We start from the raw sequence: 115,343 nt of genomic DNA, 5'->3' as shown, positions 1-115,343 counted from the left end.
GCCCCCGGCAAATACACGGTCACCGACACGAAGGACACCGAGCGGGCGTTCTTCACCTCCAGCGACACCAACATCCAGGGCGCCGGCGAGATCTGCGGCGACGCCGAGGGGCAGGCCGCCACCCCGTGCACCGGTAAGCAGCTGGAGGCCGCCGCCCGCAAGGGCGTCTCCGCCACGGTGAAGCTGAAGAACGGCACCGCCGTCAGCGTGGTGGAGGACCACTCCGGTAACGGTGGCAAGCCCGGCGGCACCCGTTCCGGGGAGCTGGGCTACCTGGCCCCCGGCAAGTACACCCTCGCCAACGGCGACGGCGCCAAGACCACGTTCCACAGCACCACCAGCACCACCATCAACGGCGCCGGCTGGATCTGCGGCGAGGCCGGAAGCGAGCCCAAGCCCTGCACCGAAGCCCAACTCGAAGCGGCTGCCAAGAAGGGCGGGGTACGGGTCGTGGTCAAGCTGGACAAGGGCCTCGCCGTCACCATCGACGAGGAGCACAACTGAGCCGACGCCGACACCAACACCGGTGCCGGCTCCCGTGCCGTACGGCCGGGACGGTCCCGCCCGGGAGGGTTTCTCCAGCGCCGGGTGAACGGGCGCGAGGGGTCAACTTCCGCCGCCGTACGTCCTGTTGTGGCACACCGTACAGCCGGGGCGGCTGATGTGGTCAGTGAGGTGTGTGTCGTGGGGGTTGCCCCTGTGGGGTGTCCCCGCGCAGAATCCGACCGACATCGTTGTCTAGGGGGGCGCCCCGGGCAACGGTGTCCGTGTCGTCGCGGTGGCCGGGACCTTCACGACACCCATGACCGTTGACCGCCGAGGACCTCCCGAGGGAGTGGGTGCCTGATGTCCACCGAACCGAACCGTCCCGCCGGCAGACCCGGGCGGCTGCGCCGCGCCCTGGTCCTGGGTCTGGCCCCGGGCCTGGCCCTGTTGCTGGCCACCGCTCCGGTGCCGCCCTCGGCGGAGGCGGCCGAGAGTCCGAGCCCGGCCGACCTGGTCGACCCCCTGATCGGCTCCGCGAACGGGGGCAACACCTACCCCGGCGCGGTACTGCCGTACGGGATGCTGTCTTGGTCGCCGACCAGCACCAAGGGCGACCAGACCGACACCGGGGCGGCCAACGGCTACTCCTACGACACCCAGCGCATCCGGGGGCTGAGCCTCACCCACGTCAACGGCGCCGGCTGCCATCCCGGGGCCGCCGGGGACGTACCGATCATGCCGCTGGCCCGTGAGGTGACCTCCTCGCCCTCGGCCGACACCAAGGACGAGCTGTACGCCTCCGACTTCCGCCACGAACGCGAACGCGCCCGCCCGGGTCGCTACACCCTCGGCCTGGACTCCGGTGTCACCAGCGACCTGGCGGTCTCCCGCCGCTCCGGGGTGGCCGACTTCACGTTCCCCGAGGACAAGCCGGCCAACCTGCTGTTCCGGGTCTCCAACAGCCTCAACGGCAGTGCGGACGCCCGGGTGCGGATCGACCGGGCGCAGCGCAGGGTCAGCGGCTGGGTCCACACCGGGGCCTTCTGTGGTCGCCGCGCCAACGGCGGGGAGAACAACCGCAAGAGCTACTACCGGCTGTACTTCACCGCCACCTTCGACCGGCCCTTCTCCCGCACCGGTACCTGGAAGGACGACACCCTCTCCCCGGGCTCCACCCGGGGTGGCGGCGGTGAGGGCTACGACACCGGGGAGAACCGGGCCGGCAAGGGGAGCGGAGGCTACGTCGGCTTCGACACCGGCGAGGACCGCACCGTCCACATGCGCCTGGGCATCTCCTACGTCAGCCAGGCCGGCGCGGAGGCCAACCTCCGCGCCGAGATCCCCCGAGGGGCCGGCGTGGAGACGGTGGCCCAGGCCGGAACCCGGGCCTGGAACCGGGAGTTGGGGCGGATACGGACCGAGGGCGGCACCCCGGCCCGACGTACCGCCTTCACCACCGCGCTCTACCACTCGCTGCTGCAACCCAACCTGGTCTCCGACGTCGACGGCCGGTACCCGGGCATGGACGGCCGGCCCCACCGCGTACGGGGTGGACAGCGCGCGCAGTACACCAACTTCTCCGGCTGGGACCAGTACCGCGCGCAGGTGCAGCTGCTGGCCCTGCTACGGCCGGACGTGGCCGGCGACTTCGCCCAGTCCCTGTACAACTTCGCCCGGCAGAACGGCGGCGTCTGGGACCGCTGGGTGCACATCAACGGGCCCACCCACGTGATGACCGGCGACCCCTCGGCCGCCACCCTGGCCACCTTCTACGCGATGGGGGTGCGCGACTTCGACGTACGCGGGGCCTTCGCCTCCCTGGCCCGGCAGGCCACCGTGCCGCACCCCGACGGACTCTCCGACGCCGGCTGCCCCGGACAGTGCGAGGGACAGCGGCCCCACCTCCAGGCGTACCTGGCCAAGCGGTACGCCCCCCAGGACGACTGCCACTGCTGGGGCGGCGCGGCCGAGACCCTGGAAGCCTCGGTGGCCGACTCCGCCCTGTCCCACTGGGCGCGGATGCTCGGACGGGACGCCGACGCCCGGCGGTTCGCCCAACGGGCGACGTACTGGCGGAACGTGTACGACCCGAAGGCCACCGAACAGGGCGGCTACGCCCGCGCCCGGAACGCTGACGGGTCCTGGGTCGCCCCCTTCGACCCGGCCGCCGACCTGGGCTTCGCCCAGGGCACCAGCGCCACCTACACCTGGATGGTGCCGCAGGACGTGGCCGGGCTGGCCCGGAAGATGGGCGGGCGGGAGAAGGCCGCGCAGCGCCTGGACGACTTCTTCCACAACCCGGACGGCTCCTGGTCGGTCGGCGGCGGCGACCCGCTGCGCTACGACCCCACCAACGAGCCGGGCATCCACATCCCCTGGCTGTACAACGCGCTGGGCCAGCCCTGGAAGACCCAGGAGACGGTGCGCCAGATCGCCGACACCCAGTACGGCACCGGCCCGAGCGGCCTGCCCGGCAACGACGACCTGGGCACCATGTCCGCCTGGTACGTCTTCGCCTCCCTGGGGCTGTTCCCCCAACAGCCCGGCAGCCCCGCCCTGTTGCTGTCCGCCCCCGCCTTCCCGCACGCCGTCGTCCACCGCCCCGGCGGCCGGGACATCACGGTGCGCGCGCCGGGAGCCGGCGAACGGCGCCCCTACGTGGACGCCCTGCGCGTCAACGGGACCCCCAGCGACCGTTCCTGGGACAGCGGCCGGCTGATCAGGTCGGGCGGAACCTTGGACCACCGCCTGGCCGAGCGCCCCAACAAGGAGTGGGGCACCGACCCCGGTCAGCTGCCGCGCTGACCGGCCGGGGCCCGGACCGGTCCGCACCCGGCCCGGGCCCCACCGCCGGCGGTCACGTTCCCGGCCGACCGGACTCGACCAGCACCACCTGGAGGTCGCGCGGTCCGTGTACCCCCTCCACCCGGCTCAGTTCGATGTCGCTGGTGGCCGAGGGGCCGGAGATCCAGGTCAGCGGCCGTCGGGGGTCCAGCCGGCGCAGGGCCGCCGGCACCGAGGGCACCACCTGGTCCGGGGCCCGCACCACGCACAGGTGCAGGTCCGGCACCAGGGTCAGGGCCCGCCGCCCCTGCCCCGGGCCGCCGTCCAGCACCAGGGTTCCGGTCTCGGCCACGGCCACCGCGCAGCCGGTCACCACCGCGTCCGCCGCGTCCAGCCGCTTTGGGGTCAACGGGTCCGGTACGTCGGCGAGTTGCCGTACCTCGGCCTCGGCCAGCCAGGCGGGCGGCAGCCCGGGGGGTACGACGACCTGGTGCGCGCGCTTGTCCCGCAGGAGCCGGGCGACCAGAGCGGGCAGTTCGGCCTCCGGGGTGCGGTGGACCACCGCGCGGTAGTCGGCGAGGTGGGTGTGGAGCAGCTCCAGCAGGGTGTCCGGTGCGGCCGGGACGTGGCTGTCGCGGTAGTCGCGGCGGACCTCGGGTGCCTCGGGCGCTCCGGCCAGCGCGGAACGGATCCGGGCCAGCACCACCTCACGGCTGGTGGGGCGCTGGGTCATGGACGGTTCCTCCTCCACCAGGACCGGAACGACTCGGCCGGCACCTGGGGCAGTTCGCGGTCACGGGTCCACGCCCCGGTGCCGGGCGGTCGGTCCGGGTGCAGGGCGCGGCTGGCCGAGGCGAGCCGTTCCCCGGTGGCCAGCGCCCGGGGGTGGTCCAGCAGCCAGCCGGCCGCGCGTACCGCCGTCCGTTCCGCGCGGTGCCCGGGCCCGCCCTGGTCGGCGACCCGTTCGCGGAGGTGGACCAGTACCTCGGGGATGTCGATGGCCACCGGGCACACCTCGTAGCAGGCCCCGCACAAGGTGGAGGCGTACGGCAGGGAGGCGTCGATCCCGCTCGCGGTACCCCGGAGTTGGGGGGTGAGGATCGCCCCGATGGGGCCGGGGTAGACGGAGCCGTAGGCGTGGCCGCCGGCCCGCTCGTACACCGGGCACACGTTGAGGCAGGCCGAGCAGCGGATGCAGCGCAGGGCCTGCCGTCCGACCTCGTCGGCAAGGGCCCGGGTGCGGCCGTTGTCCAGCAGTACCAGGTGGAAGGCGCGGGGCCCGTCCCGGTCGGTGGTGCCGGTCCACATCGAGGTGTAGGGGTTCATCCGCTCCGCCGTCGAGGAGCGGGGGAGGGTCTGGAGGAACACCTCCAGGTCCCGCCAGGTGGGCACGACCTTCTCGATGCCCACGACGGAGATCAGCGTCTCCGGCAGGGTCAGGCACATCCTCCCGTTGCCCTCGGACTCCACCACCACACAGGTACCGGTCTCGGCGACCAGGAAGTTGGCGCCGGAGACGCCGACCCTGGCCCGGAGGAACTTCTCCCGCAGGTGCAGCCGGGCCGCCTCGGCCAGGTCGGCCGGCTCGTCGGTGAGCCCCTCGGGGGCGGGGCGCCCCAGACGGCCCATCCGGTCACGGAAGATGTCCCGGATCTCGCCCCGGTTGCGGTGGATGGCCGGCACCAGGATGTGCGAGGGGCGGTCCTCGCCGAGCTGCACGATCAGTTCGGCCAGGTCGGTCTCGTAGGCCCGGATGCCCTCGGCCTCCAGAGCCTCGTTGAGGCCGATCTCCTGGGTGGCCATGGACTTGACCTTGACCGCCTCCCGCTCGCCGGTGTCCCGGATCAGGCCGACCACGATCCGGTTGGCCTCCTCGGCGTCCACGGCCCAGTGCACGGTGCCCCCGGCGGCCGTCACCTCCCGCTCCAACCGCTCCAGGTGGAGGTCGAGTTGGCGCAGGGCCCGGTCCTTGATCCGTCTGCCGGCCTCCCGCAGCCGTTCCCAGTCGTCCAGTTCGGCCACCGCGCGGGCCCGCTTCTCCCGGATGGTGTGGGTGGCGTGCCGCAGGTTGGCCCGCAGGACGGGGTCGGCCACCGCGTCCCGTGCGGCGTCGGGGAAGGCCGGCATCCCGAGGAAGGTTCCGTTCATGACAGGGGCTCCTCCTCGGTACTGGCCAGGATCTCCGCCAGGTGTACGGCACGTTGGGGCGCTCCCCGTCGGCGCAGTACGCCGTCGAGGTGGGCCAGGCACGAGTTGTCGGCCCCGCAGAGCACCCGCGCCCCGGTGGACAGCGCGTGGTCCACCTTGTCCGCCCCCATGGCGGCGGACACCTCGGGGTTCTTCACCGCGAAGGTGCCGCCGAAGCCACAGCACTCCTCGGCCCCGGGGAGTTCGACCAGCTCCAGTCCCCGTACCGCCCGCAGCAGCCGAAGGGGGCGGTCACCCAGACCCAGGGTGCGCAGTCCGTGGCAGGAGGGGTGGTAGGTGACCGTGTGCGGGTAGTAGGCCCCGACGTCGACCACTCCCAGCACGTCCACCAGGAACTCGGTCAGCTCCACGGTACGGGGCGCCAGCGAGCGGGCGATCTCGGCCAACTCCGGCCCCCGGCCCTCCCGTTGGGCCCGCTCGGCCAGCCGGGGGTACTGCTCCCGCACCATCGCCACACAGGAGCCGGAGGGGGTCACCACGTGGTCGTAGCCCTGGAAGGCCCGGCCGGTCCGCCGGACCAGGGGCTCGGTCCGGCGCCGGTAGCCGGTGTTGTACTGCGGCTGGCCACAGCAGGTCTGGTCGGCGGGGAAGTCCACGGTCACCCCCAGCCGCTCCAGCAGCCGGACCGTGGCGATCGCGGTCGAGGGGTACAGGGCGTCGTTGACGCAGGTGGCGAACAGGGCGACCCGCATCAGCCGACCTCCACCGTGCCGTCGGCGCGTCCGCGCTGGCTCCCGCCGGCGCGGGCCGAGGCGTACGGGCGGGCCCACCCACCCGGAGGGCGCGGACCGGGGGCGGACACCGGGGAGGGGGCCATGGCTGCTTCCTTCGCGTCAGGAGGCGGTGGTCGGACGCCCCGGGAGGGCGGCCACTGGCCAGGGTGCCTCACCGGTGCGCGGGTCCGGGGGAACCACCGGGCCTCCGGTGCCGGTCGGGTGGTTGTCCGGGTGACCGGTGGCGGTCGTGTTCGGTGTTCTCGGGTGGGGGTGGCCGGTCGGGCGGAGGCCGTCCAGGCCGGTTCCGTCGCGTCGTGGCGGTACTCCCCGGGGCGGTACGGCCCGGGGAGGACGGGGCCGGCCGGTCCGGTCGGCCCCGTGGGGGCGTCGCGGTGGTCAACGGCCTTACGTAGCGGGCCTGCTGTGGGGTGGGGGAGTGGGCGAGGCGTACGGCAGCGGGTGACCGGGTCCGGGGCGGCAGGCCCCAACGGCCGGCGATCGGGAGGAAGTTCACCCGATCCCTTCTGCGCGGCCCGGGCTTCTGCCATAGTGCTGGCACCGCCACTGTCCGTACCGAGGTCCTCGCCCGGCGCTCTGACAACGTTATCGGACAACGTTATCCATGGCCGTCGCCGGGCGTCCTCACCGCACCCGAGAGGAGCACCATGAGCGGAACCAGACTCCGGCGCGCGGCGCGCCGCCTACGCGCGCCCGCGGTCACCACCGTGGCCGTGGCCACCGCGCTGGCCGTGCCCGCGACCGTCTTCCCGGCGGTCGCCGCCCCGAAGGAGGCGCCGAAGGTCCACGACCCCGCCCGGTACGTCAACACCTTCACCGGCACCCAGGACGGCGGCCCGGACTTCGGCCACGGCGGAGGCGCCGGCAACACCTTCCCCGGTGCCGTGGCCCCCTTCGGCATGGTGCAGTGGAGCCCCGACACCGTCGACCACAAGCACGGTGGCTACGAGTACGACGACAACCGCATCCGGGGGTTCAGCCTCACCCACCTGTCCGGGCCCGGCTGTTCGGACTTCGGCAACATCCCGTTCCTGCCCGTGCTCGGCGACGAGCCCGTGGACAGCTCCACCTTCTCCCACGACAACGAGTCCTCCGCCCCCGGCTCCTACGACGTCACCTTCGACAACGGTCTGCGGTCCCAGCTGACGGCGACCCAGCGGTCGGGGATGGCGCGGTTCACCTACCCCGAGGGGAAGCGGGCCTCCCTGACCGTGGACGCGGCCAAGGCGTTCAACGAGGCCAGCGGGGAGATCGAGATCGGCAGCGACTCGCTGTCCGGGTACACCGACGGCGGAGGCTTCTGCGGCGCCGGCAACAAGTACCGCGTCTACTTCCACGTCACCTTCGACCGGGACTTCTCCGAGTCCGGCGTGGTGGAGGACGGCGCCGTGAACACCTCCCGGAAGAAGATCACCGGCAGTTCCGACGGCGTGGCCGCCACCTCGCCCAAGACCGCCCGCGCCCAACGGGGCGCGGACACCCGGAAGGCGCCCACCACCCAGCCGAAGGCGACCGGCAAGGCCGCCGAGGCCGGGGCCCAGGCGCTGGTGTCCTTCGACACCGAGCGGGACCGCTCGGTCGAGGCCCGGGTGGGTATCTCCTTCGTCAGCCTGGACAACGCCAAGGACAACCTGAAGGTCGAGCAGGGCGGACGGGGCTTCGAGCAGGTGCGGGCCGGCAGCCGCGCCCAGTGGAACGAGAAACTGGGCAGGATCAGCGTCGGTGGCGGCAGCGCCACCGACCGCCGGCGCTTCTACACCGCGCTGTACCACTCGCTGATCCACCCCAACGTCTTGAGTGACGCGGGCGGTGAGTACCGGGGCTTCGACGGCGAGGTGCACCGGGCCCGCCCGGGCCACGCCCAGTACGCGAACTTCTCCGGCTGGGACGTCTACCGCTCCCAGGTCCAGCTGGTGGCCCTGATCGAACCCGAGGTGGCCTCGGACCTCGCCCAGTCGGCCACCAACCAGGCCGCGCAGGGCGGCTACTTCGACCGCTGGACGGTCGCCAACGGGGGAACCGGCGTGATGGTCGGTGACCCGCTGCCGGTGATCATCTCCGGGGTGCACGCCTTCGGGGCCAGGGACTTCGACGCCCAGCGGGCCCTGGAGCTGATGGTCGACGGCGCCTCGAACGGTGACGAGCGGCCCGCCCACGAGCGGTACGACGAGCTGGGCTACGTGCCGGCGGGCGAGGAGGGGGTGTGGGGGTCGGCCTCCACCACCCTGGAGTACACCAGCGCCGACTTCGCGGTCTCCCAGTTCGCCGAGCGGCTCGGAGCGGACACCACCCACCGCGACTTCCTCCGCCGTGCCCAGAACTGGAAGAACCTGTTCAACGAGGACAGCGGCTACCTCCAGCCCCGCAAGGCCGACGGCTCCTGGCCGGAGTTCTCCCCGGTGCAGAACGAGGAGTACGTCGAGGGCAACGGTGAGCACTACACCTGGATGGTGCCCTACAACCACCGGGCGCTGTTCGACCGGATGGGCGGGGACGCCAAGGTCAACTCCCGGCTGGACGACTTCTTCACCGAGCTGAACGGCGGACCGGACAAGGCCACCGCCTACCTCAGCAACGAGCCCACCGCCAGCACCCCCTGGGCGTACGCCTACGCGGGCGCGCCGTACAAGACCCAGGACGTGGTGCGCCGGGCGCTGACGAAGCTGTTCAAGCCGACGCCCGACGGACTGACCGGCAACGACGACCTCGGCCAGATGTCGTCCTGGGCGGTCTGGGCCTCCATGGGCATGTACCCCGAGCTGCCCGGCCGCTCCGAGCTGGTCCTGGCCAGCCCGGTCTTCGAGTGGGTGACCATCGACCGGGGCCACGGCAGGTCGATCACCGTACGGGCCGAGGGCGCCTCCGAGCAGGCCCGGTACGTCAAGTCGCTCCGGGTCAACGGCAAGGCGAGTGAACGGCCCTGGCTGAGCGAGGAGTTCGTGGCCCGTGGCGGGACCGTGGACTTCACCCTCGGTACCGAGGCCGACGAGAAGTGGGGCAGCGCCCGCGAGGACGCCCCGCCGTCCTTCGACGCCGCGCCGCCCCGGAAGTGACCGCCCACCCTGAGCGGCCGCCCCAGGGGTGACCGGGAGGTGGGGGCCAGCGTTAGCGCCGGCACCCACCTCCTCCGCCTTCCGGCACAGGTGGGGGCTCAGCCCGTCCAGACGCGCGCCAGCCAGGTGCCCAGCCCCACCAGTACCCCGTATCCGGGGACCAGCAGCAGGGGCACCGGCACCGGCCGGGGTACCAGCACCTTCCAGTGGAAGGACAGGTCGCGGTACTCGGGCATCCCCTCGGTGCCGGGCAGGGTGAAGAAGGCGGGGCGCAGGGTGCAGAACACCAGCCAGTCCACCAGGACCAGGTCCACCAGGTTGATCAGCGTGAAGATGCCGAACCCCACGGTGAACCCCGCCCAGAACCCCGGTTCCTCGGGGGCCCGTCCGCGCAGCAGGGCCACCGTCACCACCGGGGTGACGGTCAGGACCAGGCCGACGCCCACTCCCATCAGTCGGGCGACCCGCGCCCCCCGGGCCGACTTCCCGCCGTGCAGGGCGACGTAGCGCTCCCGGATGGCGGGCGGGTAGTCGTGCAGCAGCGCGTCCGGGGCGAGCGCGGCGCCGCCCATGATCACGACGCAGAACAACGCCGAGGCCGCCAGCCCCAGTTGGAGGGTGAGCCACAGGGTGAGGTGCCAGTCCATGGGCCCACTCTAGAGCGTGACTTAGGTGAACCTAAGTTGGGTTCGGAAGGTCGGTGCTCTCCGGGCGCGGGCCCAGGTCGACGGGCAGGGGCCCGGCCGCCTCCTCCGGCCGCCGCGTCCTCTCCCCGGCCGGCAGGCCGGTGTGGTGCAGTGCCAGCAGCCCCTGGTCGTCCTGGGCGCGTCCACCGGTGTGCCGGCGTACGTCCGAGGCCACGGTCTCCAGCAGGTGGCGGGCCGGATCGCGGGGCGCGCGACCACCCGGGGGCCGGACCAGGGCCGGCAGCCGTGTGGTGACGTCGTAGAACTCCCCTTGGGCGTTCCGGGCCTCGGTCAGCCCGTCGGTGTGGCACAGCAGGGTCGACCCCGGAGGGAAGGGGAGGGTGTCCGCCGCGCTCGCGGTCCGCTCCAGCACCCCGATCCCCAGCGGCGGCGCCTCCCGGGAGGGCGGCAGCTCCCGCACGGTGCCGTCGGGGCGGAGCAGCAGGGGCGCGGGGTGGCCCCGGTTGACCATGGTCAGCCGGTCGCTCCCCGGGGTGAACTCCACCAGGAGCGCGGTGGTGAACTCCTCGTTGTGCTCGGGGTCCTTGGCCCGTTCCGCCTCGCGCATCAGGTGGGCGTCCAGCCAGCGGGCCAGCTCGGGCAGGTCGCGGGCGTGGTCGGCGTAGCAGCGGAAGGCGCCGATGCAGGAGGCGGCGGTCTGTACGGCCGACATCCCCTTGCCGCGTACGTCCCCCACCAGGGCCCGGGTGCCGTACGGGGTCTCCTGCACCACGTACAGGTCACCGCCGATCAGCGCCTCGTCCTCGGCGGGCAGGTAGCGCGAGGCGATCCGCAGGGGGCCCAGGGACTCGGGAGGGGTGGGCAGGATCGCCCGCTGGGCGATCTCCGACACCCGCTGCACCCGCCGGATGCTGGCCTCCCGTCGGACCACCATCTGGTGCAGCCCCATCGCGAGCAGGGTGACCCCGGCGATGGTGAGCTGGTTGGCCAGGCCGTACTGCCAGCCGAAGGCGCGTTCGTCGGTGGCCAGCAACAGGTGGGTGAGCAGGGTGGTCAGCCCCACCGAGGCGATGCCCACGGTGCCCAGCACCACCGCCGCCGAGATGGGTGCCGCGACCAGCAGCGGGGAGCCGTTGACCGTGCTGGGGGTGGTGACGTCCACGATCACCCCGAGCATCAGTACGGCCCAGGGGATCAGCTGGCTCACCCAGGTCCAGCGTCCGACCCGGGCGCCGGCCGTGAAGGAGAACAGGCGGTCCAGCAGTCTGCCCGGGGTGTGGACGGCCCCCTGTGACGCGCTCGCCGCCCCGGAGGAATCACGCGGGCGCAGGGGTGGTTCCTCGAAGGTGCTCGCTGCCTCACCCTGCATGATCGTCTCCTTCTCGGCGGTTTCGCTCTGAGCTTTCGAGGCGACGGAGGACCGCCTGTGACGGAGAATCCGGCCTGTTGAGACACAGCTCATATAGAGCGACATGTCCATATTGCCCCCGAGGGGGAGGTCGGTGACCCGTCGTGGTCCCACGGCGTACGACCGGCCGGCCGAGGTGGCGTTTCCCCGCTGTCGACAGTGAAGGACCTGAAACCGTGCGCATTGATCTCGCGGGACGTACCGCCCTGGTGACCGGATCCACCCAGGGCATCGGGGCGGCTATCGCCACCGGCCTGGCGCGGGCCGGAGCCCGGGTGGCGGTGAACGGGCGGACCCCGGAGTCGGTGGACGCCGCCGTGGGGCGGCTCACCGCCGCCCTGCCGGACGCGGAGTTCCTGGCCGCCCCGGGTGACATCGCCACCGAGGAGGGCGCCGACCGGGTGGTGGAGGTGGTGCCCAGTGTGGACGTGCTGGTCAACAACCTCGGCATCTTCGGGGCCCGGCCGGCGCTGGAGGTGGACGACGCGGAGTGGCGCCGGTACTTCGAGGTGAACGTGCTGGCGGCGGTACGGATGACCCGCGCCTACCTGCCCGGGATGACCAGCCGCTCCTGGGGGCGGGTGCAGTACATCGCCAGCGACTCGGCGGTGGTCGTCCCCACCGAGATGATCCACTACGGGGTCACCAAGACCGCACTGCTGGGGGTGTCCCGGGGGTTCGCCAAGGAGGCGGCCGGCACGGGCGTCACCGTGAACTCGGTGATCGCCGGCCCCACCCACACCGAGGGCGTGGAGCGGTTCGTCCGCGAGGTGGTCGACCCGGAGCTGCCCTGGGAGGAGGCGCAGCGGGAGTTCATGCGCGTACACCGACCCCAGTCGCTGTTGGGTCGGCTGATCGAGCCGGAGGAGATCGCCAACATGGTGGTCTACCTCAGCTCGCCCTTCGCCTCCGCCACCACCGGGGGAGCGGTGCGGGTGGACGGGGGCTACGTGGACTCCATCCTCCCGTGAGGTGACGCCTGGTCCGCCCAGCGGCCACCCCCGCCCACGCGGCCCTCTTCGGGCGGGTGGCCGAGGCGGGCGGAAGGCCGGGACGTCTCAGTGAGGTCAGGCCCGGTCCGCCCCGGGCGTGACCTCGCCGACCGGAGCCGGCTCTCCGGTTCCGGTCGGGGGCGGTGGGGGTCACGGTGGGTGTCGGTCGAGGCGCCTGGTCGGTCAACGTGCCCGTGTGACGGGGGAGTCGGGTGGTCCCGATCGGGCTCCGGGGCGCCCGTATACGTCCGCCGAGGGGTGTGGGGCCAGGCGGGGTGACCGAATCTGCCCGGGTGTGCGTACGTGGTGGTTTCTGATGGTGATTGCTGTCTCAATGTGTGCTCAAGTGGCGTCGTGCTCCTGCCACTCGTTGATCACCCAGGGCGAGGGAGTTCCCGTATGAGACCACGCGATCCCTTCCGCATCCGTGCCGGCGCCCGCCGGCGCGGGGTGGGAGGACTGCTGTGCGCGACGGCGTTGGCGCTGTCCCTGCTGGTGGCGCTGCCAGGGGGCGGGCTGGGGCCGGCCGCCCACGCCGCGCCCGGCGCCTCCGAGGACGGCGGACCGGCCGAGGCCGGCGGACTACGGGGCGAGTACTTCCGCATGTCCGCGCCCGGCGCCCGGGACTTCGCCGAACTCGGCGGCGAGTCCCTGGAACCCCGCGTCCAGTTCTCCGACCTGACCTCGACCTTCGAGCTGCTGAACGGTCGGCAGGAGCACACCACCGCCCGCTGGACGGGACGGATCGCCGCACCCCGCAGCGGCGACTACACCTTCCACATGATCGGTGACAACGGCTTCCGCCTGTTCATCGACGACAAGCCGGTGATCGACCACTGGGAGCCCGACTGGGACAACGAACAGCACAGCGAGCCGGTCCACCTCACCAAGGGCAAGCGCCATGACGTCCGGGTGGAGATGTTCCAGGACGAGGGTGGCTCCCACCTGTCGCTGAGCTGGTCGGCCCCCGGCGTCGACAAGCAGGTCGTACCCGACTCCGCGTTCAGCCCGCCCCGGGGCTACCACCCCTACCCGGTCGACCTCACCCTCGCCGGGGACGGCCGCCGGTTCACCGCCCGCCTGGAGAAGGCGGCCCGGGGCCTGAAGGACCTCGCCTCCCACCTGAGGATCGAGGCCGACACCACGGCGATGCCGGTGCGCTCGGTACGCCGGGACCCGGGCGACCCCCGGTCGGTGCGCGTCACCCTCGCCAAGCCCGTACAGAAGGGCCAGGAGGTGCGGTTCGCCTACGACGGCGAGGGCAAGCTGAGCGCGGGTGACCGCCAGGTGCCGCAACTGTTGCGGCACGCCCGCAACGACTCCCGGCACCGGCTGCGCACCACCTGGGGCGACAAGGTCGACCCGAACAACCCCCTGCCGGAGTACCCCCGGCCCCAGACGAAGCGCCAGCGGTGGCAGAACCTCAACGGACAGTGGCAGTTCGCCGGCGCCGCCAAGGGCGACAAGCCGCCCTTCGGCCGGGACCTGAAGGAACGGATCACCGTGCCCTACCCGGTCGAGTCCCAGCTGTCCGGGCTGGAGCGGCACGAGGACCACATGTTCTACCGCAAGCTGATCACCGTGCCCCGGAGCTGGCGGGTGGGCGACGGCCAGCGGCTGAAGCTCAACTTCGGCGCCGTGGACCACCACGCCCGGGTGTGGGTCAACGGCAAGAGCGTCGCCGAACACCGGGGCGGGTACACCGCGTTCAGCGCGGACGTCACCGACGCCCTCACCGGGAGCGGCAAGCAGGAGATCGTGGTCGCGGTCACCGACACCACCGGGGACAACCAGCCCAAGGGCAAGCAGACCAGCGACCCCGGCGGCATCTTCTACACCGCCTCCTCGGGCATCTGGCAGACGGTGTGGATGGAGCCGGTCGCCCCCGCGTCCGTCGACCGTCTGGACACCACCCCCGACCTGGAGGACGGGGCGCTGACCGTACGCGCCGTCTCCCAGGGCGCCTCCGAGGGGGCTTCGGTCACCGCCGTGGCCCGGGACAAGAAGGGCCGCCAGGTCGGCTCGGTCACCGGTCGGGCCAACGGGGACCTGCGCCTGCCGGTGCCCGACGCCCACCTGTGGACCCCCGACGACCCCTACCTGTACGACCTGGAGGTCACGCTCACCGACGGGAGGTCCACCGACCGGGTCGACAGCTACTTCGGTATGCGGTCCCTGTCGGTGCGGAAGGTCGGCGGGGTGCCCAAGCTGGTGCTCAACGGCAAGCCGTTCTTCTCCCTGGCCATGCTGGACCAGGGCTTCTGGCCGGACGGCCTGCACACCCAGCCCAGCGACCAGGCGCTCAGCTTCGACCTCCGGGCGCAGAAGGACCTGGGCTTCAACGCGGTACGCAAGCACATCAAGGCCGAGTCGGCCCGCTGGTACTACCACGCCGACCGGCTGGGCCTGCTGGTGTGGCAGGACTTCGTCTCCGGCACCCTCACCAACGAGGCCGGACGGAAGGCCTTCGTCGACGAGGGCCGGGAGCTGATGCGGCAACTGCACAGCTCGCCCTCGGTCAGCGCCTGGATCGTGTTCAACGAGGGCTGGGGCGAGTGGGACCGTGAGGAGACCGGGCGGATCGCCGAGTCGGTGAGGAAGGCCGACCCCTCCCGGGTGGTGAACGCCCACAGCGGCGTCAACTGCTGTGACTCCAAGGGCGATTCGGGGGCCGGCGACATCATCGACCACCACGACTACAACAACGACGACCCACCCGAGGCGGACGACCACCGCGCGGCCATGGACGGCGAACACGGCGGCTTCACCCTCCGTACCCCCGGGCACATGTGGCCCGGCGCCCCCACCAGGATCTACAGCGGGGTGGACGACAAGGACGCGCTGACCCGGCAGTACGTGGACAACACCGAACGCCACTACCTCCGGCAGGCGGGCGAGGGGCTGTCCGGTTCGGTCTACACCCAGGTCAGCGACCTGGAGAACGAACTCAACGGACTGTGGACCTACGACCGCAGGGTGCTCAAGGTGCACTCCGACCAGGTCCGGGAGATCAACGAGAAGGTGATCGCGGCCGGAGCGAAGGCCGGAAGCCGCTGAGGCCACGGATCCCGTCGAAGGCCACAGAGGAGGCGACAGAGGAAAGGCCGGTGTGGTCCGGGAGCACTCCCGGACCACACCGGCCGACCCGTTCTCGGGGGTGGCTCAGTCGCGGCTGACCGACCAGCCCTGGAGCTTCACCCGGCCGGCGTCCGAGGGGCGGCGGTCGTCGAAGGCGTCCCGGGAACCGTCCCGCACCCGCAGACGGTCGGCGTACGCACCCCGGCCGACGTACTTCTCGTCGGTGGCGTACCGCAGCCGCAGGGTCACCGACTTGCCGCGCCAGGAACCGAGGTCGGCCTGGAGCTGGTGCCAGACGCGCTCGTTGAAGCCGGACACCGAACCCTCCGGGTGCGGCTGGGGCCGCTCCTCGCGCTCGGGGCCCTTGCCGTGGTGCCCCCGGCGGGTGGAGAAGGGCACCGGCTCCCACTTCTTGCCGTCGGTGGAGGCCTCCAGGTAGACGTAGTCCGCCTCCGGCTCGGTGTCCCACCACAGGGAGCAACTCAGCCGCGCCTTGGCGGACTTCAGCTCCAGGGCGGGCAGCGTCAGGGTGCCGGTGCTGGCCGTCTGCATCCCGGAGTACCAGGCGGTACGGCCGTCACCCGGCTTGACCGCCACCGCCCGGGCCAGGTGGTTGCCGGCCGCCTCCCGGGGCGCGCTGCCGGAGCGCCAGTCCCGGTAGGGGTGGACGGCGTTGGACAGCAGGATCAGGAAGGAGTCGGTGGTCGGGTCCAGCACGATGGAGGTGCCGGTGAACCCGGTGTGGCCGGCGGTGTACGGGGTGGCCATCGCGCCCATGTACCAGTGCTGGTACAGCTCGAAGCCCAGCCCGTGGTCGTCGCCGGGGAAGTCGGTGTTGAAGTTGGTGAACATCAGCTCCACCGACTCCGGCTTGAGGATCCTGGTATCGCCGTAGGCGCCCCCGTTGAGCAGGGTGCGGGCGAGCACGGCCAGGTCCCAGGCGCGGGAGAAGACCCCTGCGTGCCCGGCGACGCCACCGAAGGAGTAGGAGTTCTCGTCGTGCACCTCGCCCCAGACCAGTCCGCGGTCCATCTTGCCCCAGGGCTTGCGCTGGTCCTCGGTCGCCGCGATGCGGGGCTTCCAGCTGGCCGGCGGGTTGTAGCGGGTGCCCGACATGCCCAGCGGCTTGGTCAACCGGCTGCGCAGCAGCCGGTCCAGCGGGGTCTTGGTGACCCGCTCCAGCACCAGCTGCATGGTGATCAGGTTGAGGTCGGAGTAGACGTAGGCGGTGCCCGGCTCGTTCTCCGGCTTCTCGTCCCACAGCAGTTGGAGCTGCTTGTCGCGGTCGGACTCCTCGTAGAAGGGCAGCTCCGGCCGGAACCCCGAGGTGTGGGTGAGGAGTTGGCGGAGGGTGATCTTCTCCTTGCCGGCCTTGCCGAACTCCGGCAGGTAGGTCGCGACCGGCTTCTCCAGCTCCAGCGCTCCCCGCTCGATCTGCTGCACGGTCAGGATCGAGGTGAACAGCTTGCTGAGCGAGGCGAGGTCGAAGACCGTGTCCATGGTCATCGGACGCTGCTGGTCGGCGGGGAACTCCACCCCCTCGTCCTTCTTCTCGTCGTACGCCCGGTAGCGCACCGCCTTGCCGAAGGCCTCCTCCAGGGCGACCGTTCCCCCGCGCCCGGCCAGCACCACCGCGCCGGGGTAGTACGGGTACTTCGGCGACGGGCCGGTGAAGGTGTGGGCCTCCTTGACCAGGGCACGCAGGTGCTTCTCCAGCAGCCCGGCACGCTGGGGGGAGCCCCGGCGCAGGGTGGTGTGCCGACGTGAGGTGAAGGTGAGGGGCGAGCTGCCCTCGCTCGGAGAGGGGCTCGCGGGGGTGGCGTGGGCGCCGGCGGAAACCAGGGTCAGGGCTCCGCCCAGTGCCAGGGCTGCCGCGCCCACCTGGCGACGGCTGGGGCCCTGGCCTGCCGGGCGGTCACTTCCGGCGTCGTTCACTGCGCACCCCCGTGTGGATCTGTGTCTCGCTGCGTCGCTCATGAGTTTGAGAGACTCGGCCGCCCGCCTCTCGGTGTCAAGCCCGATGGCGGTGTGTACACCCGCCGTGACCTGCCCGCACTCCCGCTTCGGACGGTCGCGGCGAGGGTGGGGCGAGGGGCCGGGCCTGCGATGTTGCCCGGCGTGAAGGACGCCAACGCCGCTGGTACGAGGGGTGGTTCGGGATAACCGAACGGCGGTCGGCCAGCGCGTCGCGGCCCTCCCCGGCGAGAGCGGTACGGGTGGGCGTCCGGGTCGGCGTGACCTCGCAAGGCAAAACGGTCATGAGGTATCTCACCCCCTCGAAAGGGTCGGCGAGGGTCGAGGGGCGGGGGCGTGGATGTCGGGGGAGCCGCGCAGGTCCCGGGGGGGCAGGGGGCCACTGTCGGCATCCGGGCACCCCACCCACGGTGACGGCCGAAACCCGCCAGATAAGGAGCCGCCGACCGGCCAGGATGGAGGGGTGGACGACGAGACCCGGTACCAGGCCATGCGGAGCAGGGACGCCCGCTTCGACGGGAGGTTCTACGTCGGGGTGACCAGCACCGGCATCTACTGCCGGCCCAGCTGCCCCGCGATGACCCCCCGACGGGAGAACGTGCGGTTCTACCCCTCCGCGGCGGCGGCTCAGACCTCCGGGTTCCGGGCCTGCAAGCGCTGCCGCCCGGACGCCACCCCCGGCTCGCCCGAGTGGAACATCCGCGCGGACGTGGTCGGCCGGGCCGTACGGCTGATCGCCGACGGGGTGATGGACCGGGGCGGGGTCGCCACCCTCGCGGACGAACTCGGTTACAGCGCACGGCAGTTGCACCGACTGGTCACCGCCGAGATGGGCGCCGGACCGCTCGCCCTGGCGCGGGCCCAGCGGGCTCAGACCGCCCGCACCCTGATCGAGTCCACCCGGATGTCCATGACCGAGATCGGACTGGCCGCCGGCTTCTCCAGCGTCCGGCAGTTCAACGACACCATGCGGCAGGTCTTCGACCGCACCCCCTCCCACCTCCGTGAGGCGGCCCGACGGCGCCCCGAGGCCTCGGCCCCGGGGGCGATCACCCTGCGACTGCCGTACCGCCCCCCGATGGACCTGGACCGCGTCCTGGGCTTCCTGGCGCTGCGGGCGGTGCCCGGGGTGGAGGAGTACGTGGCGGGGGAGTACCGCCGGGTGCTGTCCCTCCCCCACGCCACCGGCACCGTCGCCCTCTCCGCTGACGAGGGCCGCCACCACCTGCGGTGCCGGCTCCACCTGGAGGACCTGCGGGACCTCCAGGCCGCGGTACGCCGCTGCCGGCAGTTGCTGGACCTGGACGCCGACCCCGAGGCGGTCAGCGAGGCCCTCGGGGCGTGCCCGACCATGGCGCCCCTGGTCGCGGCCTCGCCCGGTACCCGTTCCCCGGGGCACGTGGACCCGACCGAACTGGCCTTCCGCGCGCTGATCGGCCAGCAGGTCTCGGTGGCCGCCGCCCGTACCCTCGCCGGCCGGTTGGCCGCCCGCCACGGCAAGCCCCTGACCGCCCCGGACGGTGGGCTGACCCACGCCTTCCCCACGCCCCAGGCCCTGGCGGAGGTCGACCCCGGGGAGCTGCCGATGCCCCGCGCGCGGGGGCGGGCGCTGCGGGCCCTCGCGGAGTCGCTGGCCTCCGGCCGGCTGGACCTGGGGCCCGGGGCGGACCGCGAGGAGGCCGAGGCCCGGTTGCTGGAGCTGCCCGGGATCGGCCCCTGGACCGCCTCGTACGTCAGGATGCGCGCCCTGGGGGACCCTGACGTGTTCCTGCCCACCGACCTGGGGGTGCGGCACGCCCTGGAGGGGCTGGGCCACCCCGGCACCCCGGCCGAGGCCCGCCGGATGTCCGCGCGCTGGCGCCCCTGGCGCTCCTACGCCCTGCACCACCTGTGGGCGACCCTCGCCCCGGCCGGCCCCCAGGCCGCCCGGTCCGCCCCCTCCACCACCGAGGACACGAAGTGAACCAGCCCGCCCTGCCCCTGACCTTCCCCGCCGCCCCCGAGGCGGAGCCCGCCGTCGACCTCGGCGAGGCGCGTACCGGTGCCCCGGTGCGCTACACCCGGGTGTCCTCCCCGTTGGACGCCCTGCTGCTGACCAGCGACGGCGAGGCGCTGACCGGCCTCTACATGACCGAACACCGCTACGGGCCGGCTCTCGGCCCGGACTGGGTGGCCGACGACTCGCTGCCCCTCTTCCAGCGCGCCCGCGACCAGTTGGAGGAGTACTTCGCCGGGCGGCTGCGGCGCTTCGACCTGCCGCTGGCACCCCGGGGCACCGCATTCCAGCGGTCGGTCTGGCGGGCGCTCACCACCATCCCGTACGGCGCGACCACCACCTACGGGGCTCTCGCGGCGCGACTGGGCCGCCCCTCCGCCTCGCGGGCCGTGGGCATGGCCAACGGGCGCAACCCGATCAGTGTGGTCGTCCCCTGTCACCGGGTGGTGGGCTCCAACGGGGCGCTGACCGGCTTCGGCGGCGGGCTGCCGCGCAAGGCCCGGCTGCTGGGGCTGGAAAGCGAGGGGATCGCCGCTCCGAGCTGAGGTGACCGGACGTGGACTGGCGCGCCGTCAGCCCCGCCCCGTGGGGGAGCGGTTGTCCGCCGGGTGGACCCCGAGAGGACGCGCCGGCGAGTGCGGCGCCCAAGACGTCGGTGCCGCAAAGGTGTTGACGGCGCCTCGGGAGCGGGGCCTCGGCAACCTCGGGGGCGGTACGGGGGTCTGGCGCCCCGTGAGGTGCCGCTCGGGAGCGGGCGCCAAGTGGATGCCCGGGCCGGGGGCTTGGCCGTCGGGCCCGGGACGAGGGGGGAAGTTGACCGGTCAAGCTCCGCCGACCCCGGGCGCCCGGGGTCGGGAGGTCCAACAGCCGTGCTTAGGAGGGGAGTTGGGCCCCGGGGTCGGTCGGGCGGTCGGGTTGTTACCGGGTTGTCGAACGCTGTGACAGGGCTGTTTCACGACCTTTCTGACGTGGGCTTCGCTGCGCAAGGTGACCGCCGCGATCCGCCGCGCGTTCTCCCGCCGGGGTCGGGTGGAGGGGGCAACCGCCGTGCGGGTGAGGGGAGTTGGGGCGCTCGGTACGGGACGCGCCCGACGTCGGGTCATGACTGCGTGGGGGAGCCCACCGACCTAAGGTGGTCCGTGAAGTCGCCAATATCCCTTTTGTTGGGTTTGGTGTATTCGGTAACTCGCAGCCAAGGTTAAGGAGAACCCGTCATGTCTGTCGTGACCCGTCGCGTTCGTGTCGCCGTCGGTATCGGTGCCCTGTTGCTGGGCGGTTCGGTGGTCGGCGCCAGCGCCGCCCAGGCCGCGCCGGCCGCCCCGGCGAAGCCGTACGGCACCGTCACCACCCAGAACGGGACAAACGTCCGGGCGTACCCGAGCACCGACTCCTCGGTCAAGGACGTGCTGGAGTACAAGGAGCAGGTCGGCCTCGACTGCAAGGTCAACGCCCAGAACATCCAGGGCAACACCGTCTGGTACAAGCTGCGGGGCAGTGAGAGGTGGGTCAGCGCCCGCTACGTCGACAACACCGGCAGCGTGCCGCTGTGCAAGGACAAGTTCCCCTCCGCGCAGTCCCACAGTGAGGAGTCCCGCAAGGCGGACGGCTGAGTCCCCGCTCTCTCGGGGAGAGGCCACAACGGGCGCGGAACCCACCGTCGGGGTTCCGCGCCCGATGCCGTTCCCCGCCGCCCTCGGCGGCGCTCACCGTACGACCGCTCGACCCGGCCCCGGATCAGCCGGCCATCTCGCGCAGCGCGCGCACCGTCCGCAGGTTGCGGGCGGTGGATGCCACACCCAGACGCCGCTCCAGGAGGGCGTTGTCCAACCGCGAGCGGCCGGCCCCGTGCGGATAGTGCACGAACACCTCCCGCCCCCGGACCGTGCAGCGGGCCTCCTCGCCCGGGGGTACCGTCAGCGCCCGTACCCGGTCCTCCTCCGGTGCGCGCTCCAGGAACGCGACCATCAGCTTGGCCTCGTCCGGCTCCTCGGCGGCGTACGGATGGGCGGTCAGCAACTCCTCCAGCTCCCCGGCCCCGCGCAGCAGCACCCGGGTGCTCACCTGGAAGCGGTCGGCCAGCGCCCGCTCCAACTCCTCGGCGATCCGCGCCGGTTCCCGGTCGCTGTCGAAGACTGCGTTGCCGCTCTGGAGGTGGGTGCGCACCCCGGTGTAGCCCAGCTCCTCCGCGCACAGCTCGCGCAGTTCGGCCATCGGTACCCGGTTCCTGCCGCCGACGTTGACTGCCCTCAGCAGGGCGACGTGGGTCCTTGCCATCGGGGGGTCCTCCCGCGTTCCTCGGTGCCGTTCCGGCCCTGGGGTGATCGTACGGCTCCGGGCGCGGCGGCCTGGCCGGGCGGGACGGCCGTGGCGGGCGCATCATGGGAGCCGGAGGCACCGATGTCCCGTCGATCCGAGGAAGTCACCGACCAGGGGCGTGAGGAAGGTCGCCAGGGGCGGCACCTCGCGAGGGCGCCCCGTGGCGGACGCGGGTCGGGCGCGCACCGCCGTACCGGTGGTGAACCGGTGAGCGCCCGCAGCGCCCTGGGCACCCGCTGGGTGCTGTCGCTGCTGTTCGTTCCGGTGTTCGCCGTGGGGCTGGTGGTGTTCGGCCTGCTCGCCTGGCGGGCCGGCCCCGACTCCGCGCCCAGCTACGAGTCCCTGCGGGCGCTCACCCTGATCTGTGCCGGACTGGTGCTGTTCTCCGTGGTTGACCTGTGCGTGGTGGGTCGACGCCGCCGGAGGGAGCGGCGCCGCGCGGAGCGGGCGCGCGAGGAGAGGGGCGAGCATGTTCCGTGACCGGGCGGACGGCGGCCGGCAGTTGGCCCGGCTGCTGCGGGAGTCCTGGCGGGCCGGCCACCTCGCCCACCCCCTGGTGCTGGCCCTGCCCCGGGGCGGGGTGCCGGTGGCGGCCGAGGTGGCCCAGTCCCTCGCGGCACCCCTGGACGTACTGGTGGTGCGGAAGGTCGAGGTGCCCGACCACCCGGAGCTGGGGGTGGGGGCGGTCAGTGGTGACCGGCCGGCGCTGTTGGACCGGGACCTGATGGCCCGGCTGGGGCTGTCGGAGACGGACCTCGCGCAGCGGGTGGCCCTGGAGCGGGACCAGGTGCGCCGGCTGGAGGACCGGTACCGCCGGGGGCGGCCGGAACCCCGGCTGGCCGGGCACAGTGTGGTGCTGGTGGACGACGGGGTGGCCACCGGGGTCACCGCCCGGGCGGCGGCGGCCCTGGTGCGGTCGGCCCGGCCGGCCCGGGTGGTGCTGGCGGTACCGGTGGGGGCGGCGGAGGCGCTGCGGGCCCTGGGCAGGGTGGTGGACGAGGTGGTGGCCGTGCGACGGCCGGCGCACTTCTCCTCGGTGGGGGAGTGGTACCAGGACTTCCACCAGCTGGGGGACGCCGAGGTGGTGCGGCTGCTGGAGCGGACGCGTCAGCAGTTGACCCCAACTCCCCGCTGATTACGGAGAGTTGCATTTCCCCGGCGTGGATTAACACACCGTGACCGGGGCATCACTGCTACAGCGATCCCCCCACAAGCCACCGCGCGACAGCCACCCCCCACCCCGCACCGTCGCGGGCGCCCGGTGCGCCACCCCGGACCGAGGGCCCCGGCCGGCCCTCGTCTGCCGTCGAGCAGGAGGAACCCCGTGACCACCATGCCCATCGGCTACGAGTCGTACTGGATGCTCACCGCCGCCAGCAACCCCCTCACCCCGCTCCCGCCGGACTCCGAGACCGAGACCGACGTGGTGGTGATCGGCGCGGGCATCGCCGGGCTGAGCACCGCCTGGGAACTCACCCGGGCCGGCCACCGGGTGACCGTTCTGGAGTCCGACCGGGTCGCGGCCGGCGTCACCGGACACACCACCGCCAAGCTCACCGCCGTCCACTCCTACTGCTACGCCCCCCTCACCGAGACCCTCGGCGCCGAGGCCGCCCGGCTGTACGCCACCTCCCAACAGGGCGCCGTGGAGCATCTGGTCGAGGTGTCACGGCAGTTGGGGGTCGACTGCGAACTGGAACGCGTCCCCGCCTACCTCTACGTGGAGTCCGGCGACCACGAGGAACTGATGCGCGCCGAGGCGGAGGCCGCCACCACCGCCGGGCTGCCCGCGCGCTACGTGGACGCCGCCGACCGTCCCCCGTTCGCGCCCCCACTGCGCTCGGGGGTACGGGTGGAGGACCAGGCCCAGTTCCACCCCCGGCGCTTCCTCCTCGCCCTGGCCAACGACCTGCTCGACCGTGGCGGGCGGATCCACGAGCGCACCCGCGTGGTGGACTGGGAGGACGGCACCCCCTGCCGGGTGCACACCGACTCCGGGGCCACCGTGGTGGCCCGGGACGTGGTCGTCGCCACCCACTTCCCGGTCTTCGACAGCGCGCTGCTGTACACCCGGCTCACCCCCCGACGGGAACTGGTGATCGCCGCGACCCTGCCCGCCGACCAGGACCCCGGCGCCCTCTACCTCAGCCCCGAACGCGGCAGCCGCACGGTCCGCACCGCCCCCTACCCGTACGCCGAGGGGCAGCGGCTGCTGATCGTCACCGGCGAGCAGTTCACCCCCGGCACCCCCGGACAGGGCAGCGTCAACGCCCGCTACGAACGGCTGGGCGCCTGGACCTACGAACGGTTCCCCGACGCCCGCCCCATCCACCGCTGGGCGACCCAGGACAACGCCACCACCGACGGCGTGCCGTACATCGGGCCGTTCCAGCCCGGCGCCCAACACACCTACGTGGCCACCGGGTTCGGCGGCTGGGGCATGAGTTCCGGGGTGCTCGCCGGACAACTGATCGCCGCCCATGTCGCGGCCGACGGAGACGAGGACGCCCTGCCCCCGTGGGCCGGGATCTACGACCCGCGCCGGCTCCGCCCACTGAAGGACACCACCGCCATCGTCCGCAACCAGTCCGCGGTGGCCCGTACCTACGTCGCCGACCGGCTGCGGCCCGCCCACGTCGACTCGGTGGACGAGATCTCCCCCGGCACCGGCGCCATCGTCCGTCTGGAGGGCCGCCGTTGCGCGGTGCACCGGTCGGCCGAGGACAAGCTGTTCGTCGTCTCCCCCCGCTGCACCCACCTGGGCTGCCTGGTGCGGTTCAACGACGCCGAACTCGCCTGGGAGTGCCCCTGCCACGGCTCACGGTTCGCCGTCGACGGCGAGGTGCTCCAGGGGCCCGCCACCACCCCCCTGGAACGCCGGCCCGAACTGGAGTGAGCGGGGGACGGACGTGGCCCGCCCGGGTGAGCTGGCCGCGCCACCGTTGCGGGACGGGGCCGCCGGGGGAACCCCTCTGGCGCCCGTCCCCTCGCTCCGCGGAGGTGCCCGATGTCCCCCAGGCCGCGCTACCTGCCCCGACCACGGTGGTTGGCCCTGGTCCTCCCCCTCTGCGCGGTACTGCTGTGCACCGGCGCGCTGTGGCAGGCCCCCGAGCTGGTCGACCCGATGTCCCGGGTACGCGCCCTGCCCACCGGCGAGGCCGGCCGGCCACCCAAGGGCCCGGGCACGAACCTGCTGGTGGTCGGCACCGACACTCGTGAGGGGCTCAGCCGCGAGACCAAGGAGCGCCTCAAGGTGGGCGGGAAGGAATGCCACTGCACCGACGTGATGATGCTGGTCCACCTCTCGGCCGACCGGCGCCGCATGAGCGTGGTGAGCATCCCCCGCGACTCCTACGTACCCTTCGCCCGGCACCGGGACGGTGGGCCCAAGGGGCGGATGACCTCGCACTCCGGCAAGATCAACGCCGCCTACGACCACGGAGGTCCGGCCCTCACCGTGGCCACCGTGGAGAAGGCCACCCACGTGCGCGTCGACCACTACCTGGAGACCGACTTCACCCGCTTCGTGGACGCCGTGGACGACCTCGGCGGAGCCACCATGTGCACCGACAGGCCGCTCAGGGACGAGAACTCGGGCCTGGACCTGGCGACCGGCACCCACCGGCTGGACGGCCCCGGCGCCCTGTCCTGGGTACGCGCCCGTCACGTGTCCCCACCCGGTGACCTGGGCCGCGTACGCCGCCAGCAGAAGCTGGTCGTGCAGATGATGGGCACGCTGGCCCAGCGGAAGGTCTTCCAGGACCCGGCCGCCCTCGCCCGTACGGCCAAGATCGTGAGCGACCACGTCACCGTCGACAGCGAACTGGACCTGGCCGGCCTGGTGCGCCTGGGCCGCTCCCTGCGGAAACTGGACCTGGACCGCAGCGAGTTCGCCACCGTGCCCATCGCCGAGTTCGACTACCGCGCGCCCCAGTGGGGCTCCTCGCTGCTGTGGGACAAGAAGCGGGCCGCCACCCTCTTCACCGACCTGCGCAAGGACCTCCCGCTCACCGACAACCCGGTGACCCAGCCCGGCCCCGGCACCCCCGTGGAGATGGCCCCGGCCGAGGTCTCGGTACGGGTCCGCCCCGGCCCGGACGCCGGAAAGCTGGCCGACCGACTGCGCGCCGAGGGGTTCCAGGTCACCCGGGGCGCCGGCAAGGCGCCGGCCTCCCCGCCCCGGCACCCGGTGATCACCTACGCCCCCGCGTACGAGCGGCAGGCCCAGGTGCTGGCCGCCGCCCTGCCCCAGGCCCGGCTGCGGGCCGAACCCGGACACGGTCCCCGGCCCCAGGTCACGCCCGGCACGCAGCGGACCCGGGTGAGCCGCCTGGTGGTCGACCGCAGCAGTGTGGAGGGGGCCCCGATCACCGGGGATCGGCTGCGCTGTCCCCGCCACGACGACCGGGACTGACCGGACCTCCCGTACGGGCGGCCTCTGGTACGGCCGGGGCCGCCCGCGCGGGAAGGAAAGGGGAAGAAGACCGACCGAGGATGTCGAGAACCGTCGTCCGGCTCCGTCTCCCTGGTGAACGCGACCACAATGGCCGCATCGGCACAAGGGAGAACCACCATGGCCAAGTACCTGCTGCTGAAGCACTACCGAGGCGCCCCGGCCTCGGTCAACGACGTCCCCATGGACCAGTGGACGCCCGAGGAGGTCTCCGCCCACCTGGGGTACATGAACGACTTCGCGGCCCGCCTCCAGGAGAGCGGGGAGTACGTCGACAGTCAGGCCCTCGCCCCCGAGGGCACGTTCGTCCGCTACGACGGTGAGGGCCGCCCACCGGTCACCGACGGACCGTTCGCCGAGACCAAGGACCTCATCGCCGGCTGGATGGTCATCGACGTCGACAGCCACGAACGCGCGCTCGCGCTCGCCGGGGAACTGTCCGCCGCCCCCGGGGCCGGTGGCGAACCGATCCACGAGTGGCTCGAACTGCGGCCCTTCCTGACGGCCTCGCCCACCATCACGGAGTGACCCCGGCCATGGACGAGGCCCCGCTGCGCGTCCTCACGCCGCAGGTGCTGGCCCTCCTCGTCCGCCGGGGAGCCGACTTCGCGGCGGCCGAGGACGCCGTACAGGACGCCCTGGTCGAGGCGGTCCGCGTCTGGCCGACCAGCCCTCCCCGGGACCCCCGGGGCTGGCTGGTCACCGTGGCCTGGCGGCGGTTCCTGGACGGGACCCGGGCGGACACCGCCCGCCGACTACGGGAGGACCGGGTGGAGGCCGAACCCGCGCCCGGTCCCGCCCCGGCCGTGGACGACACCCTCCGGCTCTACTTCCTGTGCGCCCACCCCTCGCTGACGCCCTCGTCCGCGGTCGCGCTCACCCTGCGCGCCGTCGGCGGGCTCACCACCCGCCAGATCGCCCGCGCCTACCTGGTACCGGAGGCGACCATGGCCCAGCGCGTCAGCCGGGCCAAGCGCACCGTCTCCGGCGTACGGCTGGACCGGCCCGGGGACGTGGCCACCGTGCTGCGCGTCCTGTACCTGGTCTTCAACGAGGGCTACTCCGGCGACGTCGACCTGGCCGCCGAGGCGATCCGGCTCACCCGACAGCTCGCGGCCGGGATCGACCACCCCGAGGTGGCCGGGCTCCTCGCCCTGATGCTGCTGCATCACGCCCGCCGCCCCGCCCGCACCACCCCGGACGGGAGCCTGGTGCCGCTGGCCGAGCAGGACCGCACCCGATGGGACACCTCTCTGATCGCCGAGGGCGTGACGGTCCTCCAGGCGGCCCTCGCCCGGGACCGGCTGGGCGAGTACCAGGCCCAGGCCGCCGTCGCCGCACTGCACGCGGACGCCCGCACCGCAGGGGAGACCGACTGGACGCAGATCGTGGAGTGGTACGACGAGCTGGCGCGCCTGACCGACAGCCCGGTGGTCCGACTCAACCGCGCGGTGGCCGTCGGCGAGGCCGACGGGCCGCACGCCGGACTGGCGGCGCTCGCCGAGGTCGACGACTCCCTGCCGCGCCACCAGGCGGCGGCTGCCTACCTCCACGAGCGTGCCGGCGACCTGGCCGAGGCGGCACGGCTGTACGCGGAGGCCGCCCATCGGGCGCTCCACCTCGCCGAACGTGACCACCTGACCCGGCAGGCCGCCCGGCTCAACGCGGCCCGGCGCCGGTGACGGGCCGCCGACGAGCGCCGCGGCGGGGGAGACGGGCCGGCCCGCGCGGCGGGGGAGCGGTCACCAGGGGTGTACGGCCGTGGGGTCCGCCCGGCTCACAGCTCGGCGCGGACGCGCCGCAGCACCGCGTCGGTCTGCTCGGCCGGCCAGGCGAGGGTGGACATCCGGTCCAGCGCCTCCAGGTAGGCGGTGGTGTCCGTGCGCTCGTTGAGGTAGTGGGCGCGGCGCATCCCGTCCACGTACACCACGTCCGGCAGCTCGTGGTGGTCGAACCGGAACAGCTGGAAGGAGCCGCCCAGCCCCGGGTGCGGTCCGACGCTGAAGGGCAGGACCTGGAGGGTGAACCGGGGGTGGGCGTGCCGCTGCCGCAGCCAGTCGATCTGGGCCCGCATCACCTGGGGGCCGCCGACCGGGCGGGCCAGCGCGTGCTCCTCGACGACCACCCACAGGCGCGGTGGGGTGGGGCGGTCCAGGATCTCCTGGCGGCGCCGTCGGAACTCCAGGCGTCGCTCCAGCTCCTCCTCGTCGGCCCGGGGGAAGTGGCCGGCCAGCTGGGCGCGGGCGTACTCCTCGGTCTGGAGCAGCGCCGGCACGTGGTGCGGCTCGTAGGAGCGGATCAGCGGCGCTTCCTGCTCCAGGCTCACGCACAGGGCGTACCAGCCGGGCACCACGTCCCGGTACCGCTGCCACCAGCCGGGCTGGTGGCTGGCCCGCACCTCGGAGACGAAGGACTCGACCTCGTCCTCGGGGCGGCCGTACAGACGCAGCAGCTTCTCCACGTACAGCGGTTTGAGGCCGACCTCGGCCTTCTCCATCCGGCGGACGGTGGTGGTGTTGACGCTCAGGGCCTCGGCGGCGTCCTCGAAGGTACGACCGGCCCGCTCGCGGATGTCACGGAGTCGCAGTCCCAGGACGAGCTGACTCACGGTCGGCGCGGACCTGCCCTCACCCACCGCCTTGCCTCCCTTGAGCCGGTCTTTTGCCTGGCAGTGTGCCATGTGCGGGAGGGTTACGCTCCGCCCGGGGGCGTTTGCAAATTGCAGAACTCTACTTGCCATCTGACCGCGGCGGTGAGCATAGTGAAACGTAGCCAAGCCCATCCAGCACCGGCGAAGCCATCAGACCCGGGACAAACCCGGCGCGGTGTGCCGACCGGGGGAACCAGCGGCTGCCTGGGAATTGGCCCGTCACCCAGGACGTGGCACATCGCCAGTACGCGTCCTTCCGAGACCAGCTAGCGGAAGGCGAATCCCGTGGCTCTGACCAGACCGAGGATGACGCTTCGCCAGCGTCAGCCGTCGCTGAGCGCTGCGCGGACCGTCCCGACCCCTCAGGTGCTCGCCCGCCATGTCCAACTGCCGGCCCGCCCCTCCGCGGTGGGCCGGTCCAGAGAGTGGGCCAGCGAGCAGCTGCGGCTGTGGGGGTTCGCCGAGGACTTCGTGGACACCGTCGAACTGGTGATGTCGGAGTTCTTCACCAACGCCGTCATCCACACCGACAGCAGCTTCATCGCCTGCTCCCTGCGCAAGGCCGGGGGACGACTGCGCATCGAGGTCGTCGACGAGGGCACCGGACACAGCGAGTGCGCCGCCCGGCAGCCCAACGACGAGGACATCAACGGGCGCGGCCTGATGCTGGTCGACGCCGTCACCGACCAGTGGGGCGTCAGCACCCCCACCCAGGGCAACGGCCGAGTGGTGTGGGCCGAGCTGAGCCATCCCTCGGCCTGACGCCCTACGTGCCACCCCCACGGCGCCGCCCCGGAACCGGCCTCGGCGCCGCGTGACTCCCGAGGCTGACCCGCGCCGGCTCGGCCCCCGGGCGTCAGCCGGTCCCGGACGACCGGCCCCGTACCCGCAGCCCGCCCAGCAGCCGCCGAGTCGCCTCGGTGACCTCCGCGACCGCCTGGTCGAAGACCTCCTGGTTGTGCGCGGCCGGCCGGTGGAAGCCGGACACCTTCCGTACGTACTGCAGGGCCGCCGCCTCGATGTCGGCTTCCTCGACCTCGGGCATCGCGGGTGGGCGCAGGGTCTTGATGCTTCGGCACATGCCCCCAGTGTCCGCCCGGGACCGGCCCCGCGTCCTCCCCGGGAACCGTGGAACCGGACCACCGGAAGGTGACCGACCCGACACCCTCGTCCCGCCACGGCCGGCTAGGGTCGTCCCGCCAGGGTCCATCCACCCTGCGTACCAGGGTCGACACAGCCGTCACAGCGGGAGGCGACAGATGAGTGAGCGGGTCGGAGTCATCGGGGCGGGAACCATGGGGCTGGGCATCGCCTACGTGTTCGCCGCGTCCGGGTCCGAGGCGGTCCTGGTCGAGCCCGACCCCCAGCAGGGCGCCCGCGCGCTGGACCTCGCCCGTACCCAGGCGGCCAAGGCCGTGGACCGGGGCAAGCTGAGCCCCCAGGTGGCCGAGACCCTGCCGGACCGCATCCAACTGGTCGCCCAGGTGGGGCAGTTGCCCGAGGGCCTGGACCTGGTGGTGGAGGCGGTGCCGGAGCGGCCCGAACTCAAGGCGGCGGTGCTGGCGGAGGCGGAAGGCCGGGAGCCGGCGATGCTGGCCAGCAACACCAGCGGGCTGAGCATCGACGGCCTGGCCGGTGGGCTGCGACGCCCCGGGAGGTTCCTGGGGCTGCACTTCTTCAACCCGGTGTGGTCCATGTCGCTGCTGGAGATCGTGCGGGGCGGCGCGACCGAGGAGGCCGTGCTGGACGCGGCGCTGGCCGCCGCCGCCCGTATCGGCAAGGAGACCATCGTGGTGCGGGACGCCCCGGGCTTCGCGACCAGCCGGCTGGGCGTCGCCATCGGGCTGGAGGCCATGCGGATGTACGAGGACCAGGTGGCCTCGGCGGCCGACATCGACCGCGCCATGGAACTGGGATACCGGCACCCGATGGGGCCGCTGAAGCTGACCGACCTGGTGGGCCTGGACGTACGGCTGGACATCGCCCGCCACCTGGCCAAGACCTACGGCAGCCGGTTCGAGCCCCCACGGATCCTGGTGGAGAAGGTCGAGGCCGGGGACCTGGGCCGCAAGACCGGCCGGGGCTTCCACGACTGGAGCCAGAACTGACCGTCCCCGGGCCGGAGGCTGCCGGGAGGACCGTCGGCGGTGACCGGTAGCCTGCCAGGCGAACGGGGGCGGAGGGACCTATCGAGGGGAACGGGGGAGTGACCGTATGAGCGGTAGCCCGGGCAGGCTGCTCGCCATCAGTGACCTGCACGTCCGGCACGAGGAGAACCGTCGGATCGTGGAGGGGCTGCGGCCCACCAGCGACCAGGACTGGCTGATCGTGGCCGGGGACGTCGGGGAGTTGTACGCCGACATCGTCTGGGCCCTGCGGGTGCTCAGGGACCGTTTCGCCAAGGTCATCTGGGTGCCGGGCAACCACGAACTGTGGACGGTCGAACGCGACCCGGTGCGCCTGCGGGGGCAGGCACGGTACGAGCGTCTGGTCGAGGCCTGCCGCGAGATGGGCGTACTGACCCCCGAGGACCCGTTCCCGGTCTGGGAGGGCGAGGGCGGGCCGGTCGCGATCGCCCCGCTGTTCCTGCTGTACGACTACAGCTTCTGGCCCGAGGGCGCCGACAGCACCGAGGCCGCGCTGAAGATGGCGCACGCCGCCGGGGTGGTGTGCACCGACGAGTTCCTGCTGCACCCGGACCCGTACCCCTCCCGCCCCGACTGGTGCGCCGACCGGCTGGAGATCAGCCGCAGGCGGCTGGAGGAGCTGCCGGAGGACCTGCCGACGGTGCTGGTCAACCACTGGCCGATGGTGCGCGAACCCACCCGGGTGCTGTGGTACCCGGAGTTCGCCCTGTGGTGCGGCACCGAGGAGTCCGCGGACTGGCACACCCGCTACCGGGCCAGCGCCGTGGTCTACGGACACCTCCACATCCCCCGCACCATCCGCGTCGACGGGGTGCCGCACTACGAGGTGTCCGTGGGCTATCCCCGGGAGTGGCGCAAGCGCCAGCAGACTCCCGGGCGACTGGTGGAGATTCTGCCGGCCGCGCGGCCGGCGGGGAGGGCGTGATGATCGAGAAGCTGTTGCCGTCCCAGGTGATGGTGGAGGAGTGCCTGGGCGACCCGGACCCCCTGCCGGCGATGCACCCCGACGAGGAGCACCTGGTGGCCCGCGCGGTGGACAAACGGCGCCGGGAGTTCACCACGGTGCGCCACTGCGCCCGTACCGCCCTGGCCCGGCTCGGCCAGCCCGCGGTGCCGCTGCTCCCCGGCGAGCGCGGCGCCCCCGTCTGGCCGGACGGGGTGGTGGGCAGCATGACCCACTGCGACGGCTACCGTGCGGCGGCCGTGGCCTCCCAGACCCACGTCCGCTCGGTCGGCCTGGACGCCGAGCCCAACCAACCCCTGCCCAACGAGGGGGTGTTCGAGATGATCTCCCGCCCCGAGGAGCGGGAGTGGATACGCCGTCTGGAACGGGAACGGCCCGAGGTCTCCTGGGGCAGGCTGCTGTTCAGCGCCAAGGAGAGCGTCTACAAGACCTGGTTCCCGCTGACCCGCAAGTGGCTGGACTTCGACGAGGCCTCCCTGACCGTCGACCCCGACGCCGGTACCTTCCGCGCCGAGCTCCTCGTACCGGGACCGACCGTGGACGGCATCCGGGTCAGCGGCTTCGACGGCGCCTGGAGCGTGGGGGAGGGGCTGGTGGTCACCGCCATCACCCTGGTCGCCAAGCCGGAACTCCCCTCGCAGCGGAGCGCCTCGGCCGCCGAGAGCCACGGCTGAGGGCGCGGGGCCGGTCCACCGGGGGCCGGCCCGACAGCGGTCGGCGGAAGACGCCTCGTACAGGGCGTGGCCGCCGGCCTCAGTCCCTGGCCCGTGAGGGCTGTACCCGCTTGGGCTCGCCCGGGGCCTTGGGGTGGTCGGGCGGATAGGGCAGGTCCGCGAGCCCGTGCTCGCGCTCGTCCCGCTCGGCCAGTTCCAGCAGCGTCTCCAGCCGGTAGGCGTGCTCGTCCATGTCCCGGTGTACGTCGCCGAGCCGGGCGAACCGCTCCTTCATGGTGACCAGGTCGAAGTCCTCCGGCTCGGCGTCCGCCAGCTCCTCCCACCGCAGCGGCGCGGACACCGGGGCGTGCGGGTGGGGGCGCAGCGAGTAGGCGGCGGCGATGGTCCGGTCACGGGCCATCTGGTTGTAGTCCACGAAGATGCGCCGCCCCCGCTCCTCCTTCCACCACGAAGTGGTCACCCGGTCCGGGTCCCGTCGTTCCAGTTCCCGGGCGAGGGCGATGGTGGCCCGGCGCACCTCGGGGAAGGTCCACCGGGGGGTGAGCGGGATGTACACGTGCAGGCCACGGCCCCCGGAGGTCTTGGGCCAGCCGCGCAGCCCGTACTCCTCCAGCAGCTCGGACAGTTGGAACCCGACCCGGCGGGCGTCGGAGAAGTCGGTGCCCGGCTGGGGGTCCAGGTCCACACGCAGTTCGTCGGGGTGGTCCACCCGCCCGCGCCGTACCGGCCAGGGATGGAAGGTCAGGCACCCCAGGTTGGCGGCCCAGACCACGGCGGCCGGTTCGGTGGGGCACATCTCGTCCGCGTACCGCCCGCTGGGGAAGGAGATCCGCCCGGTCGGGATCCAGGCGGGGATGTTCTTGGGCGCCCGCTTCTGGAAGAAGGAGTCGCCGGCCGCCCCCTCCGGGTAGCGCTCCATGGTGGTGGGCCGGTCCCGCAGCGCCCGGAGGATGCCCTCGCCGACGGCGGCGTAGTAGTCGGCCACGTCCCCCTTGGTGAACCCCCGCTGGGGGTAGTACAGCTTCTCCGGGTGGGAGACGCGCACCGCGCGCCCCCCGACCGTCAACTCCCGCGCCTCTGCCGCCATCCCTCCACGCTAGGAGCCCCCGCCCCGGCCCGCCCGTCGACCGGGGCGTACGGGTGCCCCGCGCGGGTTGTCCCGAGGTGCCCGGTGGCGGGGCCGGCCGCACAATGCGGTGCATGGACCTGCCCGTGACGCCGCCCGTCAAGCCGATGCTCGCCCGACCCGCCGCGCGCATCCCCCCGGGGATGCACTACGAGGCCAAGTGGGACGGCTTCCGGGCGCTGGTGTTCCGGGACGGTGAGCGGATCGAGATCGCCAGCCGCACCACCAAACCGCTCAACCGCTACTTCCCCGAGCTGGAACGGGAACTCGCCGCCCACCTGCCCGAACGCTGTGTGGTGGACGGCGAGATCGTGATCGCCCGGGACGGCCGGCTGGACTTCGACGCCCTGCTGGAGAGGATCCACCCCGCCGAGTCCCGGGTACGCGCGCTCGCCGAACGGACCCCGGCCAGCTTCGTGACCTTCGACCTGCTGGCCCTGGGCGACCACTCCTGGATGGCCCGCCCCCAGTCCGAGCGCCGCGCGGAGCTGGTACGGGTGCTGGACGGTACCCGGGCACCGGTGCACCTGGCGCCGGCCACCCGCGACGTGGAGCTGGCCCGACGGTGGTTCGCCCAATACGAGGGCGCCGGACTGGACGGGGTGGTGGCCAAGCCACTGGCGTCGCCGTACGAGCCGGACCGGCGCCAGATGGTCAAGGTCAAGCACGAGCGCACCGCCGACTGTGTGGTGGCCGGTCTGCGCCACCACAAGAGCGGCCCGGTGGTCGGCTCCCTGCTGCTGGGACTGCACGACGAGCGGGGCGTGCTCCAACACGTGGGCGTGTGCGCCTCGTTCACCACGCGCCGGCGCGCGGAGCTGATGGAGGAACTGGCCCCCCTGGTGCTGGACCCGGAGGCCGACCACCCCTGGTCCGCGTGGCGGGACGAGGCCGCGCACGCCGCCGGCCGGATGCCCGGCGGCCCCAGCAGGTGGAACGCCGCCAAGGACCTCAGCTGGGTGCCGCTGCGCCCGGAGCGGGTGTGCGAGGTGGCCTACGACCACATGCAGGGCGACCGTTTCCGCCACACCACCCGCTTCCGGCGGTGGCGCCCGGACCGGGATCCGGGCGACTGCGACTACCGCCAGCTGGAGGAGCCGGTCAACTACCGGCTGGAGGACGTCCTCGGGGCCTGAGCCTCAGGGCTTGCGGCCCACCGCGCCGTACTGCGGCACCTCCAGGGGCAGCCGCCCGTCGCTGTCCCGCTCGGGACGCCACCGCGCGCAGGAGACCAACCCCGGCTCCAGCAGCTCCAGCGGGCTGAGGAACTCCTCGATCTGGGCCCGGCTGCGGGCCTTGATCGGTGGGGTGGCGTTCTCGTTCCAGAAGGCCATCGCCTCCACGTTGCCCTCCCCGCCCAGCTCCAGGGTGGGGTGGGTGAGCGCCAGATAGCTGCCGGAGGGGACCGCCTCCAACAGGCGGTGGACCACCCGCCGCGCCTCCTCGTCGTCCAGGACGAAGTTGATGATCCCCAGCAGCATCACCGCCACCGGTCGCGACAGGTCCAGGGTGGCGCCGGCCGCCTCCAACAGGGCGTCCACGTCGCGGATGTCGGCGTCGATGTAGTCGGTGCCGCCCTCGGGGCTGCTGGTCAGCAGGGCGCGGGCGTGGAGCAGCACCAGGGGGTCGTTGTCCACGTAGACGATCCGGGACTCGGGGGTGACCTGCTGGGCGACCTGGTGGGTGTTCTCCACGGTGGGCAGGCCGGTACCGATGTCCAGGAACTGCCGGATGCCGACCTCTCCGGTCAGGTGGCGTACCACCCGGCCGAGGAAGGCGCGGTCGGCGCGGGCGACGTGCACGATGTCCGGGAACATGCGGTACACGTGGTCGCCGGCCTCGTGGTCGACCAGGTAGTTGTCCTTGCCGCCGAGCCAGTAGTTCCACACCCGCGCGTTGTGCGCCACGGTGGTGTCCAGCCGCAACGGCTCGCTGGGGTTCCGGTCGTCAGTCACTGCTCTCCTCGTCGTGGGTGCCGTCCGGCCTTCGCTCGGGCACGTCCACCGCCGCCCCGGCCGTCGGTGTGGTGACGCGCGTCCACGTCACGACGGCCATCATGCCCACCATCCTGGACCCGCGCCCGGGGTTTGGCCACGTCGCACCTGGCACACTCGCCCCATGCGGTACCGGGATCGGGACGAGGAGGGGCGGGCGCGCAACGCCCGGCCCCGGGACGGCCTGGGCCGTCCGCTGCCGTACGGCAGCGCCGGGGTGGAACGGCAGCCGGAGGGGGTGGAGCGCACCCCGGTGGAGTCGCTGGCCGAGGCACAGCGGCTGCTGGACCGGGGCCGGCCCTTCCACGCCCACGAGGTGCTGGAGGACGCCTGGAAGCTGGGGCCCGAGGAGGAACGTCAACTCTGGCGCGGACTAGCCCAGTTGGCGGTGGGGCTGACCCACGCGGCCCGGGGCAACCGGGCCGGCGCGGCGACCCTGCTGCGCCGGGGAGCGGCGGCCGTCGGCCCGTTCGGCGACCGGGCCCCGTACCGGGTGGACGTGACCGGGCTGGTGCGCTGGGCTGACCGGTTGGCCGAGGAGCAGGAGGCCGGCGGCGGGGTGGTGGACCCGGCCGGGTCGGCGCCCCGGCTGCGCGGCGGGGAGTAGGGCGGGGCCGTGTCCGGTGTCGAGGGGCAGTCGTGGGGCTGCCCTGGGGCTGCCGTGGGGCGGGGCGGAGGAGCTGGACGCGGCGCACCGGGGACCGCGACCCCCACGGTGCCAGCGCGGCGCCAGCGCGGGTGAGCCGTACGGCGAACCGAACGCCCCCCTGACGGCGCCCTGGGGGCCGGCGGTCAGGGGGTGGGCCGCTCCAGGTAGCCGGCGATCATCTCGATGCCCTCCCGGAGCACCTGGTCGTCCCCGGCCAGGTCCTTCTCGAAGGCGAACTCCAGGACCCGGTCGGCGGTCTCGACCGCCAGCCGTACCGAGGACAGCGGGGTGTCCGGCGGCAGTGCGCCGCTGTCGACCCCGAAGGCGTGCAGGGCCTCGGCGATGCGGCCGTTGTGGGCCCGGGTGTACTCCAGTACGGCGGGGCTCATCCGCCCCTGGCACCAGATGACCACGAAGGCCGGACGCTCCCGGTACAGGCCCACCACCGTCTCCACGGTCGCCCGCACCACCGCCCGTACCGTCGGCCGCTCCAGTGCGGCCACCGCCTCGGCCAGACGTCGGTCCATCTCCTGGGTGTCCTGCTCGACCAGGGCGAGGACCACGTCCTGCTTGTGGGCGAAGTACTGGTAGAGCGAGGCGACCGGCACCCCGGCGCGTTCGGCGACCGCCCGGGTGCTCAGCGCCTCCACCCCGGAGGCCACGATCAGTTCGCGGGCCGCGGTGAGGATGGCCCGCACCTTCTCGCGGCTGCGCTGCTGCGCCGGCGCGCGACGGCCGGTGGACGATTCGCCGTTGACCCTTGCCAGTCCCATGGGGGCAGTGTACGAATACACAAACCTGAATCAGGTTCATATCCCTGTTCCTCTCCTCGGTAACGCGCTCCACGGCCCCGCAGCCCGCGTCCCCCACCCACCAGGAGCAACTCCCGTGACTTCCTCACCCCCACCCGGCCGGCGATCCGTCCTGAAGGCCACGGCCGCCGCCGGTGTCGGACTGGCCGGACTCCAGACCGCCTCGCTCGCCCTCGCCCCACCGGCCAGCGCCGCCGAGGGGTACCGCGTCGGCCGGGGCGTCTCCGACGCCACCGGCGAGATCGCCGAGGTCGGCATGATGGGGTACGGACGGATCGACCAGCAGGCCGAGGGGCTCCATCTGCGGCTGCGTTCCCGGGCGTTCGTCTTCGAGGACACCGGCACCGGGCGCCGGGTGCTGCTGATCGTGGTGGACTCGCCCATGATCTTCGACAGCGTGTACCAGGCGGTGCTCAAGCGCCTGAAGGACCGTCACGGGGACACCTACACCGCGCGCAACGTGATGATCACCGCCACCCACACCCACGGCGGCCCCGGGGGCTACTCCCACCACCTGCTGTACAACCTCACCACCCTGGGCTTCCACCGCCAGACCTTCGAGGCGGTCGCCGACGGCATCGCCGAGTCCGCCCACCGCGCCCACGAGGACCTGGCCCCCTCCCAACTGGCCCTCAGCCGCGCGGAGTTGACCGGCACCAGCGCCAACCGCTCCAGGGAGGCGTTCGACCGCAACCCAAGGGACGTCCGCGACCACTTCCCGGACGCCATCGACCCGCTGACCACCCTGCTGCGCATCACCCGGGGCGACCGTACGGTGGGCGCCGTCAACTGGTTCGCCTGCCACGGCACCAGCATGTCCGGCGACAACCGCCTCATCAGCTCCGACAACAAGGGCTTCGCCGCCTACCACTGGGAGCGCGAGGTCGAGGGCGGCGACTACCTGGACGGGAAGGCCCCCGACTTCGTCGCCGCCTTCGCCCAGACCAACGCCGGCGACATGTCACCCCACACCGACCTGAAGCCCCCCACCACACCGGGGGACTTCGCCGGCACCCGGGAGTCCGGGCTCCGCCAGTACGAGGCGGCGGCCCGCCAACTGGACTCGGCCGGCACCCCGGTACAGGGCCCGGTGGACTCCCGGATGACCTATGTGAACCTCTCCGAGGTCACCGTGACCCCGGAGTTCACCGGCGACGGCAAGACCCACAAGACCGCCCGGCCCGTGGTGGGCGCCTCCATGGCGGCCGGCAGCATGGAGGACGGCCCCGCCTTCCCCGGCTTCGAGGAGGGGGAGAACCCGCTGTGGGACGCCATCTCCCACTCGGTGATCTACGAGGTCTCCCCGGAGCTGAAGGAGGCCCAGGCCCCCAAGGGCTGCGTGGCGCCACTGGGCGAGATGAACCGCATCTACCCGTGGGTCCAGGAACGGGTGCCGGTACAACTGGTGCGGATCGGCCAGCTGTACCTCGTCGGCGTCAGCGGGGAGGTCACCATCGGCGCCGGGCTCCGGCTGCGCCGTACCGTCGCCGAGACGGTGGGCGCCGACCTGGAGGACGTGCTGGTCGCCGGCTACAGCAACTCCTACTTCCACTACCTGACCACCCCCGAGGAGTACGACGCCCAGCACTACGAGGGCGGCAGCACCCTCTTCGGCCGCTGGCAACTGCCCGCCCTGCAACAGACCGTGGCCCAACTGGCCCGCGCCCTGCGGGACGGCACGGACGTTCCCCTGGGCGAGGTGCCGCCGGACCTGTCGGACAAGCAACTCTCCCTCCAGCCCGGGGTGGTGACCGACGCCCCGCCGCTGACCAAGAAGTTCGGCGACGTGCTCACCCAGGTCCGTGACGGCTACGGCGCGGGGGAGAAGGTCGAGGTGGTCTTCGCCGGCGCGCACCCCAGCAACGACCTGCATCGGGGGTCCACCTACCTCCAGGTCCAGCGCCTCGACGGCGGGGAGTGGACCACCGTGGCCGACGACGGCGACTGGTCCACCACCTTCCGCTGGAAGCGCGACGGGGTGGCCGCCTCCAAGGTCACGGTCACCTGGGAGATCCCCCAGGACGCCGACCCGGGCGAGTACCGCCTGCGGTACCACGGGGACGCCAAAAGCCTCACCGGGCGGATCACCGCCTTCACCGGCACCACCGCGACCTTCACGGTCAGCGGCTGACGGACTCCCTGGGGCCCGGTCAACCCCTGTGAACGGGCCCCAGGGGCGCGCTGTCGCGCCGACCCAGGTGGAGGGTGTCGCCCGACAGGCAGAACACGTCCGCGCGCCGGCCCACCGAGCGGGGGTCCTCCGGGTCGGTGAGGACCTCCAACGCCACGCGGTCCTCCCCCTCCAGCCGCTCACCCAGCCGGTCGCGCATCCGGGCCAGCCGTTCGGTGACGAAGCGTCGGACCAGCGGGTCGGCGGGGGCCGGCAGGTCGGTGAGGAAGGTACGGGAGGCCACCCCGGTCAGCCCCGCTTCGGCCAGCAGGCCCGGCCAGTGTTCCACCACCGGTCGGGCGTCGGGCAGGCCGCGGCGCATCTCCTCGAACCAGTCCGCGTGTGCCGCGTCCAGCCGGGCCTGGAGGCCGGGCCGGCCCACCCCCGGGTCCCGGGGCAGGAACCGTCGGGGCAGGCCGCCCTCCAACAGGGCCAACGCCCCACCGGGGCGCACCAGTTCGGCGAAGGAGGTCACCCCCGCCCGCTGGTCGCCCAGGTGGTGCAGGACGTTGCGGCTCCACACCAGGTCGGCCGGCTCCAGGGTGCCCAACTCCTCCGGCAGCCGCGCCTGTCGGACCTCGACCCGGTCGGCGAGCCCCTCCACCTCGGCGCGCTCCCGCGTCCGGCGCAGCAACTCCGGGGAGCCGTCCACCGCCACCACCCGCGACTCGGGGAAGGCCCGGGCCAGCAGCACGGTGACCGCTCCCGGCCCGGAACCGAGGTCCAGTACCCGGCGCACCCCGGACGCCGAGGAGCCCAGCCGTTCCCGTACCCAGGCCAGGGCGTCCTCTAGGGCGGCCCGGTGCAGGGCCACCTCGTCCTCCAACTGCTCCACCATCAGGTCCCAGTCCGCTTCGGTCTCCGTACCGTCGTGAGCGTGGCCGTGCCGGTGCACTCCGCCACCGTCCTTTCCACCTGGTCGTCTCCGGCCCGGTGGCCCCGGGCCGGCGTGTTCCCCCTCGGGGCACCTCGTAGCATCGAGCGCGGCTCCGGCTGGGGCCGGCCCATCCTCGTACCGTCCGGGAGCACACCGTGACCGATTCTCGTACCACCACCCCCTGGATACGCCGGTTCGCCACCGCCGACCCGTCGGCTCCGGTGCTGGTGTGCCTGCCGCACGCGGGGGGTTCGGCCTCCGCGTACCGGAACATGGCCCGGTCGCTGGCCCCCGGTGTGGAGGTGTGGGCCGCGCAGTACCCGGGGCGGCAGGACCGGATGGGTGAGCCGGTGGTCGAGGACGTACGGGAGCTGGCGCGGCTGGTCCTCGCGGAGCTGGGCCCGGCCCGGGGCCGCCCGACGGCGGTGTTCGGCCACAGTATGGGCGCCCTGGTCGGCTACGAACTGGCCCGGGAGATGCTGCGGTCGGGGTGGACGCCGACCCGGCTGTTCGCCTCCGGGCGCCGCGCGCCCAGCCGGTACCGCGACGAGGCGCCGGCCCACCTGCTGGACGACGACGCGTTGCTGCGGCGGGTGATGGAGCTGAACGGCACCGACGAACAGCTGTGGGAGCAGCGGGAGTTGCTGCGGCTGGTGCTGCCGGCCATCCGGGGCGACTACCGGGCGGTGGAGACCTACCGCCACCGGCCCGAGCCGCCGATGGGCGTGCCGGTCACCGTCCTCACCGGGGACGTGGACCCCCGGGTCACCGAGGAGGAGGCGCGGGCGTGGGCCGAGCACACCGGGGCGGACTTCGAGTGCCGGGTGCTGCCCGGCGGCCACTTCTACCTGTACGACCACGAGGCCGAGGTGTGCCGGGTGGTACGGGAACGGCTGGTGCCCTCGGGCGCCGCGCGATGAGCACGGCGGCCGTCACTCCCGAGGGAGTGACGGCCGCCGTCGGAAGGGGGTGGCCTCAGGCCGCGTAGCCCTTCGGGGGGATCAGGCTGGCCAGCTGGTCGAAGGAGAGCCAGTAGATCTGGTTGCCGCCGAAGTTGGCCGAGTCGGCGATGAGGACGCTGTTGTTGGCGTCGTCGTAGCCGATCACGGTGAAGTAGTGGTAGATGGTCTGGTCGGACGGGTAGCCGGGGGGCTGGTTACCGGGCGGGGCGACGATGTTGGTCACCACCGGGTAGTTGTTGTCGATGTCCTTGACGATGTCCTGCCAGAGCAGGTCCTTCTGCTCCTGCGAGGGCGGGTCGTTGGGCATCTCCCTGGTCTTGTACCAGCCGTCGCCGAGGTTGCTGTTCAGCACGTCGGTGACCTGACCGATGTGGTCGGTACCGCCCTCGTGGGTGCCCAGCTGCGCGGCCAGGTCGGCCTGGCTGGGCGGGGAGATCCGCGCGGAGAGGGCGATACGGGTGGCGGCGGGACCGCACCAGTAGCCGGTCTCCTGGACCTGGTAGTCGACCTCCAGCGTCTTGGACGCCTTGGTCTCGGTGCCTTCGGTACGCAGCTGGGAGCCGTGACGGTCGATGTCGACGGTCTGCGCGGAACCACCGGGGGCGGCCTTCACCTTGGTGGCGACGGGACCGGAGTCCAGGGGCTGGGCCTGGATGGTGGTGGACTCGGCAGCTGCGGGGCTCACCAGTCCGGGGGTGACCAACAGGCCGGCCGCGGAGAGGACCACAGCGGCGGGAAGTGCTCTGAAACGCACGGAAACTCCCTAGTCGTGGGGGGACGGGGGTGGGGTGAGCATGGCAGTCACCCCGGAGCGGCGTAAGAGGGCTGGCACCTTCATGCCCCGCCCTGACATGCCCGTTGACGTGGAGAAACGCGGAACATCCCGCAGGGAACGGCCCGTTGGGGTCAGTCACCCACCGAAGGGGCGTAGGTGCCGAAACTCCACACATTGCCCTCCAGGTCGCGGGCCAGGTAGTCCCGCGAGCCGTAGTCCTGGTCGGTGGGCGGCATCAGGACCTCCACCCCGTGCGCGCTGGCCCGTCGGTGGTGGTCGTCCACGTCCTCGACGACCACGTACACGCCCGTGGGGCCGGCGTCCCGCATCAGCCGCGCGAACAGTCCCTCCCGGCCGTGCGAGCCGAGCATCACCACCCCGTTGCCGTAGGTGAGTTGGGCGTGCAGCACCCGGCCGTCCTCGTCCTCGTAGACCGCCGAGGCGCGGAAGCCGAACGCCTCGGTCAGTTGCCGGATCGCGGCGTGGGCGTCCCGGTACAGCAGGGTGGGGCTGAAGGTCGGAGCGGACATGGGGCGGTCCCTTCTCGTGGTGAGGCCCGGGTGCGGGCCGAACGGTCAGCAGATACGGGGGAGTTGCTCGCCCACCGGAAGGTCCACGACCCGGGTACCGCCGAAACCGGTCCGGGCCACCACCATCCCCGGGTGCTCCTCCACGCACTCCCCGATCACCCGGGCCTCCGCCCCGGCCGGGTGGGCGCGCATCGCCTCCAGCACCTGGTCGGCGACCTCGCGCGGCACCAGGGCCAGCAGCCGTCCCTCGTTGGCCACGTACAGCGGGTCCAGCCCGAGGATGGCGCAGGCGTTCGCGACCGGCTCCGGCACCGGCAGCCGGTTCTCGTGCAGCACCACCCCGGTGCCGGAGGCCTCGGCGATCTCGTGCAGGGAGGCCGCCACCCCGCCCCGGGTGGGGTCGCGCAGCACGTGCACCCGGTGGGTCGCCGCCAGCACCGCGTCCACCAGCCCGTTCAGCGGGGCGGTGTCACTGCGGACCTCGACGTCGAACTCCAGGCCCTCCCGCACACTCATGATCGCCACCCCGTGCATCCCGATGGGGCCGCTGACCATCACCACGTCCCCGGGGCGGGCCCGTTGGGGGCGGATGTCGACGCCCTCGGGGACCAGCCCGACGCCGGAGGTGTTGAGGTAGACCCCGTCACCGTGGCCGGACTCCACGACCTTGGTGTCCCCGGTCACCACGGTCACCCCGGCCGCCTCGGCGGCGGCGCCCAGGGCGCGGGCGACCCGGTCGAGCAGCTCCAGCTCGGTGCCCTCCTCCAGGATCATCGCGCAGGTGAGGTACGCCGGCCGGGCCCCGCTCATCGCCAGGTCGTTGACGGTGCCGTTGACCGCCAGGTCGCCGATGGAGCCGCCGGGGAAGAACAGGGGCCGCACCACGTAGGAGTCGGTGGACATCGCCAGTCGGGCACCGCCCAGGGTGACGGCGGTGGAGTCCGCGTACCCCTCCAGGTGCGGGTTGCCGTAGGCCGGGGCGAACAGGTGCCGCACCAGTTCGCTGGACATCGCCCCGCCGCCCCCGTGGGCCATGGTGATCACCGGCTGGTCCCGCAGGGGAGCCGGGCAGCTCCAGGAGGCGGGGTCGGGCAGCGGCGGGAGGGGGCGAGGGGCGTCGGGGGTCGTGGTCAGCTCAGCCAACGGGGCTCGCCTCCTGGGCGGTCGAGTGGTCCAGACGGCGGTAGAGGTAGTAGGCGGCGCAGGCCCCCTCGCTGGAGACCATGGTGGCGCCCAGCGGGTTGCGGGGGGTGCACTCGGTGCCGAAGGCCGGGCACTCGTGGGGTTTCAGCAGCCCCTGGAGCACCTGGCCGCTGTGGCACTGCGCGGGCTCCACGGTGGTCAACCCGCCCACCGGGAAGCGGTGTTCGGCGTCGTACTCCCGGAAGGCGGGCGCCAACCGCCAGCCGCTGTCGGGGATGGTGCCGATGCCGCGCCAGGAACGGTCGCAGACCTCGAACACCTCGGACAGCATCCGCAGCGCGGCCGGGTTGCCCTCCGCCTGTACGGCCCGGGGGTAGGCGTTGTCCACCCGGTGTTCGCCGGCCTCCAACTGCCGTACGGTGCGCCGCACCCCCTCCAGCACGTCCAGCGGCTCGAAGCCGGTCACCACGATCGGCACCCGGTGGCGTTCGGCCAGCTCGGGGTACTCGGCCATGCCCATCACGCTGCACACGTGGCCGGCGGCCAGGAAGGCCTGCACCCGGCAGTCCGGGGAGCGCATGATCGCCTCGATGGCCGGCGGCACCCGCACGTGGGAGACCAGCAGCGAGAAGTTCTCCACGCCCAGCCGCCGGGCCTGGTGGACGGTCATGGCGTTGGCCGGTGCCGTGGTCTCGAAGCCGATGCCGAAGAAGACCACCTGGCGGTCGGGGTGACGCCGGGCCAGTTCCAGCGCGTCCAGCGGGGAGTACACCACCCGTACGTCCCCGCCCTCGCCCTTGACCCGGAACAGGTCCCGGTCGGTACCGGGGACCCGCAGCATGTCCCCGAAGGAACAGAAGATCACGTCCGGGCGGGCGGCGATCGCCAGCGCCTTGTCGATCATCTCCAGCGGGGTCACGCACACCGGACAGCCCGGCCCGTGGATCAACTCGATCCGCTCGGGCAGCAGTTGGTCGATGCCGTGCCGGATGATGGAGTGCGTCTGGCCCCCGCACACCTCCATCAGCGCCCACGGGCGGGTGGTGATCCGGTGGATGTCGTCCAGCAGCCGGCGGGCCAGCGCCGGGTCGTGGAACTCGTCGAGGTACCTCATCGCGCCTCCTCCTCGGGCGGTGCCGCCTCGGGGGAGACCCCGGCCTCGGCCGCCGCGCGGCCCCAGGCGTCACCGAACTCCTCGTCCAGGGCACCGATCTCGCGGAACAGCGCCAGGGTGGCCAACGCCGACTCCTCGTCCAGCTTCTGCAGGGCGAAGCCGACGTGGACGATGGTGTAGTCGCCGACCTCGATCTCCGGGACGTAGGCCAGGCAGACGTTCTTGGTCACGCCGCCGAAGTCGACCTGTGCCATCCGGGTGCCGTCGCGTTCCTGGATGCCGATCACCTTGCCGGGCACCGCCAGGCACATGGTGCTCTCCCCTCTGTGGGATGTGGTGGGTTAAAGGGGGCCACGGTGGTGGGCGGCCACCACCGCCTGGCCGAGGGCCAGCCCGCCGTCGTTGGCCGGCACCCGCTGGTGGCGCAGCACCTCCAGTCCGTCGGCCCGCAGCAGGTCGGTGACCGTCTCTTCCAGCAGCGAGTTGGCGAACACCCCTCCGCTGAGGGCCACCTGACGTACCCGGTGACGTGTCGCCAGGGTGCGGCAGCCGGCGTACACCGCGTACGCCACGGAACGGTGGAAGCGGGCCGCGACCAGGGCCGGGGGCACACCGTCGCGCAGGTCGTCGACCACCGCCCGCCACAGGGGGCGGAGGTTCCAGGACGCGGGGCGCCGCGCGGAGGGCGCGGCGGCCAGCGGCAGCGGGTACGCGGAAGGTGCGGGGGACGTCTCGTCCCAGGCCCGCAGGGCCAACGCCTCCCACTCGACGGCCGCCTGGGCCTCGTAGCTGACCCGGGGGCAGACCCCGGCCAGGGCCGAGGCCGCGTCGAACAGCCGGCCCGCGCTGGAGGTGGGCACACACCCCACCCCGCCGGACAACTGCCGCCGCAGCACCCGCAGTTCCTGCGGCTCGGCCTGCCGGACACACGGCAGCCACTCCTCCCAGGGGAGCCCGGCCGCGTGCAGGTGGGCCAACGCCATCCGGTACGGCAGCCGTACGGCGGCGTCGCCTCCGGGCAGCGGGACCGGGGCCAGCCGTGCCAGCCGTTGGAAGCCCCGGTAGTCGGCCAGCAGCACCTCCCCGCCCCACACCGATCCGTCGGTGCCGTAGCCGGTGCCGTCGAAGGCCACGCCCAGCACCGGCCGGGAACCGTCGAGACCGTGCTCGGCCATACAGGACGCGAGGTGGGCGTGGTGGTGCTGCACCGGCACCAGTGCCCGGCCCAGGCGCCGGGCCAGCCGGGTGGAGTGGTAGCCGGGGTGGGCGTCGTGGGCGATCCGTTCCGGGGCGACACCGGTGAGTCGGCCCAGGTGCGCGCGGGCCCGCTCGAACCCCTGCTGGGTGGCCAGTTCACCGAGGTCGCCCACGTGGGCCGACAGCCACGCCTGGTCGCCGGAGGCCAGGCACAGGGTGTTCTTCAGGTCGCCGCCGACCGCCAACAGCGGGGGAGCCGGGAAGGGCAGGGGGAGGGGTTCGGGTACGTAGCCACGGGAGCGGCGCACCAGGGCCTCGGTGCCGTCGGGACGTACCCGCACCACCGAGTCGTCGCAGGGCACCCGGATCGGCCGGTCGTGCCACAGCCAGCCGTCGACCAGGTCCGCCAGCCGCTCCACGGCCTGGGTGTCGTCGGTGACCAGGGGCTCGCCCGAACGGTTCCCGCTGGTCATCACCAGGACGGTGGGGCCGCCGTCCGGCTCGGTCAGCAGGTGGTGCAGCGGGGTGTACGGCAACATCACCCCCACCCGGGGGCTGCCGGCGCACACCCGGTCCGCGAGCAGTCGGCCGGCCTCCGGGCCGGGCCGGGCGAGGACCACCGGCCGGCGGGGGCCGGACAGCAACTCCCGCTCGTACGGCCCCAGTCGGGCCACCCGCGCGGCGGTGTCCAGGCTGTCGACCATCACCGCCAGGGGCTTGTCACCCCGTCCCTTGCGCCGGCGGAGTTCCTCCACCGCCTCGGGGTTGCCGGCGTCGCAGGCCAGGTGGTAGCCGCCCAGCCCCTTCACGGCGAGGATCGCCCCCCGGGCCAGCATCCCCCGGGCGGCCCGCAGCGCGTCCAGGTCCACGTGCCGGCGCGCGCCGAACCCGGCCGGGGTGAACCGCAGCCGGGGGCCGCAGGAGTGGCAGGCCACCGGCTGGGCGTGGAACCTGCGGTCGGCCGGGTCCCGGTACTCCGCCGCGCACCGTTCGCACAGGGGGAAGCCGGTCATGGTGGTGCGGGAACGGTCGTAGGGCAGGTCCTCGATCAGGGTGAAGCGCGGCCCGCAGTGGGTGCAGGTGATGAACGGGTGCCGGTGGCGCCGGTCGTCGGGGTCCCACATCTCGGCCAGGCACCGTTCGCACACGGCCGTGTCGGCCGGTGCCAGGGTGCGGCCCTCCTCCTCGTGGGAGGGGCGGATGGTGAAGCCCCGTTCCCCCAGGGGCTCCAGCTCTCCCTGTTCGACGGACACCACCCGGGCCAACGGGGGTGGCCGTTCGGCGAGTTGGGCGCCGAAGTGTTCCACCGCCTCCCTGGGGCCCTCGACCTCCACCGACACCCCGGAGGAGCCGTTGGCCACGTGTCCGGCCAGGCCCAGTCCGGTGGCCAGGGCGTACACATGGGGCCGGAACCCGACGCCCTGCACCACCCCGCGTACCCGCAGGCGCCGCCGTACCACCGGGCCCGGAGCGGGGGGCGCGACCCGGACTGCGGACTCGGGACTGGCGGACACCGTCACTCCCCCCGGGCGGCCAGCGGCTGGTGCTGGTGGCTGTGCTCGTGGGGGTCGTGCTCGTGGTGATGGTGGTGCTCGTGCTCGTCGGGGCCGTGGTCGTGGGCGTGTGCCCTCAGCAGTTCCCCGGCCAGCGGGGGACGGTGTACGGCGCCTCCCCGGTGCACCTCCAGCAGCCGCTGCCACAGCTGGTCGACGCCCATCCCGTTGCGGGAGGAGGTGCGCAGTACCTCCACCCCGGGGTTGACCTGGGCCACGTTCTCCAGGAAGGCCGTCTCCCGGAAGTCGACCGCCTCGGCGATGTCGTACTTGGTCAGCACCACCAGGTGCGCCAGCCCGAAGGCCGTGGGGTACTTCAGCGGCTTGTCCTCGCCCTCGGTCACCGACATCAGGGTCACCCGCAGGGTCTCGCCGAGGTCGTAGCTGGCGGGGCAGACCAGGTTGCCGACGTTCTCCACGAACAGCAGCCGGGGTCCCTCGGGCAGCCAGGAGTCGACGTGGCCGCGCAGTTGTCGGGCCTCCAGGTGGCACAGGCCGCCGGTGAGGACCTGCTTGACCGGTACCCGCGCCCGCGACAGCCGGGCCGCGTCGTTCTCGGTGGCCAGGTCGGCGGTGAGCGCGGCCACCGGTACGTCACGGGAGGCGGCACCGGCGAGGGTGTGCTCCAGCAACGCGGTCTTGCCGCTGCCTGGGCTGGACAGCAGGTTAACCACGGTGATCCCGCGTCGGGTCAGGTCCTGGCGGAGGTCCTCCGCCAGGTCGTCGTTCTTGGCCAGCACCGCTTCGCGGAGGTCGACCGTACGGCACATCACTGGCTCACCCCTTCCGGGTGGTCGTCTGGTAGGTCCACTGACGTCACTTCCAGTTCGCGCCCGGTCAGCACCTCGACCTGGCTGCCGTCGCAGTGCGGGCACCACAGTTGCGGGGGCATCCCGAGTGCGAAGGTGGTGTCACAGGGACCGCAGCGCGCGCTGCCCTCGGCGGTGTCGATGACCAGTCGGGCCCCGTGCAGGGCGGTGCCCTCGCGGGCGACCTCGAAGGCGAAGCGCAGTGCCTCGGGGACCACCCCCGAGACCTCGCCCACCACGACCCGTACCGCCTCCACCGACTCGGCTCCGTGACACCGGGCCGCCGTCTCCGCCCGGTCGATCACGGCCAGGGCGATGGACATCTCGTGCATGGGTTCCCTCGACCGATCGGGTTGGGCCGACTCCGCCGCCGGGCGTCGCCGTGGGACGCACGCAATCTATTCACGCGTGCCGGCCGGGACGTCCGCATCGCCGGTCGGGGCGTCGAGGTACCCCCGGGTGGCGGAGGCCGGTCGTCGTACGGGCCTCGGCACGCCCGAAGCTCGCGATGCCGCGTGATGTCGGCTGTGTCATGTTTTATCCACTGACGGCGCTGGATCGGGAGGAACGGCATGGGTTCAGAAGCGACCGCCTCAGGAGTCGACGAGGTGCACATCCTCTGGATCTCCGAGGGACTCAGCTGCGACGGCGACACGGTCTCCGTCACCGCGGCCAACCTGCCCAGCATCGAGGACGTGGTCCTCGGCGCGGTACCGGGACTGCCCAAGGTGCACCTGCACAACAAGGTCCTGGCCTACGAGACCGGCGAGGACTACCTCCGCGCCTTCCGGGACGCCGCCAAGGGGGAGCTGGGCCCGTTCGTCCTGGTGGTGGAGGGCTCCATCCCCAACGAGAACATCAACGGCGAGGGCTACTGGACCTCCATGGGTAACGACCTGGAGACCGGGGAGCCCATCACGGTCAACACCTGGCTGGACCAACTCGCCCACCAGGCCTGGGGTGTGGTGGCCATCGGCACCTGCGCCACCTACGGCGGCATCCACGCCATGGCCGGCAACCCCACCGGCTGCATGGGGCTGGCCGACTACCTCGGGTGGGACTTCCGCTCCGCCGGCGGTCTGCCCATCGTCAACGTCCCCGGTTGCCCGGTACAGCCGGACAACTTCATGGAGACCCTGCTGTGGCTGCTCCACCAGGCGGCCGGCCTGGCGCCCACCATCCCCCTGGACGAGCAGCTGCGGCCCACCTGGCTGTTCGGCAAGACCGTGCACGAGGGCTGCGACCGGGCCGCTTACTACGAGCAGGGCGACTTCGCCGGTGACTACAACTCGCCCAAGTGCCAGGTGAAGGTGGGCTGTTGGGGGCCGGTGGTGAACTGCAACGTCACCAAGCGCGGCTGGATGGACGGGGTGGGCGGCTGCCCCAACGTGGGCGGCATCTGCATCGGCTGCACCATGCCCGGCTTCCCCGACAAGTTCATGCCCTTCATGGACGAGCCGCCCGGGGCCACCCTCTCCTCGAACCTGATGAAGATCTACGGCCCCTTCGTGCGGACCCTCCGCTCCTTCACCAACGCCAGCGTCAACAAGGAACCGACCTGGCACCACAACCGTGAGCGACTGACCACCGGCTACGAGCCGGCGCGCGTCGGCCGCTGACCGACGTACCGCCCCGTACCCGAGAGGACCCCCCGTGGCCATCACCGAGGACATCGAACCAGGCCAGCGCGAACTCACCGAGGTCTCCTTCGACCCGATCACCCGCATCGTCGGCAACCTGGGGATCTACACGAAGATCGACTTCCCCAACCGCCAGGTCGCCGAGTGCCACAGCACCTCGTCGATCTTCCGTGGCTACAGCGTGTTCATGAAGGGCAAGGACCCCAGGGACTCGCACTTCATCACCAGCCGGATCTGCGGCATCTGCGGTGACAACCACGCGACCTGCTCGGTGTACGCGCAGAACATGGCCTACGGGGTGAAGCCACCGCCGCTCGCGGAGTGGATCATCAACCTGGGGGAGGCGGCGGAGTTCATCTTCGACCACACGATCTTCCAGGACAACATGGTCTTCGTCGACTACTGCGAGCAGATGGTCAAGGAGACCAACCCCTCGGTGCTCCGGCGCGCGGAGAACACCCCCTCCCCCCGGGGCGACCAGCACGGCTGCCGCACCATCGCCGACATCATGCGGGCCTTCAACCCCTTCGAGGGGGAGATGTACAAGACCGCGCTCCAGATGAGCCGGATCACCCGCGAGATGTGCTGCCTGATGGAGGGCCGGCACGTCCACCCCTCGACCCTCTACCCCGGTGGGGTGGGGACGGTCGCCACCCCGCAGCTGTTCACCGACTACCTGGTGCGGCTGATGCGCTGCATCGACTTCATCAAACGGGCCGTCGCCATGAACGACGACGTCTTCGACTTCTTCTACGAGGCGCTGCCCGGATACGAGGAGGTAGGCCGCCGACGTACCCTGCTCGGCTGCTGGGGCACCTTCCAGGACCCCGAGGTCGTCGACTACGACTACCGGAACATGAACCGGTGGGGCAACGCCATGTACGTCACCCCCGGCATCATCGTCGACAACGAGCTGGTCACCACCAACCTGGTCGACATCAACCTCAACATGCGCATCCTGCTGGGGAGTTCGTACTACGACGACTGGGAGGAGGGGGAGAAGTTCGTCGAGCGGGACCCGCTGGGCAACCCCGTCGACAAGCGCCACCCCTGGAACCAGACCACCAACCCCGCCCCGCAGAAGCGCGACCTCAACGGCGGCAACTACAGCTGGGTGATGAGCCCGCGCTGGCTGGACCAGCGCACCGGGGACCACCTCGCCCTGGAGACCGGGGGAGGGGCGCTGGCCCGGCTGTGGTCCACCGCCCTGGCCGGCAAGGTCGACACCCCGCACGTACGGTCCACCGGGCGCAGCGTGCAGATCGACCTGCCCAAGACCCCCAACACCCCCGCGACCCGGCTGGAGTGGACGCCCCCGCCGTTCCCCAACACCCTGGAGCGCAACCGGGCGCGGATGTACTTCGTGGCCTACGCGGCCGGCATGGCGCTGTACTTCGTGGACCGGGCGCTGGCCGAGGTGCGCGGCGGGCACACCAAGGTGTTCGAGGACTTCACCGTCCCCGACGAGGCCATCGGCGTCGGCTTCCACGAGGCGGTACGTGGGGTGCTCTCCCACCACCTGGTGATCCGCGACGGCAAGATCGCCAACTACCACCCGTACCCGCCCACCCCCTGGAACGCCAGCCCCCGCGACTCCTACGGCACCCCCGGGCCCTACGAGGACGCGGTCGCCGGCACCCCGCTGTTCGAGGAGAACGGGCCGGACGACTTCAAGGGCATCGACATCATGCGCACCGTCCGCAGTTTCGACCCCTGCCTGCCCTGCGGCGTCCACATGTACCTGGGCAAGGGGCGCACCCTGCGGCAGTCGCACTCCCCGACCTTCGGGGCGGTGCAGTGATGCCCGCCGAACCAGCGCCGTCGGGGGCGTCCGCGCCCCCCGCCGGTACGGACGACACCGACGCCCTGCGCGGGCGGGTCGCCCGTACCGAGGAACTGCTCTCGGGCCTGGAGTCCCTGCCCCAGACCCCCTCCCGGGAGCGGGCCCTGGACGCGGTCTCCGGCCTGCTCGACCTCTACGGCGAGTGCCTGGCCCGCACCCTGGAACACGCCCGCACCGCCGCGTCCGGCGCCGCGCTGGTCGACACCCTGGCCGGCGACGAACTAGTCGGGCACCTGCTGCTGGTCCACGGACTCCACCCCCAGGACACCCCCACCCGGGTCCGGGGCGCCCTCGAAAGCGCCACCGAGGCACTGCGCGCGGTGGGCGTCGAGGCCGAACTGCTGGGCGTGGACCAGCGGGTGGCCACCGTGGCCCTCACCACCGGGGGCGGCTGCGGCTCCACCCGGGAGAAGTGGCAGACCGAACTGGAACAGCTGGTGGCACAGGCGGCCCCCGAGGTCGAGGAGATCCGCTGGGAGGTACGCCAACCCGCCCCGGCCCAGCCCCTGATCCCGGTGGACGCCCTGTTCGGCGACCGTGCCACGGCGCGGAGCACCCCATGACCGGGCTGCCCCCCTCGCCACGGTTGCGCCGGCTCGCCAGCCGGGCGGCACCCCCGGGCCCCACGGCCGGAGCCGAGGAACGCTGTGACCTGTGCGCCGAGCCCCTGCCCGGGGAGCACCGGCACCTGCTGGACCTCCAGAGCGGGGAACCGGCCTGTGCCTGCCGCCCCTGTTCCCTGCTGTTCGACCGGGAGGTGGCCGGCGGCGACCACTACCAGCTGCTCCCCGAGGGGCGGCAGCGGCTGGACATCCGGCTCGACGACCAGCTGTGGGCCGCCCTCGGGGTGCCGGTGGACCTGGTGTTCTTCACCCGCGACCACGAGGGCGCGGTACTCGCCCGGTACCCCAGTCCGCTGGGCACCCTGCGGGCGGACGTACCCGAACAGGTGTGGAGCCGACTCCTCGCCGAACACCCCGAGTTGGCGGACCTGGCCCCCTCCGTCGAGGCCCTGCTCACCTACCGGACGGCCACCGAGCAGCAGCACTGGCGGGTGCCGGTCGACGTCTGCTTCCAGCTGGCCGCCCTGGTACGGGCCCACTGGGACGGCATCAGCGGAGGCAAGGCCGTACACCAGCGGATCCGCTCGTTCCTCGACCAGCTCACCCCCGCACCAGGCACCCCGGCGGGCGCCCACCCCCGACCCACCGGCTAGACGACCCGACGGCCCGCCCGGGCGTCGGGACACCGAAGGAACACAGGAGGAGTCATGGCACACATCGACGTCGGCCCTCCCGACATCGCCCCCGACGGCACCGCCCACCTGCCCGGCGTACACCAGGGCAACTCACCCGACAGCGGCCGGCACCAGCCCGGGCTCAAGGAGGACGGCACCTCCACCGCCCGACGCTCCACCGGTATCAACGCCGGCCCCAAGAACCCCATCCAGCCCGACATGCCGAACCTGTCCCCGGCATGACCGCCACCCCCCAGGCCCGCCCCGACCACCGGGGCGGGCACCCCGTCTGTGACCTGGACTTCGAGGTGCTCGCCCCCCACCCCGAAGCCTTCGCGGCCACCCCCACCCTGGTCTTCCCCCTGCGGCTGACCCGGGTCGGAGGGGGACCGGTGCGGTCGGTCACCCTCAACACCACCGTCCGCGTCGACACCGCCCGGCGGCGCTACGACCAGGCCACCACCGAGCGGCTGTACGCGCTGTTCGGGGCACCCCACCAGTGGGGCCGTTCCCTGCGCCCACTGACCTGGGTACGGGCCACCACCGTCGTACCGGCCTTCGACGAGACCACCACCTGGGACCTTTCGGTGCCCTGCGAACAGGACGCCGAACTCGCCGCCACCCGCTACCTGACGGCCGTGGACGAGGGCGAGATCCCCCTCGACTTCCTGTTCAGCGGCACCGTCTTCCACGACGGCGAGGACGGGCGGCTGCGCACCACCCAGATCTCCTGGAACAAGGAGGCCCAGCACGCGCTGCCGGCGGAGACCTGGCGGGAGCTGGTCGAGCGGTACCACCCCGACCAGACCTGGCTGCGGCTGCCCCACGAGGCGTACCGACGACTCCGCGACCACCAGGCCCGCCAGGCCCTGGGCGACCTGGGCACCACCGTCCACCAACTGCTGGACCAGGCCGACGCCCCACCCGCCGACCACCCCGACGCGTCCCGGAGCCACCCATGAGCCACCGCAACGGCGACCGGTCCACGGCCGAGCCCCCGTACCGGGACGCGGTCGCCGACATCGCCCGCTGCTGCCTCTACGAGGGCTACCTGCTGTGGCCCTACCACCGGGCGGCCCTGAAGAACCAGCAACGCTGGACCTTCGGGGCCGTCTACCCCGCCAGCTGCGCCGAACAGCTGGGGGAATGCGCGGAGTTGGGCACCCAGGTGCTGTTCGAGGGCGGCCCGGACACCACCGTGGAGGTCAGCGTCCGCTTCCTCCAGGTGCTCGACCGGCAGGTGTACCAGGCCACCGAGGCGGGGGAGCACCCGGTGGACCGGCTCCAGGTGGACGGCCAGGACCACCTCACCTGGCAGGAGGCCACCGAGCGGGAACGGGTACTCCCCACCTGGACCCCGGCCCGGCGCCCCCGGCTCACGGTCGGACTGGACCAGCCGGCCGGCGTCGACCGTGAGGAACTGCGCCGCGAGGATGGTTCCCCGGCGGGCGCGCTGGTCCGCTCCTGGCGGGAGCTGTCCGGCACCGTGGAACTGGAGGCCGAACCGGTGGACGCCGGACTGTGGCGGCTGACGGTCAGCGTGCGTAACCACGGCGACCACCCCCCGGTGGAGCCCGGTGCGCGGGGAGCCCGGGACCGGCTCGCCCCGTACGCCCTGGTCTCCACACACCTGGTGCTGCACTCACCCGACGGCCGGTTCGCCTCGATGACCGATCCGCCCGAGGAGTACCGCTCACACAGCGGGACCTGCCGGCAGCGCGGGGTCTGGCCGGTGCTGGTCGACGGCGGCACCACTCCCGGGGACCAGCGGGAGGACCAGCGGCGCGCCACCACCGTACTGGCCGCCCCCATCACCCTGTACGACTTCCCGGCGGTCGCCCCGGAGAGCCCCGGCGACCTGTTCGACGGCACCGAGATCGACCGGCTGCTGATCCTCAGCGTGCTGAGCATGTCCGCCGAGGAACGCCGGGAGGCCGCGGCCAGCGACCCCGAGGTCCGCCGGATGCTGGAGCGCTGCGAGAGCCTGGAACCGGACCAGCTGCTGGCCCTCCAGGGCACCATCCGTGAACGCCGCCCACTGGAGGAACGGTGACCGACGCACCCCACACCACCGAACCCCCCACCCGGGGCACCCGGGTACGCCTGCGCCCCCACCCCGGCTCGGACGTGATGGACCTCGCGCTCACCGGACGGGTGGCCGAGGTGGAGGACGTACGGGAGGACCTGGAGGGTCGCCGACAGGTGGTGGTCACCCTCAGCGACGACCCCGGACGGGACTTCACCACCGGCCTGGGCCACCGCTTCTACTTCTCCCCCGAGGAGTTGGAACCGCTCACCGGGCAGACGGACACCGCCCGGGTCCTGGTGGCCGGCATCGGCAACGTCTTCCTCGCCGACGACGGCTTCGGCCCGGCCACCGTCGCCGCGCTCCTGGAGTGGCTGCCCCAGGTGCCGGCCGGTGCCCATGTCGCCGACTTCGGCATCCGGGGCATGGACCTGGCCTACCGCCTCCTGGAGGGGTACGACGTGGCCGTCCTGGTGGACGCCGCCCCCAGGGGCGGCACCCCCGGCGACCTCTACCTCATCGAACCCGACCTGGAGACCGTCGCGTCGGCCGCCCCCGAGGCCCACGGCATGGACCCGGTCCGGGTGATGGCGCTGGCCGAGGCCCTCAGCGAGGGCGAGTCGCTGCCGAGGCTGCTGGTGCTCGGCTGCGAACCGCTGGTGCGGATGACCGGGGACGAGCCCGACGTGGACGTGGGCCTGAGCGAACCGGTCCGCGACGCCACCGGGCGCGCCGCCGAGGAACTGCGGGACCTGCTGCCGAGGTTGCTGCGGGACCCGGCGACCCGGCTGGAGACCGAGGCCGAGGGGAGGTGAACGACATGAGAGAGGGCATCCACATCCCCGCCACCGTGGTGCGGCTGATGGTGGGGGCGGTGGCGGTGACCGCCGTCGCTCTGTCCGTGGCCAACGCCCCGGACGTACGTCGCTACCTGCGCATCCGCGCCATGTGAGGGTCCGCGTGACGCCGACCGCCCCACCACCGGCCCCCTGCGGGTGGGTGGTTGAGGCGGCGGGAGGGGCCGGAGCGAGCGTGGGCTGACCGCCGGACACGGCGCGGAGCCAGCCGGGGACACTGCCACGTGGGGTTCGGCCGGTGGGCGGCTCGTCCCTCTCCGGGGCCGCCCACCCGTTCGTGCTCGCCGACGGCTCAGCGCGTCCGGTCGCCGGCCCGCTCCAGGGGGCGCTTGCGGACGAAGGCCGCGCGCAGACCGTGGTAGGGGGAGTGGGGGTCGAAGAACTGGGCCCGCATCCGCTCCCCCTCCTCCTCGCGGTACCGCTGGAGCGGCTTGCGTTCCTCGTCCCGCTCCCGCCGCAGCTTCTTCTCCGCCAACCGGGCCTGCAACGCCGGGTCCTGGGCCAGGTCCCCGGCCTGGGCAGCGACCTGGCCGGCGAAGTCGGCCGGCGAACAGTCCAGCACCCGGTCCACCATGCCCAGCCGGTCCGCCTGCCAGGCGCTGACCGGCAGTGCCTCGTGCCGCAGCGCCTCGGTGGTCTCCTCGCCGACACGACGGGGCAGCACATAGGTCCAGTACTCCGAGCCGTACAGCCCCATCAGCCGGTAGTGCGGATTGAGCACCACACCCCGCCGGCACCACACCTCGTCGGCCGCCAGGGCCAGCGACACCCCGCCCGCCGCCGCGCCCCCGCCCAGGGCGGAGACCACCAGCTGGTCGGTGGTGCGCAGGACGGCCTCCACCAGGTCGTTGAGCGCGTTGAGGTTCTCCCAGGACTCCGCGGCCGGGTCGTCGGCGGCCTCGATCACGTTCAGGTGGATGCCGTGGGAGAACAGGTCCCGCACCCCGCCCAGCACGATCACCGACACCGGTCGGGAGCGGGCGTAGCGGTAGACGGCCAGCAGCCGACGGCACTGGGAGGTGCGCATCGCCCCACCGGGGAAGGAGAAGCGTACGAAGCCCACCGACTCCCGCTCCTCGTACCAGATGTCGCTGAAGGTGCGCCAGGTCGGCGGTGGCCGCAACGGCGCCGGACGTTCCGGCAGGCGCGGGAGCAGATGCCCCAGCGCCTGGGTGGCCGGCAGGGGGAAGCCGGCCGGACGGCCGGGGCTGGCGGCCCGACGTAGGCCGGTGAGCCACACCGCGCCGTCGGCGGTGGCCCGGCACAGCGCCCCGGACCGGGTGGCCAGCAGTTCACCGGGAGCGCCCCGTAGCCGTTCCTCGGGGTGCCCGCCGTGGAGGAACCACTCCTGGCCCAGCAGCGTGTCCCGTACTCCGGGTCGGGAGTCGGCCGCCCGCAGCTTGGTGAGCACGGTGTCGGTGGAGTCTGACGACCAGTCGACACGTCGACTCTCCTGGCGCATCCGGGGACGGCTGACGATCTCCTCGGCCAACTCCCGCTGGGGCACCGGACGGTAGTCGCCGGAGGCGACGCGTTCCACCGCCAGCAGTACGGCGGAGGTGGCGGCGTCCGCGAGTTCGTTGCGGTACAGGTCGCTCTTGGGGACCGGGGGCACCTCGAAGGTGGCGTGCGCCCACACGTCCCCGGCGTCCAGTTCCGCCACCGCCTCCAGCACGGTCACCCCCCAGCGCCGTACGCCCTCGCCCAACGCCCAGTCCAGGGCGGAGGGGCCCCGGTCGCCGGGCGGGCCCGGGTGGACGACCAGGCAGCGGTGCAGTGCCCAGACGTCCTCGGGGATGGCGGTGGTCAGCATGGGGGCGATGATCAACTCGGGTACGCGTCGGGCCACCTCGTCCCGCAGGGCGGCGTGGCCGCCCCGGGAGACGGTCAGCGCGTGGACGTCGTGCTCCCGGTCGCGCAGTTCGGCGAAGATCCGCTGCGTCAGACTGTTGAAGGCGCTCGCCACCAGCAAGATCCTCATGGAGCCTCTCAAGAGCGTCGGATACCGGCCCGGAACCTCGCAGGCACGTTAGGGGAGCGCCTCGCGAGCGGGGGTGAGTGACGCTCGGCTCTTGGTCCGTTGCGGCTGATAGTGCCATGAAGTTACCGCTGGTAGCCGGCCGGAGGCGCCGTACTCGCCGACCCGCCCCACCCCCGGGCCCCGGGGTCGGACCCGCTCACCAGGACGGGACGGCCGAGGTGCGCCAAGCTGGAGGGGAACGGCCCCGGGGACCTCCATACGGCTGGGAGCGAGGTGTCATGGCGATGGACGTGCACCGGCCACCCCCCGACGGAGAGGGCGACGACCTCAACCAGCCCCCGGCGACCGGCCACCCCCACCCGCTGAAGGACGAACTGGCGCTGGCCCGTGGCTGGGCGCGCTGGCTGCTGGCGCTGGCCCTGCTGGTCGGACTGCCGGCCGCCGCCCTCGGGATGGGGCGGGTCGCCTACGGGGCCACCCTGGGCGCGACCCAGGAGGCCGGCCGGGCGGAGGCCGCCACAGCCCGGCTGACCTCGGACGCCCGTACCTCGCACATCGGTCCGGGGACCGGGGTCGGTACCGCGCAGGTGCGCTGGACCGACCGTTCCGGTGCCCGGCACACCGACGTCACCAGGGTCGCCCCCGACGCCCGCGAGGGGGAGCGGGTGCGGGTCTGGACCGACGGAAGCGACGGACTGCTGGCCAGCCCTCCGCCCACCCGGCAGGACGCGGTGCTGGCGGGCTGGTTGGCGGCCGGGCTGACCACCCTGTCCCTGGGAGCCCTGCTGTGGCTGACCCGGGGAGGCGTACTGCTGTTGCTGGAGCGCAGGGTGTACGCGCGGTGGGACGCGGAGTGGCGCTGGGTGGAGCCCCGCTGGTCCGGCAGGTGGTCGTGACGAGCCGCCACCCGGGCGCTGAGCGTGAACGAACAGGACTGACGAACAGGACTGAGGAGGGAGGAGCGATGACACGGGAACTGGAGTGGAACGTACGGCTGTACCTGCGCGAGGAGGGCACCCGGACCACGGCCAGGGTGGTGCTACAGACCGCCGACGGGGCGCTGACTGGGCACGGGGTGGCCCGGAGGAACCCGGAGGACACCGAGGTGCCGGCCATCGGGGAGGAACTGTCGGCCGGACGTGCCCTGGACGACTTGGCCCGCCAGTTGCTGATCAACGCCGACCGGGACGTGGCGGCGCTGGACCGGCCACGTGACGGCGCGTTGCCGGTCGACCCCATGGCGGGCCACCTGGACTGAGCGGTTCAGGCGCTGAGCCGCCCGCTGGCCCCGTAGGGGCCGAGCGCGTCCAGCAGGCGGGTGCGGGCGGCCATCAGCCGGTCCGCGGTGACTCCCGCGACGTAGGTGAGTACCGCCATGCCCAACTCGCGGTCGCGTTTGCACAGGTCGCGCACCGGCTGGGCGTCGAACTCCCAGGCGCGTACCAGCGTCTCGGCCTGGGCGCCCACGTGCCAGCGGTGCGGGGGCAGCAGCCAGGACCAGCCCAGCAGGTCCGAGATGCCCACCCGCTCCAGCACCAGGGGGCGCCGGCCGGGCAGGCGCATCTCCAGGGCGACGCTGCCGGTGTGGACGATCCAGAACTGTTCGGCCGGTCCGCCCTCGTCGAAGATCCGGGTACCGGTCGGAAAGGAGACCTGCCGGGAGAGGGCCATCAGCGAGTCTCTGCGGTTGGGGGGTACGGCGGCCATCAGTCCGTGCCGCGCGGTGAAGCCGTGTCGCAGTGTGTTGGCCATGGCGCTGCCCTTCTCCTCGCGGTGCCCTGGTCGTACGGGTCGACCTGTCGATCTGGTGTTGTGTCGACCTGTCCGTGTGGCGACCTGGCCTGTCCCGTACCGGTGACGGGAGGCCGGTGGGCCGGCTCGGGATGGGGAGTCTATCGCCGTACCCACCCCGGTGCCCGGGGCTGAGGGGACGTCGGCCCGGTGGGCCGGACGGTTGGTTGTGTCTCCATGCTCGCCGTCACCCGATACGCCCACAACACGAGCGGCCTCGCCCTGTCACGGGCCGTTGACCTCCATGGATGCGGCGCGGTAGCCGGGTCGCACGAGGTGAGGCCCTGGTCATACCCGGGCGGGAGCACTGGCAACCTATGTCCTTTTTGTTGGAGTATGGCCGGATGGTTCTGGAAGAGGGGTGCCCGGGAGACCACCGGGAGGGGTCTCCGCGCGAGCCGCGCGGGAAACGCGCGCGGCGCGGGGCCGAGAACCGGGAGGAACCGAGGCCGAGCCGGCTGCGGGGACTCGGCCCCATCGACAGTGGGGGACGGCACCAGATGCTGGAACTCGCCCTGGCCAACGCCCGGATCGGCGCCTTCCACTGGGACTTCCCCTCCGGCGCCCTGTACTGGGACGAGCGGATGTGCGACCTGTTCGGGGTGCCACCCGAGCGGTTCGACCGCCGCATCGAGAGCTTCGACCGCGCCGTGCACGCCGAGGACCGGGAACAGGTCGACGAGGCCGTGAGCCGCAGCCTGCGCACCGGCGACTACCGGGTGACCTTCCGCATAGTCCGCGCGGACGGCGTGATCCGCTGGGTCACCGCGCAGAGCGCCGTCCGCTACGACAGCACGGGGCGGCCCCAGGGCATGGTCGGGGTGGCCCAGGACCGTACGGAGGAGATCGAGCGGCACGCCGCTCGCCAGGCTCGAAGGGAACTCGTCCTGAACGCCACCCGTGGCTTCGCCGCCGCCCTGTCCACCGCCGACGTCATCAACAACGTCACCGAGACCGTGCTCCCCGAGGTCCGGGGCGAACGGCTGGCGATCTACCTCCGCGAGTCCCGGGGCGCCATGCGGCTGGCCGGAAGCCGGGGCTTCGACGAGGACGCCGTACGGGTGCTGCGCCGGGCGTCCCACCTGCTGTTCACCGACCCCGGGCTGGCGCCCCTGTGGCGGGGCGAACCCCTCTTCCTCCGGGGGCGCCGGGAGTACCGGAAGCTGCTGGGGCCCCACGGGATGAGCCCGCTGGAGGGCGAGCGCTCCTGGGCCCTGCTGCCCCTGACTTCCGCCGAGGGACTGGTGGGGGTCTGCGTGATCGTCTTCGGCACGTCGCAGGAGTTCAGCGGCGAGGACCAGACCGTCTACACCGCGCTCGCCGGCATCCTGGGCCAGGCCCTGGCCCGTACCCAGCTGTACGACGAGCGCCGCGCCCAGATCACCGAACTCCAGCGGATGATGCTGCCCAAGGACCTGCCCCGGCTGCCCGGGCTGGACCTGGCCGTCCGCTACCGCCCTTCCTCCAAGGGCATGGACGTGGGCGGCGACTGGTACGACGTGCTGCCCATGGCGGACGGCCGCACCGCGCTGATCATCGGCGACGTCCAGGGGCACAGCGCGCAGGCCGCCGCCGTGATGGGCCACCTGCGCACCGCGATGCGGGCCCACGCCACCGACGCCACCCTCGACGAGCTGATGGCGCGCGGCAACCAGACCCTGTGCGAGCTGGACACCGACCTGTTCGCCACCTGCTGTGTGGTGGAGGCCGACCCCCGGCGCGGCGTCCTGCGTATCGTCCGCGCCGGCCACACCCACCCACTGCTGCTGCCCCCGGACGGGACCGCGCGGGAACTGCGGGCCCCGGCCGGACTGCCCCTGGGCGTCCTCCCGCAGGCGCGGTACGAGACGGTGGAGCGCGAACTGCCCCCGGACTCCGTGCTGTTGCTGTACACCGACGGCCTGGTGGAACGCCCCGGCCAGGACTACGACACCGGGGTGGCCGAGCTGTCCGACCGGCTGGCCGCCCAACGCCGGACCCGCCCCGCGTCCCCGTACGACGGCGCTGACGACCGCGCCGACCTGGACGACCTCGCCGAACGGCTGGTGACCCCCGCGGTCTCCGGCACCCAGTACGACGACGTGGCCGTACTGCTGGTCCGCAGTACCCGTCCCGCCTCACGGGCGCACCTGAACTGAGGCGCCCGGCCGAGGTGAGCGGGGAGTTGGGGTGCCCGTCGCGGGTGGGGGCGGGCGCCGGGGAGCGGGGGGTGCGCGCTCGTCGTGCGCTGTCTTGACAGCGGATCGGGTTGCTGGATTACTGGGGCCCACAATGGCTTAACCGAATGTTCGGTCGGGGTGGTGAGGTGGACTCCATGACGAAGACCCCCGAGGGTGAGCGCGATCCCGTCGAGGCCATGCTCGCGGCCGACGCGGCCTCCAGGTCGCTGGGCATGGAACTGCTCGACCACGGACCCGGCCACGCCCGACTGCGGATGAAGATCGGGCCCGACATGGTCAACGGCCATGGGGTGGCCCACGGCGGCTATGTGTTCACCCTCGCCGACTCCGCCTTCGCCTGCGCCTGCAACAGCCACGGCCCGGTCACCCTCGCCGCCACCGCGGAGATCGACTTCCTCGCCCCCGCCCACGAGGGCGACCTGCTGACCGCCACCGCCGTGGAGCGCACCCGGTGGGGCCGTAACGGCATCTACGACGTACGCGTCACCCGGGGCGACCAGGTGATCGCCGAGTTCCGAGGCCGCAGCCGGACCCTGAGGGGAGAAGCCGCGAAATGACCACGACCCCGTACGACGGACCACGCGGCGAGGCTCCCCCCGAGGAGCTGCTCGACGAGGTGGAGCGGCTGCCCGAGCCGGAACTGCGCGCCCTCCAACTGGCCCGGCTGAAGGCCACCCTGCGACTGGCCTACCAGGAGGTGGAGCTGTACCGCCGCAAGTTCGACGCGGCCGGCGTCCACCCCGACGACTGCCGTGAGCTCGGCGACCTCGCCCGCTTCCCCTTCACCACCAAGGACGACCTCAGGGACTCGTACCCCTTCGGCATGATGGCCGTGCCCATGGACCGGGTGCGGCGACTGCACGCCTCCAGCGGCACCACCGGCACCCCCACCGTGGTCGGCTACTCCGACCGCGACCTGGAGACCTGGGCCGACGTGGTGGCACGCTCGATCCGCGCGGCCGGCGGGCGCCCCGGCGACAAGGTGCACATCGCCTACGGATACGGCCTGTTCACCGGAGGTCTCGGCGCCCACTACGGCGCCGAACGGGCCGGCTGCACGGTCATTCCCGCCTCCGGGGGCATGACCGCCCGCCAGGTGCGGATCATCTCCGACTTCCGCCCCGAGATCATCATGGTCACCCCCTCGTACATGCTGACCCTGCTGGACGAGTTCGAACGACAGGGCATCGACCCGCGCACCACCTCGCTACGGGTGGGGATCTTCGGCGCCGAACCCTGGACCGAGCAGATGCGCCAGGAGATCGAACAGCGCCTGGACCTGCACGCCGTCGACATCTACGGGCTGTCGGAGGTGATCGGCCCCGGCGTCGCCCAGGAGTGCGTGGAGACCAAGGACGGGCTGCACGTCTGGGAGGACCACTTCTACCCCGAGATCGTCGACCCCCTCACCGACGTACCCCAAGTGGCGGGCGACAGCGGGGAGTTGGTGTTCACCTCGCTCACCAAGGAGGCCATGCCGGTCATCCGCTACCGCACCCGCGACCTGACCCGGCTGCTGCCCGGCACCGCCCGGCCGGCCTTCCGCAGGATGGAGAAGGTCACCGGACGCTGCGACGACATGATCATCCTGCGCGGCGTCAACCTCTTCCCCACCCAGGTCGAGGAGATCGTGCTGCGCACCCCCGACGTCGCCCCGCACTTCCAGCTCCACCTGAGCAGGCGCGGGCGCATGGACCACCTGGTCGTCCGCGCCGAGGCCCGTACCGACACCGCGCCCGCCGCACGGGAGGTGGCCGCCAAGTCCATCGCCGAAGCGGTCAAGGCGGAGGTCGGAGTCACCGCCGAGGTGGAGGTCGTCGACCCCGAGACCCTGGAACGGTCGGTGGGCAAGATCCGCCGCGTGATCGACGACCGCGACCGCTGACCCCCGGAACGGGACCCCAGCCAAGGAGCCGCCCACCCGCCCACCCGCTGTCCGCCGGTCTTCGGGAAGTCCCCGCACCACATGTGGCCGAGCCCACCGTCCGGCATACTCCAAGCGACCAGACCCAGGTCACGCCCTCGCGACCCGAGGTACCACGACCCCGCCCCAACGACCAACGGTGGCACCCACCCCTCGTGCCGCCGACCCGACAGGAGGACAACGCCGCCATGTCCGAGCACGGCCCCCAGCCGGTGGAGCGCCACCTGCCCACCCAGGAAGCCCGGGACCTGCTGACCCTCGTCCGCGAGGTCATCGCGCGGGAGATCACCCCGCACGCCTCCACCCAGGAGGCGGAGGGCACCTTCCCCCGCGACCTGTTCCGGTTGCTGTCCCAGTCGGGCCTGCTCGCCCTCCCGTACTCCGAGGAGTTCGGCGGCGGGGAGCAGCCGTACGAGGTCTACCTCCAGGTACTGGAGGAGCTGGCCGCCGCCCGGCTCACCGTGGGACTGGGCGTCAGCGTCCACACCCTCGCCTGCCACGCCCTGGCCCACCACGGCACCAAGGAGCAGCGGACCGAGCACCTCGCCGCCATGCTCACCGGCGGCACCCTGGGCGCCTACTGCCTCTCCGAGCCCACCTCCGGCTCGGACGCCGCCTCACTGCGCGCCCGCGCCGTCCGCGACGGGGACGACTGGGTGCTCAACGGTACGAAGGCGTGGATCACCCACGGCGGGATCGCCGACTTCTACACCGTCCTCGCCCGCACCGGCCCCGACGGCCCCCGGGGGATCACCGCCTTCCTGGTGCCCTCCGACGCCGAGGGCCTCAGCGCCGCCGTGCCCGAGCGGAAGATGGGAATGAACGGTTCCCCCACCGCACAGGTCCACCTGGACGACGTACGGGTGCCCGACGAGCGGCGCGTGGGTGAGGAGGGGCAGGGCTTCACCATAGCCATGGACGCCCTGGAGTCCGGGCGGCTGGGCATCGCCGCCTGCGCCGTCGGGGTGGCCCAGGCCGCCCTCGACCTGGGTCTGGCGTACACCGCCGAGCGTCAGCAGTTCGGCCGACCGCTCGCCGACTTCCAGGGGCTGCGCTTCATGCTGGCCGACATGGCCACCCAGATCGAGGCCGGCCGCGCCCTGTACCTGGCGGCGGCCCGCCTGCGTGACGCCGGCGAGCCCTTCTCCCAACAGGCCGCCATGGCCAAGCTGTTCTGCACCGACGCGGCGATGCGGGTCACCACCGACACCGTCCAACTGCTCGGCGGCTACGGCTACACCACCGACTTCCCCGCCGAGCGGTACATGAGGGAGGCCAAGGTGCTCCAGATCGTGGAGGGCACCAACCAGGTGCAGCGCATGGTGATCGCCCGCCACCTGGCCGGCTCCCCGGGCCGCTGAGCCGACGACGCCCCGAGGGGTCCGGCGCCCGGCCCACGTCGGGCCTCCGGCGCCGGGCCCCGGCGAACACCGCGGAGAGGGGACGCCCATGACCACGCCACCGTCCACCCCGCTACTCCCGGCGGACGGCGAACTGAGCGTGATGAGCTTCAACCTCCGCTACGCCAAGAGGCGTTCGGACCAGCCCTGGCCCCGCCGCCGCCCGGTCACCCGAGCCCTGCTGAACACCGAACGGCCCCACCTGGTCGGCACCCAGGAGGGGCTGTGCCACCAGATCCACGACATCGCCGAGGACCTGCCGGACCACTACGACTGGATCGGCGTCGGACGCGGTGGGGGAGAGCGGGGCGAGTACGCCGCGATCTTCTACGACACCCGGCGGCTGACCGCCCTCGACCACGGCCACTTCTGGCTGTCCCGGCGACCCGAACGGGTCGCCTCCCGCTCCTGGGGTACCTCGGTGGAGCGGATGGTGACCTGGGTGCTGTTCAGCGACCGCGCCCTGGGCCACCAACTCCTGTCCGCCAACACCCACTTCGACCACAGGAGCGCCCGTGCCCGCCGGCACTCGGCACGGCTGCTGGCCGAACGCCTGCGCGCGCTGGCACCTCACACACCCCGGGTGGTGACCGGGGACTTCAACACCACCCCCGAGGCGGAACCGGTGCACCGGTTGCTGCTTGACGGGGCGTCGCTGACCGACACCTGGGAACGGGCGGAGTGTCGGGGCCCGGACTGGAGCACCTACCACGGCTTCCGCGCGCCCCGTCAGGGCGGCGAACGCATCGACTGGATCCTCAGCAGCCCGGACCTACGGTGCCGGGCCGCTCTCGCCAACCCCTTCGCCCTGCACGGGCAGTACCCCAGCGACCACCTGCCGGTGCAGGCGCTGTTGACGCCGACGGACCGCACCGGCCACCCGCACGAGTCCCCGTTGCAGGAGGGGGAGGTGTCCTAGGAAGCCGTCCGCTGCGGACGGGAACCGGGCCCTCCCACGTGGGAGAAGGGCTGGGTACGCCAGTCGAGCCCCTGCGGCAGGGTCAGCACCAGGAAACCGTCACCCTCCGACCACTCCACGGGCGGCTCCTCCGCCGTCACCGAGGAAGAGGCCCCCGAACCCTCGCAGACCGTCCAGCCGAACGGGTCCCAGGGGGTGGCGCACTTCCCGTGCGTCGGCAGGGTCTCCTCGACCGAGGAGAGGGCGATGAGCTGGCGGCACTGTGGGCACCTCACCCGTGGACCGGTGATCGGCTCGACGCCGTCCAGGTCGGTGAACTCCGCGTGGGCGGACTCGGGTTGGGCGGACAGTGTCTTGGTGGAGCGCATGTGATCCCCCTTGGGTGAACCGGCCGGGCACCTGTGGCTCGCGGCCAAGCAAGCACTTCCCGCCGTGATGTTGCCGTAATCGCCGACCTCCCCGACGAGGGGGAGCATCGCTGTGGCATTGGTCACACACGGGGAGCGCACGCGGAGAGGGTCTCCCCGCGTGAGAACGCCGGTCGCCGACACCGGTTGTGCCGGAGCGCCCCACACACAGTAGGTTGATGCGCTGTGGAGGAGTTGGACCGACGCATCGTGGAACTGCTCGTTTCGGACGGGCGTATGAGCTACACCGACCTGGGCAAGGCTACAGGCCTGTCCACCTCGGCCGTGCACCAACGGGTACGCCGCCTGGAACAGCGCGGCGTCATCCGGGGCTACGCGGCGCGGGTGGACCCCGAGGCGGTGGGACTGCCCATGACGGCGTTCATCTCCGTCAAACCCTTCGACCCCAGCGCCCCCGACGACATCGCCGACCGGCTGGCCGAGATCTCCGAGATCGAGGCCTGCCACAGTGTCGCCGGCGACGAGAACTACATCCTCAAGGTGCGGGTCGCCACCCCCATCGAGCTGGAGCACCTCCTCGCCCGGATCCGCTCCCTGGCCGGGGTCTCCACCCGCACCACGGTGGTCCTCTCCACCCCCTACGAGGCACGCCCACCCCGGATCTGAGCACCCCGGCGAACCGTCGCCGGCCGGCCGGGACGGCCACCGGGGTCACGCGGCTGAGAACGCGGACCAGAACGCGGACGAGAACGAGGAAGCAGTGAACGACGCACAGCCCGCCCTTCCCCACGGCCCCGCGCCCCGGCGCTCGTCCGCCGGGGCCGCCACCCCCGGCCACACCGTGCTGCTGCGCGGGGGAGAGGTACACAGCCCGGCCGACCCCTTCGCGACCGCGATGGTGGTGGAGGGGGACCGGATCGCCTGGGTCGGCTCCGAGGCCGCCGCCGACTCCTTCGCGGACGGCGTCCAGGAGGTCGTCCACCTGGACGGCGCCCTGGTCACCCCCGCCTTCGTGGACGCGCACGTACACACCACCGGCACCGGCCTCGCCCTGACCGGGCTGGACCTCAGCGGGGTCACCAGCCTGGCGGCGGCCCTGGAGCGGATCCGCGCCCACGCCCGGGACCGGCCCGACGACGAGGTGCTCCTGGGCCACGGCTGGGACGCCACCCACTGGCCCGAGGGCCGCCACCCCACCCGGACCGAACTCGACGAGGCCACCGGCCACCGCCCGCTGTACCTCACCCGGGTCGACGTCCACTCGGCCCTGGTCACCACCGCGCTGCTGGAACGCGTACCCGCCGCGCGCGCCGGCGCCGACCCGGACCAGCCCCTGACCGGCGACGCCCACCACGCCGTACGCACCTTCGCCCTGGCCTCCCTCACCCCGCGACAGCGCACCGAGGCGCAGCGCGCCGCGCTGCGCCAGGCCGCCGCCCAGGGCATCGGCGCGGTCCACGAGTGCGCCTCCCCCCTGGTCTCCAGCGAGGACGACCTGACCGGGCTGCTCCAGCTCGCCGCCGAGGAACCCCTGCCCCTGGTCTACGGCTACTGGGGCGAGGCCCTCAGCTCGCCCGACGACGCCCGGCGGGTCCGGGCGCTGGGCGCCGTGGGGGCGGCCGGTGACCTGTGTGTGGACGGCTCCCTGGGCTCCCAGACCGCCCACCTGCGCGCCCCCTACCACGACGCCGACCACCACGGCCTCGCCCACCTGGACGCCGCGACGGTCGCGGCCCATGTGACCGCCTGCACCCAGGCGGGGCTCCAGGCGGGGTTCCACGCCATCGGTGACGCGGCGATCGACGCCGTGGTCGAGGGCACCCGGCAGGCCGCGGCCACTCTCGGGCTGGCGCGGGTGCGGGCGCTGAGGCACCGGGTCGAGCACGCGGAGATGCTCACGCCCGACACCGTCGCCGCCTTCGCCGAACTCGCCCTCACCGCCTCCGTGCAGCCGGCCTTCGACGCCGCCTGGGGAGGGGAGGAGGGGATGTACGCCCGCCGACTGGGCGCCGCCCGCGCCCGTACCCTCAACCCGTACGCGGCCCTCCAACGGGCCGGCGTGCCGCTGGCGTTCGGCTCCGACAGCCCGGTCACGCCCTTCGATCCCTGGGGAGCCCTGCGGGCGGCGGCCTTCCACCACACCCCCGAGCACCGCATCTCGGTACGCGGTGGGTTCACCGCCCATACGCGCGGCGGGTGGCGGGCCGTCGGCCAGGACGACGCGGGCGTTCTCGCCCCCGGCGCCCCGGCCGACTACGCGATCTGGCGTACCGGCGAACTGGTGGTGCTCACCCCCGACGACCGGGTGAGCAACTGGTCCACCGACCCCCGCTCGGGAACCCCCGGACTGCCCGACCTCACCCCCGGTGTCCAACTGCCGCGCTGTCTACGGACGGTGGTGGGGGGGCGTACCGTCTTCGAGCGACCGAACGAGTGATGTCCGCGACCGGTTGGGGAAGTTGGCGAACCGGGGTCTCGCCCGTGATCTGGCGGCACACTCGGTGTTGACCTGCCGCTTCCGCGAAACACCCCAGGTGGAACGGCTGTTGACAGGCGACGGTCGTCGCCGGGTAGGTTCGGCCCAGTCCACCACAGGACGCCCGACCGGGAGGTCCCCGAGCAGTCGGCGCGTGGATCGCTGGGCCATGGGGTGGTGCGTCGCACCGGCACACCGCCACTGGGAGCCAGGTCCAGCCGATCGCGACGCCGCAGGGACACCTCGACCGGCCGGCGGGTGGGACCCGGATGGGGCCCGGACGCTCAGTAGACAACGGCTTTCGGTTGACCCGCAGCCAGCGGATCCCAGGTCGGCCCGAAGGGCGCCGGGCCCCTATCCGTAGGTCCCCCACCAGCCACCGCCCGCCGTGGCCGCGCTCCCGCGCCCGCCCGGCGGCCGGTGGCCGTTCCTCCACCCGGGGATCACCGGTAGCCGTCAGCGTTGTACCGTCGCCTTCACCACCGCACGTATTCCAGGAAGGCGCGACCGTGCCATCGGGCCCTGTGACCAACGCCGAGACCGCCGAGGGCGGCCCGGCCACCCCCCGCTCGTCCCCCTCGTCCCCGGACGCGTCCTTCGACGAGCGCACCGACCGGACTGATGAGACGCAGCACGCCCCCGCCGCCTCCCGCAGCCGCCGGCTCCGGCTGACGGCCCTGGTACGGCGGGAGGCGCTGCCCACCGCCCTGGCCGCCCTCAGCGGCATCGCCCTCGGGCTCGCCTTCCCCCCGTACGGACTGTGGGCGCTGTCCCTGGCGGCCACGGCCGCGCTCAGTCTCCTCACCCGGGGCCGCACCGCGCGCCAGGGAGCCTGGCTGGGCTTCGCCTTCGGACTGCCGTTCTTCTTCTTCCTGCTCAAGTGGCTCCACGTGGTGGGCTGGGACGCGGTGTTGGGCCTCAGCCTGATCCAGTGCCTCTACCTGGTCGGCCTCGGAGCCGGCCTGTCCGTCACCTCCCGGCTCCCCCTGTGGCCCCTGTGGGGCGCCTGCCTGTGGGTAGCCGAGGAGTGGGTACGTGACCGCTTCCCCTTCGGCGGCTTCCCCTGGGGCCGCCTCGCCTTCGCCAACACCGGCTCGCCCTTCACCCCCCTCGCCGCGCTCGGCGGTGCCCCCCTGGTGACCTTCGCGGTGGCGCTCACCGGCACCCTGCTGGCCTGCGCGGTGGTGGCCGGCTGGCGGCTGCGCGGCACCGGCCGCCCGGGGGCGCGCGCCGTGGCCCCCACCGCTGGCGCCGTACTGGGCGCCGCGCTGGTCACCGGCTCGGGGCTGGCGGTCCCGGTGCCGACCTCGGCCGACGACAGCGTGCGGATCGCGGTGGTCCAGGGCAACGTGCAGAAGCCCGGCATGGACTTCCTCGGGCGCCCGATGAAGATCCTCAACAACCACGTGGACGCCACCCTGGAACTGGCCAAGCGGGTCGAGGCCGGCAAGGAGCGCAAGCCCGACGTGGTGATCTGGCCGGAGAACGCCTCCGACCTGGACCCCACCAGGTACCCGGTGGTGCGCGAGCGCATCGAGGAGGCCGTAGCGGCCGTCGGCGTACCGGTGCTGGTGGGTGCGCTGGTGGACCACCCGACCAAGTCGGGGTACGTGGAGAACCAGGGCATCGTCTGGGACCCCGACAAGGGCCCGGGCGACACCTACACCAAGCAGCACCCCGTCCCCTTCGGGGAGTACGTGCCCTTCCGGGACCAGCTGAGCAAGGTCATCAGCCGGCTGGACCGGGTGACCCGGGACTTCTACCCCGGCCAGGACTCCGGCGTCCTCGACACCGGCCCGGCCACCCTCGGCGACGTGATCTGCTTCGAGATCGCCTACGACGAGATCCCCCGGGACACCGTCCGGGAGGGGGCCCGAGCCCTGGTCGTCCAGACCAACAACGCCACCTACGGCAGGACCGGGCAGCCCGAGCAGCAGCTGGCCATGTCCAAGCTGCGGTCCGTGGAGCACGGCCGGGCCATCGTGACCGCGGCCACCAGCGGCATCAGCGCCGTGGTCGCCCCCGACGGGACCGTTCAGCACCGTACCCGGGAGTTCACCCGCGAGGTCATCAGCGCCGACCTGCCGTTGCGGGACGAGCTGACGGTGGCCGACCGGGTCGGACCGACACCGGAGTGGATCCTCGCCCTGGCGGGTGTGGGAGCCTGGGGCACCGCCTGGGTGCTGGCCAGAAGGGCCAGGGGCAGGGGTGCCGAACCGCGAGGTCACGGCACCCGGGAGACGACACGAGGCGCCGGCGCAGGCGAGGAGGCACAGCAGTGACCAGCGGTGAGCAGCGACAGTACGGGCCGCTCGGCACCACACTGGTGATCATCCCGACGTACAACGAGGCCGCGAACGTGGAGTCCGCGGTCACCCGGGTACGGGAGGCGGTGCCGGAGGCCCACATCCTGGTCGCCGACGACAACAGCCCCGACGGCACCGGGAAGATCGCCGACGGTCTGGCCGAGGCCGACGAACAGGTCCACGTGCTGCACAGGAAGGGCAAGGAGGGGCTGGGCGCCGCGTACCTGGCCGGCTTCGCCTGGGGCATCGAGCGGGACTACGGCGTACTGGTGGAGATGGACGCCGACGGTTCGCACCGTCCCGAGGAGCTGCCCCGGCTGCTGACCGCCCTGAAGAACGCCGACCTGGTGCTGGGCTCCCGCTGGGTGCCCGGTGGGCGGATCGTCAACTGGCCCAAGCGGCGCGAGTACCTCTCCCGGGGCGCCAGCCTCTACTCCCGTGTCCTGCTGGACGTCCCCATCCGGGACGTCACCGGCGGCTACCGGGCGTTCCGCAGGGAGACCCTGGAGGGCCTCGGCCTGGACCGGGTCGCCTCCCAGGGGTACTGCTTCCAGGTCGACATGGCCCACCGCGCGGTCCACTCCGGCTACCACGTGGTGGAGGTGCCGATCACCTTCGTGGAGCGCGAGCGTGGCGACAGCAAGATGAGCCGGGACATCATGGTCGAGGCGCTGTGGCGGATCACCGCCTGGGGTGTCCGGGGCAAGGTGAACAAACTGCGCGGACGCAGGCACACTTGAGAGCATGACGAGCGCAGTACCCGACCCGTACTCCCAGCCTCCGCACTCCGAGGAGCCCCCGCCCGACGGAGGCCCCCGCAGGCGCCGCCCACGTGCCCGGACCCTGCTGCCCCTGGTGGTGGCCGCCTGGGCGCTGCTCGAACTGTGGCTGCTGCTGCGAGTGGGCGCCGCCGCCGGTGGGCTGACGGTCTTCGCCCTGCTGGTGGGCGCCTTCGTGCTGGGCGCCGTGGTCATCAAGCGGGCCGGCCGCCGTGCCTGGGCGGAGCTGACCGAGAGCCTGCGCGCCGGTGAACCACCCCGGCGCGGCCGGGGCGGGGGCAACGCCATGGCCATGCTGGGCGGGTTGCTGCTGATGGTGCCCGGGCTGGCCTCCGACGTCCTCGGGCTGCTGTGCCTGTTCCCGCCCACCGCCGCGCTGCTGCGCGGGGGAGCGACCCGCTATCTGGAGCGCAAGGGGGCACTGGCCCCGGGCGGGCTGGGCGACGCCTACCAGCAGGCCAGAACGATGGGGGAGCAGGCCCGTATCCACCGCCCGGACGGCAAGGTCGTCCAGGGCGAGGTGGTACGGGACGAGGAGCCGCCGTCCGGCCAGGGGCCGTCCTCGTCCGCCTGACCTCCCCTGTCCGCGTACCAGAGCCCCGGCAGCGTCTCGTCGGGGCTCTGGTGTGTGGCGCCCCGACGAAGACCTGCGGAAACAGGTGAGGGGCTGGCCCACCACGGCAGGTGGGCCAGCCCCTCACGAGGCGGTGCGGTTGCGACTCAGGCGGACTTGCGCTTGCTGTCGCGCGGGTGCACCGCGATGTTCATCGTGCCGGAGCGCAGCACCGCCAGACGTTCGGCGAGCACCTCCTCCAGCTCCTCACGGGTGCGCCGTTCCATCAGCATGTCCCAGTGCGTACGGGCGGGCTTGCCCTTCTTCTCCTCTGGACCGTCGCCGTCGACCAGGAGTGCCTGGGCGCCGCACACCTTGCACTCCCACTCCGGCGGAATCTCGGCCTCGACCGAGAACGGCATCTCAAAACGATGGCCGCTTTGACATGCGTACTCCACGGCCTGGCGGGGTGCCAGGTCGATACCGCGGTCGGTCTCGTAGCTCGTCACCACGAGTCGCGTGCCGCGCAGAGCTCGCTCACTCATGAATCGTGCCTCCCGGGCTTGGTCGCCCACAGGACAGGTGTCTGTCGTCGTCTTCCGGTCCAACGCCCGGCCAGCGGTGATGATTCCCGTGAGAGTCCACCGTGCCCGTCGCGCCACTTCCCTCGCCTACGCGATTACCCAGCCACGTCGCTCCTGTCACGCCCCGGGCCGGATTCCTTGGGGACCCGGTGGGGTGGTGACGGAAAGTGGTGGGGAACCGACTGCGTAGGATAGCGGCCCGGCGGCCCGGCGGCTAAATCCCGCCGGGTGCCTCGTTGCCCACGGCCCGCGCGGCCTTCTGGACCGGCACCATGCACAGCAGGACAAAACCGAGGGCGAAGAAGATCACCAGGGACACGATCGCGTCCCGGTAACTGCCGGTGAACTGGTAGGTCAGCCCGAAGATCAACGGCCCCAGCCAGCTGGTTCCCCGGTCGCTGACCTGGTAGAGCGCGAAGTACTCCGCCTCCTTGCCCCGGGGGATCAGATGGGAGAACAGCGAACGCGACAGCGCCTGGCTGCCACCTAGCACCAGACCGATACCGACGGCCAGCACGAAGAACCACAGCGGTTCCCCCTCGGGCAGGAAGTACCCGCCGGACACCGTCAGCGTCCAGGCCACCAGCGAGCCGAGCACCACCCGTTTCGCCCCGAACAGCCGGGCCAGCCAGCCCAGCAGGGTCGCCCCCACCGCCGCCAGGATCTGCACCAGCAAGATCGCCACGATCAGGGTCTGCTGCTCCAGCCCCAGCTCCTCCGAACCGAACACCGAGGCCTGGGAGATCACCGTCTGGATGCCGTCGTTGTAGAGCAGGTACGCGCCCAGGAACAGCAGGGTCAGCGGATAGCCCCGCAACTCCCGTACGGTGTGGGCCAGTTGCCGCCAGCTTCCCCGGCCGCCCTCCCGTTCACGGACGGCCGGCCGGTCCCGCAGCCGGCGCAGGGGCACCAGGGCGAACAGCCCCCACCACAGGCCGGCGGCGGCCAGACAGATCCGTACCGCCGTGCCCTGGGTCAGCCCCAACCGCTCGTGGCCCAGGAACAGTCCGAGGTTCGCCACCAGCACCAGGGCCCCCGACACGTAGCCGAACGCCCATCCCCGCGCGGACACCCGGTCCCGTTCCTCCGGGGTGGCCACGTGTGGAAGGAAGGCGTCGCAGAGGGTGGCCGACACCGCGTAGGCGACGTTCGCCACCAGCAGCAGGACCCCGCCCAGCAGGTAGCGGTCGCCGGCCAGGAAGAACATCCCGGTGGTCGCCGCGGCTCCCACGTAGGTGGAGACCGCCAGGGTCGGTTTCATCCGCCCCCGCCGGTCGGCCAGGGCGGCGGCCACCGGCACCACCAGCACCGACAGCAGTACGGAGGCGGAGATGACGTAGGCGAAGTAGGAGCCGGCCCGTACCGGGATGCCCAGCGGGTGGACGAAGCCCTCCGGGTCGGCGGCGGCCTTGGCGACTTCGGTGAGGTAGGGGCCGAGGAACACCGCCAGCACACTGGTGGCGAAGACCGAGTTGGCCCAGTCGTAGAAGTACCAGCCCCGCTGTTCGTATCTGCGTCGGGCCGCCTCGTCCCGCACCTCGGTGGTGGTCGTCATCCCGCTCCCCTGCCCGGGGTGGGATCAGTCCCCCCACACCCCTCGTTCCGTCAGCACCTCACGCAGCAGTTCGATGCGATCGGTCATAATGCCATCCACCCCCAGGTCGAGCAGCTCCTCCATCTGTGAGCGCTCGTTGACGGTCCAGACGTGTACCTGGAGCCCGGCCCGGTGGGCGGCCCCTATGAACCGCCGGTCCACCACCGGCAGCCGCCCGGAACGTACCGGTACCTGCGCGGCCAGGGCCTCGGCGCGGAAGCCGGCGGGCAGCCCCCAGGAACCCAGCCGCAGCCCCAGCACCCCGCGCCGGCCCAGCGAGGTCGCCAGCCGCGCCCCCGACTCCCGCTGGGCCCGGGCCACCAACGCCTCGTCGAACCCCCCGACCAGCACCCGGTCCCAGGCGTCGTACCGGCGCAGCAGGTCCAGCAGTACCGGCAGGGCGGGAGCCACCTTCACGTCGATGTTCCAACGGACGCCGGGGAGTTGGAGGAACAGGTCCTCGAAGAGGGGGACGCCCTCGCCGTTCGGCAGCCGGGCCCGCGACACCTCCGACCAGGGCAGCCGGGCCAGGTGACCGCCGCGGTCGGTCACCCGGTCCAGGGTGGGGTCGTGGAAGGCCACCAGCCTGCCGTCGGCGGTGAGGTGGACGTCGGTCTCCAGGTAGCGGTACCCGAGGTCGACCGCCCGCCGGAAGGCGGCGAGGGTGTTCTCCGAGCCGTCGGCCGCCCCGCCCCGGTGGGCGAAGGCCAGGGGCGCGGGTGCGTCGAGGAAGGGATGGCGAGACAGGTTCACCAGCGCAGTATCTCGCGCCCCCTACGGCGGCCCCGCGCCACCACCAGGGAGCCTTTTCCCGCCGGGACCGCGAAGATCCGCAGCGACAGTTGGGCCAGCGGCCCCACGGCCAGCGCGTACAGCACCGTGCCCACCCCGACGGTGCCGCCCAGCAGCAACCCCGAGAGCAGCACCACCGCCTCGATCAGGGTGCGCATCAGCCGTACCGAACGGCCGGTGCGTCGGTGGAGCCCGGTCATGAGCCCGTCGCGGGGCCCCGGGCCGAAGCGGGTGGCGATGTACATCCCGGTGGCCGTCCCGTTCAGCAGGACCGCGCCCACCATCAGCGCCGACCGGCCGGCCAGCGACTCCACCGGGGGCGTCCAGGCGATCGCCAGGTCCATGAAGAGGCCGACCAGCACGGTGTTCGCCAGGGTGCCCGGGCCCGGGCGCTGGCGCAGCGGGATCCACAGCACCAGCACCACGACGCTGGCGATGATCGTCACCACGCCCATGGTGAGTCCGGTCCGCTCGGAGATCCCCTGGTGCAGCACCCCCCACGGCTCCAGCCCGAGCCCGGCCCGCACCAGCAGTCCGGCGCTCACCCCGTACAGGGCCAGCCCGACGAGCAACTGCGCGGTACGGCGGGGGAGTCGGCCACCACCCGGGGCGGCCGGGGAGCCGGAAGAGGAGGGCGAGGGCTGGTCGGGTTCGGGGTCCACAGTCGCTCCCTCATGGCAGGAATGGCCTGACGCATGGCATTCTGTGGACCGTGTAGGGGTGCCAGCCATAGCCAATCGAGGAGAGGTGGACTGGTCTGATGGCGCAGTGGACTTCAGTGGTGGGCGCGCCCCAACTGGCCCGGCTGCTGGGGGCGGAACCCCGGGCCGAACGCCCCGGAGGCCGCCAGGGCCCCGCCTACCGCGCGCTGGCTGACGGCATCCGACGGCTCCTGCTCGAAGGGCAGATCCCGGTGGCCGCCCGCCTCCCCGCCGAGCGGGAACTCGCCGCCGCCCTGCGCGTCAGCCGCACCACGGTGGCCGCCGCCTTCGAGGCCCTGCGCACCGACGGCTACCTCGAATCCCGTCGAGGCGCCGGCAGTTGGACCACCGTCCCGGCCGGCAACCCCCTGCCCACCAGGGCGCTCACCCCGCTCCCGCCCGACAGCCACGGCACCACCATCGACCTGGGCTGCGCCGCCCTGCCGGCACCGGAACCCTGGCTGAGCCGGGGATTCGAGTCGGCGCTGTCCGTGGTGCAGCCGTACATCCACACCCACGGCGACTACCCGGCCGGGATCGCCGACCTCCGGCAGGCGCTGGCGGACCGCTACACCCGCCGGGGCGTACCCACCCGACCCGAGCAGATCATGGTCACCACCGGGGCGATGGGCGCGGTCGCCGCACTGTGCCGGCTGCTGGTCTCCCACGGTGGCCGGGTCGCGGTGGAGCACCCCAGCTACGCCAACGTCCTCCAACTGCTGCGGGACGCCGGAGCCCGCCTGGTCACCGTGCCGACGCGGGAGGGACTGCGGGGCTGGGACCTGGACGCGTGGACCACCACCCTGCGGGACACCGCCCCCGGGATGGCGTACGTGGTCGCCGACTTCCACAACCCCACCGGGGCCCTCGCCACCGGGGAGCAGCGCCGGGGGCTGGTCGCGGCGGCCAAGGCCGCCGGCTGCCCGCTGGTGGTGGACGAATCCATGGCCGACATCGTGCTGGACCCCGTCGAGCCGCCGCCACCGGTGTCCGCCTTCGACCCGGGCGGTTCCACCGTCATCACCGTCGGCTCGGCCAGCAAGTCCCTGTGGGCCGGCCTGCGTATCGGGTGGGTACGTGCCTCGCCCGAGGTGATCCGCACTCTGGTGGCCGCCCGCGCCTGGTCCGACCTGGGCAGTCCGGTGCTGGAGCAGCTGGTGGTCACCCGGCTGATGTCCGACGGGGGCTGGGAGGAGGCGGTCGCCACCCAGCGGCGGATCGCCGGCGAGAACCGGGACGCGCTGGTGTCCGCCCTGGCACGGCGCCTGCCCGACTGGGAGTACGAGGTGCCCCCCGGTGGCCTGACCCTCTGGGCCAAGACCGGGGGACTGTCCGGCTCCCTGGTCGCCGAGGTCGCCGAACGCTACGGGGTGCGCGTGCCCTGCGGCACCCGCTTCGGCGTCGGCGGCGCCTTCGAGGGCTACGTACGCCTGCCGTTCACCGTCGGCGGTCCCGTCGCGGAGGAGGCCGCCACCCGGCTGGCCACCGCCGTGGAACGGGTACGCCAGCAGGCTCCCGGCGCGGTCGACCTCCCGCGCAGCTACGTCGCCTGAACCACCCCGGCCCGTCGTTCGGCCAGCTCCGGCAACATCGCCAGCACCGCCCGCCTCTCCCGTTCCTCGGCCGCCTCGTCGTACGGGTCCGGGGTGGCCGGCACCTGGAGCCGCACCACCTCCTCCGAGCCCAGCCGCGCGTACCCCCGACCCGGGGGCGGAGTGTGGGCGGGCACCGTGTACGGGGCCTCACCCAGCAGGGCGTCCACCTGGTCCCTACGGGCCGGACCCAGCACCACCCGCGCGCCCGCGTACCCGGACACCTCCCGGGACAGCGACTCCACCTGGTCCAACTGTTCGGCCACCACCACCCGTACCCGGGCGGCATGGCCGTGGCGCAGCGGCAGCCGCAGCAACTCCTGCGGGTCGTCCCGCCCCTCGGCCCGGGCCTGGTGGGTCAGCGCCGAGGGCCGGTCCACCAGCACCCACAGGGGCCGGCGCACCTCCCAGGGCGAGGAGCCGCCCGTGCCCCGCGCCTCCCCGACGGCCGCCAGTCGCCGTTCGGTCTCCCGTGCCGCCCACTCCAGGGCCGCCCGCGCACCGGCCGGCGTCGACTCCACTGACAGCACCCCCGGCTGGCCCCGCAGACAGGCGTACTCTCCCGCGCCTCCGCCGTCCACGATCACCAACTCCCCGGTCCGCAGGGCCTGGAGGGCCACCGAGCGCAGCAGCGTCGAGGTGCCCGAGCCGGGGGCGCCCACCGCCAACAGGTGCCGCGCCTGGGACCGGCGACCGGGCCGCCACAGCACCGGGGCGGCGTCCCGGGTCCCGCTGCCGGTGTCCACCGGCACCAACAGGGGCGCCGCCTCGGAGTCGGTGAAGCCCAGTACGGTCTCCTCCGGGGCGGACACGAAGGGCTGGGCCACCACGGTGGTCGGCAACGGGGGCAGGGCCACCACTGTCAGCCGGTTGTCCTCCTCGTCCCACCGGAAGCGGTACTCCCGGTCACGGCCCCACTTGGCGCCCAGCAGCCGTTCCACCTCCAGCCGGCGTGCGGGGTCGGCGTCGGGGAAGCCCGCCGGGTAACGCAGCGTCAGCTCCACGAAACGGTGGTCCTCGCCCAGACGGTGCCCACTGAACGCCTGCTCCCAGGAACCCTGCCGGTGGTACAGGGGCGAGGGGTGACCCTCCTCGGCCGGTCCGAACACCGGCACCAGAGCCTCGTACAGCGCCGCCAACCGCTCCAGCTCCCGTGGATCGGGCCCGGTCTCCACGGGCTCCGGGGACTCCCGCCCCTGCCACACCGCCGCCGCCACCAGCGCGATCACCGCCAACAGGGGGCCGTGCGGCATCACGGCCACCGCCCAGCAACTGGCGGCCACCAGGCACAGGGTCGGTGCCCGCTTCTCCGAGGGAGTACGCCGCCACCACTCGTACCCCAGGCCGAGGAGCCGCCTCAGCCCCCGGCCCAGCAACAGCACCGGATGGAACACGTCCACCGCCCCGGTACGCGCCCGGGCTCCCAGCCCGGCGCTCCGCACCACGGCGAGGCCCGCGCCAACGCGGGCCAGCCCCTCACGTACCACGCCTTCCTCCTGCCCTCGACGTCTCAGAGTCGGATGCCGCCCAGCAGGCTGGCCAGCCCCTCGCCGCCGGCCCGGATGCTGGGCGCGATCGCGGTACCGGCCAGGTAGAAGCCGAACAGTGTGCAGATCACGGCGTGGATGGGCTTCAACCCGTCCTTGCGGAAGAAGAGGAAGACGATGACGCCGAGAAGCACGACACCGGAGACGGACAAGACCATGGGGAACTCCTGTAGTGGGGAACGGTCACCATGAGCTATTCCAGCCTCACGTACGGTGTCTCGCACGAGAAAGGGGCATCCGAGTGATAAGGGCTCAATAGGAAAAAACGCCACCAGATGGATGAGGCTTGGATGGGGTGCCGTTCCGGCGCTCTCGCCAGGTGTTCGCCGGCCCCACGTCCGGGGGGCTTCGCGTCGTTGCCGGGATGTGCTGCCCGCCGTGGTGGCCCGACCCTCCAGGTTGCCCTGTGGTCGGCGGGCCTCTCCGGTGAGGGGTCTTGCCTGGTGGGGTGCCCGTGGGGAGTCGGCGCCGCTCCGGCCGGCGGATGGTGTCGCGGCCCTTGGCTCTGAGGTGGTCAACTCGCCATAGGGCGGGGGAGGGTTGGGGTGGTGGCCCCGTCGGAGGGTCGGGGCGGGTTCTGCTTGTCGCCGCTCGGTGTGGTGCGGAGGTGTGCCCAGGGCGGCGCCCTGGGCACGGCCCCGTTCTCAGGCGGTCGACGACGTCTGGGTCTGTACTTCCGTCGTATCCACGTAGGGAATGCAGACAAGCGCCGCGAGGATCGCCAGGATGGCTATTCGGTGCACTGTGCACCCTTTCTCGTAGTTCAAAAATGGCGAGATGCGAATGCGCAGAAGAACTCCCAACGCAAATGTGCGCAAGGGTTTACGTTGCAATCGCACACCCCGGTGTGATCTTGGGGTGCGCCGCAGTTTAGGCTTACCAAGATCGGACTGGTGCGATCCCTGGGATGTTTTCGAATTCTTTACAAGTGTTCTTGCATTGCGCCTGAAACTCACTCCCGGATGCCACTTCGCCGGGAGTTCTTCCGTGGAAATCCGTGTATGCCGACCTCCGTGTGCGGAGAGCGTGAGTAACCTCCGGCGGCCCTGTGGTAGGTTCGGCGTCGCCGTGTTCCGTACGCGTACGAGGAGGTGAGACCGATCAACGCTGTGACAGGTCGGGGCTCCCTCTTCCACGTGGCCTAGGGAGTGCCCGCGAGAGGCATCCCGAAAGGCGAGAGCTGTGCGCTTCCTTGATGAGACACCGTCATCCGACGGTGTCCGCGAGCAACTCTTCACCGTCGGCGGAGTTCCCGGAGTGCTGTGGACTCCGAAGGACGCCGTCGGCCCCCGCCCCCTCGTCCTGATGGGGCACGGCGGCGGCCAGCACAAGAAGGCCCTCGCCATGGCGGTACGGGCCCGACGCTTCGTCAGTGACTGTGGATTCGCGGTCGTGTCGGTCGACGTACCGAATCACGGTGACCGGCCGAGGGACGAGGAGTACGACCGGATCGCCACCGAGAACCAGGCCCGGGTGGAGGCCGGGGAGGACCTCGCCCCTCTCATCGCCGGGTTCCAGGCCCTGGTCGCCCGGCAGACGGTGCCGGAATGGCGCGGAGTCCTGGACGCCGTGCGGCGGTTGCCGGAGGTGGGCACCGGACCCGTGGGCTACTGGGGAGTGTCGTTGGGCTGTGGGCTCGGGGTGCCGTTCGTGGCCGCCGAACCCCGTGTCCAAGCGGCCGTGTTGGGGCTGGGCGGGGGTTCGGAGCTGGCCGAGGAGGCCGCGCGGATCACCGTCCCGGTGGAGTTCCTGGTGCAGTGGGACGACGAGAGGGTGCCCCGCGCCCGGAGCCTTGCCCTGTTCGACGCGTTGGGCTCCACCGAGAAGTCACTGCACGCCAACGCCGGCCGCCATGGGGAGCTGCCGAGCTGGGAGTTGGACAGCGCCGTACGGTTCTTCGCCCGGCACCTCAGCGCGTAGGGGGCACGGCCGGTGTACGTGGTGGCGTCAGTCGGCGTCGGGCAGCGCTGGGGGGAACAGGCGGGTGAGGGATCGTAGGGTCCGGGCCTCCTCGGCACGGTCGTTGATCTCCCGACTGAGTGCCAGACTCGCACGGAGGCGTAGTCGCGCCTTGTCCCGGTGGCCGGTGGCCGCCTCGGCCTCGCCCAGCCCCCGAAGGGCCTGGCACTCCTCCAGGGTGGCGTGGATCGTGCGGGCCAGGGTGAGCGCGGCGGCGTGGTGGGAGGCGGCCCGGGCGCTGTCGCCGAGGGCGTGGAGCGCTTGGCCGACACCGATGAGGGCGATCGCCTCGCTGCGGCGGTCGCCCCCGCTCCGCAGGGTGGGCAGGGCCCGTTCGTAGAGGGCGAGCGCCTGGCGGGGCGCGCCGCGTTGGCACAGCGCGTCCGCGAGGTTGATCTGCAGGATCGCGTGCGTACTGGTGCCGCCCAGGGTGTCGGAGTGCCGCAGCGCCTGTTGGTAGGTGGTGATGGCGTCGTCGAGGTGGCCGCACTCCTTGTACAGCTCGGCGAGGTTGTGCAGCGCGGTGCCCTCGCCCCGACGGTCGCCCACTTCGCGGAACCGGGTCCGCGCCTCCAGGAAGTACCGCAGGGACTCCCGGTGGCGTTCGAGGGCGAGGCAGATCATCCCGAGGGCGTTGAAACTCCTGCCCTGCTGGAGGCGGTCCGGTCCGGCCAACCGCAGGGTGAGGGCGCGCTGTTGGAGGTCCAGGGCCTCGGGGTACCGGGCGGTGTGCCAGTGGATGATCGACAGGTGGTGCAGGGCCTCGGCGAGCAGTGCCTGGTCCCCGTGGTCCTCGGCCCACCGCCGGGCCTGGTGGGCGCAGTCGAGTGCCTGGTCGTAGCGGCCCGCGCTGGAGCAGACCGCGCACAGGTCGATCAGGGCCCGACCGGCGGAGGAGAGGTCGCCGGTCTCGCGCCAGTGGTCGACGGCGGCCTCCAACCGGGGGAGGGCGGTGGTCAGATAGCCCTCGGCCTCCAGGAATCCGGTCAAGGTGTGGGCCAGGTAGGCGAGTTGGCGGCCGGTGCCACGGGAGCGCAGATACTCCAGGGCGGCCAGCAGGTTGGGGCCCTCGGTGATGAACCAGCGCTTGGCGTCATCGGCCGGCGGGGTGGCGGCGTCCGCGTGGGGGACGTCCAGGCGGAGACGGTGGGGGTAGGCCACGCGGTCCGCCCGGTCGGCGGTGCGCAGGTAGTACAGGAGGAGCCGGTTGTGCGCCTGACGGTTCTCCGAGGTGCCGTCCGCCTCGGCGAGCGTGGTGGCGTACTCCCGTAACAGGTCGTGGACACGGTAGCGGTGGGGAGCGTGCTCCAGCAGCAGACAGCAGGCCAGCAGTTCCTCCAGGACGTGTTCGGTCTCCTGCGGGGAGAGGCCGCACAGCGCCGCCGTGGCCTCGGCCCCGAACTCGGGACCCAGGTGCAGACCCAGGCGTCGGAACACCAACCGCTGGGTCTCGGACAGCGCCAGATAGGACACCTCGAACGCCTGGGTCACGGCGTCGTGTTGGGCACGGATCTCCGGCAGTCGCCGGTGCGTACCGCTCAGACGCCGCACCAGGTCGACGGCGCTCCACGCCGGGCGGGACAGCAGCCGCCTGGCCGCCAGGATCAGGGCCAGCGGCAGGTCGGCGCAGAGCCGCGCGAGGGTGTCCGCGTCCGCCTCGTCGGGGGCGCGTTCCTCGCCCAGCACATGACGCAACAGGGCGACCGAGCCCTCCCGGGGGAGGACGTCCAGGGCCAGAGTGGGGACGCCGGGGAGCCCGGTCATCCGGTAGCGGCTGGTAACCAGCACGCGGGTGGGGCCCTCACCCGGCAGCAGCGGGGCGACCTGGTGGAGGTCCACGGCGTCGTCGAGTACGACCAGCAGCCCGCGGTGCTGGGCGAGGGCCCGCCACCGGGAGACCAGTGCGTCGAGGTCCTCCGGCAGTGGCGTGTCGTCCGGGAGCAGCGGGCGGAGCAGTTCGTGCAGGGCCTGGGTGGCGCTCTTGGGAGCCCAGCCCGGGGTGTGGCCGTGCAGGTGGACCAGCAGTTGGCCGTCGGGGAAGCGCGTCCGCAGCCGGTGTGCCGCGTCGAGGGCCACCGCGCTCTTGCCGGAGCCGGGCATCCCGGTGATGACCAGGTCGGTCGCGTCGAGGGTGTCGTCTCCCAGGAGGGTGGCGGTCAGCAGGTCGAGTTCCTTCCGCCGGCCCACACAGGGGACGTGGCGGGGCAGGTTGTCCGGTGCCCTGACGGGCTGACGTACCGGCAGGGGTCGCACCCTCGGCCGGAGAAGCTCCTCCACCGGGCTGCCGGCCAGTACGCCCTGGTGGACGTGGCGGAACTCCTCGCCCGGATCGGTGCCCGAGGTGTGGAGGAGCTGGTGTCGCGTCTGGTGCAGGAGGCGGGCGGCCTCGTCGGTACGACCGCAGCCGTGGAGGGCCAGGGCCATCCTGCTGGCGAAGGACTGCTTGGCGCCGTGCAGTTCGGCCAACGGGCGCAGTGCCGCGACGGTGGTGGTGAAGTGCCCTCGGCGCAGGGTGAGGTCCGCCCCCAGCAACGCGGCGGCCAGGTGCCTCTCCTCCACCACCTGGCGCAGGTGGTCCGGCCACGCCCCGTTCAGTCCGGTCAGGGGTGGGCCGCCGCGCAGTGTGGCGGCCTGCCGCAGGCCGCGCAGGGCGCCCTCCTCCTCGCCGGCCTCCGCCAGTCGGTGCGCCTCCTCCAGCAGGCGGAGGTAGTGGCGCAGGTCCACCGTGTCCGGGTCGACCTCCAGGGTGTAGGCGTGGGTACGGCTGCGCACCCGGGGTGCCTTGGGACCGGCGACGCGGTGCAGGGCCCGGCGTACCCGGGAGATGTGCGGGTACAGCGCGTCCCGGGGCTTCTCCGGGAGGGCCTCGTCCCAGATGCGGTGGACCAGAGTGTCCACGCTCACCGGTCGTCCGGCGTCCCAGGCCAGCGCGGCCAGGGTCAGGCGTTCCTTGGGGGTTCCCAGGGGCGTGGGGCCGTCCTGGGCGTGCAACTCCACCGCCCCCAGCAACCGTATGCGGAGTTCCACCAGCGCCTCCCGCCGGTAGGGCACTTCCCTTGGACCGAGGATGACATGGGTGGATTTTCGGGTCCATGCCGCCTCCTGGCGAGGTCTCAAACCGCGCGCCCGCAGATCAGAAGCCGTGTATAGGGGTAGAGGGATCCCAGTGCCGAACGCCCGCGGAACCCCGCAGCGTGTACGCCGAACGACAAGATCGAGAAGGCCCGGCCGAAGGGGGACCTCTGGTGCGCGAAGACGACGTGGCCGCCGCACTGTTATCGGCCATGATTGCCCACCGGCCCCTGTCCCGCTCACCGGCCGGTCGGACACTGGACCGTCTGTTGCGTGAACACGACCTGCTCCACGAGGAGTTGGCACGACGATGGCGGGAGGCCGGAAACCCCGACGCGCCCCTGCCCTCGCTGCTGCACCTGTCGGGGATGCTGGCGCGGCACACCACCACCGACCTCCGCTGGGCGGACGCGCTCGGGGAGTGGCTACGGCGCCACGCGGAGTCGCCACAGGTCACCCACAACAGTGTCGACGGCTCCGCCACGGTCCACGGGCCCACCGTGCAGGCCCGTTCCATCAGCGGAGGAGTCCACTTCCACCAGGGCGACGGCACCACGCCGGGTGTCCCGCGTCAACTCCCGCCCGTACCCGCGCACTTCACCGGACGCGAGAACGAACTGCGGCTCCTGCACGAGCTGATCGCCCCCCGGGACGGCGAGGAGCGCGGTCCGAGAGTGGTGGTGCTGTGGGGGCCCGGGGGAGTGGGCAAGACCGCGCTGGCCCTGCGGTGGCTGCACGAGGTGGCCGACCGTCATCCCGACGGCCAGCTCTCCGCCGACCTGACGTCGACTCCCGGGGGCGAACCCCTCCCGCCCGATGCCGTGCTGGGCGGCCTGTTGCGGGGGCTGGGCGTCGAGGGGGATCGGGTTCCGGTGGAACTCCGGGAGGCCGCCGCGCTCTTCCGTTCGCTGACGGCTGGTCGGCGGATCGCCCTGCTGCTGGACAACGCCGTCTCCGCCGCCCAGGTACGGGCCGTCCTGCCCTCCTCAGCGGCGAGCACCGTGGTGGTGACCACCCGGTGGCGGCTGGGCGGACTGGCGATGGACGGAGCCGCGTTCATACCGGTCTCCCCTCTGCCCGAGCCGGAGGGGAAGAAACTGCTGGCCCGCGCGCTGGGCGGCCAGCGAGCCCGGGACGAGGCGGACGCGGTGTCCGGCCTGGTGGGGCTGTGCGCGGGCCTGCCCCTGGCGTTGTCCATCGCCGGGGCCCGACTGGTCGCCCACCCCGAGTGGCCGGTCGCCCGCATCGTCGGCGAACTGAAGGACGAGCAGCGGCGGTTACGCGCCCTGGCGGTGGAGGAGGTCACCGTGGTGAGCGTCTTCGACCTCTCCTACGACAGCCTGTCCCCAGGCGCGGCGCGCGCCTACCGGTGGCTCGGATGCCATCCGGGCCCCGACCTCTCGGTGGGGGACGCCGCCGCGGTGCTGGAGAGTTCGGTGGAGGAGACGGCCGGCTGGGTGGAGGGGCTGGTCGACGCCAGCCTTCTGGTGGCGGTCGGGCCCGGCCGGTACCGCTTCCACGAACTGGTCCGGCTCCACGCCCGTCAACGGGCGCAGGCCGAGGACGGGACCGAGGTGGAACGGCTGGTCGTGCACCGGCTGTTGGAGCACCACCTGTCCTGGGCCACGGTGGCCGACCGGGTGGTGACCCCTCTGGACCGGCGGTTGTACCCGGAACCGCGCGGTCAGCGGTCCCGCCCGGTGTTCGCCAGCCCCGAGGCGGCCCTGGAGGCGCTGGAGAGTGAACTGCCCCAGCTGATGGCGGTGTTGAGGGCCGGCCAGGTCGAGGGGTTCGACCTGTTGGTGTGCCGACTGGCCGAGGCCCTGTGGTCACTGTTCCTCCTCCGCAAGCACTTCCACGACTGGCTCACCACCTACGAACTGGGGGTCGCCTCCGCCACGCGCCTCGCCGACGACGAGGCCCGTTCCCGGATGCACCGGTGCCTGGGCTTCGCTCACCACAACCTCGGCCGGGCCGAGGAGGCCCTGCGCCAGGGGAGGATGGCGGTGGCCGCCGCGCGTAGAGCCGGTCACGAGCAGAGGGAGGCCGAGGGGCTCAACCTGGTCGGCATGGCGCACCGCCTCAGGGGCCGTCCCGAGGAGGCGATCGGGGTGCTGCGTCGGGCGCTGGTCCTGGAAGGTCGCGGAGACCACCCACGCGCGGAGGCGCTCAGCCGACGTCGACTGGGACAGGCCATGGTCGAGATGGGCCGGGTGGAGGAGGCCATCGAGCAGTTCACCCGGAGCCGCGACCTGGCCGCCTCGCTGGACGACCAACGGGTCACCGCCATGACCATGGTGTGGCTGGCCGACGCCCTGACCCGATCCGGCCGCCCCCGGCAGGGCGTAGCGGTGGCGCGGGAGGCCTGGGAGGAACTGGCCACCGTGGGCTCCGACCAGGACCGGGCCCAGGCCCTGATGGTGTGGGGCGAGGCCACGGCGGCGCTGGAGGACTGGCCCACCGCCCGTGACCTGCTCCGGCGGTCCCGCTCCCACTACGAGCGGGTGGGCGCCAAACGCCTGGGCCGGGTGAACGCCGCCCTGGAGAGGGTGGAGGCCCGGTGCCCCGAGCCTCCACCCGCCTCGCCCTGACCTCAGCTCACCCGCGACTCACCCCCGAACCCGGCTCGTTGGGCGAGTCCGCGCAGGCGGTGCCCCTGGGCCAGCCACGGGTGGACGCACAGTCCGCACTCCCTCGGCCGCCCCCGCGCGTGCAGGGCCAGCGCCCCCTCGTCACGGGTGCGGAACACCGTCGCCCACCCCCGCACGGGAACCGTGACCAGGGCGCAGCCGGGGGCCGCCGCCAGCCAGGTGTCGGCCAGGGTGACCGCCTGGTCGACCGTCCGTCGGGGTGCGAGCCGGGCCACGTCGGCCAACTGCCAGCGGTTCCGTGGCCCGTGGTCCTCCGCCACCAAAAACCGTTCCCCCCACCGGCAGGGGCACCCCGGCCGGGGGTGGGGGCCCCAGGTCCAGACCGTCAGCCCTCCTCCGCTGTGGTGGTCGCAGCGGAGGAGGGTGACCGCTCCTGCCGGTTGCGGGGTCGTCAGGCGGCCCAACGGTGCGTGGGCACAGGGCGGGCGGGTCATGCCGGCTCCTGACGGGGAGGCTCGTCCGGCGGCCGTAGGGGCGTCGGTGGGGGTACCGGGGCGTGTACCGGAGGCCGGGTGGGTTCGGGCAGCTCCAGCAACCGGTACATGGCGCGCCGCAGGATGCGTGCCGAACGGCCCGGTCGGGAGGTCACGAGGGAGGCGATGCGGTCCCGCTGCCCGGGGGGACGCCGTCGAACCGCCTGGTCGATCTGCGGCGCGGGCGGAAGGTCGAACCGTAGCGGAAAGGCCTCCCGGCTGACGCTCTCGGCCAGGCTGCCGGGCCGCAGGAACGAGGCCTCCGGGCGGGAGGGCAGCAGAACCGGCCGGCCCAGGGCCGCCCCGTAGCTGGTGACCGACCCGTGGTCGCCCACCACCACGTCAGCCGCCACCAGGGCGGCTCGCCACCCCTCCTCGGGAGGCAGCAACAACAGCCCCTGCCGGAGGCAGTCGGCCATCCAGGTCCGCACCTGCCAGGTGCCGGTCACCCCCCAGATGTTGGGGTGCAGCACCGCGGCCACCCGGTGGGACCCGGACGGTAACTGGTCCAGCAACCACTCCAGGAGGTCGGGGTGGCGCCCCAGTGCGGACTGGGGCTGCCAGGTGGAGGTCACCACCACCAGACGCTGGTCCGGGCGGACCCCGAGTGCCCGACGGTAGCGCTCCCGCCAGGGGGTGCTGACCATCAGCCGGTCGAAGCAGACGTCCCCGGCCACCAGGGACACCCCGACCGCCTCCGGGCAGGAGGAACGCAGCAGGGTCAGTTCGTCCTCGTGGGTCAGGGGGAGCGCGGCGGGGAGCAGCCGGCCCCGGTGGATCAGCGTTCCGCGATCCAGCCGGTGGGTCGGGCTGGCCCCCGGTCCCGCGCTGCGGGCGCGCAGCCGGGAGGGGAGCGCGTTCGCTCCGTGCGGCAACAGCATCAGCCTGCCGTGCAGTTGCTCGACCGCCGTCTCACTGGCGGCCAGTACCAGGTCGAACTCGCACTGGACCGCCTGGTGCCAGGGCAGCAGGAGGCCGCCCCGTGCTCGTACGAACTCCTCCGGGCCGTGGCAGATCGCGCCGTTGGAGGCCGGCGCCACGGTGAAGACCACCATCACCCGGTGGTCCGACTCCAGCAGTCTCAGCACGTCCATCAGCCGTATCCCGGCGACCAGGAACGGTACGACGACCAGCACCGTCCGGCAGTCCGGTCGCAGCACCCGGCTCCTGGCGCCCAGCCCCACCGGCCCGTTCATCCACTCCACCCCGACCATCAGCGACCACCGCCCGCACCACTGCCGTGCCGCGCCCTCTCGCGGCGGCGACCGTCGTCGCCCCGGCGCCCGGTCGATACGCGGTACGGCACCGTGCCGCCGTCCCCCGTGGGTTCCCCGTACGCTCGCGTCACTCTCACCCCGACCTCCCCTGTGTCCGTCTGTCGGCCGTTGTCGGTCAGGGGTTGCCCCGGGGGCCGGGCGGATTGCTTGCGTCCACCTTGCGGAAACCTTGCCGACCCGGGGTGGGCGGCATTGGAAGGGTGCGGGGGAGTGGAGCCGGAGCGCGGTGGTCGGACTGTGGCGTGCCCTGGCGTCGGAGGAGCCGGTGGTACGGCTGGTGGACCCCTCGCGGGTGGGTGAACCGGCCACACCGGAGAAGGACGAGGAGGCGCTCGGAGAGTGCGGCGGGCCGCCAACCACCCCGGAACCGGTGGGAGTTGACGGCCCCCCGGCTGACGACGACACGGGGAACGGCGAGTCGGTCGGGGAGCAGCCGGAGTTGCGGTCGGTGCTGGCCGGGCTGCCCCGGTCACAGTGGCCGGAGGCCGTGCTGAACGGGGTCCGCACACTCGCGGCGGCCGTCCTGGGCTACGACTCGGCCGAGGCGCTGGACGCCGAGGAGGAGTTCTTCGACCTGGGTCTGACCTCGGTCACCGCCCTGGAACTCCGGGACCACCTGACCACCCTGACCGGGGTGGAGTGGCCCGCCGACGTGCTCTACGACTGCCCCACGCCCAGTGCGCTGACTGAGCTGGTGGTCGAGCGGCTGGCGTCCGAGGCGGCCTGAGGTCGGGCAGGCGCGGCGCGGTCCACGGTTCCTGCGACCCGAGGAGCCGTGGACCGTCCCGACCTGAGGGGGAGGAGGGCCGTACGCACCGGACGGTGCGCGGCTACGCCTTCCCCTCGGGGCCCCGGACCAGGCGCAGTTGGGGGCGGGGGGTGGCCTGGCTCGCGTGCTGGGCCTCGGCCTCCCGTACCGCCTCCTCCACATGGAGCCGCTCCCGCCGGGGGAGGGGCGCGGCGGCGAGGTAGCCGCGCGCACAGGGCAGGCAGTAGTGGGTCGAACCGGAGTGGGCGGAGGCGTGTTCCCGGACCGCGACCAGTACCGGATTCTCGGTGGGCTCGGAGCAGTGGTCGCAGTCGGTGGTGTTGCGCAGGTACCGACGCATCTCCTCAACCCCCTTGTGGCGAAACGTTGTTGCGGGTGACTCAACAAGAGTATGCCCGGACCCGTGCGGAAGGCACCACGAGTGTCCCCCTATCGAGTGCCGGCATCCCCGTGTGGTGCCGCACCACGGGGAGCCGGCGAGGTCACCCGACGGCCGGACAGCCGGAGGGCACACCGGTTGACCTGGCCTCTCACGGTCACCTCGGTCTGCTGGGCCACCGTCGGACGAGCGGTCGAGCAGGGGGGCGGGACACGTACGGGGTGCCGGCACCGACCGTCGGCACCGGCACCCCGTGGGGAGAGGTCAGCCGCCGAAGTAGTCACCGAAGTTCTTGGAGAACTCCCCGCCGTTGAACAGGTCCCAGTTGATGGACCAGGCCATCAGGCCCCGGAGTTCGGGCCAGGTGCCGTGCGGCTCGTACGAGCCGCAGTCGCTGCCCTTGGTCAGGCAGTCCAGCGCCTTGTTCACCTCGGCCGGCGGGGTGTGGCCGTTGCCGGCCTCGGTGGTGGCGGGCAGACCGATGGACACCTTCTCCGGCGGGAGGGCGGGGAAGACGTTGTCCGCGTCGCCGCCCACCGGGAAGCCGGTCAACAGCATGTCGGTCATGGCGATGTGGAAGTCGGCGGTGCCCATCTGGTGGTACTGGTCGTCCAGCCCCATGATCGGGCCGGAGTTGTAGTCCTGGACGTGCAGCAGGGTCAGGTCGTCCCGCAGCGCGTGGATGACGGGCAGGTAGGCGCCCGCTCGGGGGTCGCCCTGGGAGGAGCCGGGGCCGTAGCGCTGGTACCCGAGCTGGACGAAGAAGGTCTCGGGCGCCATGGTGAGGGCGAAGTCCTCGCCGTACTTCTCCTTGAGCGACTTCACGGCCGAGATCAGGTTGACGATCACCGGTGTGGTGGGCTTCTTGAAGTCGGCGTCCCCCTCGTCCAGGGACAGGGAGTTGCCCTCGAAGTCGATGTCGAGGCCGTCGAGCCCGTACTCGTCGATGATCGAGGAGACCGAGGAGACGAAGGTGTCCCGCGCCTTCTCGGTGGTCAGCTGCACCTGGCCGTTCTGGCCTCCGATGGACAGCAGGACCTTCTTCCCCTGTTCCTGCTTCTCCTTGACCGAGGCCTTGAACTCCTCCTCGGACTCGACCTCCGGGCACTCCTCCTTCGGACACAGGCTGAACTGGATGTCGCCGGAGGTGGCGGAGGTGGGCTCGCCGAAGGCGAGGTCGATGACGTCCCAGTCCTCGGGTACGTCGGCGAGCTTGGTGTAGCCGGAACCGTTGGCGAAGCTGCTGTGCAGGTAGCCCACCAGGGCGTGCTCGGGGAGCGCCTTCGCGGCGGGTGGGGAGCCCTCACCTCCCGGGGCGGCCATGGCCTGCGCGGTGAGGAGTCCGGTGAGGGCGAGGGCGGTGGGCACGACCGCCGTACGGAGCCATGATCTGCGGCGGCGGGGGGAAGCGGGGCGGTTCGGCACGACGACCTCCAGCGGTGGGGGAAGAGGAGACGCGCACACATTGGTCCAGACCATACGGGGTGTCAAGACCTCTGACGCGGACTCCCCACCCCGACGACCGTCTCCACGCCCCGGCCGTCGAGCCGGTCGACCTCGGGGAGGACCCTCCCGGCCGCCAACGGGCCCCGGCGCGCCGCCTCTTCGGACGGGGGAGGGACCGCGACCGTGCCGGTCTCCGGGCGGGCACCGGATGGGCACCGAAACGGCACGTCGGCCCAGGAACGAGGGGCGGATCATGGCGCGTCCCTCACGGAAACCGGTACGCGATCCATGGGAGGAGCCCTCGTGAAGCGGTCTGAGGACACCCCTGAACCCGAACCCCCCGGTGGCACGACCGAGTTGAGGGGGCCGGTCCCCTCGCCGGACGGTGCGGACGCGCCGGGTACGGCCGGTGGCGCCAGGCCGTGGCGTACCCCGGGGCGCCTCGCTGTCGCGGCGGTGGCGACCCTCGTGGTGGTGGGGGCCGCCGCCTTCGCCTGGCGGACCTTCGGCGAGGCGGACGAGGACGAGGCCCCCAGGCCACGCCACCGGGCGGTGAACGGCCCGGCGAGCACGGAGCCGTTGCCGGACTTCGACAACGACGGGGTGCCGGACACCTACGCCACCGCGAGGTACGGCGGTGCGGTGTTCGTGGTCTACGGATCACGTGCCGGAGACGGCAAGGGCAAGGGAGGTGGGGGCGACTTCGGGCGTCGGGACCGTCTGACCCTCGACTCCCCGGGCGTACCCGGAAAGGACAACAGGTCGTCGTCCTTCGGTGAGTACCACACCGCCCGTGACCTGGACGGGGACGGCTACACGGACCTCGTCGCCTCGGTGGAGTCGACCGGGGACGACGAACGGCGCCCCGGACTGACGGTGCTGTGGGGATCGAAGGAGGGGCTGAAACACGGCACCTCGCTGAGCCGGACGCCGAAGGGCTACCCGGACCCCAACGAGAACGCTCCCGTGGTCGCCGGGGACTTCGACGGTGACGGGCACAGTGACCTGGTCGTCGGCGGCGCCCGGCAGAAGCTGCTGAAGGGCCCGTTCAGTCGCCGGGGCGAGCCGGCCGGCACTGACGAGGTGCCCAACCCCTTCCCCTCGGTGGGGGAGAAGCTCGAACTGGAGGGGGCGTACGCGGGCGACCTCAACGGTGACGGAGCCGACGACCTGGTCACCTCGCACACCACCGAGGACGACGGTGTGGGCGGGGGACAGGTACGTGGCAGCTACCTGGCCGGTGGCCCCGACGGCTTCCGCCCTCCCGACACCGAGCGGTTGCCGGGTATCGAGACGGCCACCACCGGCGACGTCGACAAGGACGGCTACACGGACCTCGTCTTGCGCCGCTACCCGAAGGGCGTCGCCCCCGACAGCGCCCCGTCGGGCCCGGTCGAGGTCTTCCACGGCGCGAAGGACGGCCCCGACCCGGACCGGCGCACCACGATCGACCAGAACAGCCCCGGAGTGCCGGGCGGGAAGACCCAGACCTTCGGCTCCGCCCTGGCCGCCGGCGACGTCGACGGCGACGGCCACGCCGACGTGGCGGTCGGTACGCCCATGTCGCTCCTGGACAAGAGCCCGAGCAGCGTCACCGTACTGCGCGGCGGCTCCGAAGGGCTGACCGGACGGGGCGCCCGTCGGGTCGAGGAGCCGGACTCCGCCCCGCAGATGACCGAGGAGGACGGCACGACCCTGGGCAACCAGTTCGCGGGCGCGGTACGCCTCGGCGACCTCGACGGCGACGACCGGGCCGAACTGGTCGTGGGCGCGCCGAACACCGGGGACCATGTCGGCGCGCTGTGGATCCTCCCTCATCGGGACGGCGCGTGGCCCGAGAAGGAGGCCCACTCCTACGAGCCCGACGACTTCCCCGGCTCCGCCTCCCGTCGGGAGAGCGAGATGGGCGCCCAGGTGAGGTAGCGCCGGGCCCTGGGCCCGGCGGTCGGCTCCGTGGGCCTGACCCGGCGGGGCCGGGGCCACCGGTGCGGTCGTGGGCCCGCTGATCGAGCCCCGCCGTAACCGCGAGGGGCAGGTGTCCCGCGCGTCCTGCCGGGCCCAGTCCAGAGTGTCGTACGACGCCGACCCACGCCCGGAGGAGCGCCCGCCCTCACCGCGCGATGCGTCATGCCTGATCAGCGCGTTTGCCGAGAGCCCGATCCCAGGAGACGGGCCACTCATCCCCAGACCTCAGACGTGGAGTTCCGGTGGGAAGCCGGTCCAGCGGAGCTGGGCGGGGAGGTGGCCGGTGTCGTTGAAGAGGAGGAGCGCCGGGGGACGGTCGGGTGCGTAGCGGATGACGGTCAGCGCCGCGTTGGCGTGGTTGATGCCCAACCAGCGCCACTTCGGCGCGTCCAGGGCGGCTCGGATCAGCCAACCGACGAGGAAGTTGTGGGTCACGACCAGTTCGTGCCGTGGTTCGTCCTCGGCGACGGGTCCGGTGAACTCCGCGAGTGCCGCCGCCGCGAGCCCGGGACCCCGCTCGCGTTCCCCGGCCGTGAACTGGTGGAGGAACCCGATCCAGGAGTCCGCTGCCTCCGGCGGCAGTTCCTCGCGTGTGGGCAGGTAGGGGACGTAGTCGCCAGCGGCTTCGGAACGGTGACAGGGAACGTCACCGAGCTGTTCAGCAACCACCCGGGCGGTCTGTTCGGCACGGGTGAGAGGGCCGTGGTGGATCGCCGCCAGGGGGATCTCGCGCAGCCGCTTTCCCAGCAGGGCGGCCTGGCGGCGGCCCGTATCCGTCAGTCCACTCTCGTCCGGCGACGCCTCGCCGTGCCGGGCGAGGTAGAGGTGACGGGCGGCCGTACCGGTCATGGATGCGCCCTTCGGCGAAGTTGATCTCACGGACTCGTGGAAGGACGCCGACCCCTGCGGACCGGTTCCACGACGGCCGGATCAGCGCGCCGCGGAGTCTGGACGAACATGTCCTGATCGTCCTCGTCCGGCTCCGGCGTGGTCACGCGGAGGTCGCGGGGTGCCTGGCGGTCGGCGTCGAGGGTGAAGCGGGAGCGGCCGGGTGGGTTCGGGCCGCGGTGTCTGAGCCGGCGGCACGCGCACCGGACTTCCGGCGCGTGGTCGTACGGCGCACCCCTTGAGGGCCCTTGACGCGGAGTCGCGCGGCCAGGTGCTCGACCAGCGGCAACCGCATCGCGAGCGAGCCCGACCAGAGCAGTCCGACACCTCGCACGGTGCGCATCTGGAGCGCGCACCCGGGCTTGTGCTGTCCGCCGCAGGGCGGGCCAGGCCCCGGTCCGCGTCCTCCGGGAACAGGAACCGTTCCGGCTGGCCTCGACGGTTCCTCGGTGAACGTCCCGTACACCTCGGCCCGCCCGTCCCTCGGGGTGCCACCGGTCACCGGTACGAGGCGGACCTGCCAGTACCGGAGCAGCCCCGGACCCGGGGGAGCGCCTTCCCACCCCCGGGTCCGGGGCTGCTCCGGGGTCAGAGGCGGCCGGCGTCCGTCACCCGACGGAGGAAGCGGCGGGTGCGCTCGTGCCGGGGCTCGCCCAACACCTGCCGGGCGGGCCCGCGTTCCAGGACCACGCCGCCCTCCAGGAAGCACACCTGGTCGGCGACGTCCCGGGCGAAGGCCATCTCGTGGGTGGCCAGCACCATCGTCATACCCTGCTCCTTGAGGTCGCTGACGACCTCAAGGACCTCCCCGACGAGTTCGGGGTCCAGGGCGGCGGTGACCTCGTCCAGCAACAGCAGCCGGGGCCGTACCGCCAACGCCCGTACGATCGCCGCCCGTTGCTGTTGCCCGCCGCTCAACCGGTCGGGGTACTCGCGGGCCTTGTCACCGAGCCCCAGCCGGTCCAGCAACTCCCGCGCCCGCTCCTCCGCCTCCGCCCGGGGGACGCCGTGCACCCGGCGCGGGGCGAGGGTGACGTTCTCCAGCACGGTCATGTGGGGGAAGAGGTTGTAGGCCTGGAACACCACACCGATACGCCGGCGCACCGCGTCCTGGTCGACGCGCGGGTCGGTGATCTCCTCGCCGTCCAGCCAGATGGCGCCGTCGTCGATCTCCTCCAGGAGGTTGGCGCAGCGCAGCAGGGTGGACTTGCCGGAGCCCGAGGCGCCGATGAGCGCGGTGACCGTGTGCGAGGCGACCTCCAGGTCCACGTCGCGCAACACCACGTTGGGGCCGAAGGTCTTGCGGACCGACTCCATCCGCAGCACCGGGTCGCCGGTCCCGCCGGGGTCCTTGCTCAGACTGTTCACAGCAGGCCTCCCTGGGCCCGACGCCGGTCCATGCGCGCGGTGACCCAGTCGGTGAAGCGGGTCATGGGGATGGTGAGCGCGACGAACAGGAGCCCGGCCACGATGTAGGGGGTGTAGTTGAGGCTGCGGCCGACGATGATGTCCGCCGCGCGTACCGCGTCGACCGCGCCCCCGATGGACACCAGCCCGGTGTCCTTCTGGAGGGAGACCAGGTCGTTGAGGAGCGGGGGCACCTGGCGCCTGACCGCCTGGGGGAGCACCACGTGCCGGAGCGCCTGACGGTTGGTCAGGCCCAGGGAGCGGGCCGCCGCGCGCTGCGAGGGGTGCACGGACTCGATGCCGGCGCGGAACACCTCGGCGACGTAGGCGGAGTAGGTGAGGGTGAGCGCGGTGCCCCCGAGCAGTACGGGGTCCACCGTGATCCCCTGGAGGCGCAGCGCGGGAACCCCCAGGACGACGATCATCAGGTTGATGATCAGGGGCAGTCCCCGGAAGAAGTCGGTGTACGCGGCGGCCAGGGCCCGCAGCGGGAAGAACACCGGCCCGGGCAGTGTCCGGGCGACGGCGATCAGCATCCCGAGGACCAGTACGGCGGCCCCGCAGACCAGCAGCAGTCGGACGTTCAGCCACAGCCCGTCCAGTACCTGCGGCAGCGCCTCCCGGGCGTAGCCCCAGTCGAAGAAGGTCTCCCTGGTACGGGGCCAGCCGGGGGCGTTGACCACGACCAGGTAGAGCACCACGGCGGTCACCAGCGAGGAGAGCGCGGCGATCGCGGTGGCCCGGCGAGTGCGGGCGCGCCGGTACCTCTCGCGGGCCAGACGCCGCTCGGAGGGGACGTATCCGTCCTCGTCGGGACCGCCGGGGCCGGTCTTCCGTACGACGGTCACTTCAGCACCGGGGCGTCGACGGCGTCCGACAGCCACCGCTTCTCCAGCTTCGCCAGGGTGCCGTCCCGGCGAAGGGTGTCCACGGCCTTCGAGACGCAGGAGGTGAGCGAACTGCCCTTGTCGAGGACCAGGCCGAACTGTTCGGGCTCGCTGCCCCGGTCGGCGAACTGGCCGACGATCCTGGCGTCGGTCACCTCGGCCCCGGTGATGTAGAACGCCGTGGGCAGGTCGACCACGATGGCGTCGACCTGGCCGTTCTTCAGGGCCGACTTGGCCTGGTCGTTCTTGGCAAAGGCGGCGGCCGGTCGCTCGGGGCGCACCACGTCGTTGATCACGTCCAGGCTGGTGGTGCCGACCTGGGCGCCGAGCTTGGCCTTCTTCAGATCGGCGACGCTCTTGGCCTTCGCCGCCGACGACTTCCTGAGGGCGACGACGGCCTGGCGCACGTCGTAGTAGCCCTTGGAGAAGTCCACGGCCTTCCTGCGTTCGTCGCTGACCGACACCTGGTTGATGTCGAAGTCGAAGTTCTTCTCACCGGGGGCGAAGGCCTTGTTGAACGGGACGGTCCGCCACACCACGTCCGACCTGCCGTAGCCGAGTTGCTTCGCCACGGCGTAGGCCGTCGCGGACTCGAAGCCCTTGCCGCCTGCGGGCTTGTTGTCCTTGAACCACGGTTCGTACGCCGGCTTGTCGGTGGCCACGGTCAGCTTGCCCCGGGTCTCGGTGTCCAGCGAGCCCCGGGCACAGCCCTTGCCGTCGGCCTTGCCCTCCTTGCCGGAGGACCCCTCCTCGGACTGCGGCGCGCAGGCCGCGGTGACGGCGAGCAGGAGGGCGAGGACCGCGACGTTGCGCGGGGCACGTGGACCGCGACGGGTTCCCAGGGCGAGGTTCATGGCAGGAGATGTACCGCGCTCGGCCCCGTGTGTCGAGATCGCCCCGCCTCCGTCCCGCATGGTGGGAACAGTGTTGCGGTCTCGTGAACAGCGGGCTGGACGCCGGCCGTTGGCCCCCGGCCGAGTGATCGTGGAGACCGTACCCCCGGGCCCGGGAGGGCCCGTACCGCGTACCGGCAGGAGGCGGGTGGCGATGGCGGACAGACCACTGCGAAGGCTCGGGTTCCTCACCATCGGGTTGTTCGACGAGGACGACCCCGCCCGGGGACACGAGACCACCCTGCGCCTGATCGAACTGGGGGAGAGGCTCGGCTACGACAGCGCCTGGGTACGCCACCGCCACCTCCAGTACGGCATCGCCTCACCGGTCGCCGTCCTGGCGGCGGCCACCCAGCGCACCAGCCGCATCGAGCTGGGGACCGCCGTCACCCCGCTGGGGTGGGAGAACCCGCTGCGTCTGGCCGAGGACTGGTCCACCGTCGACGTGCTGTCCGGGGGCCGGTTCAACCCCGGCCTCAGCACCGGTCCTCCCACCCACTACGAGGGGGTCCGGGACGCGCTCTACCCGGACAGCTCCGGCGCGGAGGACTTCGGCTACGCACGCGTACGGCGCCTGTTGCGGTACGTCACCGGGGAGCCGGTCACCGCCTTCCAGGGCACCGAGGGCATCGAGAGCTACTCCCGCCGGGTGCAGCCGCACTCTCCCGGCCTGCGCCGGCGGGTGTGGTACGGGGGCGGGAGCCTGCGTTCGGCCCGCTGGGCGGGGGAGAACGCGATGAACCTCCTCACCAGCAGCGTGGTGAAGGCCGAGCCACCGTCGGAGGGGGCCGGGGACGAGGGCGAGCCTGGGGACTTCGCCACCATCCAGCTGTCCCACATCCGGGCGTTCCGGGCGGCCCACCCCGACGGCGAGGCCGCCCGGGTCTCCCAGGGACTGGTGGTGGTCCCCACCGACTCCGCCGACGCGCGACAGCGCGCCCGGTACGAGGAGTACGCGGCCGAACGGCTGCCCCGTACGACCGGGCCACAGGGGCCGGCCCGGCTGCTGTTCGCCCCCGACCTGGTCGGCCCCTCGGAACGGATCGCCGAACGCCTGCGCGCCCACGCCGCGTTCCGCGAGGTCGACGAGGTGGCCTTCGCCCTGCCGTTCACCTTCGAGGAGCCGGACTACGAGCAGATCCTCACCGACATCCGGTACCGTCTGGCGCCCGCTCTGGGCTGGGCCCCGGACTGACCCCGGGAACGGGAAGCGGCAGGTCCGAAGGGCCGGGCCGGGGACGGGTGTTGGGCCAGGGACGGGCGGAGGCGTGTGGCGTCCGCCCGGGGGGACGGTCCCGCTCCACGGGACCGGGGAAGGCGGTGTGATGTCGGACGGTGGGTGGCGACCGCCCCACGGCCCTCCGAGGAGCGTCGTGCTCATGGCGACCCCGGAGGGGTGGCGGCACAGTGTCGTCACCGAGGACGGTGCCCGGTTGTGCGGACGTCTCCCCGGGGAACGGGCCGACGCCGAGGCCGCCCGGGAGGCGGCGACGTCGCGACTGGTGGAGATCGCCCGCGAGTTCCACGGTATCGAGGTCGAGGTGACCTGGGAGCACACCGAACCGGGGACCTGGACCGGCCGTGTCGTCCGGGGCGGCGGCGCGGAGGACCGGGCTGACTGACGTGTACGGACGCGTCCGGGCCCCTCGTCGCCGGGCTTCCCGTCCTCCTTTCGCCGGAGGCCGGGGCCCGGGGGCCGTTGAAGGTGCCGGTGGGGCGGTGGTCGCTGACGTCGTACGCGCCGCTCTCGAACGCGGGGAAGCGGTGGAGGTGACCGTTGATCCTGCCCGTGGGCCCGTTCCCCACCCCGGAACCGGGGTGGGGAACGGGCCCACGCCGGGGCTCACTTGCCCTTGAAGGTCACCGTCTTCTCGTCCTGGTCGTAGTCGTACTGTCCCTTGAAGCCCCAGTTCTGCCAGCCGCCGTCGCCGGCGTTGGTGATGGTGCCGTCGTCGATGGCGAAGACGTTCACCCCGTCCACCTCGGCGAGGTGCTCGAAGCCGGAGATCCCGGAGAACTGCATGTCGTTGAAGGACTTCACCGCGATGATGTTCTTGTCCGGGAAGCTCTTGCTGTACTCGTCGACCAGCGACTTGTGCAGATCCCCCTTGTCGCCGGGAACCTTGCCGTCGTAGTCGGTGCCCGGGTAGGTGCCCTCGGTGTACTTGGGCGACTCGTCGTTGAAGTTCACCGACTCCGAGCCGTTGCCGGTGGGGTCGGCGTCGAGGTCGGCGGGTTCGGGCTGCTCGAAGGAGACCTCCATGTCGTCGCGCTCGAAGTCCCCGTACCAGGCCCAGTTGATGTAGCCGCCGTCACCGTCGTTGCTGAACTTGCCCTTGTCGAAGACGTAGACGTCGAAGACCGCGCGCCCGGACTCGATGTCGTCGCCCTTCTCGTCGTCGTGGTACTCGGTGGAGTTCAGCCGGTACCTGCCTTTGTGGACGAACTCGTCCGGCTCCTCGACCCAGTGCGAGGACTGCTCGGAGTGCATGGCCACCACGTTGTAGTCGGGGTAGCAGCGGCGCATGTCGTTCACCAGCTGGCGGACCTTGGCGGCCGAACCCTCGTTGTCCAGCGGAGAGTAGGTGTTGTAGTAGCGGTTCCGGTCCGGTGGCTCCTGCCCCTCGATCTGGCAGCCCTCGTCGCCGGGCTTCCAGTCCTTCTTCCGCTTGGGACGCGATGGCTCGTTGAAGGTGACGGTACGGCGGTCTTCGCTCACGTCGAACGAACCGTGGAACGCCCGGTTCTTCCAGCCCAGGTCGGCGTCCTCGTCCCAGACGAACTTGCCGGTCTTGAACGCGTAGAAGCGGTAGGTGTCGCCGCTGATCTTCACCGTTCTGATCATGGCCGCACCGTCCATCTGCTGGAGGTTCCCCTCGTGCGGCTTGGCGATGACGATGTTGTAGTCGGGCAGGCAGTAGGTCAGGTCGTCCAGGGCCTGCTTGACCCGCTTCTCCTTGTTCTTCTCGTTGTTGATCTTGTCGATGATGAAGTTGACCAACTGGTTGTAGCCCCAGGCGGCGATGTTGCCCTTCACGCCGGAACCGGGCACCGACACCTTGGAGTTGGAGGAACGCTCACGAGGCTCGAAGCAGACGCTGGGCAGGGCGTTGCCGACCTCCTTCTCCGAGTCGCCGTCGGACCTGTCCTCGTCGTCGCCGTCGGTGTCGTCGTCGGCCGGAGTGTCCGAGGAGCCCCCGGACGTGCCGCCCTGGGCGTGGGAGTCGTCGGAGTTCTCACCGCTGCCCTTGCCGCAGTCGCCCTTGCCCTCCTCCACGACGCGGCAGACCTCCCGCTCCTCTGCCTTGGCGATGCGGTCCCACACCGTGGTGCCCACCAGCGCGCCGACGATGAGGACGATGATTCCCAGCAGTCCGACGTACTCGATCGTGCCCTGGCCGGCGCTCGCCCACCGGGCGCGGCGCTCGCGTTCGCTGCGTCTCATCTGTTGTCACCTCGACGTGCTTTCGGTCACCAAGAAAGGGAGGGGAGGAGGGCGAAACCCTCTGGAAAGGGGACGGTAGCGACGGTGGTGGTCCTAGTGACAGGGCCCGTGGGCCCGCCTTCTGGGCCCAAAACCGCACGTCGGGGCCCATCCGGGGAAGGAAAACGGGCAACAAACGGAACCCCGGGGAGACCATTCGGGCCGTTACCGGGCCCGCCGGGGCCCTGGCTACGATGACCGCCCCGCCAGCCCTACCGAGGAAGGGGCGTTTCCCCATGAGCGAGCCCACCGAACGGGTGCCCGACCAGGTGGCCGACGACCTCGCCCGGTACACGGTGGTCGACGTACGCACCCCCGGCGAGTACGCCTCCGGCCACCTGCCCGGCGCCCACAACGTGCCCCTCGACCACCTGCCGGTCGCGCTGCCCTCCCTGCGGGCGGCGGGCTCCGACGGCGAACTGCTGCTGGTCTGCGCCTCCGGTGCGCGTTCCTCAACAGCCGTACGCCGCCTGGCCGTTGAGGGCGTCCCCGCCCTGTCCCTGGCCGGCGGCACCGACGGGTGGGTGCGGGAGGGGCGTCCGGTACGGAGTCTGACCGGCTCGGCCGGGTGGTCCATGGAGCGGCAGGTCCGCTTCACCGCCGGTTCCCTCGTCCTCGTCGGACTCGCCCTGGGCGCGCGCCGGCCCCGGGCACGGCTGCTGTCCGCAGCGATCGGCGGGGGACTGGTGTTCTCCGCGCTGACCGACACCTGCGGTCTGGCCCACCTGTTGGGCAGGCTCCCGCACAACCAGCCCGAGGCCGACGACCTGGAGCGCACCCTGGCCGCGCTGCGGAAGGGCTGACGGCACACGTGCCGGAGGGGTGACCGGGGTGTCCGGTGGCCGCACCGAGCCGGAGGGCGCCGCGACGGCAGGCCGAGGAGGCGCCCCGCCGCTGCGGGGGGCGGGGGTGCCGCCGACGGGGCGGGTGCCGGACTCCTCGTGACGCCCCGCTGGGGGAGGGGCCCAGTGCCGTTCCTCTCCCCGGTGGCGGCGGGCGTCAGCGACAGCGCGCGGTCCGGCGGCGTTTCCCAGCGTGCCGCACCCGGGGTGAGCGGCGGAAGGATCACGGAGGGAGTGCGGCGGACACCCTCGCTGTCTCGGAACCTGTCCCGGAATGTGAGGGTTCGCTGTCGCATCGTGAGGTGACCGTTCCGGTAGGGAGGCCGGGGTCTGAGCTGGCAATCAGTAGCGAATTCCATGACATTTCGGCGACTTTGAAATTCTGGTCGCAAAGGATCCGTTGACCATGTTTCGGCGACTGTGATGAGAATAATCAGCGAGTCTGATCGGCGGCTGAGAGCACTCAGAGGGGGAGCCGTGGTTCCAGGTGGCAGCGCGTCCTTTCTTCCCGTGCACCGGATTCTTGCCGAGCACGCCGATCGACGACCCTCCCAGCCCGCCGTGGTGGACGAGGACGGTACGCCCCTGAGCTACCAGCAGCTCTGGGAGCGGTCGGGGTGGTTGGCGGCGGCACTGGCCGCGCGGGGAGTGGGACCGGGGGACCGGGTCGCGGTGGCGCTCCGCCGCTCCGCCCGGCTGGTGGTCGCCCTGCTCGGGGTGGCCCGGCTGGGCGCCGCGTACGTACCGCTGGATTCCCAGGCGCCGGCCACCCGGCTGGCACTCATCACGGACGAGGCACTGCCGACCGCGGTGGTGACCGACGAGGAGTGGGTGACGCTCCCCTCCGGCCTTCCCCGTGTCACCGTCCCGACCCAGGCTCCCGGGGGAGCGGTCCCGGACGTGGCCGCGATCAAGGGGGCGACCGAGGCGGACACCCCGCTGTACGTGGCCTACACCTCCGGCTCCACCGGGCGCCCCAAGGGAGTGGTGATCACCCACGGCGCGGTGCGCTCGTTCACCGACTCCCCCCGGTACTGCGAGGTACGGCCCGGGGACCGGGTGGCCGCCCTGGCCAACCCCGCGTTCGACGCCACCACCTTCGAGGTGTGGAACACCCTGGTCGCGGGAGCCACGGTCGTGGTGCTCCCGGATGTCGTGGACCTCTCCGTCACCCAGTGGGTCGACCTGCTGCGCGACCGGTCGGTGGGCACCGTGTTCCTCACCACCGCGCTGTTCGACGGCATCGCCCGCGAGGCCCCGGGCGCCTTCCAGACGCTGGACAACCTGTTGGTCGGCGGCGAGGCCCTGGACATCGAGCGGGTGCGGAGCGTGCTGGCCAGCCCCCCGCGACGGCTGGTGCACGTCTACGGGCCCACCGAGACCACCACCTTCGCCACCGCCTTCACCTGCACCCCCGACAACCTCGCCGGCCGTACCCGGGTGCCCCTCGGCCCTCCCGTACAGCAAACGCGGGTGCATGTCCTGGACGACCAGCGACGTGAGGTGGCCCCCGGCGCCACCGGTGAGCTGTACATATCCGGCCCCCAACTCGCGACCGGCTACCTGGGCGCCCCGGGCCTGACGGACGAACGCTTCGTCCAGCTCCCCGGGGGCCAACGCGCCTACCGCAGCGGCGACCTGGTGCGCACCCTGACCACCGGAGACCTGGAGTTCGTGGGCCGCGCCGACCGGCAGGTGAAACTCAGGGGCTTCCGGGTCGAGCTGGAGGAGGTCGAACTCGCACTGACCGCCACCGGCCTGGTGTCGGCGGCGGCCGTGGAGAAGCTCGGGGAGGCGGCGGGCGGCACCCTCGTGGCCTTCGTCCGGCCGGCCGCCCCCGAGGACGCGGACGACCTCACCCCCCGTCTGGCCAAGCTGCTGGCCGAGCACCTGCCCGGCTACATGGTGCCCCACCGCTTCCTGGTCGTACCCGAGATGCCCCTCACCACCAACGGCAAGACCGACCGGGCGCGGCTGCTGGCGATGGTGGACGGGCAGCTCCCACCGGAGGCCGCCCCCGACAACGCCCCGGAAGGCGCGGAGGCTCCGCACGGCGCACCGGACGGCGTACTGGGGGAACTGTTGACGGTGCTGGCCGAACTGCTGGAGGTGGACCGGGTCAGCCCGCACGACAACTTCCTGGAACTGGGCGGCAACTCGATCCTCGCCCTCCAGGCCACCTCACGGCTCAGATCCCGGTGCGACGCCGACGTCAACCCCGCCGACCTCATCTTCGCCGAGACCCTCGCCGAACTCGGCGACCCGGTGGCCGACGCCACGGGCGGCGGACGATGACCACGGGCAACCCGGCGCCCCCCACACTCGTACGCCGGGAGGCCACCGAGGCCGAACTGTCCAGCGCGCAGGAGGGCCTGTGGTTCCTGCACCGCGCCCACCCCGACTCGACCGCCTACCACGTGCCCCTGGTGCTGCCCTGCCGGGAAAGGCTGGACCGTACCGCCTTCCAGCGGGCGGTGGAGGACCTGGTGGCACGCCACGAGATCCTGCGGACCCACTACCCCGAACGGGACGGCGGACCGGTCCAGGTCATCGACGGGCCCACCACCGTGGCCGTGCGCTGGACCGACCTGTCCGGTGAGCCGGACGCGGCCGAACGGGCCCGGGCACAGGCCCGCGCGGAGGCGGCCCGACCCTTCCGCCTGGAGGAGGCGCCGCCACTGCGGATCGCGGTCTGGCGCGGACTCCCCGAGGGCGACCTGCTGTTGGTCTGCCTGCACCACATCGCCGTGGACGGCTGGTCCCTGGCCCTCCTGCTCGACGAGCTGTGGACCGCGTACGACAACCTGCGAGCCGGAACGCCACCCGGCGTGGACCGGCCCGAGTTGCAGTACGCCGACTTCGCCCACTGGGAACGGCGCGTACACGCCACCCGCGCCCACCAGGACCGGGTCGCCGCGCGGGCGGAACAACTGCGGGGACTGCCCGGGGTGCTGCGGCTGGGAGCGCCCACCCCCGTCCCCGAAGACGCCGGGGGCGGCGGCGAGGAGTTCTCCTTCCCACTGGACCGGCGGCTCGGCGACCTCGTACGGCAACGCGCCCGGGAACTGCGCGTCACCCCCTACGTCCTGTTCCTGACCGTCTTCCAGGAGGTCGTACGGCGGTGGAGCGGCGAACGCCGCTTCCTGCTGGGCACCATCCTGGTCAACCGCCCCGACCCCCGGCTGGACCGGACCGCCGGGTTCTTCGTCAACACGGTGCCCCTGCGCTGCGAGACCCCTCCCGGCCGGACCGTCACCGAGGCCTGCCGTGACACCCGCGCGGAGTTCCGCGAACTGCTCCGGCACGCGGACGTCACCCTGGGACAGCTGGCCTCGTCCCTGGGCGCCTCCGACCGCACGGGCAACCCGCTGGTGCAGGTCGGGTTCGTCATGCTCAACACCCCGCCCCGGGTGGAGGGCAGACGCCAGCCGGTGTCCTCCCTGGCCCTGCCCACACGGGCCGCCGCCCTGGACCTCACGGTGGTGCTGGAGGACTCCGGCGAGGACTTCACCGGCACCGTCGGCTACGCCACCGCCCCCTACGACCGGTACGTCGCCGAAGGAGTACGCGACACCTTCCTCGGCCTGCTGGAGAAGGCCCTCGCCACCCCCGACGCGGTGTTCGCGCGCCTGCGCCCCCACCACGGGGAAGCCCGCCCCGGCGTGCTCACCGGACCCGAGATCGACCTCTTCGCGGACCAGCGCAGACGCGTCGCGCCCACGACAGGAGTGTGAGACAAGCCGATGACGCACACCGAGGCGATCTGGACGCCCAGCATCGGACTGCTGGCCAACCAGGCCTACAGCGGCAGCCGTTGGAAGGGGGTCGACGCCTGGCGGGCCGCCGCCGAGGCCGGAGCCGAGTGGATCAGCGTCACCGAGGAGGCCTACGGGATGCCCGAGGAGCGTCGGGCACAACTGCGTGACGACGCGGAGAAGGCCGGCATCCCCATCGTCCTCACCGCCTGCCACGCCTTCGGCCTGAGCGATCCCAGGGAAGCCGTACGGGAGTTCAACCTGGAGTGGGCCCAGCGGCAACTCGACCTCACCGTCGAACTGGGCGCCCGCCGGATGAAGGTGCTGCTCGGCGAGTGGATCTGGCGCGGTATGTGGCCCAACGCGATGCAGTGGAAGCTGGAGGTTGACACCCTGCGCCGGCTGTGCGAGTACGCCGAGCGGCGACGGGTGCTGCTGAGCATCGAACTCGAACCGCTGGAGAACTCCTTCGTCAACGACCCGCACAGCCTCGCCAGAATGCTCGCCGACGTCGACTCCCCGGCGCTGCTGGCGAACGTGGACACCTCCCACATGGTGGTCCGGGGAACCCCCGCCAGCGAACTGGGGCAGTTGGCCGGCCGGATCGACACCATCGACTTCTCCGACTCCAACGGGAAGTACCACGAACACCTGCCGCCCGGAGCCGGGGTCGCCGACCTGGCGGCCTTCGCCGGCGAGCTGACCAGCTCCGTCTGCGCCCGGGACGCCCTCCTCGCGGTGGAGGTCGGCCCCTTCAACGAACCGGAACGGGCCCACGAGCTGGTGTGCCGGTCCGTGACCGCGACCCGGAAGCTGTTCGTCGACGCGCGGGCCGCCAGCGGGAGCGAGGGGGACGGGCCGAGATGACCGCCGCCACCTTCCTCGACCTGGTCGCCGAACGCCTGGCCACCGCGCCGGAGACGTCCGGTGTCACCTGCGGGGAGGCGCACGCCACCTGGGCGGAGATCGACTCCTGGTCCTGGGCCGTGGCCGCGCGACTGCGGGCCGACGGCATCGGCAGGGGAGACCTCGTCCCGGTCGTCGTCTCCCGTAGCCCCGCCCTGGTGGCGGCCTGGCTCGGCGTGCTGCGCGCGGGAGCCGCCTACCTGCCGGTCGACATCGACCTGCCCGGCGCGCGGGTGGCCTTCCTCGCCCGCGACAGTGCCGCCCGCACCGCCGTCGTCGACCGAGGCGGCCTCGCCACCGCCCAGCACCTGGGCCCGGTCGTCCCCCTGGTCGACGTCGACCAGCTGCGCGGCACCGCCACCGAACCCTTCGAGGCGGTGCTCGCGCCCACCCCACGGGATACCGCCTGCGTGCTGTACACCTCGGGCAGCACCGGCCGGCCCAAGGGCGTACTGATCGACCACGACACCCTGCTGCACTGCGGACTGCGCTGGGCCTGGCACGACCAACTGACCCCCGACGACCACCTGTTGTGCAGCGTCTCGGTGACCTTCGACGCCGCGACCATGGCGGTCGCCAGCGCCCTGATCACCGCACCCCACCTGAGACTGTCGACGGACGCCCAACGCCGCGACCCGGCGCTGCTGGGCAACGACCTCGCCGACTCCCACGTCGTGACCATGACGCCCAGCGCGCTCAAGGCCGCCGTGACCAGCCTGCCTCCCGGAACGAGCACCCGGTTGCGGGCGGTCACCTGCGGAGGCGAACTACTGCCCCGGGCACTCGCGGAGGAGTTCGCCCGCCGGCTGGGCTGCGAGGTCCTGAACGGCTGGGGGGTGACCGAGTGCCCCGCCGTGACCACCACCGCCCGGCTCGTCCCGGGCGAGTCCGCCGACCTGGGGATCGGCACCCCGCTGCCGGGCACCCGGGTCTACGTCCTCGACTCCGACCTCGAACCGGTGCCGGACGGTGCCCCGGGAGACCTGTACATCGCCGGCACCGGAATCGGCGTCGGCTACCTCGGCCGCCCCGGCCTGACCGCCACCCGCTTCCTGCCCGACCCGTGGGCCCGGGAACCCGGCGCGCGGATGTACCGCACCGGTGACCGAGGCGCCCGGCGAGCCGACGGAAGCCTCGCCTACCTCGGGCGCGACGACCACCAGGTGAAGATCCGGGGCAACCGCGTCGAGCTGGGCGAGATCAGGACCACCCTGGAGCGGTGCCGTGGGGTACGGGCCGCGGCCGTGGTCCTTGAGGAACCGGACCGACTGGTCGGCTACCTCGAACCCGAGCCGGGCACCGAGCCGGTACGCGCCCAGGTGCTGACCGAACTGCGCCGATGGCTGCCGGCCGCCGTCCTGCCCACCGCCCTCTGGCTGGTCGACAGGCTGCCACTGAACACCAACGGCAAGGTCGACCACCAGGCACTGCGGGAGGTGGACCGGCGTCCGCTGCCCGGCGGCGACCCCCTGGACGGGGTGGGGGAGAGGGAACTGGAGCGGGCCCTCGCCCTGTTCCCGGAACACCTGCCCGAGCCCGCCCCGGGACTCGCCGCCGACTCGGACTACTTCATGCTGGGCGGCACCTCGATGGGCGCCGCGCGCCTGGTCACCGAGGCCTCCCGGGATGTGGGCGTCGAACTGCCGCTACGGGACTTCCTCGCCGACCCCTCCGTCGCGGGCCTGGCCCGACTGCTGGCCCCACCCGCCACGCCCGTCGCACCCCTCGCGGCCACCGGAACCGGAGACCGCACGGGCCCGCCCGAGGACGGACCGCACCCGGCCGGACCGGCCCAACGACGGCTGTGGTTCCTCAACCAGGTCCCCCAACTGCGCCTCGCCTACCTGGTGCCCTGCGTGCTGTCCGTGGAGGGCGAGCACCTGGACCCGGACCAGCTCGCCGACGCGCTCCAGCAGGTCCTGGACCGCCACCCGAGGTTGCGGGCACGCTTCGCCCTGGACGCACAGCGCGGCGAGGTCACGTACACCACCACCTCGCCCGGCCCCCGGGTCACCCGCCTCGACGCCCGGACGGCCCCCGAGGGCGTCCAGGCCACAGTGCGGCAGCGCACCGCCGCACTGTGCCGCACCCCCTTCGACCTCGCCGGTGAGCCCCCGGTACGGGCGGAGGTGATCACCACCGACAGCGGCGCCCTGCTGGTGCTGTGCGCCCACCACATCGCGGTGGACGCCGAGTCGCTCCGGGTGCTGGTGACCGAACTGGGCACGGTGTACCGGACGGGTGGTGGCCCACCCGAGCAGGGCGAGAGGCCGGCCCCCGAGGGCACCCGGCACCGACCCACCACCACCCAGGACACCCGGGACACCCGGGACATCCGGGAAGCGGCCACCACACGACTGCGCGGCGCCCCCGTCGACGTGACACTGCCGCACGACCGACCCCGTGGTCCCGTGCAGGACACCACCGGCGCGATGTGCCCGGTACCGGCCGACAGCCTCCGCCCCGGCCTGCTGCGTGAACTCGCCCGCTCCGAAGGCGTCACCGCGTTCATGGTCGCCGCCGCCGTACTGGCCGTGACCCTCGGCCGGGGATCAGGACAACGCGACTTCCTGTTCGCCACCCCCTGGGGCGGGCGCGACAGCTCCACGGCCGGACAGGTGTCCATGCTGGTCAACACCCTCGTCGTACGGATCGACACCGAAGGCGCCCACTCCTGGCGGGACCTGCTGCGCCGGGCACGCACCGCGTGCCTGGCCGCCTTCCGGGACGCCGACGTGCCGTTCGACGCGCTGGCCTCCGAGCTGCACCCCCAACGGGACTTGAGCCGGCCGCCGTTGACCCCGGTGCAGATCAGCGTCGCCGAGGGCGAACCCGCCCTGCCCGACCTGGGGCCCGACCTGACCTGCGCCTGGCTGCCGGCCGACCACCCCCACACCAAGTACGAACTGACCCTGGCCCTCCACGAGCGGCCGGACGGCCCGGCACTCGAACTCGACTACGCCACCGCCCTGTTCGACACCGACACGGTGCGCGACCTGGCCCAGGAGATCGGCCACTGCCTGGAGGAACTCGCCAAGGACCCGGACGGCCCGCTGTGGCCGACCGCCCCCGCCGCACGGGTCCCCCTCGCCCTCAGCACCGGCCCGCTGCCCGGCCCGCCGGAGGAGACGGCGCTGATCCACCAGGGCGTACCCGTGCCCCGCGCGACGCTTGACGGCTGGGCCCAGGCCCTCGCCACCCGGCTGCGGGACCGGGGAGTCGGCGCCGGCGACGTGGTGCCGGTGCTCGTCTCCCGTGGCCCCCTGGCCGTCGCGGCCTGGCTCGGCGTACTCCGCGCGGGCGCCGCCTACTGCCCCGTCACCCTCGACCAGCCGGCGTCACGACTGGCGTTCCTCCTCCGGGACACCGCCGCACCGGCCGTGGTCGTGGACGGGGCCGGCGCGGTGGCCGCCGCCGACTGCGGGGCGGAGGTGCCCCTGGTCCCGGTCGACGGCCTGGCGAGCGAGGCCCCCCGTACCGCGGACGTCGGTCGTACCGCCGACTCGCTGGCCTACGTGATGTACACCTCGGGCACCACCGGAAGCCCCAAGGGGGTACGGGTCACCGAGGGCAACCTCGCCGCCTACCTCGACGGACTGCACCGGGCCCACCCCGAACTCGCCTCCCGCCGCACCCTGGTGGCCAGCCCACTGGACACCGACTTCGCGGTCACCCTGCTGCACGGGGCACTGGAGTCCGGGGGAAGCGTGGTCCTCGCCGACGAACAGCAGGCCCTCGACGGGGCCGCCCTGGCGGAACTGGTACGCCGACACCGGGTGGAAGCGGTCAAGTTCACCCCCTCCCACCTCGGCGCCCTGCTGCGCACCCCGCTGCGGAACGTCCTCGGCGACCTGCGGGTGGTGGTCCTCGGCGGCGAGACCGTACCGGCACACCTGGCCGAACAACTGGCCGCCCTGCGCGGACCCGACACCGTGGTGATCAACCACTACGGACCCACCGAGACCACCGTCGGCGTCCTCACCCACCGGCTCGCCCCCGACGAGACACAGGCACCACCGGTCGGCCAGCCACTGCCCGGCGTCACCGCGCGCATCCTGGACGAGGAACGACGCCCGGTACCCCCCGGCCGGACCGGAACCCTGTGGATCGACGGCCCCCAGGTCAGCGCTGGCTACCTCCACCGGCCCGACGCCACCCGCGCCGCCTTCCACACCAGCCCCTCCGGGCAACCCACCTACCGCACCGGCGATGTGGCCCTCCTCGACTCACGAGGGCGGGTGCACCTGCGCGGCAGGGCCGACGACCAGCTCAAGGTCCGGGGCTTCCGGGTGGAACCGGGCGAGACACGGCACGCCCTGCTCACCCTGCCCGGGGTGCGGCAGGCCGAGGTGCTCGGACACCAGGGCGAACTCGTGGCCTTCGCGGTGCTCGACGAGTCGGCCACCCACCGGGCGGAGGTCCACCGGGGACTGCGCGGGACGCTGCCCGCCCACCTGGTACCGGACCGGGTGGTGACCCTGGAGCGGCTGCCACTGGCCACCACCGGCAAGATCGACCGGCAGGCCCTACGGCGACTGCTGACCACACACCCCCAGGAGACCCCGCCGGCCGAGGACGCCGAGAACCAGCCCGACGACGAGGGCCAGGACACCGTCCAGCGGGTGCGCGGCGTCTGGCAGGACCTGCTCCGGGTGCCCGAAGTCCCCCTGGACCAGGCCTTCTTCGAGGCCGGGGGCAGCTCCCTGCTGCTGATCCCGCTGCTGGAACGCCTCCGCGCGCTCACCGACCGGCCACTGGAGGTCGGCGACCTGTTCCGCCACGCGACCGTACGGTCCCAGGCCGCCCTGATCCTCCAGCCGCGCCCCGAACCGGTACCCCCACCGGCCCCCGCCCCGGGCGGCCCGGCCGACCGGGGCCGGCTCGCCGCACGGCGCCGCCGCAGAACCCCACAGCGTTCCGCCCACCGGAAGGCGAGCGAATGAGCAGCGAGACCGACATCGCGATCGTCGGCGTGGGCGCCCGTTTCCCCGACGCGTGGGGCCCCGCACAGTTCTGGCACCACCTGGACCAGGGCCGGGTGTCCCTGCGGGAGTTCACCGACGAGGAACTGCGGGACGCCTCCGTCGACGAGGCGCTGCTCGCCTCGCCCGACTACGTACGGGTGGGCGCACGGCTCCCCGGGCTGACGGACTTCGACGCCGGCTTCTTCGGCATCTCCCCGGCCGAGGCCGAACTGATCGACCCCCACCAACGGATCTTCCTGGAGGTCTGCTGGGAGGCACTGGAGCACGCCGGCCACCCACCCCGCGACGACGGCCCCCTGGTCGGCGTGTACGCGGGGGCCAGCTTCAGCACCTACGCCATGGCCCTCTACCTGGCGAAGGCCCGCGAACAGGGCTTCCTCGCGGTGGCCGACGGCGACCTGCGCCGAGGCAGCCTCTTCGACTTCATGCCGGCCCGAGCCGCCCACCGGCTGGGCCTGCGGGGCCCGGCCGTGGCCGTACAGACGGCCTGCTCCTCCTCCCTCACCGCCGTACACCAGGCGGTCAACGCCCTGCTGGCCGGTGACTGCGACCTGGCGCTGGCCGGCGGCACCGGGGGAGCGGTACCAGAAGCCGGCTACCGCCACGAACCCGGCGGCATCGCCTCCGAGGACGGCTACTGCCGGTCCTTCGACGCCGCCTCCAGCGGCACCGCCACCGGCGCGGGCGTCGGCGTGGTGGTGCTGCGACGACTGGAGGACGCCCTGGCCGACGGCGACCACGTCTGGGCCGTCATCGAGGGCAGCGCCGTCAACAACGACGGAGGCGACCGGCCCGGGTTCACCGCACCCAGCCCCCAGGGCGTCGCCGACGTGGTCACCGCCGCCCTCGACGCCGCCGACACCAGCCCCGACCAGCTCTGCTACGTCGAGGCACACGGATCGGGCACCCCACTGGGCGACCACGTGGAACTGCTGGGCCTGGCCGAGGCGTTGCGGAGCCCGACCGGACGCACCGGCTTCTGCGGCCTGGGCTCGGTCAAGGTCAACGTCGGGCACTGCGGAGCCGCCGCCGGTATCGCCGGCCTGGTCAAGGCCGTACACATCGCCCACACCGGGCAACTGCCGCCCCACCCACAACTCACCAGCCCCCGCGATCCCGGGGTGCTGGCCGGCAGTCCGCTGCGCCTCGACAGCCAGGCGCGGTCCTGCCCGGACCCCGACCGCAGGGTCCTGGTGCACTCGATGGGCCAGGGCGGCACCAACGTGGCCGTCGTCCTGCGCGCCGCCCCCGCGCTGGCCCCCGTACCCCGGGAGCCGGATCCACCCGTGGTACGGCTGGTGCTCTCGGCCCGTACCCGCACCGCCCTGGACACCCACAGCCGGGCCCTCGCCGACCAACTGGACCAGGGGCAGCGGGAGTTGACCGACATCGCCCACACCCTGCGGGTCGGGCGCCGACACTTCGCGCACCGCCGCGTGGTCACCGCGTCCCCCGAGCGACTGGCCGCCACCCTGCGGCTACCCCGCCCGCCCCGCGCCCGGACGGTACTGTCCCGGCCCCGGACCCCCCTGGTCGTCCGCACGGCGCGTTCCCCCTGGGCGGACGCGGTCGCCGAGGCGCTCCTCGCGGCCCTCGGCCCCGGAGTCCGAACGGCCCAACGGCTGCCGGACCCCGTCCCCGCCGAGACCTACCCGCTGGTCGTGGGCCCCGGAGACACCGGACCCGGACGCCATGTGACCGGGGAGGACGGCCCTGTCGCGGAGGCCGTGGACGAGGCGCTGCACGCGGCCTGGCTCGAAGGGGTGGACGTGGACTGGCGGGCGGTCGCCCTTCCCGGCGCCCGTCGGGTACCCCTGCCCACCTACCCCTTCGAACGCCGCCGACTGTGGGCCCTGGACCGGCTGGGCGACGTACTGCGAGGACGCCCGGACCAGGCCCCTCCCCGGGAGGAGCCGGAACCGACCGCCGTGGCGAACGCCCGGCCGGCACACCTGGCCCCCGCCACACCGGCCGACGACCCCCTGGAGGCCGAACTCGTCACGCTGTGGGAGGAGTTGTTCGGCGTCCGACCGGTCGGGGTGGACGACGAGTTCGACACCCTGGGCGGCACCTCCCTGCTGGCCACCCGCATGGCGCTGGAGATCGGCCGCCGCCACGACGTACGGCTCAACCTGCACCGGGTGGGCGGAGTCCGCGCCACCGTCCGCCGGGTCGCCGAGGCGGTACGCACCCAGCGGGCCGGGCGGGGCCCGGGCGGCCAGGCGCTGGACGGAGACGGCGCCCTGATCGACGCCGACCTGGAACTGCCCCTGGGCCAGCCGGTACCCCAACGGCCCGGCCAGGCCGTGCTGTTGACCGGGGCCACCGGATTCCTCGGCGCCTTCCTGCTGCGCGAACTGTGCGCGGAACAGGAAGGGCGGATCTACTGCCTGGTCCGGGCCCGGGACGAGCGGCACGCCTGGCGACGACTGTGCGACGTGGCCGCCGCGTACGGGCTGCCCGCCCCCGACCCGCGGCGGGTACGGGTCGTGGTCGGCGACCTCACCGACGGGACGGACGCCCTCGACCAGAACCCGAGGGTCCCGGCGGAGGTGGGCCGGGTGGTGCACTGCGCGGCCCGGGTGGTCTTCACCGAGCCCTACCGCTCGCTGCGCGACGCCAACGTGGTGGCCACCGCCGCGCTCCTGCGCTGGATGCGCGAACGCGGCGTCGCCGACCTCACCCACGTCTCCAGCCTGGCCGCCGCCACCCCCACCGGCACCCCGCGCCGACGGGTACGCGAGGAACGCGAGCAACCGCTCTCGGCGGAGTCGGGAGGCTACGGCACCACCAAGTGGGTCTGCGAACGACTGGTGGAGCGCGCCGAACGCGACGGGATGCGGGTCCGGGTGTTCCGGCCCGGACTGGTGCTGGGCGACTCGACCACCGGGGCGTGCAACCCGAAGGACATGACCTGGCGGATACTCGCGGGAAGCGTGGCCACCGGCCTGTGCCCCGCCGACGACCGGCCGCTGTTCGCGGCGCCGGTGGACGTGGTGGCCCGCGCGATGGTGGCCCTGGCACGCCGACCCGACACCCTGGGTCGGGTCTACCACCTGGTCGACCAGCGGCCGACGACCCTGCGCGCCCTGGTCGGAGGCCTGGCCGAGGAGGGCCTGCCCACCACCGAGACCCCGGTGGGCGCCTGGCACCGGGCCATCGGGGACCTCGCCCTGGACACCGGTGACGAGACACTCGCCGCGGTGGCCCTGGTCCGTACCGAGGAGACCACCGGGACTCCCGGCGAGGACACCCGGGTCACCGTCGAGGCGGACGGCTGGCGGGACTGGTTGGCCGCCGACGACCAGTCCGCCGCCGTCACGTCGCGGGCCTTGATGCGGAGCCTGCGCCATCTCGCCGACCGGCCCGAATACCTCGGGTCGCTCGGCTCCCGGCTGACCGAGACGAGGGGAGTACAGCGGTGAGCGACCACAGACTGGCGGTGATCGGAGCCGGCACCATGGGGACGGGACTGGCCACCCTCGCGGTGGGGCACGGCCTCCCGGTGGTGCTGGTGGACCACGACGCAGGCACCCGGGACCGGGCCGAGGGCGTCGTACGGCAGAACCTGCGCATGGCCCAGATGCTGGGCAAGCTGCCCGCCGAGGCGGGCGGGCCGGACCTGCTGGTCCTCGCCCCGGACCCGGAGGCGGCGGCCGACGCCGACATGGTCGTGGAGTGCGTCGTCGAACGAGCCGACGTCAAGGCCCAGGTCCTGGCCGAGGTCTCGGCGGCGGTCGCCCCCGGCACCCCGCTGCTGACCAACACCTCGGCCATCCCGGTGGACGAACTGGCCGACGCCGCCGTCCGACCCGAGGACGTGGTGGGCGCCCACTTCATGAACCCGCCCCACCTGATCGAGGGCGTGGAGGTGGTACGCGGCCCGCGCACCTCGAAGGAGGCACTGGACCGGGCCCACACCTGGCTCACCGACCTGGGC

Annotated in this window: 97 protein-coding genes (2 of these 97 cut by a window edge); 57 read left to right on the top strand and 40 right to left on the bottom strand. The window is 72.7% G+C overall.

Features of this window, described 5'->3' with window-relative positions; genetic code table 11:
• Positions 1–504, top strand: the 3' portion of a protein-coding gene (locus ABZT14_RS15000) for a hypothetical protein (RefSeq protein WP_356301680.1). It extends 264 nt beyond the left edge of the window; only the last 504 of its 768 coding nucleotides appear in the window; its start codon lies beyond the left edge, outside the window; the stop codon is at positions 502–504.
• Positions 505–846: 342 nt separating this feature from the next.
• On the top strand, positions 847–3,291 hold the full coding sequence (locus ABZT14_RS14995; RefSeq protein WP_356301677.1) for a GH92 family glycosyl hydrolase: 2,445 nt from the start codon (positions 847–849) through the stop codon (positions 3,289–3,291).
• A 52-nt stretch (positions 3,292–3,343) separates the two neighbouring features.
• Here the strand turns inward: ABZT14_RS14995 and ABZT14_RS14990 are convergent, their stop codons facing one another.
• From ABZT14_RS14990 to ABZT14_RS14980, 3 genes are read right to left on the bottom strand one after another with little or no spacing between them, the layout of a single operon-like run.
• Positions 3,344–4,003 (bottom strand): lactate utilization protein C, encoded by a 660-nt coding sequence (locus ABZT14_RS14990; RefSeq protein ID WP_356301675.1) that lies wholly within the window; start codon positions 4,001–4,003, stop codon positions 3,344–3,346.
• Complete coding sequence (locus ABZT14_RS14985; protein ID WP_356301673.1) at positions 4,000–5,418, bottom strand: lactate utilization protein B; 1,419 nt, start codon at positions 5,416–5,418, stop codon at positions 4,000–4,002. The genes ABZT14_RS14990 and ABZT14_RS14985 overlap by 4 nt, the downstream gene beginning before the upstream one ends.
• Positions 5,415–6,170, bottom strand: a complete 756-nt coding sequence (locus tag ABZT14_RS14980; protein WP_356301670.1) for a (Fe-S)-binding protein — start codon at positions 6,168–6,170, stop codon at positions 5,415–5,417. Before ABZT14_RS14980 ends, ABZT14_RS14985 begins: the two co-directional genes overlap by 4 nt.
• A gap of 689 nt (positions 6,171–6,859) precedes the next feature.
• Between ABZT14_RS14980 and ABZT14_RS14975 the strand changes: the two genes are divergently transcribed.
• Positions 6,860–9,265, top strand: coding sequence for a GH92 family glycosyl hydrolase (locus tag ABZT14_RS14975; protein WP_356301667.1), 2,406 nt, complete (start codon positions 6,860–6,862; stop codon positions 9,263–9,265).
• Between the two features lie 98 nt (positions 9,266–9,363).
• On the opposite strand, the gene ABZT14_RS14970 is transcribed toward ABZT14_RS14975, so the two are convergent.
• Both ABZT14_RS14970 and ABZT14_RS14965 read right to left on the bottom strand, forming a co-directional pair.
• Positions 9,364–9,912 carry a hypothetical protein gene (locus tag ABZT14_RS14970; protein ID WP_356301664.1) on the bottom strand — a complete coding sequence of 183 codons (549 nt, stop codon included), beginning with the start codon at positions 9,910–9,912 and terminating at the stop codon, positions 9,364–9,366.
• A 31-nt stretch (positions 9,913–9,943) separates the two neighbouring features.
• Positions 9,944–11,281 carry a PP2C family protein-serine/threonine phosphatase gene (locus ABZT14_RS14965; RefSeq protein ID WP_356301661.1) on the bottom strand — a complete coding sequence of 446 codons (1,338 nt, stop codon included), beginning with the start codon at positions 11,279–11,281 and terminating at the stop codon, positions 9,944–9,946.
• Positions 11,282–11,496: 215 nt separating this feature from the next.
• Between ABZT14_RS14965 and ABZT14_RS14960 the strand changes: the two genes are divergently transcribed.
• Together ABZT14_RS14960 and ABZT14_RS14955 are read left to right on the top strand one after the other, a co-directional pair.
• On the top strand, positions 11,497–12,291 hold the full coding sequence (locus tag ABZT14_RS14960) for an SDR family oxidoreductase (protein ID WP_356301659.1): 795 nt from the start codon (positions 11,497–11,499) through the stop codon (positions 12,289–12,291).
• A gap of 420 nt (positions 12,292–12,711) precedes the next feature.
• Complete coding sequence (locus tag ABZT14_RS14955; protein ID WP_356301655.1) at positions 12,712–15,369, top strand: PA14 domain-containing protein; 2,658 nt, start codon at positions 12,712–12,714, stop codon at positions 15,367–15,369.
• Positions 15,370–15,474: 105 nt separating this feature from the next.
• On the opposite strand, the gene ABZT14_RS14950 is transcribed toward ABZT14_RS14955, so the two are convergent.
• A complete protein-coding gene (locus tag ABZT14_RS14950; protein ID WP_356301653.1) occupies positions 15,475–17,367 on the bottom strand; it encodes a serine hydrolase in 1,893 nt (630 codons plus the stop codon).
• A 487-nt stretch (positions 17,368–17,854) separates the two neighbouring features.
• On the opposite strand from ABZT14_RS14950, the gene ABZT14_RS14945 reads away from it, so the two are divergent.
• The 3 genes from ABZT14_RS14945 to ABZT14_RS14935 all read left to right on the top strand — a co-directional run bounded on the left by ABZT14_RS14945 (position 17,855) and on the right by ABZT14_RS14935 (position 20,970).
• Entirely contained in the window at positions 17,855–19,327 is a 1,473-nt protein-coding gene (locus ABZT14_RS14945; RefSeq protein WP_356302252.1) for an AlkA N-terminal domain-containing protein, read from the top strand.
• 86 nt (positions 19,328–19,413) lie between these two features.
• Complete coding sequence (locus ABZT14_RS14940; RefSeq protein WP_356302249.1) at positions 19,414–19,905, top strand: methylated-DNA--[protein]-cysteine S-methyltransferase; 492 nt, start codon at positions 19,414–19,416, stop codon at positions 19,903–19,905.
• Positions 19,906–20,574: 669 nt separating this feature from the next.
• Positions 20,575–20,970 carry an SH3 domain-containing protein gene (locus ABZT14_RS14935; protein ID WP_356301650.1) on the top strand — a complete coding sequence of 132 codons (396 nt, stop codon included), beginning with the start codon at positions 20,575–20,577 and terminating at the stop codon, positions 20,968–20,970.
• A gap of 124 nt (positions 20,971–21,094) precedes the next feature.
• Here ABZT14_RS14935 and ABZT14_RS14930 read toward each other — a convergent pair whose 3' ends face one another.
• Positions 21,095–21,634 carry a DUF1697 domain-containing protein gene (locus ABZT14_RS14930; protein ID WP_356301647.1) on the bottom strand — a complete coding sequence of 180 codons (540 nt, stop codon included), beginning with the start codon at positions 21,632–21,634 and terminating at the stop codon, positions 21,095–21,097.
• Between the two features lie 249 nt (positions 21,635–21,883).
• On the opposite strand from ABZT14_RS14930, the gene ABZT14_RS14925 reads away from it, so the two are divergent.
• From ABZT14_RS14925 to ABZT14_RS14900, 6 genes are all read left to right on the top strand, one after another.
• Complete coding sequence (locus ABZT14_RS14925; RefSeq protein WP_356301644.1) at positions 21,884–22,156, top strand: hypothetical protein; 273 nt, start codon at positions 21,884–21,886, stop codon at positions 22,154–22,156.
• Positions 22,146–22,811 (top strand): phosphoribosyltransferase family protein, encoded by a 666-nt coding sequence (locus tag ABZT14_RS14920; RefSeq protein WP_356301641.1) that lies wholly within the window; start codon positions 22,146–22,148, stop codon positions 22,809–22,811. Before ABZT14_RS14925 ends, ABZT14_RS14920 begins: the two co-directional genes overlap by 11 nt.
• Positions 22,812–23,000: 189 nt before the next feature.
• Positions 23,001–24,572, top strand: a complete 1,572-nt coding sequence (locus tag ABZT14_RS14915) for an FAD-dependent oxidoreductase (RefSeq protein ID WP_356301638.1) — start codon at positions 23,001–23,003, stop codon at positions 24,570–24,572.
• 111 nt (positions 24,573–24,683) lie between these two features.
• Positions 24,684–26,090 carry an LCP family protein gene (locus tag ABZT14_RS14910; RefSeq protein WP_356301635.1) on the top strand — a complete coding sequence of 469 codons (1,407 nt, stop codon included), beginning with the start codon at positions 24,684–24,686 and terminating at the stop codon, positions 26,088–26,090.
• Positions 26,091–26,249: 159 nt separating this feature from the next.
• Positions 26,250–26,657 (top strand): YciI family protein, encoded by a 408-nt coding sequence (locus tag ABZT14_RS14905; protein WP_356301632.1) that lies wholly within the window; start codon positions 26,250–26,252, stop codon positions 26,655–26,657.
• A gap of 8 nt (positions 26,658–26,665) precedes the next feature.
• A complete protein-coding gene (locus ABZT14_RS14900) occupies positions 26,666–27,811 on the top strand; it encodes a DUF6596 domain-containing protein (protein ID WP_356302246.1) in 1,146 nt (381 codons plus the stop codon).
• Between the two features lie 95 nt (positions 27,812–27,906).
• On the opposite strand, the gene ABZT14_RS14895 is transcribed toward ABZT14_RS14900, so the two are convergent.
• The gene (locus tag ABZT14_RS14895) at positions 27,907–28,809 is read right to left on the bottom strand and encodes a helix-turn-helix transcriptional regulator (protein WP_356301629.1); all 903 of its coding nucleotides are present in this window, start codon (positions 28,807–28,809) and stop codon (positions 27,907–27,909) included.
• Between the two features lie 276 nt (positions 28,810–29,085).
• Between ABZT14_RS14895 and ABZT14_RS14890 the strand changes: the two genes are divergently transcribed.
• Complete coding sequence (locus ABZT14_RS14890) at positions 29,086–29,541, top strand: ATP-binding protein (protein WP_356301626.1); 456 nt, start codon at positions 29,086–29,088, stop codon at positions 29,539–29,541.
• A gap of 94 nt (positions 29,542–29,635) precedes the next feature.
• Here the strand turns inward: ABZT14_RS14890 and ABZT14_RS14885 are convergent, their stop codons facing one another.
• Positions 29,636–29,860, bottom strand: coding sequence for a DUF2277 domain-containing protein (locus tag ABZT14_RS14885; RefSeq protein ID WP_356301624.1), 225 nt, complete (start codon positions 29,858–29,860; stop codon positions 29,636–29,638).
• 178 nt (positions 29,861–30,038) lie between these two features.
• On the opposite strand from ABZT14_RS14885, the gene ABZT14_RS14880 reads away from it, so the two are divergent.
• The 3 genes from ABZT14_RS14880 to ABZT14_RS14870 all read left to right on the top strand — a co-directional run bounded on the left by ABZT14_RS14880 (position 30,039) and on the right by ABZT14_RS14870 (position 32,564).
• Positions 30,039–30,887 carry a 3-hydroxyacyl-CoA dehydrogenase family protein gene (locus ABZT14_RS14880; protein ID WP_356301621.1) on the top strand — a complete coding sequence of 283 codons (849 nt, stop codon included), beginning with the start codon at positions 30,039–30,041 and terminating at the stop codon, positions 30,885–30,887.
• A gap of 106 nt (positions 30,888–30,993) precedes the next feature.
• A complete protein-coding gene (locus ABZT14_RS14875; protein WP_356301619.1) occupies positions 30,994–31,851 on the top strand; it encodes a metallophosphoesterase in 858 nt (285 codons plus the stop codon).
• Complete coding sequence (locus tag ABZT14_RS14870) at positions 31,851–32,564, top strand: 4'-phosphopantetheinyl transferase superfamily protein (RefSeq protein WP_356301616.1); 714 nt, start codon at positions 31,851–31,853, stop codon at positions 32,562–32,564. Before ABZT14_RS14875 ends, ABZT14_RS14870 begins: the two co-directional genes overlap by 1 nt.
• A gap of 79 nt (positions 32,565–32,643) precedes the next feature.
• Here the strand turns inward: ABZT14_RS14870 and ligD are convergent, their stop codons facing one another.
• Positions 32,644–33,651, bottom strand: a complete 1,008-nt coding sequence (gene ligD / locus ABZT14_RS14865) for a non-homologous end-joining DNA ligase (RefSeq protein WP_356301613.1) — start codon at positions 33,649–33,651, stop codon at positions 32,644–32,646.
• A 113-nt stretch (positions 33,652–33,764) separates the two neighbouring features.
• Here ligD and ABZT14_RS14860 point away from each other — a divergent pair, with 113 nt between their 5' ends.
• Positions 33,765–34,826: an ATP-dependent DNA ligase gene (locus ABZT14_RS14860; protein ID WP_356301610.1), complete on the top strand. Its 1,062-nt coding sequence runs from the start codon at positions 33,765–33,767 to the stop codon at positions 34,824–34,826.
• Positions 34,827–34,829: 3 nt separating this feature from the next.
• On the opposite strand, the gene ABZT14_RS14855 is transcribed toward ABZT14_RS14860, so the two are convergent.
• A complete protein-coding gene (locus tag ABZT14_RS14855; protein ID WP_356301607.1) occupies positions 34,830–35,645 on the bottom strand; it encodes an SAM-dependent methyltransferase in 816 nt (271 codons plus the stop codon).
• Positions 35,646–35,808: 163 nt separating this feature from the next.
• Here ABZT14_RS14855 and ABZT14_RS14850 point away from each other — a divergent pair, with 163 nt between their 5' ends.
• Positions 35,809–36,291, top strand: coding sequence for a DUF309 domain-containing protein (locus ABZT14_RS14850; RefSeq protein WP_356301604.1), 483 nt, complete (start codon positions 35,809–35,811; stop codon positions 36,289–36,291).
• A gap of 185 nt (positions 36,292–36,476) precedes the next feature.
• Here the strand turns inward: ABZT14_RS14850 and ABZT14_RS14845 are convergent, their stop codons facing one another.
• The gene (locus tag ABZT14_RS14845; protein ID WP_356301602.1) at positions 36,477–37,106 is read right to left on the bottom strand and encodes a TetR/AcrR family transcriptional regulator; all 630 of its coding nucleotides are present in this window, start codon (positions 37,104–37,106) and stop codon (positions 36,477–36,479) included.
• A gap of 115 nt (positions 37,107–37,221) precedes the next feature.
• Between ABZT14_RS14845 and ABZT14_RS14840 the strand changes: the two genes are divergently transcribed.
• Positions 37,222–39,276 (top strand): neutral/alkaline ceramidase, encoded by a 2,055-nt coding sequence (locus tag ABZT14_RS14840; RefSeq protein WP_356301599.1) that lies wholly within the window; start codon positions 37,222–37,224, stop codon positions 39,274–39,276.
• 19 nt (positions 39,277–39,295) lie between these two features.
• Here ABZT14_RS14840 and ABZT14_RS14835 read toward each other — a convergent pair whose 3' ends face one another.
• Positions 39,296–40,210 carry a methyltransferase domain-containing protein gene (locus ABZT14_RS14835; protein ID WP_356301597.1) on the bottom strand — a complete coding sequence of 305 codons (915 nt, stop codon included), beginning with the start codon at positions 40,208–40,210 and terminating at the stop codon, positions 39,296–39,298.
• 137 nt (positions 40,211–40,347) lie between these two features.
• On the opposite strand from ABZT14_RS14835, the gene ABZT14_RS14830 reads away from it, so the two are divergent.
• Positions 40,348–41,112: an alpha/beta fold hydrolase gene (locus ABZT14_RS14830; RefSeq protein WP_356301594.1), complete on the top strand. Its 765-nt coding sequence runs from the start codon at positions 40,348–40,350 to the stop codon at positions 41,110–41,112.
• 55 nt (positions 41,113–41,167) lie between these two features.
• Here the strand turns inward: ABZT14_RS14830 and ABZT14_RS14825 are convergent, their stop codons facing one another.
• The 8 genes from ABZT14_RS14825 to hypA form a co-directional block, all read right to left on the bottom strand.
• Positions 41,168–41,908 (bottom strand): C39 family peptidase, encoded by a 741-nt coding sequence (locus ABZT14_RS14825; RefSeq protein WP_356301591.1) that lies wholly within the window; start codon positions 41,906–41,908, stop codon positions 41,168–41,170.
• Between the two features lie 152 nt (positions 41,909–42,060).
• Positions 42,061–42,459: a VOC family protein gene (locus tag ABZT14_RS14820; RefSeq protein ID WP_356301588.1), complete on the bottom strand. Its 399-nt coding sequence runs from the start codon at positions 42,457–42,459 to the stop codon at positions 42,061–42,063.
• 45 nt (positions 42,460–42,504) lie between these two features.
• On the bottom strand, positions 42,505–43,494 hold the full coding sequence (gene hypE / locus ABZT14_RS14815; RefSeq protein ID WP_356302243.1) for a hydrogenase expression/formation protein HypE: 990 nt from the start codon (positions 43,492–43,494) through the stop codon (positions 42,505–42,507).
• 100 nt (positions 43,495–43,594) lie between these two features.
• Entirely contained in the window at positions 43,595–44,716 is a 1,122-nt protein-coding gene (gene hypD / locus ABZT14_RS14810; protein WP_356301585.1) for a hydrogenase formation protein HypD, read from the bottom strand.
• Positions 44,713–45,027, bottom strand: a complete 315-nt coding sequence (locus ABZT14_RS14805) for a HypC/HybG/HupF family hydrogenase formation chaperone (RefSeq protein ID WP_356301582.1) — start codon at positions 45,025–45,027, stop codon at positions 44,713–44,715. The genes hypD and ABZT14_RS14805 overlap by 4 nt, the downstream gene beginning before the upstream one ends.
• A 30-nt stretch (positions 45,028–45,057) precedes the next feature.
• A complete protein-coding gene (gene hypF / locus ABZT14_RS14800) occupies positions 45,058–47,427 on the bottom strand; it encodes a carbamoyltransferase HypF (RefSeq protein WP_356301579.1) in 2,370 nt (789 codons plus the stop codon).
• Positions 47,428–47,429: 2 nt separating this feature from the next.
• Positions 47,430–48,236 carry a hydrogenase nickel incorporation protein HypB gene (gene hypB / locus ABZT14_RS14795; protein WP_356301576.1) on the bottom strand — a complete coding sequence of 269 codons (807 nt, stop codon included), beginning with the start codon at positions 48,234–48,236 and terminating at the stop codon, positions 47,430–47,432.
• Positions 48,236–48,607, bottom strand: a complete 372-nt coding sequence (gene hypA, locus ABZT14_RS14790; protein ID WP_356301574.1) for a hydrogenase maturation nickel metallochaperone HypA — start codon at positions 48,605–48,607, stop codon at positions 48,236–48,238. Before hypA ends, hypB begins: the two co-directional genes overlap by 1 nt.
• A 240-nt stretch (positions 48,608–48,847) precedes the next feature.
• On the opposite strand from hypA, the gene ABZT14_RS14785 reads away from it, so the two are divergent.
• From ABZT14_RS14785 to ABZT14_RS14745, 9 genes are read left to right on the top strand one after another with little or no spacing between them, the layout of a single operon-like run.
• Positions 48,848–49,894 (top strand): hydrogenase expression protein HypE, encoded by a 1,047-nt coding sequence (locus ABZT14_RS14785; protein WP_356301571.1) that lies wholly within the window; start codon positions 48,848–48,850, stop codon positions 49,892–49,894.
• A gap of 34 nt (positions 49,895–49,928) precedes the next feature.
• Entirely contained in the window at positions 49,929–51,716 is a 1,788-nt protein-coding gene (locus tag ABZT14_RS14780) for a nickel-dependent hydrogenase large subunit (protein WP_356301568.1), read from the top strand.
• A complete protein-coding gene (locus tag ABZT14_RS14775) occupies positions 51,716–52,321 on the top strand; it encodes a NifU family protein (protein WP_356301565.1) in 606 nt (201 codons plus the stop codon). Before ABZT14_RS14780 ends, ABZT14_RS14775 begins: the two co-directional genes overlap by 1 nt.
• Positions 52,318–52,974 carry a DUF5947 family protein gene (locus tag ABZT14_RS14770; protein ID WP_356301562.1) on the top strand — a complete coding sequence of 219 codons (657 nt, stop codon included), beginning with the start codon at positions 52,318–52,320 and terminating at the stop codon, positions 52,972–52,974. Before ABZT14_RS14775 ends, ABZT14_RS14770 begins: the two co-directional genes overlap by 4 nt.
• A gap of 54 nt (positions 52,975–53,028) precedes the next feature.
• Positions 53,029–53,238: a hypothetical protein gene (locus tag ABZT14_RS14765; RefSeq protein WP_356301559.1), complete on the top strand. Its 210-nt coding sequence runs from the start codon at positions 53,029–53,031 to the stop codon at positions 53,236–53,238.
• Complete coding sequence (locus tag ABZT14_RS14760; RefSeq protein ID WP_356301556.1) at positions 53,235–53,957, top strand: DUF6084 family protein; 723 nt, start codon at positions 53,235–53,237, stop codon at positions 53,955–53,957. Before ABZT14_RS14765 ends, ABZT14_RS14760 begins: the two co-directional genes overlap by 4 nt.
• Entirely contained in the window at positions 53,954–55,048 is a 1,095-nt protein-coding gene (locus ABZT14_RS14755) for a hypothetical protein (protein WP_356301553.1), read from the top strand. The genes ABZT14_RS14760 and ABZT14_RS14755 overlap by 4 nt, the downstream gene beginning before the upstream one ends.
• The gene (locus ABZT14_RS14750; protein WP_356301550.1) at positions 55,045–55,836 is read left to right on the top strand and encodes a hydrogenase maturation protease; all 792 of its coding nucleotides are present in this window, start codon (positions 55,045–55,047) and stop codon (positions 55,834–55,836) included. The genes ABZT14_RS14755 and ABZT14_RS14750 overlap by 4 nt, the downstream gene beginning before the upstream one ends.
• Before the next feature lie 5 nt (positions 55,837–55,841).
• Positions 55,842–55,973 carry a hypothetical protein gene (locus ABZT14_RS14745; protein WP_356301547.1) on the top strand — a complete coding sequence of 44 codons (132 nt, stop codon included), beginning with the start codon at positions 55,842–55,844 and terminating at the stop codon, positions 55,971–55,973.
• Between the two features lie 197 nt (positions 55,974–56,170).
• Here the strand turns inward: ABZT14_RS14745 and ABZT14_RS14740 are convergent, their stop codons facing one another.
• Positions 56,171–57,859, bottom strand: coding sequence for an enoyl-CoA hydratase-related protein (locus ABZT14_RS14740; RefSeq protein ID WP_356301546.1), 1,689 nt, complete (start codon positions 57,857–57,859; stop codon positions 56,171–56,173).
• Between the two features lie 278 nt (positions 57,860–58,137).
• Between ABZT14_RS14740 and ABZT14_RS14735 the strand changes: the two genes are divergently transcribed.
• Positions 58,138–58,755, top strand: a complete 618-nt coding sequence (locus tag ABZT14_RS14735; RefSeq protein ID WP_356301543.1) for a hypothetical protein — start codon at positions 58,138–58,140, stop codon at positions 58,753–58,755.
• A gap of 68 nt (positions 58,756–58,823) precedes the next feature.
• Positions 58,824–59,117 (top strand): DUF1876 domain-containing protein, encoded by a 294-nt coding sequence (locus ABZT14_RS14730; protein ID WP_356301541.1) that lies wholly within the window; start codon positions 58,824–58,826, stop codon positions 59,115–59,117.
• A gap of 5 nt (positions 59,118–59,122) precedes the next feature.
• On the opposite strand, the gene ABZT14_RS14725 is transcribed toward ABZT14_RS14730, so the two are convergent.
• Positions 59,123–59,611, bottom strand: a complete 489-nt coding sequence (locus ABZT14_RS14725; RefSeq protein WP_356301538.1) for a cyclic nucleotide-binding domain-containing protein — start codon at positions 59,609–59,611, stop codon at positions 59,123–59,125.
• A gap of 539 nt (positions 59,612–60,150) precedes the next feature.
• Between ABZT14_RS14725 and ABZT14_RS14720 the strand changes: the two genes are divergently transcribed.
• The 5 genes from ABZT14_RS14720 to ABZT14_RS14700 all read left to right on the top strand — a co-directional run bounded on the left by ABZT14_RS14720 (position 60,151) and on the right by ABZT14_RS14700 (position 66,073).
• The gene (locus tag ABZT14_RS14720) at positions 60,151–61,788 is read left to right on the top strand and encodes a SpoIIE family protein phosphatase (RefSeq protein WP_356301534.1); all 1,638 of its coding nucleotides are present in this window, start codon (positions 60,151–60,153) and stop codon (positions 61,786–61,788) included.
• 176 nt (positions 61,789–61,964) lie between these two features.
• Positions 61,965–62,387, top strand: coding sequence for a hydroxyphenylacetyl-CoA thioesterase PaaI (paaI, locus tag ABZT14_RS14715; RefSeq protein WP_356301531.1), 423 nt, complete (start codon positions 61,965–61,967; stop codon positions 62,385–62,387).
• Positions 62,384–63,715, top strand: coding sequence for a phenylacetate--CoA ligase PaaK (gene paaK / locus ABZT14_RS14710; RefSeq protein WP_356301528.1), 1,332 nt, complete (start codon positions 62,384–62,386; stop codon positions 63,713–63,715). Before paaI ends, paaK begins: the two co-directional genes overlap by 4 nt.
• Before the next feature lie 227 nt (positions 63,716–63,942).
• Entirely contained in the window at positions 63,943–65,115 is a 1,173-nt protein-coding gene (locus ABZT14_RS14705; RefSeq protein WP_356302240.1) for an acyl-CoA dehydrogenase family protein, read from the top strand.
• An 88-nt stretch (positions 65,116–65,203) separates the two neighbouring features.
• Positions 65,204–66,073 carry an endonuclease/exonuclease/phosphatase family protein gene (locus ABZT14_RS14700; RefSeq protein WP_356301525.1) on the top strand — a complete coding sequence of 290 codons (870 nt, stop codon included), beginning with the start codon at positions 65,204–65,206 and terminating at the stop codon, positions 66,071–66,073.
• On the opposite strand, the gene ABZT14_RS14695 is transcribed toward ABZT14_RS14700, so the two are convergent.
• Positions 66,070–66,441: a hypothetical protein gene (locus ABZT14_RS14695; RefSeq protein WP_356301522.1), complete on the bottom strand. Its 372-nt coding sequence runs from the start codon at positions 66,439–66,441 to the stop codon at positions 66,070–66,072. The two genes, ABZT14_RS14700 and ABZT14_RS14695, sit on opposite strands and share 4 nt — an antisense overlap.
• Positions 66,442–66,666: 225 nt before the next feature.
• Between ABZT14_RS14695 and ABZT14_RS14690 the strand changes: the two genes are divergently transcribed.
• From ABZT14_RS14690 to fxsA, 5 genes are all read left to right on the top strand, one after another.
• On the top strand, positions 66,667–67,107 hold the full coding sequence (locus ABZT14_RS14690) for an Lrp/AsnC family transcriptional regulator (protein WP_356301519.1): 441 nt from the start codon (positions 66,667–66,669) through the stop codon (positions 67,105–67,107).
• Between the two features lie 229 nt (positions 67,108–67,336).
• Complete coding sequence (locus ABZT14_RS14685) at positions 67,337–68,878, top strand: amidohydrolase (RefSeq protein ID WP_356302237.1); 1,542 nt, start codon at positions 67,337–67,339, stop codon at positions 68,876–68,878.
• Between the two features lie 707 nt (positions 68,879–69,585).
• Complete coding sequence (gene lnt / locus ABZT14_RS14680; protein WP_356302234.1) at positions 69,586–71,199, top strand: apolipoprotein N-acyltransferase; 1,614 nt, start codon at positions 69,586–69,588, stop codon at positions 71,197–71,199.
• Positions 71,196–71,963: a polyprenol monophosphomannose synthase gene (locus ABZT14_RS14675; RefSeq protein ID WP_356301517.1), complete on the top strand. Its 768-nt coding sequence runs from the start codon at positions 71,196–71,198 to the stop codon at positions 71,961–71,963. Before lnt ends, ABZT14_RS14675 begins: the two co-directional genes overlap by 4 nt.
• 4 nt (positions 71,964–71,967) lie before the next feature.
• Positions 71,968–72,576 carry an FxsA family membrane protein gene (gene fxsA / locus ABZT14_RS14670; protein WP_356301515.1) on the top strand — a complete coding sequence of 203 codons (609 nt, stop codon included), beginning with the start codon at positions 71,968–71,970 and terminating at the stop codon, positions 72,574–72,576.
• Positions 72,577–72,722: 146 nt separating this feature from the next.
• Here the strand turns inward: fxsA and ABZT14_RS14665 are convergent, their stop codons facing one another.
• The 4 genes from ABZT14_RS14665 to ABZT14_RS14650 form a co-directional block, all read right to left on the bottom strand.
• The gene (locus ABZT14_RS14665) at positions 72,723–73,100 is read right to left on the bottom strand and encodes an RNA polymerase-binding protein RbpA (RefSeq protein ID WP_356301513.1); all 378 of its coding nucleotides are present in this window, start codon (positions 73,098–73,100) and stop codon (positions 72,723–72,725) included.
• A gap of 253 nt (positions 73,101–73,353) precedes the next feature.
• Positions 73,354–74,694 (bottom strand): MFS transporter, encoded by a 1,341-nt coding sequence (locus ABZT14_RS14660; RefSeq protein WP_356301510.1) that lies wholly within the window; start codon positions 74,692–74,694, stop codon positions 73,354–73,356.
• A gap of 24 nt (positions 74,695–74,718) precedes the next feature.
• Positions 74,719–75,486, bottom strand: a complete 768-nt coding sequence (locus tag ABZT14_RS14655) for a glycerophosphodiester phosphodiesterase (protein ID WP_356301506.1) — start codon at positions 75,484–75,486, stop codon at positions 74,719–74,721.
• Positions 75,483–76,187, bottom strand: coding sequence for a hypothetical protein (locus ABZT14_RS14650; protein WP_356301504.1), 705 nt, complete (start codon positions 76,185–76,187; stop codon positions 75,483–75,485). The genes ABZT14_RS14655 and ABZT14_RS14650 overlap by 4 nt, the downstream gene beginning before the upstream one ends.
• A 98-nt stretch (positions 76,188–76,285) precedes the next feature.
• On the opposite strand from ABZT14_RS14650, the gene ABZT14_RS14645 reads away from it, so the two are divergent.
• Positions 76,286–77,779 carry a PLP-dependent aminotransferase family protein gene (locus ABZT14_RS14645; RefSeq protein WP_356301501.1) on the top strand — a complete coding sequence of 498 codons (1,494 nt, stop codon included), beginning with the start codon at positions 76,286–76,288 and terminating at the stop codon, positions 77,777–77,779.
• On the opposite strand, the gene ABZT14_RS14640 is transcribed toward ABZT14_RS14645, so the two are convergent.
• Positions 77,767–79,305: a hypothetical protein gene (locus ABZT14_RS14640; protein ID WP_356301498.1), complete on the bottom strand. Its 1,539-nt coding sequence runs from the start codon at positions 79,303–79,305 to the stop codon at positions 77,767–77,769. The genes ABZT14_RS14645 and ABZT14_RS14640 overlap by 13 nt on opposite strands.
• Before the next feature lie 23 nt (positions 79,306–79,328).
• Entirely contained in the window at positions 79,329–79,523 is a 195-nt protein-coding gene (locus ABZT14_RS14635) for a hypothetical protein (RefSeq protein WP_356301495.1), read from the bottom strand.
• A 1,024-nt stretch (positions 79,524–80,547) separates the two neighbouring features.
• On the opposite strand from ABZT14_RS14635, the gene ABZT14_RS14630 reads away from it, so the two are divergent.
• On the top strand, positions 80,548–81,285 hold the full coding sequence (locus ABZT14_RS14630; protein WP_356301492.1) for an alpha/beta hydrolase: 738 nt from the start codon (positions 80,548–80,550) through the stop codon (positions 81,283–81,285).
• Between the two features lie 27 nt (positions 81,286–81,312).
• Here ABZT14_RS14630 and ABZT14_RS14625 read toward each other — a convergent pair whose 3' ends face one another.
• Positions 81,313–84,351: a tetratricopeptide repeat protein gene (locus tag ABZT14_RS14625; protein WP_356301489.1), complete on the bottom strand. Its 3,039-nt coding sequence runs from the start codon at positions 84,349–84,351 to the stop codon at positions 81,313–81,315.
• A 218-nt stretch (positions 84,352–84,569) separates the two neighbouring features.
• Here ABZT14_RS14625 and ABZT14_RS14620 point away from each other — a divergent pair, with 218 nt between their 5' ends.
• Entirely contained in the window at positions 84,570–86,987 is a 2,418-nt protein-coding gene (locus ABZT14_RS14620) for an NB-ARC domain-containing protein (protein ID WP_356301486.1), read from the top strand.
• A 2-nt stretch (positions 86,988–86,989) separates the two neighbouring features.
• Here the strand turns inward: ABZT14_RS14620 and ABZT14_RS14615 are convergent, their stop codons facing one another.
• Positions 86,990–87,307: a hypothetical protein gene (locus tag ABZT14_RS14615; protein ID WP_356301483.1), complete on the bottom strand. Its 318-nt coding sequence runs from the start codon at positions 87,305–87,307 to the stop codon at positions 86,990–86,992.
• A 170-nt stretch (positions 87,308–87,477) separates the two neighbouring features.
• A complete protein-coding gene (locus tag ABZT14_RS14610; RefSeq protein WP_356301481.1) occupies positions 87,478–88,716 on the bottom strand; it encodes a hypothetical protein in 1,239 nt (412 codons plus the stop codon).
• A 307-nt stretch (positions 88,717–89,023) separates the two neighbouring features.
• Between ABZT14_RS14610 and ABZT14_RS14605 the strand changes: the two genes are divergently transcribed.
• Positions 89,024–89,524: an acyl carrier protein gene (locus ABZT14_RS14605; RefSeq protein WP_356301477.1), complete on the top strand. Its 501-nt coding sequence runs from the start codon at positions 89,024–89,026 to the stop codon at positions 89,522–89,524.
• 103 nt (positions 89,525–89,627) lie between these two features.
• Here ABZT14_RS14605 and ABZT14_RS14600 read toward each other — a convergent pair whose 3' ends face one another.
• Both ABZT14_RS14600 and ABZT14_RS14595 read right to left on the bottom strand, forming a co-directional pair.
• Entirely contained in the window at positions 89,628–89,906 is a 279-nt protein-coding gene (locus ABZT14_RS14600; RefSeq protein ID WP_356301474.1) for a hypothetical protein, read from the bottom strand.
• 303 nt (positions 89,907–90,209) lie between these two features.
• A complete protein-coding gene (locus ABZT14_RS14595; protein WP_356301471.1) occupies positions 90,210–91,370 on the bottom strand; it encodes a chitinase in 1,161 nt (386 codons plus the stop codon).
• 477 nt (positions 91,371–91,847) lie between these two features.
• On the opposite strand from ABZT14_RS14595, the gene ABZT14_RS14590 reads away from it, so the two are divergent.
• Positions 91,848–93,314: an FG-GAP and VCBS repeat-containing protein gene (locus ABZT14_RS14590; RefSeq protein ID WP_356301468.1), complete on the top strand. Its 1,467-nt coding sequence runs from the start codon at positions 91,848–91,850 to the stop codon at positions 93,312–93,314.
• Between the two features lie 267 nt (positions 93,315–93,581).
• Here the strand turns inward: ABZT14_RS14590 and ABZT14_RS14585 are convergent, their stop codons facing one another.
• From ABZT14_RS14585 to ABZT14_RS14570, 4 genes are all read right to left on the bottom strand, one after another.
• Positions 93,582–94,205, bottom strand: coding sequence for a histidine phosphatase family protein (locus ABZT14_RS14585; RefSeq protein WP_356301465.1), 624 nt, complete (start codon positions 94,203–94,205; stop codon positions 93,582–93,584).
• A 627-nt stretch (positions 94,206–94,832) separates the two neighbouring features.
• A complete protein-coding gene (locus ABZT14_RS14580; RefSeq protein ID WP_356302231.1) occupies positions 94,833–95,561 on the bottom strand; it encodes an amino acid ABC transporter ATP-binding protein in 729 nt (242 codons plus the stop codon).
• Between the two features lie 47 nt (positions 95,562–95,608).
• Positions 95,609–96,499, bottom strand: coding sequence for an amino acid ABC transporter permease (locus ABZT14_RS14575; RefSeq protein ID WP_356301462.1), 891 nt, complete (start codon positions 96,497–96,499; stop codon positions 95,609–95,611).
• Entirely contained in the window at positions 96,496–97,392 is an 897-nt protein-coding gene (locus ABZT14_RS14570; protein ID WP_356301459.1) for an ABC transporter substrate-binding protein, read from the bottom strand. Before ABZT14_RS14570 ends, ABZT14_RS14575 begins: the two co-directional genes overlap by 4 nt.
• 193 nt (positions 97,393–97,585) lie before the next feature.
• Between ABZT14_RS14570 and ABZT14_RS14565 the strand changes: the two genes are divergently transcribed.
• On the top strand, positions 97,586–98,626 hold the full coding sequence (locus tag ABZT14_RS14565; RefSeq protein WP_356301456.1) for an LLM class flavin-dependent oxidoreductase: 1,041 nt from the start codon (positions 97,586–97,588) through the stop codon (positions 98,624–98,626).
• Between the two features lie 184 nt (positions 98,627–98,810).
• The gene (locus tag ABZT14_RS14560; RefSeq protein ID WP_356301454.1) at positions 98,811–99,053 is read left to right on the top strand and encodes a hypothetical protein; all 243 of its coding nucleotides are present in this window, start codon (positions 98,811–98,813) and stop codon (positions 99,051–99,053) included.
• Positions 99,054–99,274: 221 nt separating this feature from the next.
• Here ABZT14_RS14560 and ABZT14_RS14555 read toward each other — a convergent pair whose 3' ends face one another.
• Entirely contained in the window at positions 99,275–100,876 is a 1,602-nt protein-coding gene (locus ABZT14_RS14555; protein ID WP_356301451.1) for a hypothetical protein, read from the bottom strand.
• A gap of 275 nt (positions 100,877–101,151) precedes the next feature.
• Here ABZT14_RS14555 and ABZT14_RS14550 point away from each other — a divergent pair, with 275 nt between their 5' ends.
• The 7 genes from ABZT14_RS14550 to ABZT14_RS14520 all read left to right on the top strand — a co-directional run.
• Positions 101,152–101,718 carry a rhodanese-like domain-containing protein gene (locus tag ABZT14_RS14550; protein WP_356301448.1) on the top strand — a complete coding sequence of 189 codons (567 nt, stop codon included), beginning with the start codon at positions 101,152–101,154 and terminating at the stop codon, positions 101,716–101,718.
• Between the two features lie 549 nt (positions 101,719–102,267).
• Positions 102,268–104,052 (top strand): non-ribosomal peptide synthetase, encoded by a 1,785-nt coding sequence (locus ABZT14_RS14545; protein ID WP_356301445.1) that lies wholly within the window; start codon positions 102,268–102,270, stop codon positions 104,050–104,052.
• Entirely contained in the window at positions 104,049–105,491 is a 1,443-nt protein-coding gene (locus ABZT14_RS14540; RefSeq protein WP_356301442.1) for a condensation domain-containing protein, read from the top strand. Before ABZT14_RS14545 ends, ABZT14_RS14540 begins: the two co-directional genes overlap by 4 nt.
• A 9-nt stretch (positions 105,492–105,500) precedes the next feature.
• Positions 105,501–106,379, top strand: a complete 879-nt coding sequence (locus ABZT14_RS14535) for a sugar phosphate isomerase/epimerase family protein (protein WP_356301439.1) — start codon at positions 105,501–105,503, stop codon at positions 106,377–106,379.
• Positions 106,376–111,361, top strand: a complete 4,986-nt coding sequence (locus ABZT14_RS14530; protein ID WP_356301435.1) for an amino acid adenylation domain-containing protein — start codon at positions 106,376–106,378, stop codon at positions 111,359–111,361. Before ABZT14_RS14535 ends, ABZT14_RS14530 begins: the two co-directional genes overlap by 4 nt.
• A complete protein-coding gene (locus ABZT14_RS14525) occupies positions 111,358–114,828 on the top strand; it encodes a thioester reductase domain-containing protein (protein ID WP_356301432.1) in 3,471 nt (1,156 codons plus the stop codon). Before ABZT14_RS14530 ends, ABZT14_RS14525 begins: the two co-directional genes overlap by 4 nt.
• On the top strand, positions 114,825–115,343 hold the 5' portion of the coding sequence (locus ABZT14_RS14520; protein WP_356301429.1) for a 3-hydroxyacyl-CoA dehydrogenase family protein. Its footprint extends 339 nt past the window's final position; only the first 519 of its 858 coding nucleotides appear in the window; the start codon lies at positions 114,825–114,827; its stop codon lies off the right edge, out of view. Before ABZT14_RS14525 ends, ABZT14_RS14520 begins: the two co-directional genes overlap by 4 nt.

The organism is Streptomyces sp. NPDC005438 (assembly GCF_040606315.1).
GTDB lineage: Bacteria > Actinomycetota > Actinomycetes > Streptomycetales > Streptomycetaceae > Streptomyces.
Note: the sequence above shows the minus strand (reverse complement) of the source record. Positions and strands in the feature narration are given on the sequence as shown.

Bases quoted from the DNA above. Each gene is read 5' to 3' on its own strand.
- ligD (WP_356301613.1), bottom strand. From the start codon at position 33,651: ATGGCGGCAGAGGCGCGGGAGTTGACGGTCGGGGGGCGCGCGGTGCGC.
- paaI (WP_356301531.1), top strand. From the start codon at position 61,965: ATGACGAAGACCCCCGAGGGTGAGCGCGATCCCGTCGAGGCCATGCTC.
- fxsA (WP_356301515.1), top strand. From the start codon at position 71,968: ATGACGAGCGCAGTACCCGACCCGTACTCCCAGCCTCCGCACTCCGAG.
- ABZT14_RS14850 (WP_356301604.1), top strand. From the start codon at position 35,809: ATGCGGTACCGGGATCGGGACGAGGAGGGGCGGGCGCGCAACGCCCGG.
- ABZT14_RS14530 (WP_356301435.1), top strand. From the start codon at position 106,376: ATGACCGCCGCCACCTTCCTCGACCTGGTCGCCGAACGCCTGGCCACC.
- ABZT14_RS14560 (WP_356301454.1), top strand. From the start codon at position 98,811: ATGGCGACCCCGGAGGGGTGGCGGCACAGTGTCGTCACCGAGGACGGT.
- ABZT14_RS14580 (WP_356302231.1), bottom strand. From the start codon at position 95,561: ATGGAGTCGGTCCGCAAGACCTTCGGCCCCAACGTGGTGTTGCGCGAC.
- ABZT14_RS14890 (WP_356301626.1), top strand. From the start codon at position 29,086: ATGACGCTTCGCCAGCGTCAGCCGTCGCTGAGCGCTGCGCGGACCGTC.
- hypB (WP_356301576.1), bottom strand. From the start codon at position 48,236: ATGTGCCGTACGGTCGACCTCCGCGAAGCGGTGCTGGCCAAGAACGAC.
- ABZT14_RS14745 (WP_356301547.1), top strand. From the start codon at position 55,842: ATGAGAGAGGGCATCCACATCCCCGCCACCGTGGTGCGGCTGATGGTG.
- ABZT14_RS14905 (WP_356301632.1), top strand. From the start codon at position 26,250: ATGGCCAAGTACCTGCTGCTGAAGCACTACCGAGGCGCCCCGGCCTCG.
- ABZT14_RS14935 (WP_356301650.1), top strand. From the start codon at position 20,575: ATGTCTGTCGTGACCCGTCGCGTTCGTGTCGCCGTCGGTATCGGTGCC.
- ABZT14_RS14760 (WP_356301556.1), top strand. From the start codon at position 53,235: ATGACCGCCACCCCCCAGGCCCGCCCCGACCACCGGGGCGGGCACCCC.
- ABZT14_RS14565 (WP_356301456.1), top strand. From the start codon at position 97,586: ATGGCGGACAGACCACTGCGAAGGCTCGGGTTCCTCACCATCGGGTTG.
- ABZT14_RS14555 (WP_356301451.1), bottom strand. From the start codon at position 100,876: ATGAGACGCAGCGAACGCGAGCGCCGCGCCCGGTGGGCGAGCGCCGGC.
- ABZT14_RS14720 (WP_356301534.1), top strand. From the start codon at position 60,151: ATGCTGGAACTCGCCCTGGCCAACGCCCGGATCGGCGCCTTCCACTGG.
- ABZT14_RS14740 (WP_356301546.1), bottom strand. From the start codon at position 57,859: ATGAGGATCTTGCTGGTGGCGAGCGCCTTCAACAGTCTGACGCAGCGG.
- ABZT14_RS14635 (WP_356301495.1), bottom strand. From the start codon at position 79,523: ATGGTCTTGTCCGTCTCCGGTGTCGTGCTTCTCGGCGTCATCGTCTTC.
- ABZT14_RS14945 (WP_356302252.1), top strand. From the start codon at position 17,855: ATGCGGAGCAGGGACGCCCGCTTCGACGGGAGGTTCTACGTCGGGGTG.
- ABZT14_RS14755 (WP_356301553.1), top strand. From the start codon at position 53,954: ATGAGCCACCGCAACGGCGACCGGTCCACGGCCGAGCCCCCGTACCGG.
- ABZT14_RS14970 (WP_356301664.1), bottom strand. From the start codon at position 9,912: ATGGACTGGCACCTCACCCTGTGGCTCACCCTCCAACTGGGGCTGGCG.
- hypE (WP_356302243.1), bottom strand. From the start codon at position 43,494: ATGGCCCACGGGGGCGGCGGGGCGATGTCCAGCGAACTGGTGCGGCAC.
- ABZT14_RS14975 (WP_356301667.1), top strand. From the start codon at position 6,860: ATGAGCGGAACCAGACTCCGGCGCGCGGCGCGCCGCCTACGCGCGCCC.
- ABZT14_RS14990 (WP_356301675.1), bottom strand. From the start codon at position 4,003: ATGACCCAGCGCCCCACCAGCCGTGAGGTGGTGCTGGCCCGGATCCGT.
- ABZT14_RS14735 (WP_356301543.1), top strand. From the start codon at position 58,138: ATGGCGATGGACGTGCACCGGCCACCCCCCGACGGAGAGGGCGACGAC.
- ABZT14_RS14660 (WP_356301510.1), bottom strand. From the start codon at position 74,694: ATGACGACCACCACCGAGGTGCGGGACGAGGCGGCCCGACGCAGATAC.
- ABZT14_RS14540 (WP_356301442.1), top strand. From the start codon at position 104,049: ATGACCACGGGCAACCCGGCGCCCCCCACACTCGTACGCCGGGAGGCC.
- ABZT14_RS14980 (WP_356301670.1), bottom strand. From the start codon at position 6,170: ATGCGGGTCGCCCTGTTCGCCACCTGCGTCAACGACGCCCTGTACCCC.
- ABZT14_RS14880 (WP_356301621.1), top strand. From the start codon at position 30,039: ATGAGTGAGCGGGTCGGAGTCATCGGGGCGGGAACCATGGGGCTGGGC.
- ABZT14_RS14885 (WP_356301624.1), bottom strand. From the start codon at position 29,860: ATGTGCCGAAGCATCAAGACCCTGCGCCCACCCGCGATGCCCGAGGTC.
- ABZT14_RS14910 (WP_356301635.1), top strand. From the start codon at position 24,684: ATGTCCCCCAGGCCGCGCTACCTGCCCCGACCACGGTGGTTGGCCCTG.
- ABZT14_RS14610 (WP_356301481.1), bottom strand. From the start codon at position 88,716: ATGAACGGGCCGGTGGGGCTGGGCGCCAGGAGCCGGGTGCTGCGACCG.
- ABZT14_RS14695 (WP_356301522.1), bottom strand. From the start codon at position 66,441: ATGCGCTCCACCAAGACACTGTCCGCCCAACCCGAGTCCGCCCACGCG.
- ABZT14_RS14920 (WP_356301641.1), top strand. From the start codon at position 22,146: ATGTTCCGTGACCGGGCGGACGGCGGCCGGCAGTTGGCCCGGCTGCTG.
- ABZT14_RS14930 (WP_356301647.1), bottom strand. From the start codon at position 21,634: ATGGCAAGGACCCACGTCGCCCTGCTGAGGGCAGTCAACGTCGGCGGC.
- ABZT14_RS14805 (WP_356301582.1), bottom strand. From the start codon at position 45,027: ATGTGCCTGGCGGTGCCCGGCAAGGTGATCGGCATCCAGGAACGCGAC.
- ABZT14_RS14785 (WP_356301571.1), top strand. From the start codon at position 48,848: ATGGGTTCAGAAGCGACCGCCTCAGGAGTCGACGAGGTGCACATCCTC.
- ABZT14_RS14985 (WP_356301673.1), bottom strand. From the start codon at position 5,418: ATGAACGGAACCTTCCTCGGGATGCCGGCCTTCCCCGACGCCGCACGG.
- ABZT14_RS14775 (WP_356301565.1), top strand. From the start codon at position 51,716: ATGCCCGCCGAACCAGCGCCGTCGGGGGCGTCCGCGCCCCCCGCCGGT.
- hypD (WP_356301585.1), bottom strand. From the start codon at position 44,716: ATGAGGTACCTCGACGAGTTCCACGACCCGGCGCTGGCCCGCCGGCTG.
- ABZT14_RS14860 (WP_356301610.1), top strand. From the start codon at position 33,765: ATGGACCTGCCCGTGACGCCGCCCGTCAAGCCGATGCTCGCCCGACCC.
- ABZT14_RS14570 (WP_356301459.1), bottom strand. From the start codon at position 97,392: ATGAACCTCGCCCTGGGAACCCGTCGCGGTCCACGTGCCCCGCGCAAC.
- ABZT14_RS14820 (WP_356301588.1), bottom strand. From the start codon at position 42,459: ATGTCCGCTCCGACCTTCAGCCCCACCCTGCTGTACCGGGACGCCCAC.
- ABZT14_RS14705 (WP_356302240.1), top strand. From the start codon at position 63,943: ATGTCCGAGCACGGCCCCCAGCCGGTGGAGCGCCACCTGCCCACCCAG.
- ABZT14_RS14965 (WP_356301661.1), bottom strand. From the start codon at position 11,281: ATGCAGGGTGAGGCAGCGAGCACCTTCGAGGAACCACCCCTGCGCCCG.
- ABZT14_RS14700 (WP_356301525.1), top strand. From the start codon at position 65,204: ATGACCACGCCACCGTCCACCCCGCTACTCCCGGCGGACGGCGAACTG.
- ABZT14_RS14645 (WP_356301501.1), top strand. From the start codon at position 76,286: ATGGCGCAGTGGACTTCAGTGGTGGGCGCGCCCCAACTGGCCCGGCTG.
- ABZT14_RS14765 (WP_356301559.1), top strand. From the start codon at position 53,029: ATGGCACACATCGACGTCGGCCCTCCCGACATCGCCCCCGACGGCACC.
- ABZT14_RS14770 (WP_356301562.1), top strand. From the start codon at position 52,318: ATGACCGGGCTGCCCCCCTCGCCACGGTTGCGCCGGCTCGCCAGCCGG.
- ABZT14_RS14845 (WP_356301602.1), bottom strand. From the start codon at position 37,106: ATGGGACTGGCAAGGGTCAACGGCGAATCGTCCACCGGCCGTCGCGCG.
- ABZT14_RS14585 (WP_356301465.1), bottom strand. From the start codon at position 94,205: ATGACCGGTACGGCCGCCCGTCACCTCTACCTCGCCCGGCACGGCGAG.
- hypA (WP_356301574.1), bottom strand. From the start codon at position 48,607: ATGCACGAGATGTCCATCGCCCTGGCCGTGATCGACCGGGCGGAGACG.
- paaK (WP_356301528.1), top strand. From the start codon at position 62,384: ATGACCACGACCCCGTACGACGGACCACGCGGCGAGGCTCCCCCCGAG.
- ABZT14_RS14875 (WP_356301619.1), top strand. From the start codon at position 30,994: ATGAGCGGTAGCCCGGGCAGGCTGCTCGCCATCAGTGACCTGCACGTC.
- ABZT14_RS14870 (WP_356301616.1), top strand. From the start codon at position 31,851: ATGATCGAGAAGCTGTTGCCGTCCCAGGTGATGGTGGAGGAGTGCCTG.
- ABZT14_RS14535 (WP_356301439.1), top strand. From the start codon at position 105,501: ATGACGCACACCGAGGCGATCTGGACGCCCAGCATCGGACTGCTGGCC.
- ABZT14_RS14665 (WP_356301513.1), bottom strand. From the start codon at position 73,100: ATGAGTGAGCGAGCTCTGCGCGGCACGCGACTCGTGGTGACGAGCTAC.
- ABZT14_RS14525 (WP_356301432.1), top strand. From the start codon at position 111,358: ATGAGCAGCGAGACCGACATCGCGATCGTCGGCGTGGGCGCCCGTTTC.
- ABZT14_RS14600 (WP_356301474.1), bottom strand. From the start codon at position 89,906: ATGCGTCGGTACCTGCGCAACACCACCGACTGCGACCACTGCTCCGAG.
- ABZT14_RS14550 (WP_356301448.1), top strand. From the start codon at position 101,152: ATGAGCGAGCCCACCGAACGGGTGCCCGACCAGGTGGCCGACGACCTC.
- ABZT14_RS14895 (WP_356301629.1), bottom strand. From the start codon at position 28,809: ATGGCACACTGCCAGGCAAAAGACCGGCTCAAGGGAGGCAAGGCGGTG.
- ABZT14_RS14685 (WP_356302237.1), top strand. From the start codon at position 67,337: ATGGTGGTGGAGGGGGACCGGATCGCCTGGGTCGGCTCCGAGGCCGCC.
- ABZT14_RS14900 (WP_356302246.1), top strand. From the start codon at position 26,666: ATGGACGAGGCCCCGCTGCGCGTCCTCACGCCGCAGGTGCTGGCCCTC.
- ABZT14_RS14950 (WP_356301653.1), bottom strand. From the start codon at position 17,367: ATGAGCGACGCAGCGAGACACAGATCCACACGGGGGTGCGCAGTGAAC.
- ABZT14_RS14725 (WP_356301538.1), bottom strand. From the start codon at position 59,611: ATGGCCAACACACTGCGACACGGCTTCACCGCGCGGCACGGACTGATG.
- ABZT14_RS14730 (WP_356301541.1), top strand. From the start codon at position 58,824: ATGACACGGGAACTGGAGTGGAACGTACGGCTGTACCTGCGCGAGGAG.
- ABZT14_RS14995 (WP_356301677.1), top strand. From the start codon at position 847: ATGTCCACCGAACCGAACCGTCCCGCCGGCAGACCCGGGCGGCTGCGC.
- ABZT14_RS14955 (WP_356301655.1), top strand. From the start codon at position 12,712: ATGAGACCACGCGATCCCTTCCGCATCCGTGCCGGCGCCCGCCGGCGC.